Annotated in this window: 77 protein-coding genes and 1 pseudogene (1 of these 78 running past the window's edge); 36 read left to right on the top strand and 42 right to left on the bottom strand. The window is 70.2% G+C overall.

Annotation, left to right across the window (positions count from 1 at the left end; translation table 11 throughout):
• Positions 1–603, top strand: the 3' portion of a protein-coding gene (locus ACNPQM_RS15600; protein WP_358859573.1) for a sensor histidine kinase. The gene continues 582 nt to the left of window position 1, outside the view; 603 of the gene's 1185 nt are visible here — the last part of the coding sequence; the start codon falls outside the window, past its left edge; it ends in the stop codon at positions 601–603.
• Positions 600–1319: a response regulator transcription factor gene (locus ACNPQM_RS15605; RefSeq protein ID WP_358859574.1), complete on the top strand. Its 720-nt coding sequence runs from the start codon at positions 600–602 to the stop codon at positions 1317–1319. The genes ACNPQM_RS15600 and ACNPQM_RS15605 overlap by 4 nt, the downstream gene beginning before the upstream one ends.
• 170 nt (positions 1320–1489) lie before the next feature.
• Here ACNPQM_RS15605 and ACNPQM_RS15610 read toward each other — a convergent pair whose 3' ends face one another.
• Positions 1490–2278, bottom strand: a complete 789-nt coding sequence (locus ACNPQM_RS15610; RefSeq protein ID WP_358859575.1) for a SigE family RNA polymerase sigma factor — start codon at positions 2276–2278, stop codon at positions 1490–1492.
• 181 nt (positions 2279–2459) lie between these two features.
• Between ACNPQM_RS15610 and afsQ1 the strand changes: the two genes are divergently transcribed.
• The 5 genes from afsQ1 to ACNPQM_RS15635 all read left to right on the top strand — a co-directional run bounded on the left by afsQ1 (position 2460) and on the right by ACNPQM_RS15635 (position 6383).
• Positions 2460–3137 (top strand): two-component system response regulator AfsQ1, encoded by a 678-nt coding sequence (gene afsQ1 / locus ACNPQM_RS15615; protein WP_208857454.1) that lies wholly within the window; start codon positions 2460–2462, stop codon positions 3135–3137.
• Positions 3134–4672, top strand: a complete 1539-nt coding sequence (locus tag ACNPQM_RS15620) for an ATP-binding protein (protein WP_418084447.1) — start codon at positions 3134–3136, stop codon at positions 4670–4672. The genes afsQ1 and ACNPQM_RS15620 overlap by 4 nt, the downstream gene beginning before the upstream one ends.
• The gene (locus ACNPQM_RS15625; protein ID WP_418084448.1) at positions 4669–5295 is read left to right on the top strand and encodes a hypothetical protein; all 627 of its coding nucleotides are present in this window, start codon (positions 4669–4671) and stop codon (positions 5293–5295) included. The genes ACNPQM_RS15620 and ACNPQM_RS15625 overlap by 4 nt, the downstream gene beginning before the upstream one ends.
• A gap of 235 nt (positions 5296–5530) precedes the next feature.
• Positions 5531–6085 carry a VanZ family protein gene (locus ACNPQM_RS15630; protein ID WP_358859578.1) on the top strand — a complete coding sequence of 185 codons (555 nt, stop codon included), beginning with the start codon at positions 5531–5533 and terminating at the stop codon, positions 6083–6085.
• Positions 6086–6179: 94 nt separating this feature from the next.
• A complete protein-coding gene (locus ACNPQM_RS15635) occupies positions 6180–6383 on the top strand; it encodes a PspC domain-containing protein (protein ID WP_358859579.1) in 204 nt (67 codons plus the stop codon).
• 107 nt (positions 6384–6490) lie between these two features.
• Here the strand turns inward: ACNPQM_RS15635 and ACNPQM_RS15640 are convergent, their stop codons facing one another.
• Together ACNPQM_RS15640 and ACNPQM_RS15645 are read right to left on the bottom strand one after the other, a co-directional pair.
• Positions 6491–6781: a hypothetical protein gene (locus ACNPQM_RS15640; protein WP_418084449.1), complete on the bottom strand. Its 291-nt coding sequence runs from the start codon at positions 6779–6781 to the stop codon at positions 6491–6493.
• 134 nt (positions 6782–6915) lie between these two features.
• Entirely contained in the window at positions 6916–8070 is a 1155-nt protein-coding gene (locus ACNPQM_RS15645) for an adenosine deaminase (RefSeq protein ID WP_358859581.1), read from the bottom strand.
• A 103-nt stretch (positions 8071–8173) separates the two neighbouring features.
• On the opposite strand from ACNPQM_RS15645, the gene ACNPQM_RS15650 reads away from it, so the two are divergent.
• The gene (locus tag ACNPQM_RS15650) at positions 8174–8935 is read left to right on the top strand and encodes an alpha/beta hydrolase family protein (RefSeq protein ID WP_418084450.1); all 762 of its coding nucleotides are present in this window, start codon (positions 8174–8176) and stop codon (positions 8933–8935) included.
• 123 nt (positions 8936–9058) lie between these two features.
• Here ACNPQM_RS15650 and ACNPQM_RS15655 read toward each other — a convergent pair whose 3' ends face one another.
• Positions 9059–10012: a LysR family transcriptional regulator gene (locus ACNPQM_RS15655; protein ID WP_418084451.1), complete on the bottom strand. Its 954-nt coding sequence runs from the start codon at positions 10010–10012 to the stop codon at positions 9059–9061.
• 62 nt (positions 10013–10074) lie between these two features.
• Between ACNPQM_RS15655 and ACNPQM_RS15660 the strand changes: the two genes are divergently transcribed.
• From ACNPQM_RS15660 to ACNPQM_RS15670, 3 genes are all read left to right on the top strand, one after another.
• On the top strand, positions 10075–11379 hold the full coding sequence (locus tag ACNPQM_RS15660; RefSeq protein ID WP_418084452.1) for an MFS transporter: 1305 nt from the start codon (positions 10075–10077) through the stop codon (positions 11377–11379).
• Positions 11380–11466: 87 nt separating this feature from the next.
• Positions 11467–12186, top strand: a complete 720-nt coding sequence (locus ACNPQM_RS15665) for a L,D-transpeptidase family protein (RefSeq protein WP_358859585.1) — start codon at positions 11467–11469, stop codon at positions 12184–12186.
• A 125-nt stretch (positions 12187–12311) separates the two neighbouring features.
• Positions 12312–13301: a sigma-70 family RNA polymerase sigma factor gene (locus ACNPQM_RS15670; RefSeq protein WP_418084453.1), complete on the top strand. Its 990-nt coding sequence runs from the start codon at positions 12312–12314 to the stop codon at positions 13299–13301.
• 64 nt (positions 13302–13365) lie between these two features.
• On the opposite strand, the gene ACNPQM_RS15675 is transcribed toward ACNPQM_RS15670, so the two are convergent.
• Entirely contained in the window at positions 13366–13686 is a 321-nt protein-coding gene (locus ACNPQM_RS15675) for an STAS domain-containing protein (protein ID WP_418084454.1), read from the bottom strand.
• A gap of 290 nt (positions 13687–13976) precedes the next feature.
• Here ACNPQM_RS15675 and ACNPQM_RS15680 point away from each other — a divergent pair, with 290 nt between their 5' ends.
• The gene (locus ACNPQM_RS15680) at positions 13977–17303 is read left to right on the top strand and encodes a S8 family peptidase (protein WP_418084455.1); all 3327 of its coding nucleotides are present in this window, start codon (positions 13977–13979) and stop codon (positions 17301–17303) included.
• 99 nt (positions 17304–17402) lie between these two features.
• Here ACNPQM_RS15680 and ACNPQM_RS15685 read toward each other — a convergent pair whose 3' ends face one another.
• The 8 genes from ACNPQM_RS15685 to ACNPQM_RS15720 form a co-directional block, all read right to left on the bottom strand.
• A complete protein-coding gene (locus tag ACNPQM_RS15685) occupies positions 17403–17993 on the bottom strand; it encodes a Uma2 family endonuclease (RefSeq protein ID WP_418084456.1) in 591 nt (196 codons plus the stop codon).
• A 97-nt stretch (positions 17994–18090) separates the two neighbouring features.
• Positions 18091–19368 carry a thymidine phosphorylase gene (locus ACNPQM_RS15690; RefSeq protein ID WP_418084457.1) on the bottom strand — a complete coding sequence of 426 codons (1278 nt, stop codon included), beginning with the start codon at positions 19366–19368 and terminating at the stop codon, positions 18091–18093.
• Positions 19369–19548: 180 nt separating this feature from the next.
• On the bottom strand, positions 19549–19947 hold the full coding sequence (locus ACNPQM_RS15695; protein WP_358859590.1) for a cytidine deaminase: 399 nt from the start codon (positions 19945–19947) through the stop codon (positions 19549–19551).
• Positions 19944–21233, bottom strand: coding sequence for an ABC transporter permease (locus tag ACNPQM_RS15700; protein ID WP_418084458.1), 1290 nt, complete (start codon positions 21231–21233; stop codon positions 19944–19946). The genes ACNPQM_RS15695 and ACNPQM_RS15700 overlap by 4 nt, the downstream gene beginning before the upstream one ends.
• Positions 21230–22345 (bottom strand): ABC transporter permease, encoded by a 1116-nt coding sequence (locus tag ACNPQM_RS15705; RefSeq protein ID WP_358859592.1) that lies wholly within the window; start codon positions 22343–22345, stop codon positions 21230–21232. Before ACNPQM_RS15705 ends, ACNPQM_RS15700 begins: the two co-directional genes overlap by 4 nt.
• Positions 22342–23934: an ABC transporter ATP-binding protein gene (locus ACNPQM_RS15710; RefSeq protein ID WP_358859593.1), complete on the bottom strand. Its 1593-nt coding sequence runs from the start codon at positions 23932–23934 to the stop codon at positions 22342–22344. Before ACNPQM_RS15710 ends, ACNPQM_RS15705 begins: the two co-directional genes overlap by 4 nt.
• Before the next feature lie 347 nt (positions 23935–24281).
• Positions 24282–25325: a BMP family lipoprotein gene (locus ACNPQM_RS15715; protein WP_418084459.1), complete on the bottom strand. Its 1044-nt coding sequence runs from the start codon at positions 25323–25325 to the stop codon at positions 24282–24284.
• 138 nt (positions 25326–25463) lie between these two features.
• On the bottom strand, positions 25464–26735 hold the full coding sequence (locus tag ACNPQM_RS15720) for an amidohydrolase (protein ID WP_418084502.1): 1272 nt from the start codon (positions 26733–26735) through the stop codon (positions 25464–25466).
• 270 nt (positions 26736–27005) lie between these two features.
• Between ACNPQM_RS15720 and ACNPQM_RS15725 the strand changes: the two genes are divergently transcribed.
• Positions 27006–28277, top strand: a complete 1272-nt coding sequence (locus tag ACNPQM_RS15725) for a M48 family metallopeptidase (protein WP_418084460.1) — start codon at positions 27006–27008, stop codon at positions 28275–28277.
• A 50-nt stretch (positions 28278–28327) separates the two neighbouring features.
• Here ACNPQM_RS15725 and ACNPQM_RS15730 read toward each other — a convergent pair whose 3' ends face one another.
• Positions 28328–29017: a hypothetical protein gene (locus ACNPQM_RS15730; protein ID WP_418084461.1), complete on the bottom strand. Its 690-nt coding sequence runs from the start codon at positions 29015–29017 to the stop codon at positions 28328–28330.
• A gap of 43 nt (positions 29018–29060) precedes the next feature.
• Between ACNPQM_RS15730 and ACNPQM_RS15735 the strand changes: the two genes are divergently transcribed.
• Positions 29061–30272: a N,N-dimethylformamidase beta subunit family domain-containing protein gene (locus ACNPQM_RS15735; RefSeq protein ID WP_418084462.1), complete on the top strand. Its 1212-nt coding sequence runs from the start codon at positions 29061–29063 to the stop codon at positions 30270–30272.
• Between the two features lie 187 nt (positions 30273–30459).
• On the opposite strand, the gene ACNPQM_RS15740 is transcribed toward ACNPQM_RS15735, so the two are convergent.
• Genes ACNPQM_RS15740 through ACNPQM_RS15755 form a run of 4 tightly spaced genes read right to left on the bottom strand, consistent with a single transcriptional unit; the run spans position 30460 to position 35116 of the window.
• Positions 30460–31515: a hypothetical protein gene (locus ACNPQM_RS15740; protein ID WP_418084463.1), complete on the bottom strand. Its 1056-nt coding sequence runs from the start codon at positions 31513–31515 to the stop codon at positions 30460–30462.
• Positions 31516–31526: 11 nt separating this feature from the next.
• Positions 31527–32462: an N-acetylneuraminate synthase family protein gene (locus ACNPQM_RS15745; RefSeq protein ID WP_358859599.1), complete on the bottom strand. Its 936-nt coding sequence runs from the start codon at positions 32460–32462 to the stop codon at positions 31527–31529.
• A 12-nt stretch (positions 32463–32474) separates the two neighbouring features.
• The gene (locus ACNPQM_RS15750) at positions 32475–33737 is read right to left on the bottom strand and encodes a cytidylyltransferase domain-containing protein (protein WP_418084464.1); all 1263 of its coding nucleotides are present in this window, start codon (positions 33735–33737) and stop codon (positions 32475–32477) included.
• A 20-nt stretch (positions 33738–33757) separates the two neighbouring features.
• Positions 33758–35116, bottom strand: a complete 1359-nt coding sequence (locus tag ACNPQM_RS15755; protein WP_418084465.1) for a DUF6716 putative glycosyltransferase — start codon at positions 35114–35116, stop codon at positions 33758–33760.
• A gap of 209 nt (positions 35117–35325) precedes the next feature.
• Here ACNPQM_RS15755 and ACNPQM_RS15760 point away from each other — a divergent pair, with 209 nt between their 5' ends.
• Together ACNPQM_RS15760 and ACNPQM_RS15765 are read left to right on the top strand one after the other, a co-directional pair.
• A complete protein-coding gene (locus ACNPQM_RS15760; protein ID WP_418084466.1) occupies positions 35326–36309 on the top strand; it encodes a glycosyltransferase family 2 protein in 984 nt (327 codons plus the stop codon).
• On the top strand, positions 36306–37679 hold the full coding sequence (locus ACNPQM_RS15765) for a polysialyltransferase family glycosyltransferase (protein WP_418084467.1): 1374 nt from the start codon (positions 36306–36308) through the stop codon (positions 37677–37679). The genes ACNPQM_RS15760 and ACNPQM_RS15765 overlap by 4 nt, the downstream gene beginning before the upstream one ends.
• Positions 37680–37781: 102 nt before the next feature.
• On the opposite strand, the gene ACNPQM_RS15770 is transcribed toward ACNPQM_RS15765, so the two are convergent.
• On the bottom strand, positions 37782–40139 hold the full coding sequence (locus ACNPQM_RS15770; protein WP_418084468.1) for a glycosyltransferase: 2358 nt from the start codon (positions 40137–40139) through the stop codon (positions 37782–37784).
• Positions 40136–41683 carry a hypothetical protein gene (locus ACNPQM_RS15775; RefSeq protein ID WP_418084469.1) on the bottom strand — a complete coding sequence of 516 codons (1548 nt, stop codon included), beginning with the start codon at positions 41681–41683 and terminating at the stop codon, positions 40136–40138. The genes ACNPQM_RS15770 and ACNPQM_RS15775 overlap by 4 nt, the downstream gene beginning before the upstream one ends.
• A 230-nt stretch (positions 41684–41913) precedes the next feature.
• On the opposite strand from ACNPQM_RS15775, the gene ACNPQM_RS15780 reads away from it, so the two are divergent.
• On the top strand, positions 41914–43053 hold the full coding sequence (locus tag ACNPQM_RS15780; RefSeq protein WP_418084503.1) for an acyltransferase family protein: 1140 nt from the start codon (positions 41914–41916) through the stop codon (positions 43051–43053).
• Positions 43054–43145: 92 nt separating this feature from the next.
• On the opposite strand, the gene leuE is transcribed toward ACNPQM_RS15780, so the two are convergent.
• Together leuE and ACNPQM_RS15790 are read right to left on the bottom strand one after the other, a co-directional pair.
• Positions 43146–43820 (bottom strand): leucine efflux protein LeuE, encoded by a 675-nt coding sequence (leuE, locus tag ACNPQM_RS15785; RefSeq protein ID WP_358859607.1) that lies wholly within the window; start codon positions 43818–43820, stop codon positions 43146–43148.
• A gap of 115 nt (positions 43821–43935) precedes the next feature.
• Positions 43936–45516 carry an acyl-CoA mutase large subunit family protein gene (locus tag ACNPQM_RS15790; RefSeq protein WP_418084470.1) on the bottom strand — a complete coding sequence of 527 codons (1581 nt, stop codon included), beginning with the start codon at positions 45514–45516 and terminating at the stop codon, positions 43936–43938.
• A 224-nt stretch (positions 45517–45740) separates the two neighbouring features.
• Between ACNPQM_RS15790 and ACNPQM_RS15795 the strand changes: the two genes are divergently transcribed.
• Positions 45741–46637, top strand: a complete 897-nt coding sequence (locus ACNPQM_RS15795; RefSeq protein WP_418084471.1) for a L,D-transpeptidase family protein — start codon at positions 45741–45743, stop codon at positions 46635–46637.
• 176 nt (positions 46638–46813) lie between these two features.
• Here the strand turns inward: ACNPQM_RS15795 and ACNPQM_RS15800 are convergent, their stop codons facing one another.
• The 5 genes from ACNPQM_RS15800 to ACNPQM_RS15820 form a co-directional block, all read right to left on the bottom strand.
• Positions 46814–47944 carry a hypothetical protein gene (locus ACNPQM_RS15800; RefSeq protein WP_418084472.1) on the bottom strand — a complete coding sequence of 377 codons (1131 nt, stop codon included), beginning with the start codon at positions 47942–47944 and terminating at the stop codon, positions 46814–46816.
• The gene (locus ACNPQM_RS15805; RefSeq protein ID WP_418084473.1) at positions 47923–48657 is read right to left on the bottom strand and encodes an RNA polymerase sigma factor; all 735 of its coding nucleotides are present in this window, start codon (positions 48655–48657) and stop codon (positions 47923–47925) included. Before ACNPQM_RS15805 ends, ACNPQM_RS15800 begins: the two co-directional genes overlap by 22 nt.
• A gap of 332 nt (positions 48658–48989) precedes the next feature.
• Positions 48990–49559 carry a hypothetical protein gene (locus tag ACNPQM_RS15810; protein ID WP_418084474.1) on the bottom strand — a complete coding sequence of 190 codons (570 nt, stop codon included), beginning with the start codon at positions 49557–49559 and terminating at the stop codon, positions 48990–48992.
• Positions 49560–49728: 169 nt separating this feature from the next.
• Positions 49729–50508: a DUF4328 domain-containing protein gene (locus ACNPQM_RS15815; protein ID WP_418084475.1), complete on the bottom strand. Its 780-nt coding sequence runs from the start codon at positions 50506–50508 to the stop codon at positions 49729–49731.
• Positions 50509–50628: 120 nt separating this feature from the next.
• Positions 50629–52239 carry a beta-N-acetylhexosaminidase gene (locus ACNPQM_RS15820; protein ID WP_418084476.1) on the bottom strand — a complete coding sequence of 537 codons (1611 nt, stop codon included), beginning with the start codon at positions 52237–52239 and terminating at the stop codon, positions 50629–50631.
• 258 nt (positions 52240–52497) lie between these two features.
• Between ACNPQM_RS15820 and ACNPQM_RS15825 the strand changes: the two genes are divergently transcribed.
• The 6 genes from ACNPQM_RS15825 to ACNPQM_RS15850 all read left to right on the top strand — a co-directional run bounded on the left by ACNPQM_RS15825 (position 52498) and on the right by ACNPQM_RS15850 (position 57598).
• Positions 52498–53085 (top strand): 2-oxo-4-hydroxy-4-carboxy-5-ureidoimidazoline decarboxylase, encoded by a 588-nt coding sequence (locus tag ACNPQM_RS15825; RefSeq protein ID WP_418084504.1) that lies wholly within the window; start codon positions 52498–52500, stop codon positions 53083–53085.
• 357 nt (positions 53086–53442) lie between these two features.
• Entirely contained in the window at positions 53443–53823 is a 381-nt protein-coding gene (sdhC, locus tag ACNPQM_RS15830) for a succinate dehydrogenase, cytochrome b556 subunit (RefSeq protein WP_358859615.1), read from the top strand.
• A 5-nt stretch (positions 53824–53828) separates the two neighbouring features.
• Positions 53829–54302, top strand: coding sequence for a succinate dehydrogenase hydrophobic membrane anchor subunit (locus tag ACNPQM_RS15835; RefSeq protein ID WP_358859616.1), 474 nt, complete (start codon positions 53829–53831; stop codon positions 54300–54302).
• A 29-nt stretch (positions 54303–54331) separates the two neighbouring features.
• Complete coding sequence (gene sdhA, locus ACNPQM_RS15840; RefSeq protein WP_418084477.1) at positions 54332–56086, top strand: succinate dehydrogenase flavoprotein subunit; 1755 nt, start codon at positions 54332–54334, stop codon at positions 56084–56086.
• On the top strand, positions 56086–56844 hold the full coding sequence (locus ACNPQM_RS15845) for a succinate dehydrogenase iron-sulfur subunit (protein WP_418084478.1): 759 nt from the start codon (positions 56086–56088) through the stop codon (positions 56842–56844). The genes sdhA and ACNPQM_RS15845 overlap by 1 nt, the downstream gene beginning before the upstream one ends.
• A gap of 178 nt (positions 56845–57022) precedes the next feature.
• Complete coding sequence (locus tag ACNPQM_RS15850; RefSeq protein WP_418084479.1) at positions 57023–57598, top strand: hypothetical protein; 576 nt, start codon at positions 57023–57025, stop codon at positions 57596–57598.
• A gap of 66 nt (positions 57599–57664) precedes the next feature.
• Here the strand turns inward: ACNPQM_RS15850 and ACNPQM_RS15855 are convergent, their stop codons facing one another.
• Positions 57665–58168 (bottom strand): MarR family winged helix-turn-helix transcriptional regulator, encoded by a 504-nt coding sequence (locus ACNPQM_RS15855; protein WP_358859620.1) that lies wholly within the window; start codon positions 58166–58168, stop codon positions 57665–57667.
• Between the two features lie 88 nt (positions 58169–58256).
• On the opposite strand from ACNPQM_RS15855, the gene ACNPQM_RS15860 reads away from it, so the two are divergent.
• Complete coding sequence (locus tag ACNPQM_RS15860) at positions 58257–59495, top strand: MFS transporter (protein ID WP_418084480.1); 1239 nt, start codon at positions 58257–58259, stop codon at positions 59493–59495.
• Positions 59496–59613: 118 nt separating this feature from the next.
• The gene (locus ACNPQM_RS15865) at positions 59614–60351 is read left to right on the top strand and encodes a TetR family transcriptional regulator (protein WP_418084481.1); all 738 of its coding nucleotides are present in this window, start codon (positions 59614–59616) and stop codon (positions 60349–60351) included.
• A gap of 83 nt (positions 60352–60434) precedes the next feature.
• Here the strand turns inward: ACNPQM_RS15865 and ACNPQM_RS15870 are convergent, their stop codons facing one another.
• From ACNPQM_RS15870 to ACNPQM_RS15880, 3 genes are all read right to left on the bottom strand, one after another.
• The gene (locus ACNPQM_RS15870) at positions 60435–61988 is read right to left on the bottom strand and encodes an ABC transporter substrate-binding protein (RefSeq protein WP_418084482.1); all 1554 of its coding nucleotides are present in this window, start codon (positions 61986–61988) and stop codon (positions 60435–60437) included.
• A 209-nt stretch (positions 61989–62197) separates the two neighbouring features.
• Positions 62198–63478, bottom strand: coding sequence for a metallophosphoesterase (locus ACNPQM_RS15875; protein ID WP_418084505.1), 1281 nt, complete (start codon positions 63476–63478; stop codon positions 62198–62200).
• 97 nt (positions 63479–63575) lie between these two features.
• Positions 63576–63821, bottom strand: a complete 246-nt coding sequence (locus tag ACNPQM_RS15880) for an SCO4848 family membrane protein (protein ID WP_037688258.1) — start codon at positions 63819–63821, stop codon at positions 63576–63578.
• Here ACNPQM_RS15880 and ACNPQM_RS15885 point away from each other — a divergent pair.
• On the top strand, positions 63760–65202 hold the full coding sequence (locus tag ACNPQM_RS15885; protein WP_418084483.1) for a D-alanyl-D-alanine carboxypeptidase: 1443 nt from the start codon (positions 63760–63762) through the stop codon (positions 65200–65202). The genes ACNPQM_RS15880 and ACNPQM_RS15885 overlap by 62 nt on opposite strands.
• Here ACNPQM_RS15885 and ACNPQM_RS15890 read toward each other — a convergent pair.
• Positions 65150–66079, bottom strand: a complete 930-nt coding sequence (locus ACNPQM_RS15890; protein ID WP_418084484.1) for a YihY/virulence factor BrkB family protein — start codon at positions 66077–66079, stop codon at positions 65150–65152. The genes ACNPQM_RS15885 and ACNPQM_RS15890 overlap by 53 nt on opposite strands.
• A 233-nt stretch (positions 66080–66312) precedes the next feature.
• On the opposite strand from ACNPQM_RS15890, the gene ACNPQM_RS15895 reads away from it, so the two are divergent.
• Together ACNPQM_RS15895 and ACNPQM_RS15900 are read left to right on the top strand one after the other, a co-directional pair.
• A complete protein-coding gene (locus ACNPQM_RS15895; RefSeq protein WP_418084485.1) occupies positions 66313–67662 on the top strand; it encodes an FAD-binding protein in 1350 nt (449 codons plus the stop codon).
• 44 nt (positions 67663–67706) lie between these two features.
• Entirely contained in the window at positions 67707–68462 is a 756-nt protein-coding gene (locus ACNPQM_RS15900) for a decaprenylphospho-beta-D-erythro-pentofuranosid-2-ulose 2-reductase (protein ID WP_358859628.1), read from the top strand.
• A 17-nt stretch (positions 68463–68479) separates the two neighbouring features.
• On the opposite strand, the gene ACNPQM_RS15905 is transcribed toward ACNPQM_RS15900, so the two are convergent.
• On the bottom strand, positions 68480–69070 hold the full coding sequence (locus ACNPQM_RS15905) for a 2'-5' RNA ligase family protein (RefSeq protein WP_358859629.1): 591 nt from the start codon (positions 69068–69070) through the stop codon (positions 68480–68482).
• A 151-nt stretch (positions 69071–69221) separates the two neighbouring features.
• Entirely contained in the window at positions 69222–70235 is a 1014-nt protein-coding gene (gene trpS / locus ACNPQM_RS15910) for a tryptophan--tRNA ligase (protein WP_358859630.1), read from the bottom strand.
• Here trpS and ACNPQM_RS15915 point away from each other — a divergent pair.
• Both ACNPQM_RS15915 and rocD read left to right on the top strand, forming a co-directional pair.
• Positions 70234–70739, top strand: a pseudogene (locus tag ACNPQM_RS15915) (RNA polymerase sigma factor); the annotation flags it as partial. The gene trpS and the pseudogene ACNPQM_RS15915 overlap by 2 nt on opposite strands.
• Before the next feature lie 140 nt (positions 70740–70879).
• The gene (rocD, locus tag ACNPQM_RS15920; protein ID WP_418084486.1) at positions 70880–72085 is read left to right on the top strand and encodes an ornithine--oxo-acid transaminase; all 1206 of its coding nucleotides are present in this window, start codon (positions 70880–70882) and stop codon (positions 72083–72085) included.
• A gap of 171 nt (positions 72086–72256) precedes the next feature.
• On the opposite strand, the gene ACNPQM_RS15925 is transcribed toward rocD, so the two are convergent.
• Positions 72257–73450, bottom strand: coding sequence for a glutathionylspermidine synthase family protein (locus ACNPQM_RS15925; RefSeq protein ID WP_418084487.1), 1194 nt, complete (start codon positions 73448–73450; stop codon positions 72257–72259).
• A 6-nt stretch (positions 73451–73456) separates the two neighbouring features.
• On the bottom strand, positions 73457–73732 hold the full coding sequence (locus tag ACNPQM_RS15930; protein WP_418084488.1) for a hypothetical protein: 276 nt from the start codon (positions 73730–73732) through the stop codon (positions 73457–73459).
• A 124-nt stretch (positions 73733–73856) separates the two neighbouring features.
• On the opposite strand from ACNPQM_RS15930, the gene ACNPQM_RS15935 reads away from it, so the two are divergent.
• Entirely contained in the window at positions 73857–74711 is an 855-nt protein-coding gene (locus tag ACNPQM_RS15935) for a hypothetical protein (protein ID WP_418084506.1), read from the top strand.
• A gap of 34 nt (positions 74712–74745) precedes the next feature.
• Here ACNPQM_RS15935 and ACNPQM_RS15940 read toward each other — a convergent pair whose 3' ends face one another.
• A complete protein-coding gene (locus ACNPQM_RS15940) occupies positions 74746–76149 on the bottom strand; it encodes a PLP-dependent aminotransferase family protein (RefSeq protein ID WP_418084489.1) in 1404 nt (467 codons plus the stop codon).
• A 47-nt stretch (positions 76150–76196) separates the two neighbouring features.
• On the opposite strand from ACNPQM_RS15940, the gene ACNPQM_RS15945 reads away from it, so the two are divergent.
• Positions 76197–76709 (top strand): carboxymuconolactone decarboxylase family protein, encoded by a 513-nt coding sequence (locus tag ACNPQM_RS15945; RefSeq protein WP_418084490.1) that lies wholly within the window; start codon positions 76197–76199, stop codon positions 76707–76709.
• Positions 76710–76779: 70 nt separating this feature from the next.
• On the top strand, positions 76780–77508 hold the full coding sequence (locus tag ACNPQM_RS15950) for an isocitrate lyase/PEP mutase family protein (protein ID WP_418084491.1): 729 nt from the start codon (positions 76780–76782) through the stop codon (positions 77506–77508).
• Positions 77509–77669: 161 nt separating this feature from the next.
• On the opposite strand, the gene ACNPQM_RS15955 is transcribed toward ACNPQM_RS15950, so the two are convergent.
• The 5 genes from ACNPQM_RS15955 to ACNPQM_RS15975 form a co-directional block, all read right to left on the bottom strand.
• On the bottom strand, positions 77670–78659 hold the full coding sequence (locus tag ACNPQM_RS15955) for a malate dehydrogenase (protein ID WP_418084492.1): 990 nt from the start codon (positions 78657–78659) through the stop codon (positions 77670–77672).
• A gap of 162 nt (positions 78660–78821) precedes the next feature.
• A complete protein-coding gene (locus tag ACNPQM_RS15960) occupies positions 78822–79889 on the bottom strand; it encodes a helix-turn-helix domain-containing protein (protein WP_418084493.1) in 1068 nt (355 codons plus the stop codon).
• Positions 79890–80345: 456 nt separating this feature from the next.
• Entirely contained in the window at positions 80346–81566 is a 1221-nt protein-coding gene (locus ACNPQM_RS15965) for an NADP-dependent isocitrate dehydrogenase (RefSeq protein WP_418084494.1), read from the bottom strand.
• Between the two features lie 165 nt (positions 81567–81731).
• Positions 81732–82544, bottom strand: a complete 813-nt coding sequence (locus ACNPQM_RS15970; RefSeq protein ID WP_418084495.1) for a DUF3017 domain-containing protein — start codon at positions 82542–82544, stop codon at positions 81732–81734.
• A gap of 21 nt (positions 82545–82565) precedes the next feature.
• Entirely contained in the window at positions 82566–83444 is an 879-nt protein-coding gene (locus tag ACNPQM_RS15975; RefSeq protein ID WP_358863144.1) for a bifunctional methylenetetrahydrofolate dehydrogenase/methenyltetrahydrofolate cyclohydrolase, read from the bottom strand.
• 238 nt (positions 83445–83682) lie between these two features.
• On the opposite strand from ACNPQM_RS15975, the gene ACNPQM_RS15980 reads away from it, so the two are divergent.
• Together ACNPQM_RS15980 and ACNPQM_RS15985 are read left to right on the top strand one after the other, a co-directional pair.
• Positions 83683–84270, top strand: coding sequence for a hypothetical protein (locus tag ACNPQM_RS15980; RefSeq protein ID WP_418084496.1), 588 nt, complete (start codon positions 83683–83685; stop codon positions 84268–84270).
• A 134-nt stretch (positions 84271–84404) separates the two neighbouring features.
• Positions 84405–84977, top strand: a complete 573-nt coding sequence (locus ACNPQM_RS15985; RefSeq protein WP_418084497.1) for a hypothetical protein — start codon at positions 84405–84407, stop codon at positions 84975–84977.
• Positions 84978–85054: the final 77 nt, after the last annotated feature.

Raw genomic sequence — 85054 nt, forward strand, 5'->3', positions numbered from 1 at the left:
TTGCACGACGTCGTCGCCCATCACATCTCCATGATCGCCGTCCAGGCGGAGACGGCCCGGCTGACCACCCCCGGGATGCCCGCCGCCGGAGCGCAGCGGCTGTCGTCGATCGGCGACACCGCGCGGGCGGCACTGACCGAAATGCGCCGGCTGCTCGGCGTCCTGCGCGAGGACACCGGGTCCGATACGGCCGACCGGCAGCCGCAGCCGGGCCTGCGACAACTGGTCGACCTGCTCGACGAGGCCCGGGACGCGTCGGGGACGGGCACCCGGCTCATCGTCCGCGGCCGGCAGGCGGCGCTCGACCCGGGCGTCGAGCTCGCCGCATACCGCATCGTCCAGGAAGCCCTCACCAACGCCCGGCGGCACGCACCGGGCGCCGCCGTCGACGTGGAACTGCACTACACCGCCGGCACCCTCGCCCTGCGCATCCGCGACAACGGCCCGGGCCCGCCTCCCGCGCCGCCCGCGGGCGGCCACGGCCTGTCCGGCATGCGCGAGCGTGCCGCCACGGTCGGCGGCGAACTGCGCACCGGCCCCGCGCCCGGCGGCGGCTTCCTCGTCGAGACCGAACTGCCGACCCACGCGGAGACCACCGGATGAGCAGCGAGCCACAGCCCGCCGTACGGATCGTCGTCGCCGACGACCACCAGGTCGTCCGTACGGGCTTCGCCGCGCTGCTGGACACGCAGCCGGACTTCACCGTCGTCGGCACGGCGTGCGACGGTGCCGAGGCGGTACGGACGTGCGCGGGTCTTCGGCCCGACGTGGTCCTCATGGACGTACGGATGCCGGGCACGGACGGCATCGAAGCGACGAGACAACTGGCCGTGTCGGGCCCGGACGGCCCCCGCATCCTCATCCTGACCACGTTCGACCTGGACGAGTACGTGTACGACGCCTTGCGCGCCGGAGCCAGCGGCTTCCTGCTCAAGGACGTCACCGCGGAGCGGCTCTTCGACGCGGTGCGCGTCATCGCGGCCGGCCAGGCCCTGCTGGCACCGACGGTCACCCGCCGCCTGATCAGCGAATTCGCCGCCCAGCACCGCGCGCCGGACCCCGTACCCGCGGTGGAGCTCGCCGCACTCACCCCCCGGGAGACGGAGGTCCTGCGCCTGGTGGCGGAGGGCCTGTCCAACCCCGAGGTCGCGGCGCGCCTGCTGATCACGGAGGAGACGGTGAAAACGCACGTCAGCCGGATCCTGGCCAAACTGGCCCTGCGCGACCGCACCCAGGCGGTGGTGACGGCCTACGAATCGGGCCTGGTCGTCCCGGGCTCCCGGGGCAGAACCCCGGCCCCGGGACCGTCGCGCGATTGAGGACCGAGTTCCTGGGCCGAGCCCCGCGAGGCCTCCTGACCTCCGCGCCCGCTCCGCCCCGGACGCACCGCAGGGCCGGACAGGACCCCCCGGCCCATCCGACCCCGCTGCGTTCCCCCGTAAGCCCACCGCTTCCCCCGAAGCAGCAGTCCCCGGATCCCCCGCTGCCTTCAGGCCACCAGCTCGCCGAAGGACTCCTCCTCGTCACGGCCGAAGCTCAGCACCTCGTCCTCGCGCAGCCGCCGCAGCGACCGCCAGATGCTCGACTTCACCGTGCCGACACTGATGTCGAGTATCGACGCGATCTCGGGGTCCGTGCGCCCCTCGTAGTACCGCAGGACCAGCATCGTGCGCTGGAGTTCCGGCAGTCGCGCCAGCGCCTGCCAGAGCACGGCACGCAGTTCCGTACCGCGCATCGCGTCCGTGTCGCCCACCGTCTCCGGCAGTTCCTCGGTCGGGTATTCGTTCAACTTGCGTCGGCGCCACGCACTGATGTGCAGATTGGTCATGGTGCGGCGCAAGTACCCGCCGACCGCCGCCTTGTCACTGATCCGGTCCCACGCCCGGTACGTGGAGAAGAGGGCGCTCTGCAGCAGGTCCTCGGCCTCGAACCGGTCACCGGTCAGGTGGTAGGCGGTTGCGTACAGGGAGGCACGGCGCTCTTGGACGTAGGCCGTGAACGCCGCTTCGGCGTCCGAGCTCTCCGTCCGGGACGTCCGCTCCCCCATGACCTCCCCGTACGCGGCTCCCCCGCCGACTGCCGCAGGTGCGTCGACCACCGTCATACAGGCCGTGTGCTGACGCCCGGCGCCACGCATGCACCCACGGCTGCCCCCGAGCTCCCGGTTCCGTTCGAGCAGGGAGGCTCCCCCTCCGGTGCCGGACTTCTCGGTGCCCCTGCCGACGTCGTGGAGACGCGTGACAACTGCGCTTGTGGTCGTGCTGTGCAGTGCGTTCATCCCGCGCCCCCCGTCGGTGGAGTCCGTCCGTTCCCTGTGCCAATGAGCTTGCCCGGGGTGTTTCATGGCACTGTCCGCCGACTGTCACAGACCTGTCACAGGTCCTCCCACCGGTGCGCCGGATGTATGAGAGCGCTTCATGTGTCGAACTGAAGCTCCACCATGGGCCAGAATGACCTCCGTGCCTTTCCTGTTGCTGATCGAGGACGACGACGCCATCCGCACGGCCCTCGAACTCTCGCTGTCGCGCCAGGGCCACCGTGTGGCCACCGCGGCAACGGGAGAGGACGGCCTGAAACTGCTGCGCGAGCAGCGGCCGGACCTGATCGTGCTGGATGTGATGCTGCCCGGTATCGACGGTTTCGAGGTGTGCCGCCGCATCCGGCGCACGGACCAGCTGCCGATCATTCTGCTGACCGCGCGCAGCGACGACATCGACGTCGTGGTCGGGCTGGAGTCCGGCGCCGACGACTACGTGGTGAAACCCGTGCAGGGCCGGGTGCTCGACGCCCGGATCCGTGCGGTGCTGCGCCGCGGTGAGCGCGAGTCCACGGACTCGGCGACGTTCGGGAGCGTGGTCATCGACCGTTCCGCGATGACCGTGACGAAGAACGGGGAGGACCTGCAGCTCACACCGACCGAGTTGCGGCTCCTGCTCGAACTGAGCCGTCGCCCCGGGCAAGCCCTGTCGCGCCAGCAGTTGCTGCGGCTGGTCTGGGAGCACGACTATCTCGGTGACTCGCGGCTGGTCGACGCCTGTGTGCAGCGGCTGCGCGCCAAGGTGGAGGACGTGCCGTCCTCGCCGACCCTGATCCGTACCGTGCGCGGCGTGGGCTACCGGCTGGACTCGCCTCAGTGAGTGCTGCCGCCAAACGCAGTCTGCTCGCCGGACTTCGCTGGACCAGTCTGCGGCTGCGGCTCGTCGTCGTGTTCGCACTGGTGGCGCTGACCGCCGCGGTGTCGGCCTCGGGAATCGCGTACTGGCTCAACCGCGAGGCGGTCCTGACGCGGACGCAGGATGCGGCGCTCGGGGACTTCCGGCAGGAGATGCAGAACCGGGCGGCTTCGCTGCCCCTGCGCCCGACCAAGGACGACCTGCAGAACACCGCCGTGCAGATGGCGAGCAGCAGCCCCGGCTACAGCGTGCTGCTCGTCGACACGCGTGACGGCGGCAAGCCGATCGTGGGCAACTCCGATCTGGACTCGTTCACGCTCGACAACGTGCCGCTCTCGCTGCAGCAGCAGGTCAGCCGGAAGCAGCCGGTGGAGGCGGGCAACAAGTACGCGTACCACCTGTTCTGGCAGCGGACCTCGATCCGCGGTACGCCGTACCTGGTGGCCGGGACGAAGATCATCGGCGGCGGTCCGACCGGCTACATGCTGAAGTCGCTCGACCAGGAACGGCAGGACCTCAACTCCCTTGCGTGGTCGCTGGGGATCGCCACGGCTCTCGCCCTGGTCGGCTCCGCGCTGCTGGCGCAGGCCGCCGCGACGACGGTGCTGCGGCCGGTGCAGCGGCTCGGTGACGCGGCGCGCAAGTTGGGCGAGGGGAAACTCGACACCCGCCTCGTGGTGTCCGGCACCGATGAACTCGCCGACCTCTCCCGCACGTTCAACAAGGCCGCGAGTTCGCTGGAGAAGAAGGTCGCGGACATGAGCGCGCGGGAGGAGTCCAGCCGCCGGTTCGTCGCCGACATGTCGCACGAACTGCGGACGCCGCTCACCGCGATCACCGCGGTCGCCGAGGTGCTGGAGGACGAGGCCGACAGCCTCGACCCGATGATCGCGCCCGCCGTGCACCTCGTGGTCAGCGAGACCCGGCGGCTCAACGACCTGGTGGAGAACCTGATGGAGGTCACCCGCTTCGACGCGGGTACCGCCCGGCTCGTCCTCGACACGGTCGATGTCGCCGACCAGGTCACCGCCTGCATCGACGCCCGCGCCTGGCTGGACGCGGTGGATCTGGACGCCGAGCGCGGCCTGATGGTCCGCCTCGATCCGCGCCGGCTCGATGTGATCCTGGCCAATCTGATCGGCAACGCGCTGAAGCACGGCGGTTCGCCGGTACGGGTCGCGGTACGGACCGAGGGCGACGAACTCGTCATCGAGGTACGCGACCACGGCCCCGGCATTCCCGAGGACGTCCTGCCGCACGTCTTCGACCGTTTCTACAAGGCCAGTGCGTCCAGGCCGCGTTCCGAGGGCAGTGGGCTGGGTCTGTCGATCGCCGTGGAGAACGCGCACATCCACGGCGGTGAGATCACCGCGGCGAACTCGCCGGACGGTGACGGCGCGGTGTTCGTCCTGCGGCTGCCGCGCGATGCCGAACAGCTCACCCGCACCGCGCAGGATCACGACGCGGAAGTCCAGGACGAAGAGGGGGACGCGACGTGACGCGCAGCAACCGTGGCAGGTCCCGGGCGCGCCGCTCGGCCAGGGCGCTGGCCGGCGCCGTCGTCTGTGCCCTGCTGGCCGCCGGGTGCGGGATCAGGACCACCTCGGTGCCGGTCGACGCCGGGGCCGCGCCGTCGCGGGTGCCGTGTTCGATGTCCGCGGAGGACGTCAGCACACAGGCGCTGAAGGGCATCCCGGTCCAGATATATCTGGTCTGCGCCTCGCAGCTGGTCACGGTGGACCGCGCGGTGCAGGTCCACGAAGAGAAGTCGGACCGGATCCAGGTGGCGCAGGCCCTCCTCGACGAGCTGCAGCGGGAACCGGCCGTCGACGAGCGCCAGGCCGGCTTCTCCACGACCGTGCCGACGACGCTCCGGATCAGCGAGGCGCGCCGGGGCGATCCGGCGGCCGCGCTGCGGCTCAGCGAGCAGCCGGAGGACCTGACGCCGCAGGCGCTGGCGCAGATCGTGTGCACCTACTCGGAGAGCGAGTCGCTCGCCCCGGACGGCACGGTGTTGCTCGGCGGACCGGGGAACTACCCGCCGCGCGGCTATCTGTGCACTTCGGAGACGAAGGCCCGGCCGAAGTCCGTGCCGACGCTCGCCGCGTTCAAGCTGCCCTGACGGCGTCCCCCGCGACAGGAAGTGGATCGGCGAGCGGCGTCGTGCGGCTTCGACGGCGGGGCGGGGGACGGAGCCGGCGTGGAGCGCCCGTGACCGACGGCGACGCCGCAGGCAGAGTCGCATGTCGCCGCGGACCACTCCCTGTCGCGGGGGAGGCCGTGAACCCGCCGCCCCCGCCCGGGTTTCCTGGGGCGGAGGCGGAACCGATCCCGCCGGCAGGGGCGTCTTGGGGGGCGTGGGTCAAGGTTCGGACGGCCAGGCCGTCATCCGCTTCCGCGCGGCCGGGGGGTTTCTCCTCCTCGCGCATCTGCTGCTGGTCGGGTGGCTGACTCTGCGCCCGCTGGACGTCCCATGGGTGACAGCCGCGAATCTTCAACCGCTCGCCGGCATCAAGGCGGACCTGTCCCTCGGCCCGGCCGAGGCGGCGCACCGGATCGGTGAAGGACTGTTGTTGCTGGCACCGCTGGGAGTGCTGCTGCCGATGGCCGGGGGCCGGCTCTACGTCTCCCCGTGGGCCTCGCTGGCGCGTACCGTCGCCGCCGGGTCGCTGATCTCGCTGTCCATCGAGCTGGCGCAGACCGGGGTGCCGGGGCAGGTCGTCGATGTCGACTCGCTGCTGCTGAACACGGTCGGGGTGGCGTTGGCCCACCTGCTGGTGGTGCCGGTGTTCCGGAAGCGGCTGCGCCGCCGGAAGCAGGAGCAACTGGTGCGCGGGACGATTCCCCGCCAGAGGGAGGAAGGCTCTCAGGGGTCGACCCCGACGATTTCCAGGGTCGGTATCGCACCGTAGAGCGACGCTTTGCCCCCGTTCACGGAGCCACCATGGAGACATCGGGAGCACGACGGAGCTGCTCCTCAGCAGACGGTTCACGAAGGAGCCCACCATGGCCGCACTTGCCCGCCCCCGTGACGGACGCATGATCGGCGGAGTGTGCGCAGCGCTGGCACGGCGCTTCGGCACGTCCGCCGGGACGATGCGCGTGATCTTCCTGGTCTCTTGCCTGCTGCCCGGCCCGCAGTTCCTGCTCTACCTGGCGCTGTGGCTGCTCCTGCCGGCCGAGGGGTCGTCGGCGGCGACCGACTGGTAGGGAATGTCCGGCGGATCCTGGCCGGACACCCCCTGGTCCCTGGACGCACACGTGGGGCGGACACCCGGTCGGGGTGTCCGCCCCACGTGCATGGGGTGCGGGGAGGGTCAGCCGCCGAGCGGGAGACCGTTGGTCGACAGACCGTTGGCCTTGACGCCGTCGGCGGGCAGTCCGCCGAGCAGGCCCCCCAGCGGCGAGGTGACGTCGTGGACGACCTTCGTCTGACCGCTGCCGAGGAGCTTGGTGGCCGTGTCCTGAATCGGCAGGCTCTGGGTGGCGGTCCCCAGCGCGGAGCCGGCGGCGGGCAGCACGGACGCGGAAGCGGTACCGGCGGCGGCAGCGGCGAAAGCGGCGCCGAGAGCGGCGACACCGAGAGTCCTGGCAGCAGACTGCTTCATGTGGAATTCATCCTTGGGGAAGGGGATGTGAGCAGCTCCGCAAATTAGTCAGCCCACAGCCGGTCCCGCAAACATGCCGGATACGCCGAACGGCCGGGATCTGATCGTCCCGGCTGTTCGGCGCAGACCGCGAATCAGCCCGCGGGGGACGAAGAGCCGCTGGTCGCAGCGGTCTGCTCGAAAAGCCATTCGGACTTCAGCTCGGCATATCCGGGCTTGATCACGTCATTGATCATCGCGAGACGTTCATCGAAAGGAATGAACGCCGACTTCATCGCATTGACCGTGAACCACTGCATGTCGTCGAGCGTGTATCCGAAGGTCTCGATCAGCCGCTCGAATTCCTGGCTCATGCTCGTACCGCTCATCAGCCGGTTGTCCGTATTCACGGTGAGGCGGAAATGGAGCCTCCGCAGCAGCCCGATGGGGTGGTCGGCGTACGAGGCGGCGGCGCCGGTCTGAAGGTTGGAGGTCGGGCACATCTCCAGCGGGATGCGCTTGTCCCGTACGTACGAGGCGAGGCGGCCGAGCGTCACGCTGCCGTCCTCGGCGACCTCGATGTCGTCGATGATGCGGACGCCGTGGCCGAGGCGGTCGGCGCCGCACCACTGGAGCGCCTGCCAGATCGACGGCAGGCCGAAGGCCTCGCCCGCGTGGATGGTGAAGTGGTTGTTCTCGCGCTTGAGGTACTCGAAGGCGTCGAGGTGGCGGGTGGGCGGGAAGCCCGCCTCGGCGCCCGCGATGTCGAAGCCGACGACGCCCTGGTCGCGGTAGCGGTTGGCGAGTTCGGCGATCTCCAGGGCGCGGGCGGCGTGCCGCATCGCGGTGAGCAGGGCGCCCACCCTGATCCGGTTGCCGTCCTGACGGGCCCGGCGCTCGCCCTCGCGGAAGCCTTCGTTGACCGCCTCGACGACCTCTTCGAGGGTCAGCCCGGCCTCCAGGTGCTGCTCGGGGGCGTACCGCACCTCCGCGTACACGACACCGTCCGCGGCCAGGTCCTCGGCGCACTCGGCGGCCACCCGGAACAGACCCTCCCGGGTCTGCATGACGGCACAGGTGTGGGCGAACGTCTCCAGGTAACGCTCCAGCGAGCCGGAGTCGGCCGCCTCGCGGAACCAGATGCCGAGCTTGTCCGGCTCGGTCTCGGGAAGGGCTTCGTAGCCCGCGTCACGGGCCAGGTCGACAATCGTGCCGGGGCGCAGACCGCCGTCGAGGTGGTCGTGGAGCAGCACCTTGGGGGCGCGTCGGATCTGGTCGGTGCCAGGAACATGGAGGGTCGGGCTCATCATTTGGGCACTCTAGCGCCTACGCGCGTAGAGCACTGCGCGCCGATGCGTAACAGTGACCGCGAATAGGGGTGGAGTACACCTCTTCTTCTGACACTGTTCTGTCATGGGACAGCGCGCACTTCCCCTGCCTGCTCCGAGGCTGGGACGGGCCGTGAAGACGGCCGGAGCACAACTTGCGGTCAGCGGAGTGGTTCTGCTGCTCCCGGACGGCGAGGCCGACTCGCGCCGCCGGCCTTCCTCCCTGTCGTACGCACTGCAGCTGCCGCTCGCCCGCACCCTGGCCCGCGCAGGCCAGGACGACGGGCTGGCCGCGCATGTCGTGCACTACCGCTGCCGGGGCTGGAACGCCACGGACGCGCAGCTCGCGGCGGACGCGGAGTGGGCGGTGGAGGAGGTCGTACGACGCTACGGCGACATTCCCGTCTGCCTGGCCGGCCACGGCATGGGCGGCCGGGCGGCGTTGCGCGCGGGGGGCCACGCGGCGGTCACCTCCGTTCTGGCGATGGCGCCTTGGCTGCCCGGGGAAGCCTCGGCGGAACCGGAACCGGTGAAGCACCTGCTGGGCCGCCAGGTGTTGCTCGTCCACGGCACGAACGACACCCGGTCCGACCCGGAGCTGTCGTTCCGGCTGGCCGAACGGGCCAAGAAGACCAACCGGGACACCTGCCGCTTCGAGGTCCACTCGGACGGCCACGGCCTGCGCCAGCACCGCGCCGAAGTGGTGGCACTGGCCGTGGACTTCGTCCGCGGATCGCTGTTCGGCCGGGCCTACGCCCGCCCGGTCGCCGACGCCCTGGCGGCGCCCCCGCCCCTGGGGCTGCGGATGCCGCTGGCTGCCGGCTTCGGGCGGTCGCTGAGGTCCTAGGGCGGGTTCCGGAAGCCCCGCCTGCCAGGCGGCGTCCGGCACACACGCTGCCGGTCACGGCACTGCGGAGTGTCCGCGGCGGCCTGCGCGGACGGCCCCGGCCCCCGCATCCCCGTCCGCGGGTCAGTCGGGCAGCAGATGCCCCCGGCGTGACAGCAGGAACTGCTTGAACGCCGCCACCGGGGGTGTGTCCGGGTGGCCGTCCAGCCAGGCCACGCCGATCTCACGGGCCGCGCGGGGCGCCGTGACCGTCAGTTCGACCACGCCCGGGCGGGCCACTGCCGGGGGCGGCAACAGGGCGACACCCAGGCCCGCCGCAACCAGGCCGCGCAGGGTCTCCGCCTCCTCGCCCTCGAAGGCGACACGTGGCTTGAAGCCCGCCTCCGCGCACAGGTCGTCGGTGATCCGCCGCAGACCGTAACCGGGTTCAAGGGTGACGAACGCCTCGTCCGCCGCCTCCGCCAGGCGGATCCGCCTGCGGGAGGCGAGGCGGTGGTCGTCCGGGACGACCAGACGCAGCCGCTGCTCGTCGAGACGACGGGCGACCAGGTCGGGGGCGTCCGGGACGGGGGAGGTGAGGCAGAGATCGAGGCCGCCGGCCCGGAGGCGTTCGATCATCGCCTCGCCGTAGTTCTGCACCAGCTGGAAGCGGACCCGGGGGTGGTCGGCGCGGAAGGCGCGGAGGAGGGCGGGAACGGTCTCGGAGCCCATGGTGTGCAGGAAGCCGAAGGCGACCTTGCCCGCCGTCGGGTCGGCGTCCGCCCGTACCGAGTCGGCGGCCCGCTCCACCTCGGTGAGGGCCCGCTCGGCGGAGCCCAGGAAGGTGCGGCCGGCGGGGGTGAGCGAGACGGTACGGCCCTTGCGGGCGAACAGGGCGACGCCCAGGTCCTGTTCCAGCCTGACCATCGCCCGCGACAGCGTGGACTGCGGGACACCGAGCTCGTGCGCGGCGCGCGTCACATGCTCGTGGCGGGCCACCGCCTCGAAGTACGCGAGCCGCGGCGCGAGCACTGCCCGAATGTCTTCTTCGTAACTACTCGGTGACAGCCGAGGCTGTGAGCTGTGTTCATGCGCCATGGGATTGATTATCGCAAGTTCGTGCATTGGACGCATGAATCAGAGAGACCTACTTTCGATGTATGCCTCCTGCCAGTACCAAGGCGTCCACGCTCACGCTGGACGCCTCAGCCCCGTCATCGCCCGTCGCGCCCGTTTCCTCCCCTGACCGGCTGGAGCCCGGCCGGCCCGGCTACCGCCGGATGAGCTTCGCGCTCTTCGCCGCCGGTGTCGCGACGTTCGCACTCCTCTACTCCACCCAGGCGCTGCTGCCCGCCGTCTCCGCCGGCTTCGGCGCCACGGCCGGACAGGCCAGCTGGACGGTCTCGGCGGCGACGGGTGCGCTGGCGCTGTGTGTGCTGCCGATGAGCGCGCTCTCCGAGCGGTTCGGGCGGCGGCAGATGATGACCGCGTCGCTGACGGTCGCGGTACTGGTCGGGCTTCTCGTCCCCTTCGCCCCCTCGCTTGGCTGGCTGATCGCCCTGCGCGCCGTCCAGGGCGCCGCCCTCGCCGGACTTCCCGCCTCCGCGATGGCGTACCTCGCCGAGGAGGTGCGGCCGAAGGCTCTGGTCGCCGCGATCGGACTGTTCGTGGCGGGCAACAGCATCGGCGGCATGAGCGGCCGCATCCTCACCGGCTGGATCGCCCAGCTGTGGGGCTGGCGGGCGGCGCTCGGCGCGGTCGGACTGCTGGCCGTGGCCTGCGTGGTCGTCTTCCACTTCATGATCCCGAGGGCCCGTCACTTCACGCCCGGCACGCTGAACCCGAAGGCCCTGGCCAAGACCGTGGGCGGGCACCTCGCCGACCCGCTGCTGCGCAGGCTGTACGCGATCGGCGCACTGTTCATGACGGTGTTCGGCGCGGTCTACACGGTGATCGGCTACCGGCTGGTCGGGGAGCCGTTCAACCTTCCGCAGGGCGTCATCGGCTCGATCTTCCTGGTCTACCTCGTCGGTACGGTGTCGTCGGCGGCGGCGGGCAGGCTCGTCGCACGGCTCGGCCGCCGGGGCGCCCTCTACCTGGCCGTCTCCACCACGACCGCCGGTCTGCTGCTCTCCCTCGCCGACCAGTTGACCGCCGTGCTTCTCGGTCTGGTTCTGATCACGGCGGGCTTCTTCGCCGGGCACGCGGTCGCCTCGTCGTCCGTGAGCCGGACCGCGACGACCGGCCGGGCGCAGGCATCGGCGCTCTACCAGTCCGCGTACTACCTGGGCTCCAGCGCGGGCGGCACGCTCGGCGCGATCGCCTTCCACTCCGGTGGCTGGGCGGGCACGGTGACGCTCGGGCTGCTCGCGGTCCTCGGCGTCGTCTCGATCACGCTGTACGGGTCGCGGGTCGCCCGCGCCGAGCGGCGGCGCCTCGTCCCGATGGCTTCAGTACAGAATTGAGACATACACCCGCACAACCACCGACTCCCCTTCGCGCGTCTACCAAGCGTAATCAACGCACTGCGGCGCGAAGGGGAGTTGGCGTACATGGCAGTCGTAGGGACCATACGGGGAGTCCGGACGCGGCGCGCGGTCGCGCTGTCCGTCGCCGGACTGACGGCGGCGTCGGCGCTCGTCCTGGGCGGCGGCACGGCGGCGCAGGCGGCGTCCTCCTGCACCACATCCACCGGGCCGTACCAGAAGCAGGTCGAGAACTATCTGAACCGGCCGGTCGACGGGAAGCAGTCGGCCGCCGACTGCAAGGCGATCCAGACCTTCCAGCGCACCTACGGGGTCACCCCTGACATCGGGTACGCGGGACCGGTCACCTGGCGGACGATGAAGACGCTCACGGCGCAGAAGGCGGCCGGAACGAACCCCAACAAGGACAAGAAGTGCCCCACGAACAGGGGGCGCATCGCGTGTGTGGACCTGACCCGGCAACTGAGCTGGATCCAGGACGGATCGAAGCTGAAGTTCGGTCCGGTGCCGATCCGCAGCGGGCGGAACGGGTACGAGACGCGCACCGGTTCGAAGAAGATCTACCTGCGGCACATCAAGCACTGGTCGTCGCTCTACCACGTGTGGATGCCGTACTCCCAGTTCTTCGACGGCGGGCAGGCGTTCCACTCGGTGAATCTGAAGATGTGGAACCCGCCCGGCTCGCACGGCTGTGTCAACATGCGGGACGCCGACGCGAGGACGTACTGGAACCTGCTGAAGAACGGCGACGATGTGTACGTGTACGGGCGCAAGCCCGGAACGTGACCGGCATCGGGGACGTGGCCGGAGAGCGGGCGGCTCCGGCGCTTCCCACCCTCCGTTGTCAGTGGCCTGCGGTAGCTTCCGACGTACCGGAGTGAACGGCGTCACAGCACAACAGGGGTGGAACGATGGGTGATCTGACGGCACCGGCGGATATCGACAGCCGCCTGGAGGGACACCGGGTCGAGCTCACCGGTTACTGCTACCGCATGCTCGGTTCCACCTTCGACGCGGAGGACGCCGTACAGGACACGCTGGTGCGCGCCTGGCGGAACTTCGACAAGTTCGAAGGCCGTTCCTCGCTGCGCTCCTGGCTGTACCGGATCGCCACCAACGTCTGCCTGGACATGCTGAACGCGGGGAAGAAGCGGGCCCGCCCGGTCGACCTGACGGACCCGACACCGCTCGCCCAGGCCGCGCTCAACCCGCTCCCGGAGAACACCTGGCTGGAGCCGATGCCGGACGGGCGGATCCTGCCGCCGGTGGGCGACCCGGCGGAGGCCGCGGTGGGGCGGGAGTCGGTGCGGCTGGCGTTCGTCGCCGCGCTGCAGCATCTGCCGCCCAGACAGCGTGCCGTGCTGATCCTGCGCGAGGTGCTGGCGTGGAAGGCGAGCGAGGTCGCCGAACTGCTCGACACGTCGGTCGCCTCGGTCAACAGCGCCCTGCAGCGGGCACGGGCCACGCTCACGGACCATCGGAGCGCGGCCACCGACACCGCCGATCCGCTCGACGAGAAGCAGCGCAAGCTCCTTGAGCGGTACGTCGCGGCGTTCGAGGGCTACGACATGACGGCGCTGACCGCGCTGCTCCACGAGGACGCCGTGATGACCATGCCGCCGTTCGACCTCTGGCTCCAGGGGCACGACGACATCACGGGCTTCATGAGCACCCTCGGTGCGAGCTGCGAGGGTTCCCGCCTGGTGGCGACCATAGCCAACGGCACCCCGGCGTTCGCGCACTACAAGCCGGATCCGGACGGTCCGGGATTCGTGCCGTGGGCGGTGCAGGTCATCGACATCTCGGACGGTGCGATCACCGGCCTGCACTGCTTCCTGGACGCCTCCCGCTGGTTCCCGCTCTTCGGCCTGCCCGACCGCCTCGATGCCGAGGCGGCGTGACGCGGCGGCCCTGGCGGTGGTCTGCGCGCTCCCCGGCTGACGCCGGGGAGCGGGGCCGGGCACCTCAGTCCCGCTCCCCCAGGTCCATCACATCGACCAGCCCCACCAGGTCCATCAGATGCTGCAGTCCGGGCGGCACATTGCGCAGCCGCAGCTGCCGGCCGCCCGCCCGGCGCGCGATGAGCCCCAGCCGCGCTATCGCCTCGATCAGGGCCAGATCCGCCTGTACGACCCCGCCCACATCACAGTCCACCCCCGCGTCCGGGTCACGGACGGCCCCCTCGGGGTCGCAGAGCAGCGTCTCCAGCTCGGCGCAGAGTTCCGGCACGGCCGCACGTGTGACACGGCCGGTGACGACGAGAACGATCGGGGTCTTGGATTCCACATCAGGAAGACCGGTCCGGCAGCCGAAACTCATCGCTGCCCCGCCGCGTTCTTCCTCTCCGGCGCCGACCCGCCGTCCGCCACATCCACACGTCCGGTCCCCCGGCCCACCCCCACCGCGGACCGATGTATTTCCGTCAACTACGTTCAGCAGCAGCACGCGTGTGAACCAGTGGGGTCAATTTCCCCTCTAGGTACGTGAACCGGTGAGCACCGGTGCCACATCGGCGCGCGCGGATCAACGGTTCCGAGAGACCACCTCATTCTTCAGGGGGAAAATTGCGCAGACACGTGAGAAACGCGTGTGTTTCGACCATCGCCACGGCAGCCGCCGTGGCGCTCGCGGCCGGGATGACCACCCCGGCCATGGCGCAGCCGGAGCAGGCCCGTCCGGCCGCCGGAACCAAGTCCGTGACCCGGCATCAGCTGACGCTGATCACCGGCGACCGGGTCTCGGTGGACGCGAAGGGCCGTGTCGTGGGCTTCCGTCCTGCCAAGGGGCGCGAGCAGATACCCGTGCAGCGGCAGATACATGACGGGCACACCCTGCTCATACCGGCCGACACCCACCGGCTGATCAGTTCCGGCAAGCTGGACCGCCGGCTGTTCGACGTCACCGAGCTGAACCGTCCGGAGAACCGCCGGGCCCAGGGCACCGGCCTGAAGCTGATCGTCGGCTACAAGGGGGCGCAGGCCGCCGCCGCGAAGGCGGACGTCCGGGACGCGGGCGCCACCCGGGTCGTCCGGACCCTGAAGTCGCTGAACGCCCAGTCGGTGACCACTCCGAAGAGCGACGCCCAGGACATCTGGCAGGCACTCACCAGCAAGACCTCCCAGGGCGGCCGGCGCACCACCGCGGCCGGCATCGACCGGGTCTGGCTGGACGGGGTGCGCCGGGCGAGCCTCGACAAGAGCGTGCCGCAGATCGGTGCGCCGACCGCGTGGAAGGCCGGTTACACCGGCAAGGGCGTCAAGATCGCCGTCCTGGACACCGGTGCGGACGCCACCCACCCGGACCTCAAGGGGCAGATCCTCGAGTCGAAGAACTTCTCCGCGTCGCGCGACACCAAGGACCGGTTCGGGCACGGCACCCATGTGTCCTCGATCGCGGCCGGTACGGGCGCCAAGTCGGGCGGCAGGTTCAAGGGGGTCGCACCGGACGCCAAGCTGCTCGAGGCCAAGGTCCTCGACGACAACGGCTTCGGTGAGGACTCCGGCATCCTGGCCGGCATGGAGTGGGCCGTCGCGCAGGGCGCCGACATCATCAACCTGAGTCTCGGCGGCCCCGACAGCCCCGACATCGACCCGCTCGAAGCAGCGGTCAACAAGCTGTCGGCCGACAAGGGCGTCCTGTTCGCCATCTCGGCGGGCAACGAGGGCGACGGCGCAGGCACGGTCGGCTCCCCGGGCAGTGCGGACGCCGCACTGACCGTCGGCGCTGTCGACGACAACGACAAGCTGGCGGAATTCTCCAGCCGCGGACCGCGCATCGGCGACGGCGGCATCAAGCCCGATGTCACCGCGCCCGGCGTGGACATCACGGCGGCCGCCTCACCCGGTTCCGTGATCGACCAGGAGGTCGGCCAGAACCCGCCCGGCTATCTGACGATCTCCGGCACGTCGATGGCGGCCCCGCATGCCGCGGGCGCCGCGGCGCTGCTCAAGCAGGAGCACCCGGAGTGGAGGAACACCGAGCTCAAGGGCGCGCTGGCGGCCTCCACCAAGCCGGGCGCGTACACGCCGTTCGAGCAGGGCACGGGCAGGATCGCTGTCGACAGGGCGATCGCCCAGACCGTCATCGCCGACCCGGTCTCGGTCGGCTTCGGGGTGCAGCAGTGGCCGCACACCGATGACGCCCCGGTCACCAAGGAGGTGACGTACCGCAACCTCGGTACGACCGACGTCACCCTCGACCTCGCGTTGACGGCCACCGGCCCGAAGGGGAAGCCGGCCCCGGCCGGCTTCTTCACCCTCGGCGCCGAGCACGTCACCGTCCCGGCGGGCGGCACGGCCGAGGTACCGCTCACCGTGAACACGAAGCTCGGCGGCACGGCGGACGGCGCCTACTCCGCGTATGTCGTCGCCACCGGCGGCGGGCAGACCGTCCGCACCGCGGCCGCGGTCGACCGGGAGATCGAGTCGTACGACGTCACGATCAAGAACATCGGGCGTGACGGCAAGCCCGCCACGTACTACGACAACACCCTCACCGGCCTCTCCGGCGCCGCGGCCGGCGTCTGGCTGAACCCGGCGGGCCCCGACGGGACGGCCAAGGTCCGTGCCCCCAGGGGCGGTTACGTGCTGAGCTCGGCCGTCTACGTCGACCCGGCAAACGTCGCCAAGGGCGCCGACTGGATCACCCAGCCGAAGCTGGACGTCACCAAGAATCTCACCGTGACGCTCGACGCCCGGAAGACGAAGCCGGTGACGTTCACGCTTCCCGCCACCGGCACGAAGTCCCTGCTGGCCGCCCCCGACCTCCAGCTCGACAGCAAGGACAGCGGTGCCGGCTTCGGCTGGTTGCTGAACTCGTACAAGGGCTTCCGCACCGCGCACGTCGGCCCGAAGGTCACCGACGGCTCGCTCTCCCAGCACTGGCTGGGCACCTGGGCCAAGGGATCCTCGACCCGCTACGACGTGGCGGTCGGCGGTCCGGTGACGCAGGCGGCGACCGGCTACACCCGGAAGTTCACCAGCAGTCAGCTGGCGAAGGTCACGATCGGTCTCGGCGCGTCCGGCATGGGCAAGACCGGATCGGTCATCGCCTGGGGCACGCTGCCCGGCGCGGACGGGGGCTGGGCCACGTCGACGGAGCAGCCGGCCCCCGGGACCCACACCGTCTATGTCTCCACCGCCGACAAGGTGAAGTGGAACTTCGACTTCGAACAGCAGGGTGGGCGCTTCCAGCAGTACGAGGCGGAATACTCGCTCGGTGACCCGCAGACCCTCAAGGCGGGCAAGACGTACCGGAAGCGGGTCAACACCGCAGTGTTCGGCCCCGCGCTCACCGAGGGGTACGGGTTCTTCCGCAAGGACAACGAGATCCTCGGCGTCCTGCCGCTCGTGGCCGACGGCAACGGGAACATCGGCCAGTCCGCGTACAGCTCGGTGAAGACCGTCCTGTACCGCAATGGCGTCAAGTTCGCCCAGAACAAGGACCCGCTGGAGGGCGATACCGCCTTCACCGTGCCGTCCGGCGCCGCCGACTACAAGGTGACGACCTCGGTGCAGCGCAACGTGAGGATCTCCGCCGTCTCCACCCGGATCGACGCGAGCTGGACGTTCCGGTCGAAGAAGACCAGGGACTTCACCGAACTTCCCGCCTCCACGGTGCGGTTCACGCCCCATGTCACCCTGGACAGCAAGGTCACGGCCGGCCGGACCGCGTCGGTGCCGGTGAAGGTGCAGGGTGCGGCCGCCGGCAAGAACCTCAAGTCGCTGACGGTGTATGTCAGTTACAACGCCGGTAAGACCTGGAACAAGGTCACGGTCAAGTCCGGCAGGATCTCCGTGAAGAACCCGGCCAAGGGGAAGTCGATCTCCTTCAAGGCAAAGGTCACGGACAAGCAGGGCAACACGTCGTCGGTGTCGATCTACAACGCCTACTTCGGCAAGTAGGCACCCCGACGGCGACCGCATGACGGCGGCCCGCCAGGATGGATCACTCCGTCCCGGCGGGCCGTTCGCGCACCGACGGGACCGGCGCGACATCCCTTCTCAGCCGGCCGGGAAGACCTCGGTGTCCAGTACCAGCGCGAACGGCTCGGGAAGCGTCAGCTTCTCCCCGTACTCGACCGCGTCCAGGACCCGGTAGGTGCCGTCGGCGGGTTCCCCGTACAAGGTGGCGGTGGGGCGGCCGGAGTGCCAGGGGTCCAGGAGCAGGAAGAGCTCGACACCGGCCTTCGCGTATCCGTGTGCCTTGCCGATGCGGTCGTGGTTGGCGTTGGCCTGCGAGGTGATCTCGACGACGAGCCGGGCCTCTTCCGCCGGTACACGGTTGCCCGGCCCGGTCGCCACAGCGCGCGGCACGACGACGAGATCGGGAATGTAGAGCCCGGCCCGGCCCGGCACGGCGACACCCAGGGTCTGGTAGATCCCCCAGTCCTCCGGGATCACGGAGTAGAGCCTGCGCTGCAGCAGTTCCGCGGTGGTGTTGTGGTCCTTGGACGGCGGTGGCGACACGGTGACGATCCCCTCGATGATCTCCACCTTGCAGCCCTCGGGTGCGTCCGTCTCCTCCCAGATCCGGACGAGGTCGTCCCAGTCCTGGCCGTGGCCCGGCGCGGGGTCGACGGTGAGTGCGCCCATGGCGGTCTCCTCTATCGGTGCGTCACCGAGTCCAGCATGCCGAACGGGACCGGCGGCAGTCCACCGGTCCCGTTCACCCATACGAGGAAGCCGCAGGTCAGGCGATACGTTCCCGCACCACGGGGGTGGCCGTGAACTCCGTGCCCTCCGGGGCGATGTCGTACGAGGAGGGCAGAGCCTTCAGCGCGTAGTCGAACTTCTCGGGCGTGTCGGTGTGCAGCGTCAGCAGCGGTTGTCCGGCCGTGACCGTGTCACCGGGCTTGGCGTGCAGTTCGATGCCCGCACCCGCCTGCACCGGGTCCTCCTTGCGGGCCCGGCCCGCACCGAGGCGCCAGGCGGCGACGCCGATGTCGTACGCGTCCAGGCGGGTCAGCACGCCGGAGGACGGCGCCGTGACCACGTGCTGTTCGCGGGCGACCGGGAGCGCGGCGTCCGGGTCGCCGCCCTGGGCGGAGATCATCCGGCGCCAGACGTCCATCGCGGAGCCGTCGGCCAGGGCCTTCTCCGGGTCGGCGTCCTTGAGCCCGGCCGCGTCCAGCATCTCGCGGGCCAGGGCGAGGGTGAGGTCGATGACGTCCTTCGGGCCGCCGCCGGCCAGGACCTCGACCGACTCGCGCACCTCCAGGGCGTTGCCCGCGGTCAGGCCGAGCGGGGTGGCCATGTCGGTGAGGAGCGCGACCGTCCGTACGCCGCTGTCGCTGCCCAGCGCGACCATGGTGGAGGCCAGTTCGCGCGCGTCCTCGATGGTCTTCATGAAGGCGCCGGAGCCGACCTTGACGTCCAGGACGAGCGCCCCGGTGCCCTCGGCGATCTTCTTGGACATGATCGAGCTGGCGATCAGCGGGATGGCCTCGACGGTGCCGGTGACATCGCGGAGCGCGTACAGCTTCTTGTCGGCGGGGGCCAGCCCGTCACCGGCGGCGCAGATCACGGCTCCGGTGGTGTCCAGGACGTTCAGCATCTCGGCACCCGTGAGATGGGCGCGCCAGCCGGGGATGGACTCCAGCTTGTCGAGCGTGCCCCCGGTGTGGCCGAGACCGCGGCCGCTGAGCTGCGGCACGGCGGCACCGCAGGCGGCGACCAGCGGGGCGAGCGGCAGGGTGATCTTGTCACCGACGCCGCCGGTGGAGTGCTTGTCGGTGGTGGGGCGGGAGAGCGCGTCGAAGTTCATCCGCTCGCCGGAGGCGATCATGGCGGCGGTCCAGCGGGCGATCTCCGTACGGTTCATGCCGTTCAGCAGGATCGCCATGGCCAGCGCGGACATCTGCTCGTCGGCGACCTCGCCTCGGGTGTATGCGTCGATGACCCAGTCGATCTGCTCGGGGCTCAGCTCGCCGCGGTCCCGCTTGGTGCGGATGACGGAGATGGCGTCCATGTCCTGGGTGTCCTTCCGGCCGGTACGTGCGCAAGAGTCCCGAATGACTCTACGCGCATAGAGAGTGGAAACGGGTGTGGCCCCCCTGAAGTTTCAGGAGGGCCACGGGAGTTCCGGGCCTGTCACTCGGATCAGGCCGGGCTCGCGGGCGCTGATCCGGCCTGGTCCGAAAGCAGAGCCCTACCTGAGATGGTCCGGCCCGAACGCCTGCGGCAGCATCTCGTCGAGCGTACGGAAGCCGTCCGGGGTCTCCAGGACGAGCTCCGGTCCGCCGAACTCGTACAGCAGCTGACGGCACCTGCCGCAGGGGACCAGGATCTCGCCCGCCCCGTCCACACAGGTGAAGTGGGTCAGCCGGCCGCCGCCGGTGGCGTTCAGCTGCGAGACCAGGCCGCACTCGGCGCACAGGCCGAGTCCGTACGAGGCGTTCTCGACGTTGCAGCCGACCACCGTGCGGCCGTCGTCGACGCGCGCCGCGACGCCGACCGGGTAGCCCGAGTAGGGGGCGTATGCCCGGGACATGGCGTCCCGGGCAGCAGCGCGCAGGGCGTCCCAGTCGACGTCGCCGGCCGCGGTCACTTGCCCTGGCCCTTCCGGTACCGCATGCCGTCCGCCTTCGGCATCCGCAGCCGCTGCGCGGAGAGCGAGAGGACGAGCAGCGTGACGATGTACGGGGTGGCGCTCACGAACTCGGTGGGCACCGTGTCCGTGGCGAGGTACCAGACCAGTACGGCGGCGGCGATGACGGCGCTGACCACACCCTGGACGAAGCTCTTGCGGTAGAGCTTCCAGACGGCGAGCAAGGCCAGCACGACCACCAGCAGGAGCAGCAGCGCGTGGACGGACTCGCCGCCGTTGCGCAGCTGGAGCGCGTCGGCGAAGCCGAACAGGCCCGCGCCCATGGCGAGTCCGCCGGGCCGCCAGTTACCGAAGATCATCGCGGCGAGACCGATGTATCCGCGGCCGCCGGTCTGGCCCTCGTTGTAGATGTGCGAGGTGACCAGGGAGAGGAAGGCGCCGCCGAGTCCGGCCATGCCGCCGGAGATGATCACCGCGATGTACTTGTAGCGGTAGACGTTCACGCCGAGCGACTCGGCGGCGATCGGGTTCTCGCCGCAGGAACGCAGCCGCAGCCCGAACGAGGTCTTCCACAGGACGAAGAAGGTCACGGCGAAGAGGACCGCGGCCAGAACCGTCAGCAGCGACACATTGGTGACCAGACCGCCGATGACACCGGCCACGTCGGAGACGAAGAACCAGTGGTGCTTCTCGATCGAGTGCAGCCAGTCGGACAGGCCGGGGATCGTCACCGAGGTGATGTCGTCGGACGGTGGCGACTGCTTGGGGCTGCCGCCCTTGGCCGCCGCCTCGCCCGTGTTGAACCAGAGCTTGGCGAAGTAGGTGGTGAACCCGAGCGCCAGGATGTTGATGGCGATACCGGAGATGATGTGGTCGACGCCGAAGGTGACGGTCGCGACGGCGTGCAGCAGCCCGCCGAGCATGCCGCCGATGACACCGGCCAGCACGCCGATCCAGGGGTTGGTCTGCCAGCCGGCCCAGGCACCGAAGAACGTACCGAGGATCATCATGCCTTCGAGGCCGATGTTGACCACACCGGCCCGCTCGGCCCACAGGCCGCCGAGACCGGCGAGCCCGATCGGCACGGCCATCGCGAGCGCCGCGCTGATCTGCCCGGCCGAGGTGACGTCCTGGGCGCCGGTGATGGCGCGTACCGCGGACAGCGCGAGCAGCGCGCCCGCGACGATCAGCAGAACGACGGGGAAGGAGAGGCGGGTGAGGCCGCCCTTGCCACCGGAGACCTTGGGGGCCGCGGGCGGCGGGGTGGAAGTCGCCGTGGCGGTCACGCCGACACCTCCTGCTGGTCGGAGTTACGGGCGGCCTGTGCGGCGAGTTCCGCGCCGACCTTGCTCTGCTGGCGCTTGAGTCCGTAGCGGCGGACGACTTCGTAGGCGATGACGACGCACAGGACGATGACGCCCTGGATGACGCCGACGATTTCCTTGTCGTACCCCTCGAACTCGAGCTTTCCGGTACCGCGTTCCAGGAAGCCCCAGAGCAGCGCGCCGAGCGCGATGCCGATGGGGTGGTTGCGGCCGAGGAGGGCGATGGCGATACCGGTGAAGCCGATGCCGATGGGGAAGTCGCCACTGTACTCGTAGCTGTCGTTGAGCAGCGTCGGCATGCCGACCAGGCCGGCCACCGCGCCGGAGATCACCATCGACGTGACGACCATCTTCTTGACGTTGACGCCGCTGGCCTCGGCCGCGGAGCCGGACTGGCCGACCGTACGCAGATCGAAGCCGAACCGGGTGCGCGAGAGCGTGAACCAGTAGGCGATGCCCGCGACGACCGCGACCACGATGAAGCCCCAGACGGGCGACGGGGTGGTCGGGAACTCGAAGAAGTGCGAGGACTCCGGGAGCGGAGTGGTGGAGATCTTCGTGCCGGCCTCGTCGAGGTGACCGAGGCGGCCCTGCTGGAGCAGATAGCCGATGATGGCGGTCGCGATGGCGTTCAGCATGATCGTCGAGACGACCTCGCTGACGCCCCGGGTGACCTTGAGGACGCCGGCTATACCGGCCCACATCGCGCCGACGATCATCGCGGTGAGGATGATCAGCGGGATCTGGAGGGCGCCCGGCAGGGTCAGCGCGCCACCGACGGCGGCGGCGAAGAAGGCGGCGAGGCGGTACTGGCCGTCGACTCCGATGTTGAAGAGGTTCATCCGGAAGCCGACGGCCACCGCGAGACCCGCGAGGTAGTACGTCGTCGCCTTGTTGAGGATGTAGACCTGGCTGTCCGACTTCACCCCGTAGTCGAACATGATGCCGAACGCGCTGAACGGTTCCTTGCCGGTGGCGGCCAGCACGAGGGCGGTCACCAGGAAGGCGACCACGATCGCGAGTACGGGGGCCGCGATCCCCAGGAGCAGCCGCTCCTTGTCGAACTTCTTCATCGGTCCTCTCCCCCGTCCCGGGGGTCGGTGTCGGCGGCGTCCGGACCGGACTCCGCATCCGTCCCGGGCTCGGCGGGCGCTTCGAGATGGCCGGAGGCCGCTCCCGTCATCGCCGAGCCGAGCTCCTCCGGGGTGATGGTCGCCGGATCGGCGTCCGCGACCAGGCGGCCGCGGTACATGACGCGCAGGGTGTCGGAGAGCCCGATCAGCTCGTCCAGGTCGGCGGAGATCAGCAGCACCGCCAGGCCCTCGCGGCGCGCGTCGCGGATCTGGTCCCAGATCTGCGCCTGCGCGCCGACGTCCACGCCCCGGGTGGGGTGCGCGGCGATCAGCAACTTCGGCGCGTGGCTCATCTCGCGGCCGACGATCAGCTTCTGCTGGTTGCCGCCGGAGAGCGAGGCGGCGGTGACCTCGATGCCGGGGGTACGGACGTCGTACTCGCGCACGATCCGCTCGGTGTCCGCGCGGGCGGCCTTGAGGTCGAGGAACGCGCCCTTGCTGTTGGGGCGCTCGGTGACATGGCCGAGGATGCGGTTCTCCCAGAGCGGGGCCTCCAGCAGCAGTCCGTGCCGGTGGCGGTCCTCGGGGATGACGGCCATGCCGTCCTCACGGCGCTTGCGGGTCGGCGTACGGGAGATGTCGACGCCGTCCAGGGTCAGTACGCCGGCATCGAGGTGGCGCATGCCCATGATCGCGTCGACCAGTTCGGACTGGCCGTTGCCCTCGACGCCCGCGATACCGAGGACCTCACCCTTGTGGATGGTGAAGGTGATGCCGTCGAGCACGGCACGCACCACCCCGTCCGGGTCCGTGGCGGTCAGCCGCAGGTCGTCGACGGTGAGCATCGGCGTGTCGGTGACGGTCGACTCGCGGGTCTCCGGCGACGGCAGTTCGCTGCCGACCATCAGCTCCGCGAGCTGCTTGGTCGTGGTGCGCTTCGGGTCGGCGGTGCCCACCGTCGTGCCGCGCCGGATGACAGTGATGTCGTCGGCGACCGACAGCACCTCGCCCAGCTTGTGCGAGATGAAGATGACGGTCAGGCCCTCGGCCTTGAGCTCACGGAGGTTGTCGAAGAGTGCGTCGACCTCCTGCGGCACGAGGACGGCGGTCGGCTCGTCGAGGATCAGGGTGCGGGCGCCGCGGTAGAGGACCTTGAGGATCTCCACGCGTTGGCGGTCGGCGACGCCGAGGTCCTCGACCATGGCATCCGGGCGGACACCGAGGCCGTACGCGTCCGAGATCTCCTTGATCTTTGCGCGGGCCCGGTCGCCGATCCCGTACAGCTTCTCGGAGCCGAGGACGACGTTCTCCAGGACGGTGAGGTAGTCGGCGAGCATGAAGTGCTGGTGCACCATGCCGATGCCGCGCGCGATGGCGTCACCCGGGTTGTGGAACGAGACCTGCTCGCCGTCCACCGCGATGGTGCCCTCGTCCGGCTTCTGCATGCCGTAAAGGATCTTCATCAGAGTGGACTTGCCGGCACCGTTCTCGCCGACGAGAGCGTGGACGGTGCCGCGACGCACGGTGATGTCGATGTCGTGGTTGGCCACGACCCCGGGGAACCGCTTGGTGATGCCGCGGAGCTCCACGGCATGGGGACTGCTGGACGCGTTGATGGCGCACTCTCCTTGGCAGGAGCGGAGGGCGGAGGGCGGAGGCGGTGGGGCGGGATGCGGTGGGGGCGGAAAAAGGTACCGCGCCCGGCACGCGCTACGCGCGTAGTGCCACCGAATCGTTGGCCACCTGACAGCAGGTGACCAACGGCGCGCGTACGGCTACGTTCCGGGCCCGGCCGGAAGTCGTACGCGAGTCGGGGCCCGGCCGAGCAGCCGAAGCAGCCAGGGGGCGCCCGCGACATCCCGCCGTCCGCCCGAAGGGCGGGACAGGCGGAACGTCGCGGGCACCCCCTCGCCCGTGCCCCGATCGACGGGTCGGATCAGGTCGTGGTCTTGACCGTGACCGTGCCGTCGACGATCTTCTTCTTCGCCGCGTCGAGCTGCGTCTGGATGTCCTTGATGTGGTCACCCGTGGTGGTCAGCGAGACGCCGCCCTTGGCCAGGGAGTACGACTGGACGCCGGCCACCGGCTTGCCGTCCTTGACGGACTTGATCAGGTCGTAGACACCGCCGTCGACGTTCTTGACGACCGAGGTCAGGATCGTGTCCTTGTACTTCGCCAGCGCCGGGTCCAGGGCCTGGTCGGAGTCGACACCGATGGACCAGGCGCCCTTCTTGCCCGCGACGGCCTCGATCGAACCGGCACCCGAGCCGCCCGCGGCGGCGAAGATGACGTCCGCACCCTTGTCGAGCATGCCCTTGGCGGCTTCCTTGCCCTTGTCGGGGCTGCCGAAGCCGGACAGGTCCGAACCGGTGGACAGGTACTGGATCTGCACCTTGGCCTTCGGGTTCGTGTCCAGAACACCCTGCTGGAAGCCCGCGGCGAACTTCTTGATCAGCGGAAGGTCCACACCGCCGATGAAACCGACCTGGCCGTCCTTCGACTTCAGCGCCGCCGAGACACCGGCGAGGTACGAGCCCTGCTCCTCGGTGAAGACGATGGAGGCGACGTTCTTCACGTCGGAGACCGAGTCGACCAGACCGAAGTTGACCTTCGGGTACTTCGCGGCCATCTTGTCGACCGCGTCCTTGTAGGCGAAGCCGATGGCTATGACCGGGTTGTAGCCGCCCTCGGCGAGCGACTGCAGACGCTGCTCACGGTCGGCCGGGGTCTCACCGTTCTTGGCGGTGAGCTCCTTCGTCTCGGCCTTGAACTCGGCCTTGGCCTTGTCCAGACCACGCGCGGCGGAGTCGTTGAACGAGTTGTCGCCCCGGCCGCCCACGTCGTAGGCCATGCCGATCTTCAGCTGGCCCTTGTCTTTGGAGCTGGTGCTCTCGTCGGACGAGCTGCCGCACGCGGTGGCGGTGAGCGCGAAAGCCGCGGTGATGGCACACGCAGCGGTGATCTTGGATACCCGGCGCAAGGGAAGGCTCCTTCAAACCTGACCGAAGCGCCTCTTCCGGCGCTGGTTTCGCCGAGATCGTAACGCGCGTAGATGTCAGATAAAGCCCTGTACGGAAGCCGTTATCGGATCGTCGCGAACCTGAGGTGACCTGTCCGGTTACGAACGGTTGCCGTCGAGCAACGCCGCGGCGGTGAAAAGCTCCACGCCAACGGTGATCGCCTCCTCGTCCGCGTCGAAATCGCCCCGGTGCAGATCAAGGCGCCGGGTGTCACCGGGCGTGCGCACCCCGAGCCGCGCCATGGCCCCCGGGACGTCCTCCAGATACCAGGAGAAGTCCTCCCCGCCGAGGCTCTGCTCGGTGTCCTCGATCGCATACGATCCGCGGCGCCCGGCCATCGCGGCGGCCAGCAGATCGGTCACGGCCGGATCGTTCACGACGGGCGGGACCCCGCGGATGTAGTCGATCACCGACTTGGCCCGGTGCATTCCGGCCACCTCGTCGATCGCGGCGTGGACCAGGTCCGGCGCCTCCCGCCATGCCGCCAGATCCAGGCAGCGGACCGTTCCCGACAGCTCGGCATGCTGCGGGATCACATTGCACGCGTGCCCGGCCTCCAGCCGCCCCCAGGTCACGGCGAGCCCGGCCCGCGCGTCGACCCGCCGCGCCAGCAGCGCGGGCACCTCGGTGGCCACCTTGGCGGCGGCGGTGACCAGGTCGGTGGTCAGATGCGGCCGGGCTGTGTGCCCGCCGGGCCCGTCGAGCGTGACCTCCAGCCGGTCGCAGGCGGAGGTGATCGCCCCGACCCGGAGCCCGATCCTCCCCACGTCGACCTTCGGGTCGCAGTGCACCCCGATGATCCGCCCGACGCCTTCCAGCACGCCGTCCTCGATCGCGTCGGGCGCACCGCCGGGCAGCACCTCCTCGGCGGGCTGGAAGATCAGCCGCACGGGGTGCGGCAGCAGCCCCTGCCGGTCGAGCTCGGCGAGCACGAGCCCGGCGCCGAGGACGGTCGTCGTGTGGATGTCGTGCCCGCAGGCGTGCGCCCGGTCGGGGACGGTGGACCGGTACGCGACCCCGGCCTTGGTGTCCGGAATGGGCAGGGCGTCGATGTCCGCGCGCAGGGCGAGCATGGGACGGGTGTCGCCGCCCGCCCGTCGCCCACCACCGTCCTTGTCCCAGCTTCGCGCCCCTCCCGATGTGCCCACGTCGCACACGAGCCCGGTTCCGGTGGCGAGCACCCGGGGCCGGAGCCCGGCCCTCTCCAGCCGCGCCTTGAGGGCAGCCGTGGTGCGGAACTCCTGGTTGCCGAGCTCGGGATGCATGTGCAGATCGCGCCGGAACGCGATCAGCTCGGCCCGCAGGGGCTCGGGCAGCGTGCCGGGCAGGTCGGCATCCTCGGGCAGGCCGGCATCGGAATCGCAGGACATCAACTGGTTCACCTGGTGAAGCGTAGGCCCCTTCACCCCTCAACTGGCCACAGATCAACAAAAGTTCAGCCGCATAGAGGAACAAAATGCGGCGTCGAAGCGTGTGCCGTGAGATAAGGATGGGTAAACTCGCCCATTCCTCTCTCCGACACCCCCCGCAGTCCCGCTCCGTAGGGCGCCCTGTCTACGCTGCGTCGCCGACGCGCTCGATTCGACTGCGTCGTGGACAGCGTCGGTCCCGGCCGGGGCCGTGGACGAGGGGGCCCGACGGTGCTCGACACCTTGGAACAGAACGTTCAGCCATGCCCGGAGTGCGGAGCGGAGATCCGGACGGACCGGAGGTTCGTGCCGTGGTGTGCAGCGTGCGACTGGAACGTGGATCCGGGAGAGGCCGAGGAGCCCCCGGGGCGGCTGGAGAAGCTGCGGCGCGAGCTGGCCCGCCGGTACGGGGAGAAGCTGCTCGCCGAGGTGACGGCAGGTGAGGCGTTGCGGCCCCGGCGCGACCTTGCCGGTGCCCTGGCCTTCGTCATCGCCCTCGCCGTCCACGGCGTCACGGTCGCCCTGGCCGTGGGCGGACTCCTGCTGGTGGTGCTCGGTTGGGGCAGCGCGCTTCCCGCGGTGGGCGCGCTCTTCCTGGTCCTCGCCGGGGCCCTGCGCCCGCGCTTCGGGCGGCTCCCCGACGAGCCGGTCCTGCACCGGGCCGACGCGCCCGAGCTGTTCACTCTGATCGACGAGGTCGCGGAAGTCGCCGGCACGACCGGGGTGCACGCCGTCGTGGTCACGGACGACGTGAACGCGGCCGTGACCACGTACGGGGTGCGTCAGCGCCGGCTGCTGCTCCTCGGGCTCGGGCTGTGGGAGATCACGACCCCGCAGCAGCGGATCGCGCTGCTGGGGCACGAGCTCGCTCACTACGCCAACGGGGACACGCGCCACGGGCTGATCATCAAGAACGCGCTCCGCTCACTGACCACCTGGTGGTACTTCCTGGCCCGGATCCCCCACCCCACCCTCGGCGAGGCGGCGCTCAATGCGCTCTACCTGCTGCCTCGATGGGCAGTCCAGGGCGTGCTGATGCTGCTCGACCACCAGACGCTGCGCGCGACGCAGCGCGGCGAGTACCTGGCCGACTCCCTCGCGGCGCGGGCCGGGTCCACCGAGGCCGCCGTGGGCCTCATGGACCGGCTCCTCGTCGGCGACTCCGCCCGGTCCGCATTGCTGCGCGAGGCCAATTCCACGCAGGTGGGACGGCCCGGGGACCCGGCGCGCAAGGACGCCTGGCGCGGCCTGTGGGAGCGACTGACCGCCCACATGGACTCGATACCGGAGAGCGAGTACGAGCGTCAGCGGCGCCTCGGCGCGCAGCGGGGCCACAGCGTCGACTCGACCCACCCGCCGACCCATCTGCGCCGCGCCCGCCTGCTCGCGGCGGCCCCGGCAGCCGCCGCGGTGGTCGCGGACGCCGGGAGGCAGTCCGGCCTCGACGCCGAGCTGGCCGAGGCCCGGGAGAGGCTGGCCCGCCGGATCCTCAACGGCAGGTAGACGGGCGGGCGGCGGGCAGGCAGCAGGGCCGGTCCAGGTGACCACATCGACTACGGCGCTGTCTCGGAGAAGGACTGCTCCGTGCTGCCCGCCGCGCCCGGTCGCCCCTGAGGCCGGCCCAGCCGCTCTCCGCCCTCGGGGAGCCCCCGGCGCATCGGCAGCAGCGCCGCCCCGAGGCACACGGCACCGACCGGCAGCAGATCCAGGGTCATGGCCGCCAGCACGATCCCTGCCAGCACCAGCACCGGGGCCCACCCCTTGACGTCGTCCCGCCGGAAGAACGCCAGCAGCGTGACGAGGGTCAGCAGCCCGAGCCAGAACAGCATCGGCACCGCGGTGTAGACGAGCGGCATCACACCGGGCACGTCCTGCACCCTCCCGAACATGTCGTTCATGGCCGTCTTGTCCACGGTGAGGAACCCGACCGCCAGGTCGATCACCGCCTGGACCACCAGTGCCGCCGCCCCGAGCAGTCCGGCCCAGGCCGCCGTCTCCACGGCCACCCGCCTGCCACCACGCACCACGGCGAGCTTCCGCAGCTCCAGGAACACCGGCACGAACACGGTCACCCCGGCCAGGAACAGCAGGTGCGCCACCGTCCACCACACACCGGGCCCGTAATCACCGACGGCCCGCCCGGTCAGCCGCACCGCTCCGTACCCTGCCATCAGGGCCGGACCAGCGAGGAACACCGTCCTGACCATCTCGCCCTGACGTTCCGTCAACTCCCCTGCCTTCATGATCCGATGATCGATCGCGGGCATCCCCGACGGCTAGTGCACGGTGGCGATCTACCGCATCGGCCATTACGGCGGATCGGGCGCCCGGCATCTGGTGACCAGTGATCCGGTGCCGGTGCGGCCCCGGACCAAGCCGACCGCGGCTGCCGGTACCGGGCTCATCGCCTGTGACTGGCCGGTCGCCTGGACGCTGGATGTACCGAAGACGTGGGTGTCCGGGATATTCCTGGCCGTGTTCACCTCCCAGGACGGCTACCGCGCGTTCACGCCCTTCGTCGTACGCGATACGGCACGCCGCTCCGACATCCTGATGGTCGTCCCCTTCACCACGTACCAGGCCTACAACTTCTGGCCGTACGACGGTCACGGCGGAAAGAACCTGTATCGGGGGTACACCCCCGAAGGGGTGTGGGGCGGGATCGACGATCGTGCTTTCAAGGTCTCCTTCGACCGGCCCTACCCTCGGTCGGGCACGCCCAACTGGTTCAAGTTGGACACCAGCGCCGCACGGTGGGCGGAGAGCGCCGGTTACGACATCACGTACGCCAGCAGTGTGGATCTGCACGAGGGGCGGGTCGACCCGTCGCACTACCGCGTCATGATGTTCTCCGGCCATGACGAGTACTGGTCCCAGGAGATGCGCGACTGCGCCGAGAAGGCCGTCTCGGCCGGAACGCATCTCGCCTTCCTCGCCGCGAACAACATCTACTTCCACATACGTCTCGAAGACTCCGCCGACGGCCGGTCGGGCCGTGTGGTGACCTGTTACAAGGAGACCCCCGACCCCGAACCGGGGCCGAGCGGCCCCACCGCGCGCTGGCGTGACCTCGGTACGAAGCACCAGCACGCGGAGCAGGGGCTGCTGGGTGTCCAGTACAACGGCATCCTCAAGAAACCCGTGCCCCTGGTCGTCCGCGAGAGTGGTCATTGGTTCTGGTCGGGCACCGGACTGAGGGACGGCGACGAGATTCCGGATCTGATCGCCGTCGAGACCGACGGGTTCGACCCGTCCATGCCCCGGCCCGCGGACACCGAACTGACGCTGCTCTCCGCGTCCCCCTACGCCGACCGACTGGGCCGCGGCCACTTCGTCCAGAACACCGGCCTGAGCGAGAACCAGCAGGGCACGCTCGTCTTCGTCGCCGGAACGTTCCACTGGCCGCTGGCGCTCGACGAACCCGGACATGTGAATCCACATGTGCGGCGGGCCACCCGGAACCTCCTGACCCGCATGCTGGAGCACCGGGGCGCGTGATGCCCCTGCCGTCACCCGGCAGCCGCGGAGCCCCGGCACTCGTGCAGCCGGTCCCCACGGGTCACTGTCACGCGTAGTGCGTCCCGGCTGCGCCTCGGTCAACCAGTGGGACAGGTGGTGGACTTGGGCGGCCTCGGCCCGGGGATCGGCGAGCATCTCCTCCGCACCGCCCGCGCCAAGGCTCCTCTCACGCCTCCGTGACCGCCGTCGCCCGCCACGGGGCGAGGCGCTGTACGTCGCGGGCCGTCTCCGTGACACCGCTCAGGAAGCCCTGCGCACGTGGCGACGCCGTGTCGCGCAGCCACTCCGGGGCGATGTCGCAGACCGCGACCTTGACCTCCGTGCCCGCCAGCGCCAGCGGCAGGGTGTGGACCACCGTGGACGGGAAGCTCAGGACCGTGCGGCCGATCGGGCCGCGGCGGGCGATGAGTTCCAGAGGGAGGTCCGGGCGGACGATCTCCAGGCCGGTGGCGGCTTCCAGAGCGTGGAGCTTGTCGGCGGACTCCCGGCGGTGGGCGAAGTAGCGGGTCGCGCCGTGGGTGCGGGCCAGGGTGGCGACCGCCTCCAGGTACTGGGCCTGGTCGATCACGCCCGTCTCGGCCAGGGACGTGCCGACCAGGTCCGCGCCCTTGGTCAGGAGCGGCGGGCCGAAGCGGGCGCGGGTCCAGGCGAAGGTGTTGGAGGTGACCGTGACGCCGGCCGGAGCCTCGACCGGCATGGCGGTGAACACCTCGACCTCACGGGTCGCGGACGGGGTGAAACGGCGGCGGGCGGTGGCCGTGACCGGGGCCAGGATCAGGTCGCGCGGGCCCGAGCTGCCCCGCCGGTGCCAGCGCACCAGCCTTTCACCACGGGCGAGTTGGGCGACGAACTCCATCGTGGCCGTGCCGTCGTCGACCACCGTGAGCCGACGGGTGCGGACCATGGACAGGAGGAGCTGCACGTAGCGGGAGAACGGGTCGCCGATCACGATCCGGTCTGCCCTGCGCAGCAGTCCCGTCAGGGCCCGGAGGGTCTTCAGCGGTGCGCTCGCCCCGCCGCGCGCCTCCTGCCAGCGGACGTTGACGCCCTCGTCGCGAGCCAGCTCCGCCATCCGGCGCAGCTGGCCGCGCGACATCGGGTCGACCGGAGGGAGGACGACGACCGTTATGTCCGCCAGGACATGGTCGTCGCCTCCCTCTGTGAAGGCCCACTCCAGGACGTTCAGGAGCTGGACCGGGCTCTCGACGAAGGCGAGGTTCACCGGTCGGCCCGTCAGACCGCGACCGGCTCGGCGGCCGGGGCCGCCTCGGTGTTCTCGGCGACGACGCCCGCGACGCGGCGGAGCTTCTTCATCGGGCCGAGCTCGGACTCGTACACCTTCTTGACGCCGTCACCGAGGGAGGCCTCGATGGTGCGGATGTCGCGGACCAGTCGGGTCAGGCCCTGCGGCTCGACGGAGGCGGCCTGGTCGGAGCCCCACATGGCCCGGTCGAGGGTGATGTGGCGCTCGACGAACGCGGCGCCGAGGGCGACGGCGGCGAGGGTGGTCTGCAGGCCGGTCTCGTGGCCGCTGTAGCCGATCGGGACGTTCGGGTACTCCTGCTGGAGGGTGTTGATGACGCGGAGGTTCAGCTCCTCGGCCTTCGCGGGGTACGTCGACGTGGCGTGGCAGAGAAGGATGTTGTCCGAGCCGAGGACCTCGACCGCGTGGCGGATCTGGCGCGGGGTCGACATGCCGGTCGAGAGGATGATCGTGCGGCCCGTGGCCCGCAGCGAGCGGAGCAGCTCGTCGTCGGTGAGGGAGGCGGAGGCGACCTTGTGGGCGGGGACGTCGAACTTCTCCAGGAAGGCGACGGCCTCGGTGTCCCACGGGGAGGCGAACCAGTCGATGCCGCGCTCGGCGCAGTGGTCGGAGATGGCGCGGTACTCGGCCTCGCCGAACTCGACGCGGTGGCGGTAGTCGATGTACGTCATCCGGCCCCAGGGGGTGTCGCGCTCGATGTCCCACTGGTCACGCGGGGTGCAGATCTCCGGGGTGCGCTTCTGGAACTTGACGGCGTCGCAGCCGGCTTCGGCGGCCACGTCGATCAGCGCGAGGGCCTTGTCGAGGTCGCCGTTGTGGTTGATGCCGATCTCGCCGGTGATGTAGACGGGCTGACCCGGGCCGGCGGTGCGGGTGCCGAGGGTGCGCAGACGGGAGGTGCTCATGGGGGTGTTTCCTTACTTGGTGGTGGAGTTGGTGGGGGTGGAAAGGTGGCCGGTGAGGGTGGGCCCGAGCAGCCACGCCGCGATTTCGCGGATGGCGCCGAAGCCGCCGGGGGTGGTCGTGACGGCGCGCGCCGCGGCGCGTACCGAGTCATGGGCGCTCGCTACGGCGACGGGCCAGCCGGCGACGGCGAAGCAGGGCAGGTCGTTGACGTCGTTGCCGACGTAGAGCACCCGCTCGGGGGCGATGCCGTGCTCGTCGCACCACTGCTTGAGGGCGAGGTCCTTGCGGTCGATGCCGTGCAGGACGGGGACCTTGAGCTTGTTGGCGCGGGCGGCGACCACCGGGTTCTGTTCGGTGGAGAGGATCAGGAGGTCGAGGCCGGCCCTGCACAGGGCGGCGATACCCAGACCGTCTCCGCGGTGGACGGCGACGATCTCGCGTCCGTCGGAGTCGATCAGGACCCGGTCGTCGGTCTGCGTGCCGTCGAAGTCGAGGACGACCGCGTCGATGTCCTCGCGGGTCGGCAGCGGTGACGGGTCCAGGAGCGGTGCGAGGGCGCGGGCGCGGGCCAGGTCGTGCGGGTCGTCGATCTCCAGAACCCGGGCGGGGTCGGTGGTGACCAGCGCGGTGTGGCCGAAGAAGCGGTGCCGGTGGGTACGGAAGCCGGCGACGTCCATCGCGTAGGCGGCGCCGGTCTCCAGCAGGTCCTGCGGCCGGTCCTGGCGGCGCGGGCGGACGGCCTTGTCGTGGTTGACGCCGTGGGTGCCGTCCTCGACCGCGCTGCCGTCGCGCCAGATGAAACCGTGGAACGGGGCGACGGTGACAGCCGTGTCGGCGCCGTCGCGGACGACTGCGGCGGCCACGCCGTCGATGTCCTCGCGGGTGACGAACGGGCTGGTGCACTGGACGAGCAGCACCACGTCGGCGATGCGCTCGTGCATCGCCTCGTACGCGTCGAGTGCGTGCAGGACCGCCGCCTCGCTGGTCGCGGTGTCGCCCGCGATGGCCGGCGGGCGCTGGACGCAGTGCACGCGCTCGGCGGCGCCGAGCGCCTCGCCCGCCGCCCGGGCCGCGTCCGCGATCGCCGCGTCGTCCGTGGTGACGACGACGTCCGTGACCTCGCGAGCGGTCAGGCAGGCGCGGACCGCGCGGGCGACCAGCGGTATGCCGCCGACCTGGGCGAGGTTCTTGGCCGGGACGCCCTTGGATCCGCCGCGGGCGGGGATCACGGCGAGCACGGTCGGGTCCGGCTTGGGTGCCGAGGTCGGCGTCATCTCTGCTCCTGGGTTGGTTGTCACAGCTCGCCCATCCGCCGGATCACGGGGGCGACCCGCTGGACGCCCTGCCGGTACGCGCCGCGCGCGGCTTCCCGTACCGCGTCGCGGACCGCGCCCCGCACCCCGCCGGTCTCGCGCGGCGCGGCGGCACCGGGCAGCGGGTGGCCGTCGGGGGCCAGGTGGTGGCGGGCGAGGATGCCGGGCAGGTAGCCGGGGGCCGTGGCGGGTGTGTAGTACGGGGCGAGGTCGGGCAGGCGGGGCGTGGCCAGCAGCGCCTCGACGCGGGCCCGTGCGGTTTCGTAAGCCGTGCCGTAGCTGCCGTCGGCGGCGACGCCCTGGCCGGCCAGCCACTTCTCGTCGGGCTCCGGGTGGGAGCCGCCGTCGAGCCGGTCCCACGAGGTGAGCAGGCCCGAGCCGATGAAGTGGTGGTTGCCGAGGGCCTCGCGGATGCCGAGGTCACTGAGGATCGCGGTGGGGATGCGCCGGTGCAGGGACTCCAGCGCGGCGGTCGAGGAGACCGTGACCAGCAGGTCGGTGCGGTCGAGGACCTCGCCCATGTGCCCGTACACGAGGCGGAAGTTGGGCGGCAGTCCGCCGGGCAGCTTCTCCGCGAGCCGCTGGTACGGGAGTTCTTCGATGTGTGTGGTGTGCTCGCCGGGCTTGGAACGCAGCTTCAGGAGCACCTCGCGGTCCGGGTGCAGCCTGGCGTGCTCGACGAGCCTGCGCAGCAGGTACGTACGGTCGGCGCGGGACGCCGGCACGGAGGGCTGGGCGGCGAACACCACGGTGTCGCGGCCCTGCTGCGGCCGGTGCGGTGCGCCGCCGAGAAACGGCAGTGCGGCCTCCGTGACGGCCGAGGCATCGGCGCCCACTCCCTCGTACACGGCGCGGAAACGCTCCGCGTCGTGGCGGGAGTTGGCGAGGACGACGTCGGCGCCGTGGCGCAGCAGCAGACCGTCGGCGAGCTTCTCGTAGACGACACCGACATAGCCGGTGACGACGACGGGCCTGGCGGGCAGCTGCAGGGCGGCAAGGCCATGCAGCATGGCCTGGACCGCGCCGCCGACGAGGGCGAGGACCACGACGTCGTACCCCTCGTCCCGCACGGAGTGCAGGAACTCCACGGCCGTCACTTCGCGCACCCGGCCGGTCTCGACCCCTACGTCACCGACTTCGGCGAGCTGCCGGGCGGTCGGGGTGGCCCGGCCGCGCAGGAGCAGTCCGCTGATCTCGACCGGCCGTTCCGCTGCGCGGGGAGCGTCCGGGGACCCGGTGGTCAGGCGGCGCGCAGTGAGCGCGCCCCATTTCCACCGGGTGTCCGAGTCGGCGAGTACGGCTACCCGGAGCGCCGAGGTCTTGCTGGTACGTGGGGGCACGTCCTAGAAGTTAGGAAGGCATTTCGATTCATGGCCCAACGTGATGGCAACAGATGGTTAACAGCCCGCCGACGCTTGGCGAATCAGCTTCACAAAAGGTCCTGTGTCACTGTGGATTCAGCCTGGTTCATCGTTCCGACATTCGTCGTTCACCTCCCGTCCCTTCTGGGGCCAGGGCAAATGACGAGCGCCCGCCTAGCGTGAGACGGGTGGTTAAGCTCTCCGTCATCGTGCCGTTCTACAACGTGCAGACATACGCCCCCGACACCCTGAGAAGCCTGCGGTCCAACGCCCGCGAGGACTTCGAATTCATCCTCGTCGACGACTGTTCGACCGACGGGACCGCGGACATACTGCGCCGCGCGGAGGACGAGATTCCGGGGGTGGTCGTCAGCAGACACAAGCAGAACGGCGGGTTGGCCACCGCCCGGAACACCGGTCTGGACGCGGCCCGCGGCGAGTACCTCGCCTTCCTGGACGGCGACGACTGGCTGGCCCCCGGGTACCTCTCCCGGCTGCTGGCCCGGGCAGAGGCACTGGGCTGCGACTTCGTCCGCACCGACCATGTGCAGGTCGACGGCAGGACACGCACGGTGCACCGCGTGCCGCACGGCCGGCGCGACGAGGTCATGGACCCGCGGGACGCGATCCTGCCCGCCGCGCGGACCACCTCGGTCGACTACCCGTACGCCTGGGCGGGCCTCTACCACCGTCGGCTCCTGGACCGCGGACTGCTGCACTTCACGGACGGTCTGCGCACCGCCGAGGACCGGCCGTGGATCTGGCGGCTGCACCGCGAGGCGGATTCCTTCGCGGTACTCGGATTTCTCGGCATTTTCTACCGGCGCGGCGTCGCCTCGTCACTGACGCAGATCGGTGACGTCCGCCAGCTCGATTTCATTCGCTCATTTGATCAAGTGGTACGAGAAACGGCGGAGGACCGCGATGCGCAGGCCCTTCTGCAGAAAGCGGTCCGCACCTATTGCGCCATCATTTTTCATCACATGAGTTCGATGGAGAGATTCGAACCGCCCGTGGCCCGGGCTCTGAAGTCGATGAGTGCGGCCGCACTCAAGCGGATGCCGCAGGACGTGCTGGACGACGCCCTGGACGCGATGGACGTACAGCGCGCGACCCTGCTGCGCCGGCTGCGTCGCCGCCCGGTCGCTGCGAAGGAGGTGGCGGCCGCATGAGCAGCAGCCGGACCCGCACGACGCAGATCTTCCTCGCCTCCACCCTCTACGGCGCCGCCACCCTCGCGGCCGCGCTGGACGCGGGCGCCTTCGCGGACGCCGACCGCCGCATCCTGCTCGTCTCGAACAATGCGGCGATTCCGGAGACGACACCCGCCGTCGACGCGATGCCCGGGTTCGACGCGCTGCGCGGCCGGTTCGACGACGTGGTGTCGTGGAACGAGACCATCGCCCCGTTCCACCCCAGCGGCTGGGCCCCGCGCCCGGACGACGTACCGCTGTGGGAGCGTCATCTGCGCCTCGCGTGGGGACTCGGGGACGACGCCGTCGAGCTCGCGATCGAGTCGATCCAGGTCAACCCGGCAATGGCGGTCGCCCAGATGTTCACCGGCGCACCGATCGACGTGTACGCGGACGGGCTGATGAGCTACGGCCCGACCAGGAACAAGATCGACCCGCTGACCGGCACCCGGGTGCGGCGGCTGCTCCATCTCGACCTCGTGCCGGGACTGAAGCCGCTGCTGCTCACGGAGTTCGGGGTCGCGCCCCAGGTCGTGCCGACCGAGGCGTTCCTCACGGTGCTCGGTGAACTGGCCGACGCCCGCGATGTGGTGGGGAGCGTGCCGTCCGTCCGGGCGCCCGCGCTGCTGCTCGGCCAGTACCTTTCCGCGCTGGGGCTGATCAGCGCGGCGCAGGAGGAGGAGCTGCATCTGCGCATGATGCGCGGGGCGGTCGAACTCGGCCACAAGCGGCTGGTGTTCAAGCCGCACCCGACGGCGCCGGCGCAGTGGTCTCGGACGATGGAGGCGGAGGCGGAGAGACTCGGCGCGGAGCTGACCGTGCTGGACTCGGGGGTGCTGACCGCGCCGGTGCTCGCCGAGGTGCTGTACCAGCGGATGCGTCCGGCGCTGGTCGTCGGCTGCTTCTCGACCGCGCTGCTCACGGCGTCCGCGTTCTACGGTCTGCCGGTCGCCCGGGTCGGTACGGAGATGCTGCTGGACCGGCTGTCGCCGTTCGAGAACAGCAACCGGGTTCCGGTGACGCTGGTGGACGCCCTGGTTCCGGACCTCGGCGACCGGCAAGCGGTCACAGCGGCGGAGACGGTGGCACCGGTCGAGCTGAACGAGCTGGTCACCGCGGTCGGCTTCACGATGCAGCCGAAGATCTATCCGGAGCTGCGGACGGCCGCGGAGCGGTATCTCTCCACCCATCTCACGGCGACGACCTGGCGCTACTTCAAGCGCAAGCGGCTCACCTCGCTGGGGCTGCCGGGTGGCGTGCCCGCGCAATTCGCGTTCCTGCCGCGGAACGCCGCGGTGCGCAGGGTTGCGCGGCGGGCGAAGACGTTGCGGCGGGCGGTACTCCGCTGAGACGGCTCGACCGGGTGCTCCGTGCCGAGCCCGCCCGGCGATCGAGGGCAAGAGAACGGGGCGGGGCGCCTGGTCGGCGTCCCGCCCCGTTCCGTCGCGCCGTCAGATACGCACGCCGCCCTGGATCACCCGGAGGTCCGCGGCGTTCGCCTCGGTGACCTTCCAGAGTTCCTGCTGCCTGCCGTGCACATCGGCGACCGTCGCCGCGTGGTCGTCCAGCAGCCCGGCCGCCCGCTCCACGAGCCGTGCCCCGAGGTGCCGGTCATGGACGGAGATGCCCCATTCCGGCCGGTCGATGTCGGAGAGGAAGTACGCCATCTTCGGGTGCGAGATGAGGCTGATGATCGGCGTACCGCAGCCGAACGGGATCATGCCGGCGTGCCCGCGCATCCCGATGACCAGCTTGGTCCGGGCGTACGTGGACCGGATCTCGTCGCATCCGAAGTCGTACATCGGGATCACCGGCAGCGAGACGCCGTGCTCGCGCCGCAGGTCGAAGGCGATCCGCTCGTCGTCCAGCGAGTGCGCCACGCACTTCACCTCGGCGTACTTGCCGAGTTCCTTCACCGCGGTGGCCATCTCGGCGAGGAAGTGCGCGTAGTCATGGCCGAAGCGGAGTCCGGCCCGGTCGTACGCGGCGTTGATCAGCACGGTGTTCTCGCGCTGCACGGGGTCGGTCCACCCCGTCACCAGCTGCCGGGTGACCGTGGTCGGGCAGGGCTGGAAGCGGACCTTGTCGTGCAGCGACGGCGGCAGGAGCTCACGGACCTTCTCGATGGAGCCGTGGTTGCGCAGGCCGAAGAACGAGGCGCGCTCCACCAGCTTCCGCAGCGAGGAGAGGAACCGGTCCCGGCCATGGCCGTACGCCTGGCCGTCGAAGGCATTGAACCCGACGGCGTACACCATGACGGGTACGTCGATCCGCTCCAGCAGCTCGTCGGGGACGTTCCACTGCCAGCCGCTGTTGCCGTTCGGCGCGGTGTCCGGAATGAAGAGGCCGCCGCCGCCGATGACCAGTCCGCGCCGGGCGTTGACCCGTTCCAGCGCGGCCTCGTCGAAGAGGCGGTGGGCGTGGACCGAGTGCCAGCGGGCCGGGCCGGTGTCCTGGCCGAACGCCAGCCGGACGCTCTCCGGGAGCAGCTTGTCCCCGGCGTTGCCCTGCCGCTCCATGTAGAAGGCGACATGCGCGAGCTGCCCGGCGGCCGGTCCCTCAGCGGGGGTGGGCAGGTCCTTGGTGCGCTTGTACATCAGCCGGTTCGCCCGGTGGGTCGGGTCGACGCCGAGCCCTTCGAGTGCGTACGCCGTCGCCGTGGCGTCGTCGCCGTGGATCCAGGCGATCTGGGCGAGCCGCGCGAAGGATGTCGCGGCCCGGTTGGGGGCGGCGGTGGCGAGGAGGAGCTGGGCGCGGGCCTCCTCGTAACGGGAGACGCTCATCAGCGCGTGACCGAGCACCTCGTGCGGCCAGGCGTCGTCGACGGGTATCCGGACACCGCCGAGCAGGTCGGCCGCCTCCTGGTACTCACCGGCGGCGATGTGCGCGGCAGCGACCCGGCGGGCGCTCTCCGGGTCGCAGGTGCGGCGGACGTGCGGGGTCCCGTAGTGCACCAGCAGGTCGTGGTGCTTGGTGCCGGGCAGCGCGAGGTACGCGGCGTGGAGTTCGGCGTCGGACAGCTCGAACTCGCGCCAGCGGTCCTCGGCCTGGCCGTAGCCGGCCTCGCCGCCCTGCCAGGGCTTGTGCCGCCCGGTGAAGTGCAGGATCGCGGTGGTGTCGGGCACCGGCAGGTCGCCGGAGAGCCGCCGCTTGACGAAGTTGTAGCGGGCGTCGAGCTGCACGAAGTCGCCGTCGAGGACAGCGTTCAGGATGCCCTGGTCGTGCTTGTCGAGCTCGTACGTGCCCGCGCGGCCGACCTCGTCGATCTTCGCGCAGAACGCGTCGCTCAGGTACTCGCGCTGGATGACCAGCAGCCCGCTGTTGAGTTTGTGCTGCCCGAAGAAGAACTGCGGCACGGCGGCCAGGCCGTCGCGCAGCTTCAGCAGTTCGCCGAGATCGCCGAGGACCACCATGTCGGTGTCCAGGGTGATCACGGTGTCGTAGTCGCGCACCCGGAACACGTCGAGGATGAAGTACGCCTTGCGGACCAGGTAGTTGTCCTGGTCGCCCTTGGCGTACGAGTCGTAGTGCTCGGCGTCCACCCGGCGGAAATCGACGCGCGGGTGCAGCGCCCGGATCCGGGCGACGGAGGCGGGGCGCAGTCCGTCGTGCAGGACGAGGAAGTCCTCGCAGACGCCGGGGTTGGACAGGGCGAGGCTGCGCAGCAGGGCCAGGAAGCCGGGCAGGTAGTTCTCGTCCACGAAGCTCGCGAAGGCGACGCGGCGCTTGCCGGTGAGCGCATTCGCGGGGGCGGGGGTCCGGGGCGCGGGCACGGGTGCGTACGCGGTGGTCGCGGTGGCCGTCGTCATCGCAGTCTGATCCTCATATCGGTGACACTCTGGGCGCGTTCCATGACCCACGCCTTTTCGCTGGTGTACTCGTGCACGGAGGTGATGGGCATCTTCATCGCGGCGGGCAGGCGGTAGGCGCCGCTCTCGTAGAAGTCGAAGCCGATCAGGTCGAGCTGCGAGCTGACGTCCAGGTAGTCCAGCAGCCACAGCATGTTGAAGCCACTGGTGGGGATCGCCGGCCAGACGTCGGTGCCGACCTTGCCGATGTCCCGCAGCGGCCAGCGCAGTGATTCGTCGCCGAGGTACTTCTGGGCGCCGGGTACGAGCCGGTTGCGCAGCGAGTACTTCCAGTCGCCGGAGATCCCCCCGAAGACCAGCCGGGTGTGGACCTTCCGGTCCCAGTTGAAGCCGTGCTTGTGGATGGTGGCGTGGATGTCGGTGCGCTTGCCGGTCGCCGACGGGTCGATCCGGTACGAGTTGAAGCGGACGACCAGGTCGTACGCATCGATCTCGGCGCCCATCGAACTGCTGCCGACGCGCTGTGAGTTGGCGATCAGGCAGATCGACTTGCCCGCTATCCGGTTACGGAATTCGCCGAGCGTGGTCCATTCGACGTCGCCGAAGGCCGGGTCACCGATCGGGCCGCGCATCCGGGTCCGGCGCTGCTCGGCGTAGAGCGCGATCAGGTCGGTGAGGAGGGCGAGGTCGGTGGGACCGGCGGAACCGCCGGCGCCGCTGCCCGCCAGCCCGCCGGCCTCCATCGCGAGGCCCAGGTACTGGGACGCGGCCTCCTGGATCTCCGGCACCGGGGCTCCGGCCCGGTCCTGGGTGAGCAGCGCGCCGATCAGCCGGGGCCGGGCCGCACGCCAGTCACCGCGCGCCTGCAGCTCCAGGCCTTCGCCCCAGGACTCGGTGACGGACCGGCCGGTGAACTCGCCGGCTTCCGGGCAGCCGAGCTCCAGCTTCCGCAGGAGCTCGTCCTGGCGCTCGGCGCCGGCCCGCAGGCCGGCAATCTTCGCCGCCACACCGAAGCCGTCCTCGTCGGTGAGCCCGAGGTAGCGCTCGTACGCCTCGACCGCGGCGTCCTCCGCTCCCATCGCCTCCAGCGTCCGGGCCCGCAGCCGCCAGCCGGCGCGGGAGCGCCTGCGCTGGGTGAGCACGGCGTCCGTGATGAGGATCGCGAGCTTCAGCTCGTCTTCGTAACCGCAGTCCAGCGCCTTGTTGCCGACCGCGAGCAGCGGGTCGAGCAGTGCGTCGCCGAGCACGAGCGAGGATCCTGTCCCGCCCTTGCCCGGGCGCCGCAGCAGCGGGAGCGGGGAGGCAGCGGCGGCCGTCTGCTCCATGGTGGCGTGGGTGGCCAGCAGGTTCCGCAGCGCCTCCGCAAGCGCCGTACGCCGCCGGTCGAGCCCGGCGACCAGCTTCCCGCTGTGCGCGGCACAGGCGCGCAGGCAGGTCTCCAGTTCCGTCGGGAGGACGGTGGCGAGGTGGGACGCCCCGCCTTCGGGCGGGGCCGAGTCCTCCGCGTCACGTTGCCGTGGCCAGCGGGTGCGGGCTTTCGTCATGGCGCTCCAAGCGTCTGGTGCCCGTGGGGGGAAGGGGGCGTGAGAAGGGGTACGGATGTTCAACAACCGTGTGAGGTTCCGTAGCAAGTTAAGAAACCTGAACAGCCGCGAGATGAACTCGCCCTGTCAGCACAGGAAACTGCTCCCTTCCCGCCCGTTCCGCAGCCGTCGGCGCCCTAGCCTGACCCTCGCCGCTGTTGGAAGGGACGTCAGTGACCATCACTCCGGAGATGCCCGGCAGGACGATCGAGCAGGTTTCCACCACCCGCGCGCAGGTGGGGCCCCGGTCACCGCAGGCGCGCCCCGCACCCCGGCTGCGGGCCCTCGACGGGCTGCGGCTGGTCGCCGCGCTGATGGTCGCGGCGTACCACTACGGGGGCCGGGGCGGTGAGATCACCACGGCGTGGGGAGTCTCCGCCGCCTCCCTGTTCCCGTCCGCCCACACATGGTTCGCCTACGGCTGTCTCGGTGTACAGATCTTCTTCGTCATCAGCGGTTTCGTGATCTGCATGAGCGGCTGGGGCCGTTCGCTCGCGGCGTTCTTCGCCTCGCGGGCGGCCAGGCTGCTGCCCGCGTACTGGGCGTCGGTCGTCCTCGTGACCCTGGTCTTCGCGCTGCCGACGGTGGCGTACAAGGCGGTCTCGCCCAGCGACGCGCTGGTCAACCTGACGCTGCTGCAACAGCCGCTGGGCGTGGACCGGGTGCTGGGCGTGTGCTGGACGCTGTGGGCGGAGATCCGCTTCTACGCCCTGTTCGCCGTGTGCGTCGTCCTGCCGGGGGCCAACCGGCGACGGATCGTCCTGTTCTGCGCCGCGTGGACGCTGGCAGCGGCGCTCGGCAAGGCATCCGGCGATCCGCTGCTCGACGTGGTCCTGATGCCGGCGTACGCCCCGTTCTTCATAGGCGGCATCGGGCTCTACCTGGTCCACCGCAACCGGCGGGACGCCACGGCCTGGGGCATCGTCGGCGTCAGCTGGCTGCTCGGCCAGCACTTCGCGGTGGCCGATCTGTGGCACCCGGCAGGCCCGCACGCCTTCTCGTACCGCTCGTCACTGGTCATCATCGCGATCGTGACCGCCGGTTTCGCCGCGGTCGCCGCCATCGCGCTGGGCGCCCTGGCCCGCTTCGACCACCGGTGGCTGACCGTCGCGGGAGCTCTGACGTACCCCTTCTACCTGGTCCATGAGCATCTGGGCTGGGTGGCGGTGAACATGCTCCACCAGCGTCTCGGGGTCCCCGCGTGGGCGACGGCGGTTCTCACGGTGGTGCTGATGCTGGCGCTGGCCTGGCTGCTGCACCGGTACGTGGAGCGGTGGCTCACACCGCGGCTGCGCAGATCACTGACAGGCGTTGCGGGCCGCCGCGCCTGATCATCGCTCAGCGCGCCCCGTAGCGCGCCTCGATCCCCGTGACGATCGGCCGCAGTCCGCCGGACTCGCCCTGAACGGGCCGCCCGTCCGCCTCACACGCTGCTGAGCGAGAGCTTCGCCGCGAACCCGAGGAACAGCACACCCGCCGCCGAAGTGGCCCCGGCCGACAGCCGCTTGCGGCGGCGGAACGCTTCGGACAGCCGGGTGCCGCCGAATATCAGCGCCGACAGGTAGAGGAAGCTCGCAATCTGCAGCAGCGACCCGAGCAACAGGAAGGACAGCGCCGGATAGGCGTACCCGGGGTCGACGAACTGCACGAAGAAGGAGATCAGGAACAGGATCGCCTTCGGGTTGAAGAGGCTCACCACCAGCGCCCGCCGGTACGGCCGCTCCGCCGCCCCGGCGGCCGTCGTCCTGTCAGGTCCGGCGGCCTCGTCCGTCAGCTCGGCGATCTGCCGGTGCCGCTCGCGCCACATGGACGCCGCGGCCCGCAGCATGCCGATCGCCAGCCAGGTCAGATAGCCCGCGCCCGCGTACTTGACGACGGCGAAGAGCACCGGCGTCGTCTGCAGCAGGGAGGCCGCGCCGAGCGCGGACAGCGTCATCAGCACAGTGTCACCGGTCCACACACCGGCAGCCGCCACATACCCGGTCCGCACACCGCGGCGGGCGGCGACCGAGAGCACGTACAGCGAATTCGGCCCCGGCAGCAGAACGATCAGCACGAGGCCGACGAGATAGGTCGGAAGGTCAGTGACACCCAGCATGAACAGGAGTGTCGCACGGGGGTACGGCACTCCGTCCAGACGTCTCAGCAGGCGGTTCGGGGCTCAGCCTTCGCCGTCGAGCAGGCGGGAGATCGTCCGTGCGGGCGGACCCCGCTCAGAACGCGTTCGTCGGCACGTACGTCCCCCACACCTCCCGCAGCGCGTCGCAGACTTCGCCGACCGTCGCCCGCGCCGCCAGCGCTTCCTTCATCGGGTAGAGGACGTTGTCCGTCCCCTCGGCCGCCTTCTTCAGCCGTCCCAGCGCCTCGTCGACGGCGTCCTGGTCCCGCTCGGCGCGGAGCTTCGTCAGCCGGGCCGCCTGCTGGGCCTCGATCGCCGGGTCGACGCGGAGCGGCTCGTACGGTTCCTCCTCGTCGAGCTGGAAGCGGTTGACGCCGACGACGACGCGCTCCCCGCTGTCCGTCTCCAGGGCGACGCGGTAGGCGCTGCGTTCGATCTCGCTCTTCTGGAAGCCCCGCTCGATGGCGTCGACCGCGCCACCCATGTCCTCGACCTTGCCCATCAGTTCCAGGGCAGCGGCTTCGACGTCGTCCGTCATCTTCTCGACGACGTACGAACCCGCGAACGGGTCGACCGTGGCGGTGACGTCCGTTTCGTACGCCAGGACCTGCTGGGTACGGAGCGCGAGCCGGGCGGCCTTGTCGGTCGGCAGGGCGATCGCCTCGTCGAACGAGTTGGTGTGCAGCGACTGCGTACCGCCGAGGACCGCGCCGAGCCCCTGGACCGCGACACGCACCAGGTTGACCTCGGGCTGCTGCGCGGTGAGCTGGACGCCCGCGGTCTGGGTGTGGAAGCGGAGCATCAGCGACTTGGGGTTCTTCGCGCCGAACTCCTCCTTCATCACCCGGGCCCAGATCCGGCGGGCGGCACGGAACTTGGCGACCTCCTCGAGGATGGTCGTACGGGCGACGAAGAAGAAGGAGAGACGCGGGGCGAAATCGTCGATGTCCATGCCGGCCGCTACGGCGGTACGGACGTACTCGATGCCGTCCGCGAGGGTGAACGCGATCTCCTGCGCGGGCGAGGCTCCGGCCTCCGCCATGTGGTAGCCGGAGATCGAGATGGTGTTCCACTTCGGGATCTCGGCCCTGCAGTACTTGAAGATGTCGGCGATCAGCCGCAGCGAGGGCTTGGGCGGGAAGATGTACGTGCCGCGGGCGATGTACTCCTTGAGAACGTCGTTCTGGATGGTGCCGGTCAGCTTGTCCGCCGGGACGCCCTGCTCCTCGCCGACCAGCTGGTAGAGGAGGAGCAGCAGGGCGGCGGGGGCGTTGATCGTCATGGACGTGGAGACCTTGTCCAGCGGGATACCGCCGAACAGCACCCGCATGTCGTCGATCGAGTCGATCGCCACCCCGACCTTGCCGACCTCACCGGACGCGATCGGCGCATCGGAGTCGTGACCCATCTGGGTGGGCAGGTCGAAGGCGACGGAGAGACCCATCGTGCCGTTGGCGATCAGCTGCTTGTAGCGGGCGTTGGACTCGGAGGCCGTGCCGAAGCCGGCGTACTGCCGCATCGTCCACGGCCGGCCGGTGTACATCGTGGGGTACACGCCGCGCGTGAAGGGGTAGGCACCGGGCTCTCCCAGCTTGTCGTCGGCGTCCCATCCGTCGAGTGCGTCCGGCCCGTACACCGGCTCGATGGGCAGTCCCGACTCCGACTCGCGCGTCATCTCCTGTGCCTCCCACTGCAGCTACTAACTGGTAACCAACGGCCCTCGCGACGGACTGTAGCGGCGGGCGCGTGACCGGTGGAGGGGCACCGGCTGGGACCTTGCTCACAGGGTGCGTCCTACGGCCTTCGCTACCGCACTCACCATCATGCGCGGGCTTTGGCAACCGGGCAGAGCGGGAATCCGTCCCAAGAGACAACGAAGGAATCAGGGGGCCGAGGCTGATGCGGATACACAGAACCCGGCACGGCGGAGGAACGGCACACCGGGCAGCCGCTACGGCGGTGACCGCCGTAACCGTCCTGACGCTGGCCGCCACGACCGCGGGCTGCCGGACGCATACCTCCGGCGGCTCTGCGGCCAAGCCCTCGTCCCCGCCGAAGACCTCGGCCCCGGCGGCCGACGACGCCAAGCCCGCCGCTGCCCCCTCGCCGCCGACCGCCGCGCCCTCGCCGTCGGCGACCACCGCACCGAAGCCCGCTCCGCCGGGCAGGACGCTGCTGGCCACCGGCTCCGAGGGAAAGCAGGTGCGGGAGCTGCAGGCCCGGCTCCGTCAGATCGGCCACTTCCACCGCAGCCCGACGGGCTACTACGGGACGCTCACCGTCGCCGCCGTGCAGTCCTTCCAGGGCAAGCGCGGTCTGTCCCGTACCGGCCGAACGGATACCGTCACCTGGCAGAAGCTGGTCGCCATGACGCGGAAGCCGACGGCCGCCGAGCTGAACCCGCCGACCTCCCGGCCCGCCGCCAGGCCCGACAAGCGCTGCATGACCGGGCGGGTGCTCTGCATCAGCAAGAACAGCCGGACCCTGTCGTGGATGATCGACGGTCGGCTCGTCTCCTCGATGGATGTGCGGTTCGGCTCGCAGTACACGCCGACCCGCGAAGGCACCTTCTCCATCTACTGGAAGTCCAGGCACCACGTGTCGACGATCTACCACACGGCCATGCCGTACGCGATGTTCTTCAGCGGTGGTCAGGCGGTGCACTACTCGGCGGACTTCGCGGCCCGCGGCTACAACGGCGCGTCGCACGGCTGCGTGAACGTCCGGGACGAGGGAAAGATCGCCGCCCTCTTCGACCAGGTCCGCACCGGCGACAAGGTCGTCATCTACTGGTGAGCGGAGGCGGGGAATGGGGGCGCGGGCGGGACCGGGGGAACGTGTCCCGCCCGCGCCAGGTGCGCTGAGCCGAAGGTACGGGGGGAACCCCGGCTCTGTGCGCTGCCGATGACCAGTCGGCTCACTCTGTACAGCGTCGGCGGGTGGAAAAGTGTCACACCCGGTGCCGGTCGGTCTCAGCCGTCGACCGGGACAGCCGGAGACGTGGCCTCCGGGGAGGCGACACCGGTCGGCGACGCCGAGGCCGACGGGGCCGGGGTGCCGGGCGCGAACCAGAGCGACTGGCGCGTGTTCGCACTGCCGTCGGCCCGGTCCGCCGCGTTTGCGCCGGCATCGTTCTGCTCGTCGCCGCCGCTCTTCCCGTTCCCCTGGTCGTCCTCGTCACCGGCCTGGTCGAATATCCGCTGACAGAACCGGTCCAGGTTGTCGGCGCCGTCGGCCAGCTTTTCGAGGCGGCGTCTGCGGGCGTCGTTGAGCTTGCCGTCGCGGTAGTCGAGGCACGCCTTGAGGTTCTGGGCGAACCCGACACCCGACGTGTCGTCCTGGCCGCCGCCGGGCGTGCCCTTGCCGTCGGTCGCGTCCGTGGAAGGGGGGGCGGCGCTCCCGCCGTTGCGGGCGCCGCTCCCGTCCGGCGTTCCGGCCGGGCCGGGCGTGCCGTCCCGTTCGTCCTCGCCCTGGTGGGTCCCCCCGGAAGAATCCGGGGACGGGTTCACGTCCGGCGATCCCGACGACGGGGCGGTCGTCCCGCCGGACGTGTCCCCGGAGCCTCGTTCCTGCGGAAACGCCGACGCCGAAACCGAGGCGGCCGGCAGCGGGCTGGCGTGTTTGCCGAACGGACCGGGAAGCACGCCCGTGCCTGCCGCGACGGCCACCCCTCCGAGCGCGCAGCCGGCGAGGGAGGCGGCAAGACCGAATCGGACGGGACGGCTCCAGCGCGGCGCACGTGTGCGGCCGCCCCGGGAGGACGAAGGACCGATGCGCACCGGTCCCAGCGTCTGCGGCCCGCTGCCCTTCGCGGCGTGTCCCGCCGACCGGACGTCCGCCGATGCCGTCGCCCGCGTCCCTGCACGCGCGGTGCGCGTGGCCGTCCGGAACGCGGCCAACGCGGCTGCCTCGCCCGGCAGTTCACCGGCGGCCGGGCGGGCACTGCGGGCAGCCGCGCCCAGCGCGGCCGCGAGCCGTTCGGCGGCGTCGCGCGCATGGCCCTCGCCGGGATCGACCGGTTCGCCGCGGAGCAGCCGCTCCGCCGCGTCCCTGTCAAGCCATGCGTCCTGCTCGTCGGCCATCACATGTCCCTCTGCGTCCACGGACGCGAATCCGTCACACCGGCAGGCGTCGCCAGACCGGTCCGGGAAAGGCGCTGCGCGGGTACGGCGCCGAGTTCCGCAGCATGACCTGACGCGCTCCCGTGCGGCAGAGTTCCCCGCGCCGCGCCCTCCTCACCGCCGCCCTCTTCACCATCGTCGTCGCTGTCCGCGCGGAGCAGCTCCGCCAGCCGTTTCAGTCCGCGGTGCGCAGCGGTACGGACCGCTCCCGGCCGCTTGCCCAGCGTCTGGGCCGCGCTCTTCGCATCCAGGCCGACCACCACGCGCAGCACGACGGCCTCGGCCTGATCCTGCGGCAGTTGGGCGATGAGGGACATGGTACGACCGGTGGCCAGGGCCTCGATCGCCTCGTCGGCAGTGTCGGACTCGGCCGGTTTCTCCGACAGTTCGGTCTCGTCGCCGCCGATCGCCGGGCGCCTGCCGCGCATTCGCAGATGGTCCAGAGCCCGGTTACGGGCAATCCGCGCCGCCCAGCCGCGGAACCGGTCGGCGTCTCCGCTGAACCGGTCGAGGTCGCGCGCTATCTGCAGCCAGGACTCGGACGCCACGTCCTCGGCGTCCGGCTCCCCCACCAGCGTTCGTATGTAGCCCAGCAGCCGCGGCTGCACAGCGCGGTACACAGAACGGAAGGCGTCCTCGTCCCCGTCCTGTGCCGCGAGCACCGCGGCGGTCAGCTCCGCGTCGTCCCCCAGCACTCCCTCAACCCACCCTGCTGTCCTGAATCACAGCTGGTCACCACTACCGCGTCATCCTGCGCGACTCCGCACGCTACGTCCTCCGCAGCGGCCACGTCCATGACTTGTACAACCCGCAACGTCCTCGGACGGAGTGAGGTGTGACAGAAAACGCACTCACGGCGCTGAGAAGAGTACGGGGTCGCCCTGCGGCCCCGCGGAAGACGACCGGGGCCTCTCCTGTGGGGGGTGGCGGCCCCGGTCGTCCTCGTTCTTCCGGGTAATCCCCCGCGGCCGCCCGGTGTGCGCCGCCCGCTCAGTGTCCGAAGAACGCCCGTCAGCCGGGGCTTCGTTCACTTCCCGCCCGGTCCGCGCCCCCGCACCCTCCGCGCCGTCGCCGCGCGCAGCACTCGTTGTCCCTCCGTCGACGCGTCCCGCACCTGGCGCAGGCCCGCAGCCCCCGTACCGGAATCCGCAAGCATCTCCAGGATGCGGATCTGGCGGCGTACTTCCCCCGCCACCAGCGGTCCCGCCCCCGCCGGATCGCCCTCACGGCAGCGTCTCAGCAGATCCACCCCGGCACCGGGCGTCGCGTCCTGCCCGAGGTGGACCTCCAGGGCCAGCAGCGAGCACGCGTCCGCCCACTCCCGGAGCCCCGGAGCCGCTCGGTCCGCGGGCGCGTGGGCGAGCAGCTGCCGTATCCGTGTCTGCGTCTGCGCCTGCTCCTCACCGTCCAGCGCCTGGCGCGCCTGTGCCAGGCGGTCCGGCCACGCCTCGCCGTCCGCGCAACCGGCCCACAGCGGACGCAGCGGATCCGGGTCGGCGCCCTCCCCGGGCTGAGGCAGGCATCGATCGAGGCAGGCGATCCCGCTCGCGACCAGCCCCCGGTCGTCGGCGGCAGCGATCAGGTCCAGCAGGCTCATCGGCTTCTCCCCGTCGGCCTGTCCCCGTACGGGTCCGCACGGGGGACGCGGCGCTTCCCGCTGCCGCTTACCGCTTTCAGCGCCGAATGGCTCAAAATCGTCACTGCTGGAGTCTGAAATCGCACCCTCGGTGGGTCCGTCCCTCGCCGAGTCCTCAGCGGGTCCGTCCTCAGCTGAGCGGATACACACCCAGCGCCGCCCGCTCCCCCTGCATACGGGTCAGCTTGCGCACGAAGAGGATCGCGAGCACCGCGGCCACGATGGAGAACGCGTCCGCTGCCAGCATCCGGCCGGCCGCGTCCATGATCTCCTGTACCTCCTCGGCCTTCAGGTACTGCTGGGAGGCATACCGGGAGAAGAGCGACGAGCAGACCCACGCCCCCCACCACAGATTGACCGGGGCCTCGGAGACCGTGCGCCAGCTGCCGTCGGTGTTGGTCTGGGCACTCGCGGTCCAGATGCCGCCCGCGATCCGACGCGGCAGCACCAGGTTGGCGAACGGGACGAACCAGGCGCCGACCGCCCACCCGGGCTTCATCTGCTGCATGCTCGCATCGAACACCTCGGCGTTCAGCCGCACCCGGCGGAACCAGAGGATGAAGACGATGGCGGTGGCCAGCAGCACCAGGACCTGAAGGACCCCGGAGGCCGCGTACAGCAAGTCGGCGCGATCCGCCTCGGCATCGTCGATCGTCGCGAGGCCGTGGTCCAGCGCATCGCCGAGCAGGCTGCGGATGTTCAGCCCCGCAACCACGGCGAGCAGGTCGGACACGGCGGCGACCACGAGCAGGATGACGACGGCCTTCGCGAGGCCGTCAGGTGAACGCAGCTGCTGCGGCGACGCGAAGGGCGGGGCGGCAGGCACCGGCGCCGCGGCCGGCCCCGCGCACAGGACGCAGCGCCCGTCCGCGGTGACGGGCGGTCTGACTCGGCAGGTTGAGCACAGCACGATGTGGACCCCTCGTGGTTCCGGACTGCCGCAAGAACGCGCGCCTTTCCCCCGAGCGCGCGGCAAGCGGAATCTAGCCCCGACCCACTCTGCTGTCCATCGGAATCCGGTACGGCCCGCTCAGCCCGTCCTGTCGATCGCCCCGGCCAGCGCCTGGAACTGCCCCCAGCTCAGCGCCGGCCTCCTCGGATCCCACAGCTTCTGGGCCGTGGCCCGCAGTGGCATCCGGATCCCCGCCGCCACCTGCGCCGGGGTCTGCGCCTGCGGCAGGTCGCCCCAGACCGCGAACCGGCCACCCAGGATCTGCTTCGAGTAGCGGGCCGGTACCGGCTGTGTGCCGCGCAGGACGAGCGGGGTCCACTGTTCGTAGATCCGCTGCCCGGTCGGGTAGACGAACGCGTTGGGCTGGCCGAGCACGTAATAGAGGAACTCGTCGTTGAGGTTCACCACGCGCCGGCCCTCGTTCAGATACTCCTCCGGCGGCCGGGCGCCGTACTCCTTGCCCGTCCAGTACTCGACCTCGATGTTCTTGTCGGCCTGGACGGTCCCGTCGCGGAAGAAGCCGTCGTTCCAGGCCTTGGGCTGCTGCCCGTGCGGGCGCACCACCGCCGCGCGGTCGTTGAGCCAGCCGGTGGCGAGGTCCTTGATCCCGGCCGCCGGTCCGTACTTCTGCTGGGCTGCGCGCTGGAGCTGCGGGTACGAGGCGGCCGGGTCCTTCACCATCAGCGCGCGGTACTCGTCCCCGCCCAGGTGCCAGAACGCACCGCCGAAGAGTTCCGCGAACTCGCCGATCAGCTGGTCGACGAGTTTCGCCGCGCCCGGATTGGAGATGTCGAGCGATCCGATCGAGCGCACGCCCGCCGTGTCGCGCAGCTGGAGGTCCGGATGGGCGCGCAGCACGGCGCCCAGATGGCCCGGTGAGTCGATCTCGGGAACCACGTCGATGTGCAGCCGGCCCGCGAGGCCGAGAATCCGACGGACCTCCGCCTTGGTGAGGTGCTGGGGCGACACCACCTCGGGGTGGGTGTCGGACTGGATCCGGAACGCCTGGTCGTCGGAGAAGTGCAGGCCGAGCTGGTTGAGCTTGAGGTCGGCCATGTCGCGCAACCGGTCCTCGATCCAGCCGACCGTGTAGTACTTGCGCGCGATGTCGAGGTTGAGTCCGCGCTGCGGCCGGTCGGGGCGGTCGCGCACCTCGCCCTCGGGCATCGTGCCGTCGGCGCGCAGCGACTGCTTCAGCGTGCGGGTTCCGTAGAAGACACCCGCCTGATCGGGTCCGGTGATGTCGACCCGGTCGTCGTGGGTCTTCAGGGTGTACGACTCGGGGGCCCCGCCACCGGGGGCGCCGAGGGCCAGCTCGACATCGCCTGCACGGGCCGGGACGGCGCCCCGGTAACGGATCTTCAGCTCCTTGGCGAGCAGCTGCGCCTCGTCCGCGAGCGATCCGCTGCCCCCGGCGATCACGACGCCGCTGGTCGGGCCCGGCCGCCAGCCGGGGCCGCGGGCGGCGATGTGCTCGCGCACGGCGGGGATGGTCCGGGGCGCCGTGGAGAGCGGGTAACTGCGGGTCGGCGAGGGGGTGAGGGAGGCGTGCGAGGAGACGCCGGACACGGATTCCTCCTCCTGGCGTCCGGTGTCCGCACCTTCCGGCCAGACGACGACGGCGATCGTCACGGCGGCTGCCGCGACGAGGGCCGCACCGGCCGCGAGGGCTCCTCGTGAGGGCGACATCGGTCAGAAACCTCCGGTTGTGACGGGTAAAGGGAAGAAATAATGAGATAGCCGGGCATTCTCCTCGCCGATTCGTCCATCAGACGTTCCGAAACTCTCCCTTCCGGGTGAAATTCGCGCATCCGTCGCACGACCGTTGCCTGGCCCGGATAGCGTTGGGGCACATTCGTCCCTCCCTTCACCCTGTGCCTCCCTGGTTTCCGGTCCCCCTCACCTCACCAGGCCCACAGGGATGCCGATGTTTCGAGGAGTCCCACGCTGTCCAGGCCCAGCGAGTCCCACGCCGGCCTCCCGGAACCACCGCAGCAGCGGGTCGGCCCGCCCGCGCTTCCCGCCCAGGACCGCGACCCGGCCCCGGCCCGCACCAGTGCCCGCTCCCTCGGCTTCGACCGGTTCAACACCGCACCCGCCGCCGACGCCGAAGCCGCACTGCTCGGCTGCTGCTGCAGTGCCCGCTGGGCACAGCGGCTGGCCGCTCACCGCCCGTACCCCGATCTGGACGCCCTACTCGCCGCCGCAGACGAGGCGGGGTACGACATGGCGCCCGCGGATCTCGCCGAGGCGCTCGCCGCCGAGGTCTCCCCGGGACTGCACCACGCCGCACCGCACTCCGCGCACCTCGCGCTGAGCGCCGCGCATGCCGCGTACGAGAGCCGCTTCGGCCATGTCTTCGTGATCTGCCTCGACGCCGTCCACCCCGCCGAGCACCCGGACCAGGTGCTGGCCGGCATCCGGGCCAGGCTGGGCCACGACCCCGACGAGGAGCGGGTGGTCACGGCGGACGAGATGCGCCGGCTCACCCGGGGCCGCATCATCGATCTGGTGACGGGCGCCGGGCCGGCATGATCCGAACGAGAGGCCCCAGGGCATATCTCGAAAGGAGCGTGCCCGTAGGGCGGGCCGGGCGGCGTCCGGTGCGTGCGATCGCAAAGCGGGGTACCGTCTCGATACCGGGCATATCGGGGCGACCGCGACAATGCGGCGAGCGTGCATACCAGACGCCGCCCGACGGGCGGGACTTTCGAACCGCGCCCTAGCCCGTCCGTGCCTGTTTCATTGCCACTTTGATCACACCAGAGGACCCGGCGCGAGCGAACCGACAAACCGTCGCTACGATGGCCGGGGCCGGTGGACCGTACCCGGCCGGGTCAGACCGACAGTCAAGCCGGCCGACCCCAATCCCTGCTCCCGGAGGGTTCTTCCGTGCCGGCTGGAACGCTGTACCGCGGCCGGGAAGGCATGTGGTCCTGGGTGGCTCATCGAGTCACCGGTGTCCTCATTTTCTTCTTCCTGTTCGTACACGTCCTGGACACCGCTCTCGTCCGCGTCTCCCCCGAGGCCTACGACAACGTCGTGGCCACGTACAAGACCTGGCCTGTCGCGCTCCTCGAATACGGCCTGGTGGCCGCAATTCTCTTCCACGCGCTGAACGGTCTCCGTATCGTCGCCGTGGACTTCTGGGCCAAGGGCCCGCGCTACCAGAAGCAGATGCTCTGGTCCGCCGTGGGCATCTGGATCGTGCTGATGGTCGGGGCCCTGTACCCCATCCTCGGCCACGCCGTACGCGCAGTCTTCGGGAGCTGAGGCCAATGTCCACCGAGTCCTCCGCAATCGGCGCCGTCGAAGGCGTCAGCCTCTACGACGTCAACCACCCGGCCCCGGTCATCGAGTCCCCGCGCAAGCGGACGGGCAAGACCCCCAAGGCTTCGCGCACCAACTTCGAGATGTACGCCTGGCTCTTCATGCGCCTGTCGGGCATCGTGCTCGTCGTCCTGGTCATCGGCCACCTGCTGATCCAGCTCGTGCTGGACGGCGGTGTCTCCAAGATCGGCTTCGCCTTCGTGGCGGGCCGCTGGGCCTCGCCGTTCTGGCAGGTCTGGGACCTGGCGATGCTGTGGCTGGCCATGCTGCACGGCGCCAACGGCCTCCGTACGGTCATCAACGACTACGCCGAACGGGACAACACCCGCTTCTGGCTGAAGATGCTCCTGTACACCGCCACGGTGTTCACCGTCCTGCTGGGCACGCTGGTGATCTTCACCTTCGACCCGAACATCCGCTAGGCACCGGGCCAGAGGGACCAGAGGAAATCATGCAGATCCACAAGTACGACACCGTCATCGTCGGCGCAGGCGGCGCCGGCATGCGCGCGGCCATCGAGTCGACGAAGCGCAGCCGTACCGCCGTACTCACGAAGCTCTACCCGACCCGCTCCCACACGGGCGCCGCGCAGGGCGGCATGGCCGCCGCGCTCGCCAACGTGGAAGAGGACAACTGGGAGTGGCACACCTTCGACACGATCAAGGGCGGCGACTACCTGGTCGACCAGGACGCCGCCGAGATCCTGGCGAAGGAGGCCATCGACTCCGTTCTCGACCTGGAGAAGATGGGCCTGCCGTTCAACCGCACGCCCGAGGGCAAGATCGACCAGCGTCGCTTCGGCGGCCACAGCCGTAACCACGGCGAGGCCCCGGTCCGCCGGTCCTGCTACGCCTCGGACCGCACCGGCCACATGATCCTCCAGACGCTGTACCAGAACTGCGTCAAGGAGGGTGTGGAGTTCTTCAACGAGTTCTACGTCCTGGACCTGCTGCTGCAGGAGGTCGACGGAGTCAAGAAGTCCGCGGGCGTCGTCGCGTACGAGCTGGCGACCGGCGAGATCCACGTCTTCCAGGCGAAGGCGATCATCTTCGCCTCCGGCGGCACCGGCAAGTTCTTCAAGGTGACGTCGAACGCCCACACCCTGACCGGTGACGGCCAGGCCGCCGCGTACCGCCGCGGTCTGCCGCTGGAGGACATGGAGTTCTTCCAGTTCCACCCGACGGGCATCTGGCGCATGGGCATCCTGCTGACGGAGGGCGCCCGTGGTGAGGGCGGCATCCTCCGCAACAAGGACGGCGAGCGCTTCATGGAGAAGTACGCGCCCGTCATGAAGGACCTCGCGTCCCGTGACGTCGTGTCCCGCTCCATCTACACGGAGATCCGTGAGGGCCGCGGCTGCGGTCCCGAGGGCGACCACGTCTACCTCGACCTCACGCACCTGCCGCCGGAGCAGCTGGACGCGAAGCTCCCGGACATCACCGAGTTCGCGCGTACGTACCTCGGCATCGAGCCCTACACGGACCCGATCCCGATCCAGCCGACCGCGCACTACGCCATGGGCGGCATCCCGACCAACGTCGAGGGCGAGGTGCTGGCCGACAACACCACCGTCGTCCCGGGCCTGTACGCCGCCGGCGAGGTCGCGTGTGTCTCCGTGCACGGCGCCAACCGTCTGGGGACCAACTCGCTGCTCGACATCAACGTCTTCGGACGCCGGTCGGGCATCGCCGCCGCCGAGTACGCGGCGAAGAGCGACTATGTCGAGCTTCCCGAGACCCCGGCACAGCTGGTCATCGACCAGGTCGAGCGGCTGCGCAACTCGACGGGCACCGAGCGGGTCGCGGCGCTCCGTCTGGAGCTGCAGGAGTGCATGGACGCCAATGTGATGGTGTTCCGCACCGAGCAGACCATCAAGACGGCCGTCGACAAGATCGCCGAGCTGCGCAAGCGCTACCTGAACGTGTCCATCCAGGACAAGGGCAAGCGGTTCAACACGGACCTCCTGGAGGCCATCGAGCTGGGCAACCTGCTCGACCTGGCCGAGGTCATGGCGACCTCCGCGCTGGCCCGAAAGGAGTCCCGCGGCGGTCACTACCGCGAGGACTACCCGAACCGCGACGACGTCAACTTCATGCGCCACACCATGGCGTACCGCGAGGTCGCCGACGACGGCACCGAGTCGATCCGGCTCGACTACAAGCCGGTCGTCCAGACCCGCTACCAGCCGATGGAGCGTAAGTACTGATGGCTACCCCGACTCTGGACAAGGTGGAGGCGGAGTCCGCCGCCTCCCCGTACATCACGGTCACTTTCCGGATCCGCCGCTTCAACCCCGAGGTCTCCGAGGAGGCCACGTGGCAGGACTTCCAGATCGAGATCGACCCGAAGGAGCGCGTCCTCGACGCCCTTCACAAGATCAAGTGGGACACCGACGGCACGCTGACGTTCCGCCGTTCCTGCGCCCACGGCATCTGCGGCTCCGACGCGATGCGGATCAACGGCAAGAACAGGCTCGCCTGCAAGACGCTGATCAAGGACATCGACCCGGAGAAGCCGATCCTGATCGAGGCCATAAAGGGCCTCACGGTCCTCAAGGACCTCGTGGTCGACATGGACCCGTTCTTCCAGGCGTACCGCGACGTCATGCCGTTCCTCATCACCAAGGGGAACGAGCCGACGCGTGAGCGTCTGCAGTCCGCCGAGGACCGCGAGCGGTTCGACGACACCACCAAGTGCATCCTGTGCGCCGCGTGCACCTCGTCGTGCCCGGTGTTCTGGAACGACGGCCAGTACTTCGGCCCGGCGGCGATCGTCAACGCGCACCGCTTCATCTTCGACTCGCGTGACGAGGGCGGCGAGCAGCGCCTGGAGATCCTCAACGACCGTGATGGTGTGTGGCGTTGCCGCACCACCTTCAACTGCACGGACGCGTGCCCGCGTGGCATCGAGGTCACCAAGGCGATCCAGGAAGTGAAGCGCGCGCTGATCACGCGCCGCTTCTGACCCTTCAGGCAGGCCAGTTGCACAGGAGGCCCCGTTTTCCGCAGGAACGCTGCGGGAGGCGGGGCCTCCTGCTGCGCCGCGCGGATCCTTTCGGTACGGTCGTGCGGAGCCGGAGACCGGTTCACCGCCCGGGGCGGCAACGCGCGGGGCGCACAGGCTTGATCGAGAGCGGGGAACGTTGAGCGATCCGAATCCGTACGCGGACGACTCATACAAGTGGGGACCGCCCCAGCAGCCGGGCAATCCGCCCCCCGTCGCGGATGGTCAGGGATACGGCTACCCGCAGCAGCTGCCCGACGCCGCGGCCCAGCCGGGCCCGGCCTACGGCTATCCGGCCGTGAATCCGCCGGCTCAGCCGCCCCTGCCCGGTTACGGGTTCCCGCCGCAGCAGGGCCCGGGGGCCGGCGGCGGGGCGCCGATGCTGTCGCTCGGGGACATCACCGTCATGAACGACTCGATCGTGACGCCGTCCGGCACGCTGCCGCTCAAGGGCGCGGTGTGGACGGCCACCGACATGTCGCGCACCGAGGAGAAGATCCCGACGGTCGCAATCGTGCTGGCGATCATCTTCGCCCTGCTCTGCCTGGTCGGGCTGCTCTTCCTCCTGATGAAGGAGAAGAAGACGACCGGGTTCATCCAGGTCTCGGTGACCAGCGGCGGCCGGCACCACTCGACGATGATCCAGGCGACCGGCCCGGAGACGTTCCAGATGGTGATGGCCCAGGTCAACACCGCGCGCTCGATGAGCATCTGACGCATCGCAGGCGAACGTGCGGACGGGGCCAGGCTCTGCCCCGTCGCACCGTCCGGCACGCCCGCTCTAGACGGCTCCGTCGCGGTCCTCCGCGACGACCATGATGCGGCGCAGCATGTCGTTGAGCAGGATGCGTTCGTCCTTGTCGAGTACGCCGAGGAGCCGGTACTCCTCGTGGCCGAGGAAGTCCATCGCGCCGAGCCAGGTCGAGCGGCCCTCCTCGGTGAGTTCCACGTCGACCCGTCGCCGGTCCGTGGTGGAGGGCGTACGACGAATGAATCCGCGCCGTTCGAGCGCGTCCAGCCTGCCGGTGACGGAGGCGGGAGCAAGGTCGAGGTCGGCGGCGAGTTCGGAGGGGGCCGCCTTCCCACCGCGTCCGGCGAGCTTGTGGAGCGTCTCGAACTCCTGGCGGTCCAGGTCGAAATCGACCAGGGACTGTTCACGCACCCGCCGCAGGTGGACGGAGAGCTTCTTCATGCGCGTCACCGCGCCCTCGACATCGGGATCGAGGTCGGGAAGCACCGGCTTCCACCGCTCGACATGTCCGTCGGTCCAGTCGCGTGACTCCATGAGGAAAGGGTACGCCCGGCGCACACATACACTTCGGCGCCAGATATTTCGTTGACGAATACTTTGATGCCAAAATAGATTTCCTCGCATGCCGCACCCCTTGCGCACGCGCGCCTTCCGCCTGCTCTTCATCGGACGCACCCTCTCCCTCCTCGGCGACGCCGCCATCCCCACCGCCCTTTCCCTCGCCGTCTACCTGGCCACCGGCTCGACCGCCGCCCTCGCCCTGGTGCTGGCGTGCGCGATGGTGCCCAAGCTGCTCCTGCTGCCGCTCGGCGGCGTCATGGGCGACCGCTTCAACGCCCGCACGGTGGCGCTCACCACCGATCTCGTCCGGTGCGCCGCCCAGCTCTTCGTCGGCGTGGAGCTGCTCAGCGGGGAACCACGGCTCTGGCAGATCGCGGTCGCCGAGGTGATCGGGGGCGCGGCCGGCGCCTTCGCGATGCCGACCGCGTCGCCGCTGATCCGCGGCACGGTGGAAGCCTCGGGCCTGCTGCGCGCCAACTCCCTGATGGCGGTCGCCACCAGCGCTACCCGGCTCGGCGGCCCGGCCGTGGCCGGAACGCTGATCCTCACCGCCGGCCCCGGCTGGGCATTCGTGCTGGACAGTGCGAGCTTCGCGGTGAGCGCCGCACTCCTGTCCGCCATCAAGGTCCGGCATGTGCCCATACCGCGCCGCTCGATGCTCGCCGACCTCAAGGAGGGCTGGGGCGAGGTCCGCGGCCGCGACTGGTACTGGACGAGCCTGATCGCCCACTCCGTGTGGAACGGTGCGGCGGCCGTCCTGATGACCCTCGGGCCGGCGCTCGCCATCGAGGACATGGGCGGCAAGAGCACCTGGATCGCCCTGCTCCAGACCGGCGCGGTCGGCCTCCTCCTCGGCTCACTGCTGGCCGGGCGCGCCCGCCCGCGCCGCCCGGTCCTGGCCGCCAACCTCGGCCTCGCCACGTACGCACTCCCCCTCGGCCTCCTCGCGGCCGGCGCCCCCGCCCCGGTGACCATCGCCGGGTACGGCATCGCGCTGGCGGGACTCGGCTTCCTCGGCCCGGTCTGGGAGACCTCGGTCCAGTCCGCGGTACCCGCCCACGCGCTGGCCCGCGTGACCTCGTACGACTGGCTGCTCTCCCTCGGCGCGATGCCACTGGGCTATGCCCTGGCCCCGGTCGCCGCCACGGCCTGGGGTCCCGAAGTCCCGCTCGCCGTCGCTGCCGTGGCGGTCGGTGCGGCCTGTCTCGCGACGGCGGCGGTGCCGGGCGTACGACGCTTCAGAGCCCCTGCGACCGCGGCCGCGGAGGCCGGCGACAAGCGCCCCGGAGTACCCGCCTGAACCTGTTCACATACAGGTCCAGTCGCGGCGTACGTGATGGCGGCGCCCACGGTCCCGGGGACGGAGCATGCCGGATCCCCGGCACGGAGGACCAGGGCCGACAGCTACCCTCGGGACTGTGGTGAAGGAAGCGAAGGACGCGAAGGAAGCCAAGGCTCCCAAGAGCGAGCAGACCCGCACACTCATTCTCGAAACGGCGCTCCGGCTCTTCGAGGAACGCGGCTACGACAAGACGACGATGCGGGCCATCGCGCAGGAGGCCGGGGTCTCCGTCGGCAACGCCTACTACTACTTCACGGGGAAAGACGCTCTCGTCCAGAGCTTCTACGACCGGCTCGCCGCAGAGCACGAAGCGGCGGTGAAGCCGGTCCTGGAAGGCGACAAGGACCTGGCCGTGCGGATCCGCGGGGTACTGCTCAGCTGGCTCGACGTGGCCGAGCCGTACCACCGCTTCGCCGCCCAGTTCTTCAAGAACGCCGCCGATCCGGAAAGCCCGCTCTCCCCGTTCTCCGAGGAGTCGGTCGCGGCCCGGGAAGCGGCGATCTCCATTCATGAACGGTGCCTGCGCGGCTCCAGCACCAAGACCGACCCCGAAATGACCGACGTACTGCCGCAGTTGATGTGGCTGATACAGATGGGTCTGGTGCTGTTCTGGGTGTACGACCGGACGGAGGGTGCCGAGCGCAGCCGCCGCCTCGTCGAACGCACCGCACCGATCGGTGCCCGGGCGATCACGCTCTCCCGGTTCCGGGTGCTGCGACCGCTCGTACGGCAGATCCACGACGTACTGGCGGACTTCCTGCCCGGGTCGGCGAATCAGCCGGCCAACGGGCGGCCGGGCCGGGAGAAAGCGTAAGAGCCGGGGCCGGCCGGAGACCTCGCACACGCTGTGCGGCAGTCTCCGGCCGGCCCCGGCCCTTAGCGGATCCGAAACACGCCCTAGATCCAGTTGAGTTCCCACAGCCGCCAGATGCCCGTGCCGTCCGACAGGTACTGCGAGCCGGAGACATCGGTCTTGCTGAGGACGTAGTCCTTCTTCTGCCACAGCGGCACGAGCGGCACGTCCTCGCCGACCAGCGCCTGGAGGTCCTTGAAGTCCTTAGCGGTACGGCTCCGGTCGCTGTACTGCAGCGTGGCCGAGATCAGGTCGTCCATCTTCTTGCTGGTGTAGCCGTTGTGAAGGCTGCTGTCGCGGCCGACGAGCGGCTGGCTGAAAGTGTCGGGGTCCGGGTAGTCGGGCAGCCATCCGACGGTGTACGCGTCGTACTTGCCGGCCGCGTACCCCTTCTGGAAGTCCTGCCAGTCCACGGCCTTGACCGAGACCTTGAACAGCCCGTCCGCCTCCAGCTGGCGGCGGAGCTCGGCGGTCTCCTTGGTGTACGCGTCGTCGGCGCGGTAGGCGAAGGTGATGTGCAGCGGGGTCTGCACGCCCGCCTCCTGCATCAGCCGCCTGGCGCGCGCCGGGTCGGGCGCCGGGTAGGCGTCGAAGAACGGCGTGCTGTGCCCGATGTAGCCCTGCGGGATCAGCGAGTAGAGCGGCTCGACGGTGCTCTTGTAGACATCTGCCACCAGCGGCCCGCGGTCGATGATGGACGCGATGGCCTGCCGGACCCTCTTGTCGGCGAGCGGGGACCCGGCGCGCACGTTGAAGACCAGGTTGCGGATCTCGGCGCTCTCCGCCTCGGTGATGCGCACGTCGGGGTCGCTGGGGTTCAGCCCGGCGAGCGTGGACGGCGGCAGCTGTCGGTGCGTCACCTGGACCTGTCCGGAGTTCCAGGCCGACAGGAGCTCGTCCGACTGCTTGTAGTACCGGACGGTGACGGGGACGCCGGTCTTCTCCAGCGCGCCCTTGTAGCGGGTGTTCGGGACCAGCTCCGCCTCGACGCCCGGCTTGTACGACTTCAGGACGTACGGCCCCGAGCCGTCGACCTTGGTTCCGGAACGGAGCTTGTCCGCCGGGTACTGCTCGCGGTCGACGATCGAACCGGCTCCGGTGGCGAGCTTCTGCGGGAAGGTCGCGTCACGCGAGGAGAGGTTGAAGGTGATCGTGCGGCCCTCGGACACCACGCTCTTCAGACTGGGGAACAGGACCGACGGGCCGACGTCCGTCTTGATCTTGATCATGCGCTTGATGGAGTACTCGACATCGGCGGCGGTCATCTTCCGGCCGCTGGCGAAGGTCAGGTCGTCGCGCAGTTTGCACTGGTACGTCTGGAGCTTCTGGCCGATGAACCCGCAGCTCTGCGCGGCGTCCGGTTCCGGAACGATCGCCCCGGACTTGAACGTCATGAGGGACTGGTAGACGTTGCTGTACATCGCCCAGGAACCGGCGTCGTACGCACCGGCCGGATCGAGGGACGTCACCTCGTCCGTCGTCCCGACCATGATCGGGTCGGTCTTCACCTCGTTCGAGGGAAGCAACTGCCAGGCGACCACGCCTGCGATGACCAAAACCGCGAGAATCGCGAGAATCCGTAGCCGGATCGACCGCATTGCCGTGCTCTCCCTTAACAGCCCCACCTGGGCAGATGTGCTCAGAAACGCACATCACCGTGCTCATGGCCAGCCAATCACACGATTTTCACATCTGGAAGAGGAAATCTGTATCTCATAGCCCTTTGTTCGACAGTTGAAACCTCAGTTGAGCCGAACGTCTGAAAGCTGTGGAGACACCGTGCAGTTGAGTCGTCCCTTTTATGTCGTTACGCCTGACGGGACGCCAGGTGGACGACGGTGATGTCGGAGGGGGCACCGACCCGCACCGGCGGACCCCAGGCACCCGCGCCACGAGAGACGTACAACTGAGTGTCGCCGTAGCGCTCCAGGCCGGCGACCGTGGGGTTGGCCAGTCCGGCGACGTAGTTGCCCGGCCAGAGCTGGCCGCCATGGGTGTGACCCGAAAGCTGGAGATCCACGCCGTACGCAACCGCGTCGTCGATCACGACGGGCTGATGCGCGAGGAGGACGGAGGCGCGGGTCCGGTCCCGGTCGCCCAGGGCGCGCTCGAAATCGGGGCCCTGCCCTTCGCTCTCACCGGCGACGTCATTGACCCCGGCAAGATCGAAACCGTCGATCTCGACTCGGGCGTTCTCCAGTGGGTGCAGCCCCAATTCCCTTACATGATGGACCCATTGGGCCGCACCGGAGAAATACTCATGGTTGCCGGTGACGAAGAACGCGCCATGGCGGGCCTCCAGCCGGGCAAGCGGTTCGGCGGCCGGACCGAGGTCGGCGACGGAGCCGTCGACGAGGTCCCCGACGACGGCGATCAGATCGGGCTGGGTCCGGTTGACCGTGTCGACGATCCGCTGGGTGTGGGCGCGGCCCAGAATCGGGCCGAGGTGGATGTCGCTGACGACAGCGATCCGGAAGCCGTGCGCGGCGCGGGGCAGTTTGGCGAGCGGGACGGTGACCTGCTTGACGCGCGGACCGCGCAGCACGCCGTAGGTGCCGTAGCCGACGGTGCCGAGCCCGGCGACGGCGGCCGCGCCCCCGACGGCGCGCGCGACGAAGAGGCGGCGGGAGGGGTCGGCGGGGGCGTCGGCGACGAGGGTGGCAGGGGTTCCGCTCGCGGTTGCACGGGCCGGGGACTCCTCCGCCACGGCCACTTCGACCTGAGATGAAATGGTTTCGGCCGAATCGTTCTCGGCAGCCGTCCCGCCGCCCGCCCGGAGCGCGAGGACCCGCCGTAGAACAAGCCGTACCGCCTCGCCCATCAGCAGAGCCAGGGTCAGGTACAGCAGCGCCGCCAGCCACAGATAGCCCGGCCAGGCCAGCACCTGCTGCAGCCAGAACGGGGCGCCCGCCCGCCCGGAGACCAGGGCGCCGACGCTCAGCAGCGGCAGCAGCCAGACCGTCGCCGTGCCCACCCGGCGCAGCGTGCCGCCCGGGGCCGTCGTGTCGGCGACGAAGCGGCGCCACACGTAGCGGTGCACGCCGACGAGCAGCGCGAGGACCGCCAGCGCCACCGGAACGAAGACCACTGCCACGTGCACTCCCCCACCCAGGTGCGGCTCTCGGTACGCCTGCGCCTTGTGCGCCGACGCTTCGTACGCCTATGTCCGGTCGCCGCTCGGCCGGTTATGACCGTTCGCGGCGAAGCGCCCTGAGTCCGCGGAACCCGATCACACCGACCGCCGTCCCCAGGAGAAAGGACGTGATGGCGAGCAGCAGATGCACCCAGAAGTACGCAGTCGGGTCACCCGCGTCGTCGAAGGCAAGTCCGCTGCCGTCTTTCCATAGATTCTTGGCGAAAGTGACCCAAATGACCCAGCTCCACACCCCGAAGGCGAGCAGGAACCAGGAAACGGGGCGGCTGAGCTTCATGGATCCAGTATCGCCGCCACGTTCCGGACGGAGCGCCCGGGGTGGGCTGTCCCAGCGTCGCGGACGGCTGGTCAGCAGGTCCGCAACGCTCCTCACATCATCAGCCTGTACGTTTCCGAACGTGCCCGCTCTGAAAAAGACCGCCCTGACGGTCACCTCCGCCGCTCTGCTGTCCACTCTTGTCATCAGTCCCGCGTCAGCGGTCGACAAGAACACCGCCGACGACCCGAAGCCGACCGCCCCCATGTCGAACGTCGGCGGCGCGAAGCTCGGCCGGGTCGGCACCCAGGTCGAACTCGGTCCCGGCGCCCCGGTGCTGCCGAAGGACCTCACCGGGCGGTCCTGGATCGTCGCGGACGCGGAGAGCGGTGAGGTGCTCGCCTCGCACAACCCGCACTGGCGGCTGCCCCCCGCGTCCACCCTGAAGATGCTGTTCGCCGACACGGTCATGGGCTCGCCCGAACTGCAGCCGAAGACCCTGCAGCACAAGGTGACGGACAAGGAACTCGCCGGTGTCGGCGAGGGCAGCAGCCTGGTCGGCGTCAAGCCGCACCTGACCTACACGGTCCACGACCTGTGGCTCGGCGTCTTCCTGCGGTCCGGCAACGACGCGGTCCATGTGCTGTCCGCGATGTACGGAGGCGTGCCGAGGACCGTCGCCGCCATGCAGGCGCACGCCGAAGAGCTGCAGGCCCTCGACACGAACGTCGTGTCTCCCGACGGTTACGACGCACCCGAACAGGTCTCCAGCGCGTACGACCTCACCCTGTTCGCCCGCAGCGGGCTGCAGAAGCAGGACTTCCGCGAGTACTGCTCGACGGCCACGGCCAAATTCCCCGGGGAGAAGAAGAAGGGGAAGAAGCGCGGGACCTTCGAGATCCAGAACACCAACCGGCTGCTCACCGGCGCCGGCGGCGTCGAGCCGTACAAGGGCATCGCCGGCGTCAAGAACGGCTACACCACGCATGCGGGCAACACCTTCACGGGCGTCGCCGAGCGCAACGGGAAGGTGCTGCTCGTCACCGTCATGAACCCGTCGTCGAAGGAGCCACACGCCGTCTACAAGGAGGCCGCGAGCCTGCTCGACTGGGGCTTCGACGCGGCCGGCAAGGTGACCCCGGTCGGCGAACTGGTCCCCCCGAAGTCCGCGCGGACGGGCACCGGGAAGAGCGCGGAGCCGGCCGACGGCGACGCCGCGGGCGCCTCCGGCTCGGAGAACGACGATGCGGGCAAGCACAGTCAGGCCGCCAAGGGCTCCAGCGGGGCCGGGGTCGCACTGGGGATCGCCGGCGGGGCACTGGTTCTGCTGGCCGGCGGCGTGTTCCTGGTCAACCGGCGCTGGCCGCTGCCGGACCTGGTGCGCCGCCGTCCTCGCCACTGACGTCCGCGACGCCCTCCCTGATGTCCTTGCTGCTCCGCGTCGCCGTCCAGGCGGCGCAGAACAGCAGCAGCTTCGCCGTGAAGTTGATCCACAGCAGGAGGGCGATCGGCACACCGAAGGCGCCGTACATGCTCTTCGACGCGACACGCTGCATATAGCTGCCGAGCAGCAGCTTGAGGAGTTCGAAGCCGATCGCGCCGATCACCGCCGCTGTCAGCAGCCTGCGCCGGGGCGGCTTCACGCCCGGCAGCAGTGTCAGCAGATAGAGCAGCAGCAGGAAGTCGGCCACGGCCGCCACGAGCAGGGCCGCGGTCTGCAGCAGCACTCCGCCCGCGCCACGGTCGGGAATGCCCGCCAGGCCGGCGGTCCAGCCGACCGCGGTGGTGCCCGCCGTGGAAGCGGCGAGGGTGACGAGCGCGGCTCCGCCGAGGCCGATCAGCAGCCCGGCGTCCTTGAGCTTACGGACGACCGGATTGCCCTGGTCCACATCGTCCTTCCCCCAGACCGCGCGCAGGCAGCCCCGCATGGCACCGATCCAGCCGACGCCGGTGAAGAGCAGCACCGCTGCGGCGACCAGCCCGACCGTGCCCGCATTGTCCACCAGATTGCTGATGCCCAGCTGGTCGGAAATGCCCGGCACCTGGTCGGCGATCGTCTTCTCGATGTTGTGCAGCTGCTCGTCGGAGAGCAGCGCGGCGCCGATCGCCGCGCCGACCGCGATCAGCGGGAAGAGCGCCAGGAAGCTGATGAAGGTGATCGCGGCGGCGAGCCTGGTCCAGTGGACCATGTCCAGCCGTTCGTACGCGCGCCAGGCGTGCGTCATCATCAGCCGGGCGACAAGTGGCCCGATGACGGGGAGATTCTTCAGCCAGTCCATGACGTGCGCATACCCTCCTGGGCACGGAATCCGGTGTACGGGCCGCCGCTTCCCGGCGCCGCGGACAAGGGCGAGGGCCGCGCCCCGGCTGGCGGACGAAGCCGAAGCGAACTCTTCTGGTCAGTAAAGGAATTCACTCGTCATTGATGAGCAAAACTCATTCAATCGCCCATTTCGGTGAGTCCTGTAACAAATCCATCAAAGGCGTTTTCTCGGGCGATACGGTCACCACCATGTCTGTCGACACCGTCTCCCTGACCGGCTGGGGCCGTACCGCCCCGACGACCGCCCTGCGGTTCCGTCCCCGTACGTACGAGGAGGCGGCGGACGCGGTGCGCGGCTGCGGACCCCGTGGTTCCATCGCGCGCGGTCTGGGCCGGGCGTACGGCGACGCGGCACAGAACGCGGGCGGCTCCGTCCTCGACATGACCGCGCTGAACCGGATCCGCACCATCGACGCCGCCACCGGTCGGGTGGTGTGCGACGCGGGCGTGAGCCTGCACCGGCTGATGGAAGTACTGCTGCCGCTCGGCTGGTTCGTGCCGGTGACTCCCGGGACCCGTTACGTCACCGTGGGCGGGGCGATCGGCGCCGACATCCACGGCAGGAACCAGCACGTCTCCGGCTCCTTCTCCCGCCACGTACAGGACATGGAACTGCTGACCGCCGACGGCGGGATCCGTACGGTCCGGCCCGGAACCGCTCTCTTCGACGCGACCGCGGGCGGCATGGGACTGACCGGGGTGATCCTCTCGGCCACGCTCCGGTTCCAGCCCGTCGCGACGTCACTGATGTCGGTCACCACCGAACGGGCTGTCGATCTGGACGACCTGATGGCCCGGCTCACTGCCTCCGACCACCGCTACGGCTACTCGGCCGCCTGGATCGACCTCCTCGCCCGAGGCAGGGCGACCGGGCGTTCCGTGCTCACCCGAGGGGAGCACGCGCCCCTGCACGTGCTCCCGGCGCGCGCCCGGCGCACACCGCTCGCGTTCCGCCCCGGACAGCTGCCCGTCGTGCCCGCGTTCGTACCGGACGGACTGCTCGGACGCACCTCTGTCGCCCTCTTCAACGAGCTCCGGTACCGCAGAGCCCCCACGTACCGCATCGGCGAACTCCAGAAGCTGGCCACGTTCTTCCACCCGCTGGACGGCGTGCCGCACTGGAACCGGTTGTACGGCCGCAGCGGCTTCGTGCAGTACCAGTTCGTCGTCGGATACGGGCAGGAGGAGGCGCTGCGCCGGATCGTGCGCCGGATCTCGCGGCGGCGCTGCCCGTCGTTCCTGGCCGTGCTCAAACGGTTCGGGAACGGCGATCCGGGCTGGCTGTCGTTCCCGATGCCCGGCTGGACGCTCGCCCTCGATCTGCCCGCCACGCTGCCGGACCTGGCCCGCTTCCTCGACGAGCTGGACGAGGAGGTCGCGACGGCCGGTGGCCGCGTCTACCTGGCGAAGGATTCCCGGCTGCGCCCCGAGACGCTGGCCGCGATGTATCCGCGGCTGCCCGAGTTCCGGGCGCTGCGCGCCGAACTGGACCCGGACGGGGCGTTCCGTTCGGACCTCTCCCGCCGCCTCGGCCTCTGAGCCCGCGCACTGCCCGCTCCCTCTCCCCCGCTAGGAGTGTTTCCGTGAAGGACGCCTTCGGTGCCCCGCAGTCCCTGCTCGTCCTCGGTGGAACATCGGCGATCGGGCTCGCCACCGCGCGTCGGCTGATCGCCCGCCGTACCCGCACGGTCTGGCTGGCCGGACGCCCCTCCCCCGCCCTGGAATCGGCCGCGGCCGAACTGCGGGAACTGGGCGCGTACGTCCGTACCGTCGCCTTCGATGCCCTCGACTCCGAGTCCCACGAGACCGTTCTCGGCAAGATCTTCACCGAGGGCGACATCGACATGGTGCTGCTCGCGTTCGGCATCCTCGGTGACCAGGGACGCGACGAGGAGGAACCGCTCTCCGCGGTCCGGGTCGCCCAGACCAACTACACCGGCGCCGTCTCCGCCGGACTGGTGTGCGCCGGCGCACTCCAGGCGCAGGGGCACGGATCGCTGGTGGTCCTGTCCTCGGTGGCGGGTGAGCGTGCCCGGCGCGCCGACTTCATCTACGGGTCGAGCAAGGCGGGCCTGGACGCGTTCGCCCAGGGGCTGGGGGACGCGCTGCACGGCACGGGGGTGCATGTGATGGTCGTACGCCCCGGCTTCGTCCGGTCGAAGATGACGGCGGGGATGCCGGAGGCACCGCTCGCGACGACCCCGGACGCGGTCGCGGCGGCGATCGTGACGGGACTGCGGCGGCGCTCGGAGACGGTGTGGGTGCCGGGGGCGCTGCGGGTGGTGATGTCGGCGCTGCGGCACGTGCCGCGGCCGCTCTTCCGGCGCCTGCCGGTCTGAGCGCGGCGCTTACGGTCTCAGGGCTGCAGGGACGGTTCGTCCACGGAGCTGCCGCCCTGCGCGGGCACGGCGGGCGCGCCGCTGTCGGCCCCGAACGGGAACTCGTTGATCTTGCGCCAGACGGCGTCCGGGCCCTGTTCGTACAGCGCGAAGGAATCGCAGGTCCAGGACGCCTCGTAGTCGGCGAGCTCCTCGTACGCCCGGTCCATCGCCTGCTCCGGGATGTCGTGCGCCACGGTCACATGCGGGTGGTACGGGAACTGCAGCTCGCGCGTCAGCGGACCGGACGCGTCCCGCACCCGCTTCTGCAGCCAGGAGCAGGCAGACGCGCCCTCGACGACCTGGACGAAGACCACCGGCGACAGGGGGCGGAAGGTCCCCGTGCCGGACAGCCGCATCGGGAAGGGGCGGCCGCCTCTCGCGATCTCGGCGAGATGCCGCTCGATCGCGGGCAGGTCGGCCGCCTCCGCCTCGGTCGGCGGGAGAAGTGTGACGTGGGTGGGAATGCCGAATGCGGCAGGGTCCCCGAAGCTCGCGCGCCGCTCCTGGAGCAGGCTGCCGTAGGGCTCCGGGACCGCGATCGAAACGCCGAGCGTAACGGTCCCCACGTCGTTCTCCTCACTCTTCGAAGTCGGTGACCGGCGTGCCGCCGGTCACCGCGGTCGATGGCTGGTTTCAGGCCGTCACCGGGGTTGGTCTCCTGTCGCCAGTGTGCCCAGTGTGCAGCCTGGAGCCGTCATCTCGCCAGGGTCCTCGGACTCAGTGCTTCGCGGGCAGAAAGCCCATCCGGTCATACGTCCGGGCCAGGGTCTCGGCGGCTACCGCCCGGGCCTTTTCCGCGCCCTTGGCCAGGATCGAGTCCAGCGTCTCGGGGTCGTCGAGATATTCCTCCGTACGGGTCCGGAAAGGTGTGACGAACTCGACCATGACCTCTGCGAGGTCGGTCTTCAACGCACCGTAACCCTTGCCCTCGTACTTCTGTTCGAGGTCCGCGATACCCGTGCCGGTGAGGGTGGAGTAGATGGTCAGGAGGTTGCTGACACCTGGCTTGTTCTCGACGTCGTACCGGATGACCGTGTCGGTGTCGGTGACCGCGCTCTTGACCTTCTTGGCCGTGGTCTTCGGCTCGTCGAGCAGGTTGATCAGGCCCTTCGGCGTGGACGCCGACTTGCTCATCTTGATCGACGGGTCCTGCAGGTCGTAGATCTTCGCCGTCTCCTTGAGGATGTACGGCGCCGGGATGGTGAACGTGTCGCCGAACCGGCCGTTGAAACGCTCGGCGAGGTCACGGGTGAGCTCGATGTGCTGGCGCTGGTCCTCGCCGACCGGGACCTGGTGGGCCTGGTAGAGCAGGATGTCCGCGACCTGGAGGACCGGGTACGTGAAGAGGCCGACGGTCGCCCGGTCGGCGCCCTGCTTGGCGGACTTGTCCTTGAACTGCGTCATCCGGGAGGCCTCGCCGAAACCGGTGAGGCAGTTCATGACCCAGCCGAGCTGGGCGTGCTCCGGGACATGACTCTGGACGAAGAGCGTGCAGCGCTCGGGGTCGAGACCGGCGGCCAGCAGCTGGGCGGCGGCGAGCCGGGTGTTCGCACGCAGCTCCACAGGATCCTGCGGAACGGTGATCGCGTGCAGGTCCACCACCATGTAGAAGGCGTCGTGGGACTCCTGCAGCGCCACCCACTGGCGGACCGCACCGAGGTAGTTGCCGAGGTGGAACGAGCCTGCGGTGGGCTGGATTCCAGAGAGCACGCGGGGGCGTTCAGAGGCCATGGGACTCATTGTCTCAGGTACGGAACCAATCTCCAGCAGCCGGTGCATGAAAGGTGCGAGGACGCAGGAGGGGGCCTTGCAGAGGGGCCGGGAGGGGGGCCGCGCCGTCGAGGACGGGGGTGCGGACCGCGCTCTCGGGCGTGCCGGAGGGCAGGCTGAGGGGCGGGCCGAACAGCGGACCGGGACTCGTGCCGCGGGGCCGGAAGAGGCGCCGGCAGCGGACGAGGACGCGGTGATCGCTCGTGTGCGCGCCGGAGAGGCGGAGGCATACGCGCAGCCGGTACGCGCCCACACGGGCGCCGTGCTGCGAGCCGCGGTCGCCTTCGGGGCGGGGGCGAAGCGGAGGATGTGGTGCAGTCCGCGTTCTTCAAGGCGTATCAGTCGCTCGGCCGGTTCCGGGAGGGCGCGGCATTCCGGCCGTGGCTGCTGCGGATCTTCATGAATGAGACGAGGAACACACTCCGGTCGGCAGGTCGGGCGCGTGCGGTAACCGGGAGAGCGGCCCCCCGCCGAGAGCTCCTGGACCTCTGACTGCGCAAACGCATGGGCGCGCCATGGATTGAAGGTTTCCTCCCCGAGGATCCGACCGACGATACAAAGTGGGCGTTACTCCAGCCCGACGCCGCACGACGAACGGAGATCCCGTGTCGACCACGGAAAATGCCATCGCCTCCGCCGAGGCGCACAGCGCGCACAACTACCATCCGCTTCCGGTCGTCGTCGCCTCGGCGGACGGCGCCTGGATGACCGACGTCGAGGGACGGCGGTATCTCGACATGCTCGCGGGCTATTCGGCGCTCAACTTCGGCCATGGCAACCGGCGTCTGATCGAGGCCGCCAAGGCGCAGCTGGACCGGGTGACCCTGACCTCGCGCGCCTTCCACCACGACCGGTTCGCCGATTTCTGCACGCAGCTCGCCGAGTTGTGCGGCATGGAGATGGTGCTGCCGATGAACACGGGGGCGGAGGCCGTGGAGACGGCGGTGAAGACCGCCCGCAAGTGGGGCTACCAGGTCAAGGACATCCCGGACGGCATGGCGAAGATCATCGTCGCCGCGAACAACTTCCACGGCCGGACGACGACCATCATCAGCTTCTCCACGGACCAGGAGGCTCGGACGGACTTCGGCCCGTACACACCGGGGTTCGAGATCGTTCCGTACGGGGACCTCACCGCGCTCCGTGCGGCGATGACCGAGAACACCGTGGCGGTGCTGATGGAGCCGATCCAGGGCGAGGCCGGGGTGCTGGTGCCGCCGCCCGGCTATCTCCCCGGGGTGCGCGAGCTCACCCGTGAGCGGAATGTGCTGTTCATCGCGGACGAGATCCAGTCGGGTCTGGGCCGGACGGGCAAGACCTTCGCCTGTGAGCACGAGGGTGTCGTGCCGGACATGTACGTGCTCGGCAAGGCGCTGGGCGGCGGCGTGGTCCCGGTGTCGGCCGTCGTCTCGTCGGCCGAGGTACTGGGGGTCTACCGGCCCGGTGAGCACGGTTCGACGTTCGGTGGGAATCCGCTCGCCTGCGCGGTCGCACTGGAAGTCATCGCGATGCTGCGTACCGGCGAATTCCAGCAACGGGCCACGGAGTTGGGCGCCCACCTCCATCAGGAGCTGGGGCTGCTCGTGGGCGGCGGCGCCGTGGAGGCGGTGCGGGGGCGCGGGCTGTGGGCGGGCGTGGACATCGTCCCGAGCCGCGGCACGGGCCGGGAGATCTCCGAGAAGCTGATGGACCGCAGGGTACTGGTCAAGGACACCCACGGTTCGACGATCCGGATCGCCCCGCCCCTGGTGATCAGCAAGGAGGACCTGGACTGGGGCCTGGAGCAACTCCGGGAGGTACTGCGCGGCTGACGGCGCGTGTCGCCCACAGCCGGTGCTCGGAGCAAGCCCGGTCGGCGGCCGCACCGGGAGGGGCGCCGGTGCGTTTTTCGCAACGCAGCGAGCGATGGGGTCTCCCCTGCTCGAGCGAAGCCGAGAGCTCGGGGAAGTGCCGGACGCCGCCTGGCAGGCGGGACTTTCGCCCTAGAGGATGACGTGGGGCAGGAAGCGGGCGTACTCGTCCGTGACCAGCCCCGCCGATTCCCGGATGCCGAGACCCGCCGCCTCGTCCTCGACGACCCAGGCACCGAGCACCACCCGATTGCCGTCGAAGTCCGGCAGAGGCGCCAACTCCTGGTAGCAGCACGGCTCGTCCCGTGTCACCACGGGGCTTCCCGGTTCATGGACCGTGACACCGGCGCCCTCACGGCCGAGCAACGGCTTGGCGACGTAGCCACGGACGCCCTTCCCGTCCGCGGCCAGTTCGCGGGGGCCGTCCAGATAGGAGGGCAGCAGATTCGGGTGGCCCGGAAAGAGCTCCCAGAGGACGGCCAGCAGCGCCTTGTTGGAGAGGAGCATCTTCCAGGCGGGCTCGATCCAGCAGGTGGTGCCGGTTCCGCCCCCGTTGTCGAGGGTGTCCAGGACATGCGGGCCGAAGCGGTCGGTCGCCAGCCACTCCCACGGGTACAGCTTGAAGCAGCTGCGGATGAAGCGGAGCCGATCGTCGACGAACCGCCCGGTCAGCCGGTCCCAGCCGATCTGTTCGACGGAGAGTGCCTCGGTGTCGATCCCGGCCTGCTCGGCGGTCTCGCGCAGATACGCGACCGTCATCAGGTCCTCGCCCAGCTCGTCTCCTTCGGAGTGGGCGAAGTGCAGCGGCCCCGGCGGCAGCAGTACGGCCTGCCGCTTCCATGCGGCGACGAGTCGCTCATGAAGAGAGTTCCACTGGTCGGCGTCCGGGAAGCGGTCCTCCATCCAGAACCACTGGGCGCCGGCTGCCTCCACGAGTGAGGTGGGGGTGTCGGCGTTGTACTCCAGCATCTTCGCCGGGCCGGTCCCGTCGTAGCGCAGGTCGAACCGGCCGTAGAGGGAAGGCAGTTCGGCGCGGCGTTGCCACGATTCGGCGATCAGGGCGACCAGTCGGCGGTCGGTGATGCCGAGCTCGGCGAAGCGGTCCCGGTCGACGATGTGCGCGGCCGCGGCCAGACACATGGTGTGCAGTTCCTCGACGACCTCCTCCAGCGCCTCGACCTCGGGCAGCGAGAAGACGTAGTAGGCACTCTCGTCCCAGTACGGGCGCAGGGATCCGTCCGGGTAGCGGGTCAGCGGGTAGACAATCCCCTGCTCTTCGACCGTCTCCTGCCAGCCGGGGCGGGGTTGCGCGGTGCGGCGTTCCATGACCGGTCAGCCACCGCTCGTGCCGGAGCAGCCGAAGCCGCCGCGGTCGACGGCGGACTTGTCGAAACTGCCGCCCTGCACGGTGCCGCCCTTGGAGGTGCCGCCGTAGTAGTAGTCGCCCTTGCCGTTGCTGTTCTTGCACTCGTAGCTCGGCAGCTTGGAGTGGGTGACCGGGTCCGCGCACCGTTTGTCCGGCTCCGCACCACAGGACGTGATCGCCGCCGCGAGAACGCCCATGGAACCGAGCACCACTGTGCTCGACCTCAACCTGCGCTTGGCCATTTTTCGGTCTCCCCCGTCGTCCGGTTCACACCACAGGAACGTTTGTCAGATTAGAGGGCTGCCGCATACGGCCGGAACCCGGTTCCGGGACCGCCCACGTAGAGTCCCCCATGTGCTCCTTGGGATGATCTGCGCGCTCGGCTCCGCGGTCTGCTTCGGCACGGCCTCCGTCCTCCAGGCCGTAGCCGCGCGGGCGGCCGTCAGGCCGGGGTCCGGTGCAGGGGTCGATCCGGCGCTGTTGCTGCGCGCCGCGCGGGAGTGGCGTTACATGGCCGGGCTAGCCCTCGACGGCTGTGGTTTCGTCCTCCAGATCATCGCCCTGCGCTCCCTGCCCATCTACGCGGTGGGCGCCGCCCTCGCCGCAAGTCTCGCGGTGACGGCCGTGGTCGCCGCGCGCCTGCTGCACGCGCGGCTGAGCCGTACCGAGTGGGCCGCCGTCGGCGTGGTTTGCGCGGGTCTCGCCATGCTGGCCCTCGCCGCCGGCGGCGAGGGCGGCCGGACCGGCTCGACCGCCCTGCGCTGGTCGATGCTCGGTATCGCCCTGGGTGTCCTGGTGATCGGCACGGCGGCCGGACGGCTGCCGGAGAAGTCGCGCGCACTGGTGCTGGGGCTGGGGGCGGGGTGCGGTTTCGGGGTGGTCGAGGTCGCTGTGCGGCTGATCGACGACGTCTCGCCGTCGGCACTGGTCGCCAACCCGGCGACGTATGCGCTGCTGTTGGGCGGAGGTGCGGCGTTCCTGCTGCTCACGTCCGCGCTGCAGCGGGGCTCGGTGACGACGGCGACGGCCGGCATGGTGATCGGCGAGACCATCGGCCCGGCACTGGTGGGCGTCGTCTGGCTCGGGGACCGTACGCAGGAGGGTCTCGGCTGGCTGGCGGTCACCGGGTTCGCGGTGGCGGTGGCGGGCGCGCTGGCGCTGACCCGGTTCGGCGAGGCTCCGGCGGACATCACCGAGCCGGACGTCCCGGGCGTGCCGTAGCGCGTATTACGCCGGTGCGGTCCTTCCGCACCCCCTACGGGAGCACCCGGCAGAGCGCCTCCAGGGTTCCCGCCCAGGCGCTGTCGGTCGGCGCCCCGTAGCTGATGACCAGGGCGTCGCTGCCCGCCTCCGCGTCCGTGTGCCGGAAGCGGGCCAGGCCCTCCAGTGCCAGGCCCTGCCAGGCGGCTGCCTGGATCACCGCTCGCTCGGTGCCCTCCGGGAGTTCGACCACGGCGTGCAGACCCGCGGCGATCCCGCTGACCCGGAGCGCGGGAGCACGTTCGGCGAGCGCGGCGACGAGCTGGTCGCGGCGGCGCCGGTAGCGCAGCCGCATGGAGCGCACATGGCGATCGTAGGCGCCGGACTCGATGAACTCCGCGAGCGTCAGCTGGTCGAGCGTGCTCGACACCCAGTCGACCTGGCCCTTGGCCTCGGCCACCGCCCCCGCCAGCCCCTGTGGCAGCACCATCCAGGCCAGCCGCAGCCCGGGCGCCAGGGACTTGCTGGACGTCCCCAGGTAGACGACCCGTTCCGGGTCGAGGCCCTGGAGGGCGCCGACCGGCTGCCGGTCGTAGCGGAACTCCCCGTCGTAGTCGTCCTCCAGGATCAGCCCGCCCGTGCCTCGCGCCCAGTCGACCGCCGCGGCCCGCCGGTCCGGATGGAGCGGGACCCCCGTGGGGAACTGGTGCGCGGGCGTCATCAGGACCGCGCCCACCCCGCGCATCCCGGCCAGTTCCCCGGTCCGGGAGCCGAGTCCGTCGAGCGGCAGGCAGGGGGTGCGCAGTCCGGCATCAGCGAGCAGCTGCCAGTGCATGTCCAGTCCGTACGACTCGACGGCCACCTCGCGCACCCGCCGCTGCCGCAGCACCTTCCCCATCAGCATCAGGCCGTGGACGAAGCCGGAACAGATCACGATCCGCTCCGGGTCGGCGTACACTCCGCGCGCCCGCGCCAGATAGCCGGCCAGTACGGTGCGCAGCTCGATGCGTCCGCGCGGGTCGCCGTATCCGAAGGCGTCGTTGGGCGCGGCGGTCAGGGCGCGCCGGGCCGCCTTGAGCCAGTCGGAGCGCGGGAACGTGGAGAGGTCCGGCGAGCCGGGCATCAGGCTGTACACGGGCCGTCGGCGCACCGGGCCGGATCGCGGCACCGTCGTGGCCACCGGGCGCGGTTCGGCCCGCTGTGCGACCCTCGTACCGGAGCCCTGCCGGGCGGTGAGCCACCCCTCGGCGACCAGTTCGGCGTAGGCGTCGGCGACGGTGTTCCGGGCGATACCCAGGTCCGCGGCGAGCGTCCGGGAGGACGGCAGCCGGGTACCGGGTGCCAGCCGCCCGGTCCGTACGGCCTCTCGCAGCGCGTCCATCAGCCCGGCCCGCAGTCCTGCCGCACCGGTCGGGTCGATGTGCAGGTCGGCTCCGAAAGTGGCCCAGGAATCGGTCATGAAAATGGACCATACCCGTGCGCCATCCACCCCGTAGCGTCGTATCCATGACCACGAACGAGCACTCCCACCCGAACTCCGGCCACGCCCCCGAGCGCAGCGCCCGCCTGCACTGGGCCCAGCTCGCCCCCGATGTCTACAAGGCCATGGTCCGGCTGGACGTCGCGTCCCGTAAGGGACTCGACCCGGTCCTCATCGAACTGGTGAAGGTCCGCGCCTCGCAGCTGAACCACTGTGCGTTCTGCCTCGACATGCACACCAAGGACGCGCTCGCAGCGGGCGAGTCCGTCGAACGGATCATTCAGCTCAGTGCATGGGAGGAGTCGCAGCACTTCTACACGGAGAAGGAGATCGCGGCGATCGAGCTGACGGAGGCCGTGACGGTCCTGACCGACGGTTTCGTGCCGGACGAGGTGTACGAGAAGGCCGCGAAGCACTTCGAGGAGACCGAGCTCGCCCAGCTGATCGCCGCCATCACGGTGATCAACGCCTGGAACCGGTTCGGTGTGACCACCCGGATGGTCCCGGGCCACTACACCCCGGGCGACATCAAGCACTGACCCTGATCCGGCGGATCCGGTCCGGGCGGCGCCCCGGACCGCTTGCCCACCCCACCCCAGGAGCCCCGCGATGACCGTGTCCGTTCTCCGCGCCCTGCACCACGGCCGCACCCCCGGCGACCCGCTGGTCCTCCCCGGCCCGTGGGACGCCGCGAGCGCCCGTGTCTTCGCCGACGCGGGCTTCCCGGCGCTGGCCACCCCGAGCGCCGGGGTTGCTGCCTCGCTCGGGTACGAGGACGGGGCGACGCCCGCCGCCGAGATGTTCGCGGCCGTCGCCCGGATCGTGCGCGCCGTCCCCGTACCCGTGTCGGCGGACATCGAGGCCGGTTACGGGCTGCCGCCGAAGGAGCTCGTGGAGCGTCTTCTGGCCACCGGCGCGGTCGGCTGCAATCTGGAGGACTCGGTGGACGGCGTTCTCCTCGACCCGCAGCGGCAGGCGGACCGGCTGGCCGAAGTGCGGGCGGTGGCGGGCGAGGACCTCTTCGTCAACGCCCGCGTCGATACGTTCGTACGCGGCGTCCCGGACGGCACGGACCAGGAGGCGGAGACGATCGCCCGGGCCCGGCTGTACGCGGCGGCCGGCGCGGACTGCATCTACCCGATCGCCGCGCCGCCCGAGTTCCTTCCCCGCCTGGCCGCCGCCGTCGCGGCCCCGCTCAACGCACTGGCGCTGCCGGCCGGCCCGACCCCGCGCCGGCTCGGCGAGCTGGGCGCCACGCGCATCACCTTCGGCCCCGGCCTGCAACGCCGGGCCATGGCAGCCGTGCGGGAGATGGCCGACCGGCTGCACGCCGGCTAGGGCGTGTATTCGAAAGTAGCGTCGTGCGCCCGCAGCCCGGCAGACGGGGCGGGGCACGCACGGGTCCGCATACGCGGCCGCCCCCGGCAGCAACGGCTGCCGGGGGCGGTGAGGTACGCGAAGGGCGTACGGACCGGACCGGGAACGACCGGATCCGGCGGTCAGATCAGGCCGAGCTCGCGGACGGCGTCGCGCTCCTCGGTGAGCTCCTGCACGGACGCGTCGATGCGCGCACGGGAGAACTCGTTGATGTCCAGGCCCTGGACGATCTCGTACTTGCCGTCCTTCGTGGTGACCGGGAAGGACGAGATGAGGCCCTCCGGCACACCGTAGGAGCCGTCCGACGGGATACCCATCGAGGTCCAGTCGCCGGCAGCGGTGCCGTTGACCCAGGTGTACACGTGGTCGATGGCGGCGTTGGCGGCCGAGGCGGCCGAGGACGCGCCACGGGCCTCGATGATCGCGGCGCCGCGCTTGGCGACGGTCGGGATGAAGGTGTCGGCCAGCCACGCCTCGTCGTTGACGATCTCGGCGGCGTTCTTGCCGACGATCTCCGCGTGGAAGATGTCCGGGTACTGGGTCGCCGAGTGGTTGCCCCAGATCGTCAGCTTCTTGATGTCGGAGACGGCGGCACCGGTCTTGGCGGCCAGCTGCGAGATCGCGCGGTTGTGGTCCAGGCGGGTCATCGCGGTGAAGCGCTCGGCCGGCACGTCCGGGGCGGCAGCCTGCGCGATGAGCGCGTTGGTGTTGGCCGGGTTGCCGACGACGAGGACCTTGATGTCGTCCGCGGCGTTGTCGTTGATGGCCTTGCCCTGCGGCTTGAAGATGCCGCCGTTGGCGGAGAGCAGGTCGCCGCGCTCCATGCCCTTCGTGCGCGGGCGGGCGCCGACGAGCAGGGCGACGTTCGCACCGGCGAAGCCGACGTTGGCGTCGTCCGTGATCTCGATGTTGCGCAGCAGCGGGAAGGCGCAGTCGTCGAGCTCCATGGCGGTACCCTCGGCGGCCTTCAGCCCCTGCGGGATCTCCAGGAGGCGCAGGTTGACCGGCACGTCCGGGCCGAGCAGGTGGCCGGAGGCGATGCGGAAGAGCAGCGCGTAGCCGATCTGGCCGGCTGCGCCGGTCACGGTGACATTCACGGGAGTGCGGGTCATGGCGATCTCCGTTAGACAGCTGGCGGTGGGGGTCCCTGCCCCTGGTGCTGGATATCCCCTGAATCTTGATGTGAAGAGATATCCAGCGTTCAGGCTATCCGACCCGGGACCTCCCGGCCGCCCGGCCCCCTGTGGCACCGCACACAGCCGGTCACTCACTGTTCACCGCGCCCCGTCCGTTCTCACTCGTCGGCAGCAGTGGTGCACTCCTTCGTACCGGAGGCGAGGGTCGCGCACGCCTTGGCGTCGGCGGCCTTCTCCACTGCGACCATGGGGGTGTACGCGTCCGCACCCGCGTCCACCGCGCCGTCCTGCCCTGCGGCGCCGCCCGCGGTGATCCGTACCGTGCCCCCCCCGGACGGCATCGGTGATGCGGGCCCACGCCGCGCCACACGTCCTGCTGTACCGCACCTCGACGAGACTTCCGCCGATCGTGGCACTGGAGACCGTGCGCGCGGACCGGCCGTCGCACCCCATGCCCTCCGGGTCCTGTCCCGTGCAGTCGGCGCCGCTGCATGCGGCCCCGGCGGGCCGTGCGGACGCACCGGTCGCCGGTGATGCGGACGACGGGGTGGCCGCGGCCTTCCCGCCCTTGTCGTCGCCGCCCGGGCGGGTCAGGAGTACCGCCGCGGCCAGCACCAGCAGTGCGCCCACCACACCGGTGAGCACCAGGATCAGCCTGCGGCGGCCGGCCTGCTCCCGCCGGACGCCGTCGGGCCGCGGCGGCCGGTCCTCCGGCTGCGGCGCCCGGGGTGCGTTCCCACGCTGGATCGGTACGGATGGCAGGTGCCCTCCGCCGCCCGCACCCGCGCCTTCGCCCATGTCCACGGAAGTGCCGGTGGTCCGGCCGCCGAAGCGGCGGCTCCTGTCGTCACCCGAAGGGTTCGGCCCGAACTCGCCGAGCGCCGCGCGCGCCTGCGCGACCCGGATGCCTTCCATCGTCAGGTCGTGGCGCATCTCGGAGCGGCTCCAGGCCCGCTCCGCCAACTCCCACATGGTGGCCAGATGCGCCTGGTCGGCGCCCGTGACCTCGGCCAGAACGACGATCGCGCCCTTGGGGGCGAGCAACCGCCCGTTCAGGTAGCGCTCCCACGACGTCTTGCTGTAACCCGTGCGGTCGGCCACCGCTGCGACACTCAGCCCGCGGCGGTCAATAAGCCTGCGCAGCTGGCCCGCAAACTCCCTCACCTGCGGATCGAGTTCATCCGGTAATGCCTTCCAACGAGGCATTTTCCCCCTCCGTTCCCCCGAACGTGCTTGGCGTGCCCCGCTCTTCCGTCGCCCTGTCGCTCCCCTGCCCCGATACGGCGGTCCACCACTGCTGACTACCCAGAAGGATGCCCGGAGGCAGGCTGCCGATTGCGGGAGAGATGGCGCACGGTGGCGTTCGGGGATCGGCGCGCACCTCGCGCGCCCCTTTCCGTGGCGCTCCACCGCGCCGGACCGCCACCGTCGCGCAACGATCACGCCGTGGCGGAATGGTCACTTCCGTGCCACAGGCCCCTGGCATCCCTTGATCCCTGACACCCCGTCGACAAAGCTGACGTCAGGTCGGGGCAAGGCCGCTCAAGTCGCCACGTTCCGGGGCAACCGCGCCCCGGTGGGCTCCGGCCTCGGGTGTCCGTCCCTCCTCGGGGGAGGGGACGGACACCACAGATCGGCGTGCGGGCAGTCGGCGCGAGGCCGTCAGAGCCACGCGATCTCCTTCTGCAGGTTCACGTCGAGCACGTCCAGGAACTCCTCCGTGGTCAGCCACGGGGCGTCCGCGGAGATCAGCCGCGCCAGATCCTTGGTCATCCGACCGCCTTCCACGGTCTCGACGCAGACCCGCTCCAGCGCTTCGGCGAACGCGACCACCTCCGGTGTGCCGTCCAGCCTGCCGCGGTGGGCGAGTCCGCGGGTCCAGGCGAAGATCGACGCGATCGGGTTGGTCGACGTCGCCTCGCCGCGCTGGTGCCGGCGGTAGTGACGGGTGACCGAGCCGTGCGCGGCCTCCGCCTCGACGGTCCTGCCGTCGGCGGAGGTCAGGACCGAGGTCATCAGGCCGAGCGAGCCGAAACCCTGCGCGACGACGTCGGACTGGACGTCGCCGTCGTAGTTCTTGCAGGCCCAGACGTAGCCGCCCTCCCACTTGAGCGCCGAGGCGACCATGTCATCGATCAGGCGGTGCTCGTAGGTGAGACCCGCCTTCGCGAAGTCCGTGCGGAACTCGGTGTCGAAGACCTCCTGGAAGATGTCCTTGAAGCGGCCGTCGTACGTCTTGAGGACGGTGTTCTTCGTCGACATGTACACGGGGTAGGCGCGCGCGAGTCCGTAGCGGAACGAGGCACGCGCGAAGTCGCGGATCGCCTCGTCGTGGTTGTACATCGACAGCGCGACACCGGCACCCGGGTACTCGTGGACCTCGACCTCGACGGGATCGGAGCCGTCCTTCGGCGTGTAGGTCATGGTGAGGGTCCCCGGGCCGGGGATGTTCAGTTCGGTGGCGTGGTACTGGTCGCCGAAGGCGTGCCGTCCGACGACAACGGGCTTGGTCCAGCCCCGCACGAGCCGCGGCACGTTCTGCATGATGACCGGCTCACGGAAGACGACGCCGCCGAGGATGTTGCGGATGGTGGCGTTCGGCGAGCGGTACATCGCCTTGAGCCCGAACTCCTCGACCCGCTCCCTGTCCGGCGTGATCGTGGCGCACTTGATGCCGACGCCGTACTTCTTGATGGCGTGGGCGGCGTCGACCGTCACCCGGTCGTCGGTGGCGTCCCGGTTCTCCATGCCCAGGTCGAAGTACTTCAGCTCGATATCGAGGTACGGCAGGATCAGCCTGTCCTTGATGAAGGACCAGATGATGCGGGTCATCTCGTCGCCGTCGAGCTCGACGACGGGGCTGGCTACCTTGATCTTGGCCATGGAGCGGACACATCCCTCTCACGCTTCGGCTGCAGATTTATCTCGATGCCAAGATACTCGATATCGAGATATGCGATGGCGGTTTTCTTCCCCTGCACAGAACTGCGGCCCCCTCGCACCTGTCGGGTGCGAGGGGGCCGCAGCGGGGCCGCACGGGCGGCGGTGTCAGCGGATCGTGAACCGGACCGCGTTCTCCAGGAAGGGGAGGTCGAGCCATGGCTTGGGCTGCGCCACGAGTGCGAGCATCACGATCAGGACGCCCAGGAGTCCGTACGTCACCAGGTCGGTGAAGCGGGAACGGACCGCGAGCATGCCCACCGAGGGGACGACGCAGCGCAGCACGGCGCCCCCGATGAGGGCCGCGCCGATCAGTATCGTGCCGATCCGGAAGGCCTCCGCGAAGGGGTTCAGGACGACGATCAGCAGTCCGATCCCGGCCGTGCAGAGCACGGACAGCAGCGGCCACTGACGGGCCGGGGCGGGCGCGTCCCCCGACGCGGCCCGGCCACCGCCCTCGGGGCGGGCGGTGTCCCGGGTGAACGACGGGAACCGCCGCGATCCGCGCGGGCCGCCACCGGGGGCGGAGACGGTGTCGTCCGGGCCCCGGTCCGAGCCGCTGTCGCCGGAGCCCTCGCCCTCGGCTCCGCTGTCCGGCTCGCGGCTGTCGGAGCCGCGCGCAGCGCCGCTGGAGTCGCCGCCCGCGCCGGCCTGCGCGCCGCGTGCCACGTCGTCCCGCGAACCTGCGGCCGAGCCCGCATCGGAGCCGGAAGCCGAGCCCGCGTCCGCGCCGGAACCGCCCTCCGGCCCGGTTCCCGAGTCGCCGCCCCGCCGCGCGTCCGCACCCCGGACCGGCCGGGCACCGTCGTCCGCTGCCGCCCCGCCGGAAACCTCCACCGCCGTCACCTCCTCATCCGGCGGCGCCGGAATCGCCCGGTCCGCCGCGGCGGCCGGATCGGCCGGACTCGTACCAGCACCCATGGGGGTTCCCTCCGGATCAGGTCAGCCGGCGGAGCCGGAAGACGCGGCGGCCGCGTCGCGCTCGGCCGCCTCGACCACGTTGACGAGCAGCTGGGCGCGGGTCATCGGGCCCACACCGCCCGGGTTCGGCGAGATCCACGCGGCGACCTCTGCCACACCGGGGTGCACATCGCCGACGATCTTGCCGTGCTCGTCCCGGCTGACGCCGACGTCGAGCACGGCAGCGCCCGGCTTCACGTCCTCGGGCTTGATGATGTGCGGGACACCCGCGGCGGCGACGATGATGTCGGCCTGCTTGAGCTGGGCGGCGAGGTCACGCGTACCGGTGTGGCACTGGGTGACGGTGGCGTTCTCGGACTTACGGGTCAGCAGCAGCGGGATCGAGCGGCCGATGGTGACACCGCGGCCGACGACCACGACGTGCGCCCCGTTGATCTCCACACCGTGGTGGCGGAGCAGCTGGACGACGCCCTGCGGGGTGCACGGCAGCGGACCCGTCTCGTTCAGGACGAGGCGGCCGAGGTTCATCGGGTGCAGACCGTCGGCGTCCTTGGCCGGATCCATCAGTTCCAGGACCCGGTTGGTGTCGATGCCCTTGGGAAGGGGAAGCTGCACGATGTAACCCGTGCAGTCGGGGTTCGCGTTGAGCTCCCGTACGACGTCCTCGATCTCCTCCTGGGTGGCGGTGCCGGGGAGTTCGCGCTGGATGGAGCCGATGCCGACCTGCGCGCAGTCGCGGTGCTTTCCGTTCACGTACCAGCGGCTGCCCGGGTCGTCCCCGACGAGCAGGGTTCCCAGGCCAGGGGTGATGCCCTGCGCCTTGAGGGCCGCCACGCGGGCGGTCAGGTCGGACTTGATCGCGGCTGCAGTGGCCTTGCCATCGAGAATCTGGGCAGTCATGATGCCCATCCTCGCGGATGACCCCGCCCGCATACCAATTCTGGGTGTCGCCGGTTGCCATCAGGTTGCGCTTGCACAACACATACGGCTATTGGCTGGACAAAAAGCCGATGTCAAGACCACGATGAGCCGCGCAGCACCGCGGACAGTGTCGGGGGGACAGGCCGTTCTGATTGTGCACCGTTCCTCCGCGCGGACCGCGTCGTCCCCGCACATTTCTCAACGGAGGAAATTCGCCATGAGCTTCGGCGACCCGAACAACCCCTATGGCCAGCAGCAGGGCGGGCAGCCGGGCTACGGCTACCCCCAGCAGGCCCCGCAGGGCGTGCCGCAGCAGGGCGGCTATCCCGCAGCCCCGCCGGTCCAGGGCGGCTATGGCTTCCCTGGTGTGCCCACCGAGATGCCGGGCGGCGTGAAGGCGGCCCGGGTCATGCTCTACGTGATCACTGGCCTGCAGGTCATCGGCGCGGTCATCTTCGCGATCGCCGCTGCGGCCGTGAATGCCGCCAAGAACGACGCGACGCTCAAGGACGACGTTCAGTTCCAGCAGCTTGCCGACTTCTCCGGCGCTGCCCTGTGGGGCATCGTGGCCTTCGCAGTGCTGTGGGGCGTCCTTGCCGTGTTCCTGGCCGTGAAGTTCGGCAAGGGGACCAACGGCATCCGCATCACGGCGATCGTCTTCGGTGCGATCACCGCGATTCTCGGTATCTACCCGTTCGTCGTCTTCGGTCTCGTCCACACGGTTCTCGCCGTGCTGATCATCGTCTTCGTCGCGAGGGCCGACGGCAGCGCCTGGTTCAACCGCCAGCAGCAGCCGCAGTACTGATCCGGCCGCGGGCCTGCCGGCCCGCCGTCGCAGTACCGCGGGCAGTGCAGGGGGGACAGGCCGTTCTGATTGTGCACCGTTCCTCCGCGCGGACCGCGTCGTCCCCGCACATTTCTCAACGGAGGAAATTCGCCATGAGCTTCGGCGACCCGAACAACCCCTATGGCCAGCAGCAGGGCGGGCAGCCGGGCTACGGCTACCCCCAGCAGGCCCCGCAGGGCGTGCCGCAGCAGGGTTACGGCTACCCGCAGGCCCCGCCCGTTCAGCCCGGTTACGGCTTCCCGGGCGCACCGGTCGAGATGCCGGGAGGTGTGAAGGCGGCACGGGTGATGCTGTGGGTGGTTGCCGCCTTCCAGATCATCGCCGCCATCATCGCCTTCGCGGGCATGGGCGCCGTCTCCGACGCGGTCGACAGCGCCGGCACCACGGCAGACACCCAGACGATCGAGAACTTCGGCAAGGGCATCCTGGCGTTCATCGGCGTGCTCGCCCTGATCTTCGCCGGGCTCTCCGTCGCACTGGCGCTCAAGATGAAGACCGGCGGCAACGCCACCCGCGTCTGCGCCATCGTCTACGGCGCGTTCATCTGCTTCGGTGGCATCTTCCAGCTGCCGCTGGGCATCGTCACCATCGCGCTCGGCGTTCTGATCATCGTCTTCGTGGCGAAGTCGGACGGCGCCGCCTGGTTCCAGCGCCCGCGCGCCTGAGCCGAGCGACCGCCGCGGTCGACTCAGCACAAAGCCGCAGAAATGGCCGAAGGCCGTAACCCGTGCGGGTTACGGCC

This window comes from Streptomyces sp. NPDC056231 (genome assembly GCF_048270745.1).
Taxonomy (GTDB): domain Bacteria; phylum Actinomycetota; class Actinomycetes; order Streptomycetales; family Streptomycetaceae; genus Streptomyces.

Excerpts from the sequence above, each read along its gene's own strand:
- ACNPQM_RS15605 (WP_358859574.1), top strand. The coding sequence starts at position 600 with ATGAGCAGCGAGCCACAGCCCGCCGTACGGATCGTCGTCGCCGACGAC.
- ACNPQM_RS15610 (WP_358859575.1), bottom strand. The coding sequence starts at position 2,278 with ATGAACGCACTGCACAGCACGACCACAAGCGCAGTTGTCACGCGTCTC.
- ACNPQM_RS15635 (WP_358859579.1), top strand. The coding sequence starts at position 6,180 with ATGGCCGCACTTGCCCGCCCCCGTGACGGACGCATGATCGGCGGAGTG.
- ACNPQM_RS15640 (WP_418084449.1), bottom strand. The coding sequence starts at position 6,781 with ATGAAGCAGTCTGCTGCCAGGACTCTCGGTGTCGCCGCTCTCGGCGCC.
- ACNPQM_RS15645 (WP_358859581.1), bottom strand. The coding sequence starts at position 8,070 with ATGATGAGCCCGACCCTCCATGTTCCTGGCACCGACCAGATCCGACGC.
- ACNPQM_RS15650 (WP_418084450.1), top strand. The coding sequence starts at position 8,174 with ATGGGACAGCGCGCACTTCCCCTGCCTGCTCCGAGGCTGGGACGGGCC.
- ACNPQM_RS15655 (WP_418084451.1), bottom strand. The coding sequence starts at position 10,012 with ATGGCGCATGAACACAGCTCACAGCCTCGGCTGTCACCGAGTAGTTAC.
- ACNPQM_RS15660 (WP_418084452.1), top strand. The coding sequence starts at position 10,075 with ATGCCTCCTGCCAGTACCAAGGCGTCCACGCTCACGCTGGACGCCTCA.
- ACNPQM_RS15665 (WP_358859585.1), top strand. The coding sequence starts at position 11,467 with ATGGCAGTCGTAGGGACCATACGGGGAGTCCGGACGCGGCGCGCGGTC.
- ACNPQM_RS15670 (WP_418084453.1), top strand. The coding sequence starts at position 12,312 with ATGGGTGATCTGACGGCACCGGCGGATATCGACAGCCGCCTGGAGGGA.
- ACNPQM_RS15685 (WP_418084456.1), bottom strand. The coding sequence starts at position 17,993 with ATGGGCGCACTCACCGTCGACCCCGCGCCGGGCCACGGCCAGGACTGG.
- ACNPQM_RS15690 (WP_418084457.1), bottom strand. The coding sequence starts at position 19,368 with ATGGACGCCATCTCCGTCATCCGCACCAAGCGGGACCGCGGCGAGCTG.
- ACNPQM_RS15705 (WP_358859592.1), bottom strand. The coding sequence starts at position 22,345 with ATGAAGAAGTTCGACAAGGAGCGGCTGCTCCTGGGGATCGCGGCCCCC.
- ACNPQM_RS15720 (WP_418084502.1), bottom strand. The coding sequence starts at position 26,735 with ATGTCCTGCGATTCCGATGCCGGCCTGCCCGAGGATGCCGACCTGCCC.
- ACNPQM_RS15730 (WP_418084461.1), bottom strand. The coding sequence starts at position 29,017 with ATGAAGGCAGGGGAGTTGACGGAACGTCAGGGCGAGATGGTCAGGACG.
- ACNPQM_RS15745 (WP_358859599.1), bottom strand. The coding sequence starts at position 32,462 with ATGAGCACCTCCCGTCTGCGCACCCTCGGCACCCGCACCGCCGGCCCG.
- ACNPQM_RS15750 (WP_418084464.1), bottom strand. The coding sequence starts at position 33,737 with ATGACGCCGACCTCGGCACCCAAGCCGGACCCGACCGTGCTCGCCGTG.
- ACNPQM_RS15765 (WP_418084467.1), top strand. The coding sequence starts at position 36,306 with ATGAGCAGCAGCCGGACCCGCACGACGCAGATCTTCCTCGCCTCCACC.
- ACNPQM_RS15770 (WP_418084468.1), bottom strand. The coding sequence starts at position 40,139 with ATGACGACGGCCACCGCGACCACCGCGTACGCACCCGTGCCCGCGCCC.
- ACNPQM_RS15775 (WP_418084469.1), bottom strand. The coding sequence starts at position 41,683 with ATGACGAAAGCCCGCACCCGCTGGCCACGGCAACGTGACGCGGAGGAC.
- ACNPQM_RS15780 (WP_418084503.1), top strand. The coding sequence starts at position 41,914 with ATGCCCGGCAGGACGATCGAGCAGGTTTCCACCACCCGCGCGCAGGTG.
- leuE (WP_358859607.1), bottom strand. The coding sequence starts at position 43,820 with ATGCTGGGTGTCACTGACCTTCCGACCTATCTCGTCGGCCTCGTGCTG.
- ACNPQM_RS15790 (WP_418084470.1), bottom strand. The coding sequence starts at position 45,516 with ATGACGCGCGAGTCGGAGTCGGGACTGCCCATCGAGCCGGTGTACGGG.
- ACNPQM_RS15795 (WP_418084471.1), top strand. The coding sequence starts at position 45,741 with ATGCGGATACACAGAACCCGGCACGGCGGAGGAACGGCACACCGGGCA.
- ACNPQM_RS15810 (WP_418084474.1), bottom strand. The coding sequence starts at position 49,559 with ATGAGCCTGCTGGACCTGATCGCTGCCGCCGACGACCGGGGGCTGGTC.
- ACNPQM_RS15820 (WP_418084476.1), bottom strand. The coding sequence starts at position 52,239 with ATGTCGCCCTCACGAGGAGCCCTCGCGGCCGGTGCGGCCCTCGTCGCG.
- ACNPQM_RS15835 (WP_358859616.1), top strand. The coding sequence starts at position 53,829 with ATGTCCACCGAGTCCTCCGCAATCGGCGCCGTCGAAGGCGTCAGCCTC.
- sdhA (WP_418084477.1), top strand. The coding sequence starts at position 54,332 with ATGCAGATCCACAAGTACGACACCGTCATCGTCGGCGCAGGCGGCGCC.
- ACNPQM_RS15845 (WP_418084478.1), top strand. The coding sequence starts at position 56,086 with ATGGCTACCCCGACTCTGGACAAGGTGGAGGCGGAGTCCGCCGCCTCC.
- ACNPQM_RS15855 (WP_358859620.1), bottom strand. The coding sequence starts at position 58,168 with ATGGAGTCACGCGACTGGACCGACGGACATGTCGAGCGGTGGAAGCCG.
- ACNPQM_RS15860 (WP_418084480.1), top strand. The coding sequence starts at position 58,257 with ATGCCGCACCCCTTGCGCACGCGCGCCTTCCGCCTGCTCTTCATCGGA.
- ACNPQM_RS15870 (WP_418084482.1), bottom strand. The coding sequence starts at position 61,988 with ATGCGGTCGATCCGGCTACGGATTCTCGCGATTCTCGCGGTTTTGGTC.
- ACNPQM_RS15885 (WP_418084483.1), top strand. The coding sequence starts at position 63,760 with ATGACCCAGCTCCACACCCCGAAGGCGAGCAGGAACCAGGAAACGGGG.
- ACNPQM_RS15880 (WP_037688258.1), bottom strand. The coding sequence starts at position 63,821 with ATGAAGCTCAGCCGCCCCGTTTCCTGGTTCCTGCTCGCCTTCGGGGTG.
- ACNPQM_RS15890 (WP_418084484.1), bottom strand. The coding sequence starts at position 66,079 with ATGGACTGGCTGAAGAATCTCCCCGTCATCGGGCCACTTGTCGCCCGG.
- ACNPQM_RS15895 (WP_418084485.1), top strand. The coding sequence starts at position 66,313 with ATGTCTGTCGACACCGTCTCCCTGACCGGCTGGGGCCGTACCGCCCCG.
- trpS (WP_358859630.1), bottom strand. The coding sequence starts at position 70,235 with ATGGCCTCTGAACGCCCCCGCGTGCTCTCTGGAATCCAGCCCACCGCA.
- ACNPQM_RS15925 (WP_418084487.1), bottom strand. The coding sequence starts at position 73,450 with ATGGAACGCCGCACCGCGCAACCCCGCCCCGGCTGGCAGGAGACGGTC.
- ACNPQM_RS15930 (WP_418084488.1), bottom strand. The coding sequence starts at position 73,732 with ATGGCCAAGCGCAGGTTGAGGTCGAGCACAGTGGTGCTCGGTTCCATG.
- ACNPQM_RS15935 (WP_418084506.1), top strand. The coding sequence starts at position 73,857 with ATGATCTGCGCGCTCGGCTCCGCGGTCTGCTTCGGCACGGCCTCCGTC.
- ACNPQM_RS15940 (WP_418084489.1), bottom strand. The coding sequence starts at position 76,149 with ATGACCGATTCCTGGGCCACTTTCGGAGCCGACCTGCACATCGACCCG.
- ACNPQM_RS15945 (WP_418084490.1), top strand. The coding sequence starts at position 76,197 with ATGACCACGAACGAGCACTCCCACCCGAACTCCGGCCACGCCCCCGAG.
- ACNPQM_RS15950 (WP_418084491.1), top strand. The coding sequence starts at position 76,780 with ATGACCGTGTCCGTTCTCCGCGCCCTGCACCACGGCCGCACCCCCGGC.
- ACNPQM_RS15955 (WP_418084492.1), bottom strand. The coding sequence starts at position 78,659 with ATGACCCGCACTCCCGTGAATGTCACCGTGACCGGCGCAGCCGGCCAG.
- ACNPQM_RS15960 (WP_418084493.1), bottom strand. The coding sequence starts at position 79,889 with ATGCCTCGTTGGAAGGCATTACCGGATGAACTCGATCCGCAGGTGAGG.
- ACNPQM_RS15965 (WP_418084494.1), bottom strand. The coding sequence starts at position 81,566 with ATGGCCAAGATCAAGGTAGCCAGCCCCGTCGTCGAGCTCGACGGCGAC.
- ACNPQM_RS15970 (WP_418084495.1), bottom strand. The coding sequence starts at position 82,544 with ATGGGTGCTGGTACGAGTCCGGCCGATCCGGCCGCCGCGGCGGACCGG.
- ACNPQM_RS15975 (WP_358863144.1), bottom strand. The coding sequence starts at position 83,444 with ATGACTGCCCAGATTCTCGATGGCAAGGCCACTGCAGCCGCGATCAAG.
- ACNPQM_RS15980 (WP_418084496.1), top strand. The coding sequence starts at position 83,683 with ATGAGCTTCGGCGACCCGAACAACCCCTATGGCCAGCAGCAGGGCGGG.
- ACNPQM_RS15985 (WP_418084497.1), top strand. The coding sequence starts at position 84,405 with ATGAGCTTCGGCGACCCGAACAACCCCTATGGCCAGCAGCAGGGCGGG.